The sequence below is a fragment of the Fusibacter sp. JL298sf-3 genome (assembly GCF_053842995.1).
Genome location: NZ_CM132608.1, coordinates 3,742,758 through 3,844,459 on the forward strand (window position 1 = coordinate 3,742,758; position 101,702 = coordinate 3,844,459).

Below are 101,702 nucleotides of genomic sequence, written 5' to 3' on the forward strand. Positions count from 1 at the left end.
GAAGGGGCGGCGTTGTTAAGTGCCCTATTGTATGGAGGAAAACATGAATAACAAACCAATAGTTGCCGTTGTAGGGCGCCCAAATGTCGGAAAATCGACATTTTTCAACCGAATTGCCGGCAAGCGCATCTCGATTGTCGAAGATACGCCAGGTGTAACGCGCGACCGCGTTTACGCCGACTGCGAATGGCTCAGACACGAGTTCACCTTAATCGATACAGGCGGCATCGAGCCGTCGTCTTCAGATGTTATCATCAGCCAAATGCGCGATCAAGCGCAGATTGCCATCGATACAGCTGACGTCATAGTGTTTCTTTGCGACGGCAAACACAGCTACACCACAGCCGACGAAGAAATTGCCCATATGTTGAGAATTTCAAAGAAGCCGGTTGTTTTGGTCCTGAACAAGATCGACCAATACAAGAAGCCGGACCACTACTACGATTACTACACATTGGGGCTCGGCGACCCGGTGATGATTTCATCTGTAAACGCCATGGGTCTCGGCGATCTGCTCGACGACATCGTCGCCTTGTTTCCTGAAGACGCGGGCTTGGACACCGAAGATGAAGCCATTAAAATCTGTTTTATCGGCAAGCCAAATGTGGGGAAATCGTCCATGGTAAACAAAATCATCGGACAGAACCGCGTGATCGTCTCCGAAATTGCCGGTACGACGCGCGATGCCATTGACACGCCTTTTGAATACGACGGGCAGAAATACGTGCTCATTGACACCGCAGGACTGAGACGTAAGTCGAAAGTCAACGAAAACATCGAAAAGTTTAGTGTCATTCGAACACTCACGGCAATCGAGCGCGCCGATGTGTGCTTTATTATGATTGACGCACAAGAAGGCGTTACCGATCAGGATAAAAAAGTCGCCGGTTACGCGCACGAAGCGGGGAAGGCGTCGATTTTCGTCGTCAATAAATGGGACTTAATCGAAAAGGACAACTACACGTTTAACGACTTTAAACGCACGGTGAGAGAGGCGTTCGGTTATATGATGTACGCGCCGATACACTTCGTATCTGCGAAGACCGGTCAAAGAGTAATGGACTTGCTCAATCAAGCGGAGTACGTGTCCAACAACCACGCCCTTAGAATTTCCACCGGGGTGCTCAACGACATCATCAACGAGGCGATTGCCCTCAATCAAACGCCTTCGGATAAAGGCAAGCGTCTTAAAATTTATTACGCAACCCAAATCGATGTCAAACCGCCGACTTTTGTACTGTTTGTCAACGATAAGGAACTGGCGCACTTCTCGTACTTGCGCTATATTGAAAACCAATTGCGCAAGAACTTCAACTTCGAGGGGACGCCAATACAATTTAAAGTCAAACAACGTGGAGAATAATGCACGTTTGAGCAAAACACCGGTACCGATTGGCGCCGGTGTTTTTTTGTAAAAAAGTTGCCGCTTTTCAGGTACGGCGCATGTGGCTGTTGAAAAAGCTTTTATAAAATGTTAATATATAGACGCTGTGGAAAAGGTTATAAACTAATTCGTTAAAATATAAACAAATCGGGAGGCGAGATGGCGTATAAAAAATGGGTTCCTTTCGTTGTGGTTTTGTTCGGTCTGTTTACTTTGGCCAACACCCAACTGCAATTTCACAAAAAACAAATGCTGCTGGTACTGGAGAGCAACACCTTGCTGTCTCCCCAAGCCGTTTCAGCCAAGTCCTCGATGAATGCCTCGTGGCAAAGCTTTCAAACCCCCGAAGATGATTTTTCAGTTTACGGCGTTCTGGATCGGAAGGCGCAATACACCGCCTTGGGCTTTTACACCACCGACTACTCTAAAGTCCATCTCCCGATGAAAGAAGGGCGCTTTTTTACTGAGCCCGACAGTCGAGAGGCCATTGTCGGGGAAGCAGTCCCCACTTATCGCCACAACGGGCAGGTTTGCTTTGATTACGCCGGTAAGCGCTATATCGTTATCGGGACGCTGGGCCTTTCGAAAGACAGCCCTTTGAAACGATACGCCTTAGTTAACGATGCCTCTCATCTGAGTCGCGCAGATATCCCTCTCGTCTTCGACGGCAAACATGTTGACAAAATCCGTTGGCTGAAGGGGACGTTGATGGACAATAAAGGCGTCGAGCGTTGGCTGGGGGTACACACTTTTTTAAGTTGGCTTAAAATAACGACTTGGATTGTTCTCACTCTGGGTTCAGTAACCGCTTCTTATTTTTACGTCGCCGCCATGAGAGAGACGCGGCAGGTACGGTTTCAAATGGGCGAAAGCATTCGGTGCCTAATGAGACGGGCGTGTTGGCAACTGACCCTGTGGACACTGATTACAGCTGTCCTATCTCGGGCCGTTGTCTATCAGAGTTTACAGTGGCCAAACGCAGGGGCATTTGTTACGTATGTGGGGATTTACGCCGTGCTCTTAATCACATGGCTTGCCCTGTCGGCGAAAGAAAGGGGGCGCTATGCGCAGGAGAGCTGAAAAACTGGCATACGACATCCGCTATTTAATCAAAAGCTGCGGTGCGATGTATACGGTGAGTACCTTGGTGTTGTGCGCCTTTCTCATAAGTATCGGTGGGATGGTTCATATGCAGGTGCGCGTCGACCAAAAAGAAGCCCATCTTGACCGCGTGTACCAAGGGCGGACGTTTTACACACTGTGGGATGACTTGGATCCGGAACGCTTTTACGCCTTTAGACAAGATAGTGGGCGCATCGACCGAATCGGCGATTTTTACAACGCATTAAATTCGGCGACGTCTTTCGATTACAGCGCGGTGTTTAGCCAGCCGGTACCCATAGAAAACTTTAAGGGAGACAAAATGTTCTCTTACCATTCAGAGGCTTTTATTGAAGCGCATCCCGAGAAAATTGCTAATGTAAAATCGGTACAGATGAATCGCACGGCGTACAATCTGTATGAAGTGGCGGTGTCCTCAGGGCGTGGCGTAAACTGGGACGAAGTCGATTACGCTTCTGACGAAGTGCCTATTTTACTGGGGTCAGCCTACCAGGGCATCTACGAGGTGGGCGACAGGCTGCAGGGTGACTTCTACAATAGGCACTTTAAGTTTGCGGTGACGGGCTTTCTCGAGCCCAATACGTTTATCCATTACAAAGGCGATCCCGAGTTTTACTTGGACCGGTATCTGGTACTGCCGTATCCGGAGAGCTGTGCCCCGGTGGATCAAAGGGATTTTGTTTTTGAAGGGATTTTGTATTTTGCTATGGTGAACGGGGATTTGGTCAGTCGTGCACCAAAGGACGCGCTGCTTTATGAGCTCGAGCAAATTGCAGCGGTATCGGGTTTTTCCGAGTTTTCCGTGGTAGGTCTTCCGGAACTTTCGGCGCGCTACAGTGAATGGCAATCGGTTATTCAGGAGAACAGGACGTTGCTTTACGCTTGCATGGCCATGCTTTTTGCAATGTTGGCGTTTATACAGTACGGTATAGGACAGTGGCTTTTAAAGCAGAGAGAAGCTGTTTACAGCGCTTATTGGGCCATTGGTGCACCGGCGTATAGAACCTCATTTCGGCGCGAACTGTGTGTGCCGTTTGTCGTCGGCTTCCTTTTGGCGACAGGTGTTTTGAGGACATGCTTTGGCGGCGTAGGTGTTGTGACCCTCGGTGCAGTAGGGGGAAGTGCGGCGGCGCTGTTTATGGTGACATATGCCGCTTGTCAAAAATCGTGGCGACAAGCTGTGCTTAAAAAAAGGTAGGTGAATGAGATGGTTACATTATCCGGCGTGACAAAGCGCTTTAAGAATTCAGAACAAACGCTGTTTGAAAAAGCCGATTTCCATATGGCGGGACATCGGTCAGTGGCCATTCGCGGTAGGAGCGGTGCGGGAAAGTCGACTTTGCTGGGGATTTTAGCTGGCGTCGATGTGGCGTATGACGGACAGTATCTCTACAAGGGGGCGTCCTTGCCGAAAAACATAGAAGCCATGGCGCAGCATCGGCTAAAAAACATCGGTATCATCACTCAGCATTACAACCTGCTTTCCGACCGCTCGGTCTTTCACAACATCGCGTTGCCCCTTTGGTGCCAGAAAGTAGGGGCTGAAGAGGTGCGTGCACGCGTTGCGTCGGCAATGGCACTTTTAGAGTTATCGGCTCTAAAAAACCGGTATCCGCATCAACTTTCCGGTGGCCAGTGTCAACGGGTGGCCATTGCGAGGGCTATTGTGAAGAAGCCGGCGTTGATACTGGCGGATGAACCCACAGGCGCCTTAGATGAGACCTCTGAAAAGGAAGTGCTCCAGGTGTTGGGGCGCTTAATTGAAGGGGGACAGTCTATGGTCGTCGCCACACATAGCGACGTGGTGGCACAACAGTGCACCTGTGCTTATACGATAGAGAATCGGCAGTTGAAGCGCATTCGATAAGGCGCGGCAAAGACCTTCGTCAAGAAGGTCTTTTATAATGCCTCTTACACCGGTGGCTGGGCGAAAACCTCTCTACAACTGTCCACTGCAGAAAGAAAACGGGTATACGGCCCGTGGGGGCCTATTGCTGTGATACTTTAAGCGATGGAAAGCTTGTTGTTAAATTGACTTTACAAGGTGAAGCAGGCGTGTTAAACCCCTGTTAATTGTGGTATAATGAACTAAACTTTGATAGACATTTAGGAGGCAAAATTGAAAGTTACAGTTATCGCAGCAGGAAGCTGGGGGACGGCACTCGCACTGGTATTAAACGAAAATGGACACGACGTTTGCCTGTGGTCTAAAGACGCCGAACAAGTGGCGACCATTCGCAAGACCCGTTTAAACGATGCGTTTCTCAAAGGTGTTAAAATTCCGGAGTCCCTCTATGTGACTGCCGATTTAAAAGAGGCGCTGGCACATGCGGAGGTGTTCGTCTTTGCAATGCCTTCACAGTTTTTCTCTTCTGTTTTAGAAGCGTGCATTGCACTCGACGCTATAAAAGACGATACGGTGTTGATCAACGTTTCAAAAGGCATCGACATGAAACGCTTGATGACCCCTTCACAGATAAAATTCGAATTACTCGGCAACAAGGGCAAGTTTGTAACGCTTTCAGGCCCTTCACACGCAGAGGAAGTGGCACAGAAGCTGCCGACGGCTTTGGTGTCGGCGTCTACGTGTAAAAAGACCGCCGAGTTGGTACAGGACTTGTTTTCCAACGCCTATATGCGTATCTATACCAACCCGGACGTGCTCGGTGTGGAAGTCAGCGGCGCGCTGAAGAATATTATCGCGCTGGGTGCTGGCATTAGCGATGGCCTCGGCTACGGCGACAATGCAAAAGCGGCGCTCATTACGCGCGGCATCAATGAAATTGCTAAACTGGGCGTGGATTTAGGCGCCCATATGGAAACCTTTAGAGGCCTTGCCGGCGTCGGCGATATGATTGTCACCTGTACCAGCATGCACAGTCGAAACAGACGATGCGGCATTATGATTGGCGAAGGCAAGACGCTAGACGAAGCGATAGAAACCGTCGGAATGGTTGTCGAAGGCGCCTACACGGTGAAAGCCGCCTATGCGTTGATGCAACAGCGACACATTGAAATGCCCATTGTGTCGGCGCTATACAAAGTACTTTATGAAAATAAAAATGCGCGAGAGGCCGTTCAGGAGCTGATGATGCGTTCGCGTAAACACGAAATAGACGAACACGCAAAGCCCGTCGACGGCTGGTGCTAATCGTTAAGAGGGGCAAACATGCAAAAGAAGAAAAGGCGACCCAAATATTTTAGAATTTTCGTGAGTTTGGCGCTGTTTTTCTTAGTGCTTTACTATTTGGGCACCTGGGTGTACGGCTTTTTTACTGGAGAAGCCAGTACCTACACCGTGGATGTGGGGACTTTGCGCGTGGAGGAGAAGACCTCGGCGCTCATGGTTCGAAATGAGATGCTGGTGAATACAGCTCTCAAAGGCAAGCTCACATACTTTCCGGCTGAAGGTGAAACCGTTGAAAAAGGGCAGACCCTTGCAGAAGTGTTTAACGACGGCGCCGAGATAAGAGAAGAAGAAGCCACTGAAAAAGAGCTTTTAAAGAAACAAGCGGAGTTCGACTACAACTTACTGGGGTATGAAATAGAAGAGACGAAGAAAGACATTGCACGTGCCCTTGACAACGGGGCCTATACAGAGATTCCGGCACTTAAAAACGACCTCGTCACCAAACTCGACCGCCTGGAGAAACTCAAGGGCGACAACCGCTATTTGGCCAACCGTTCGGACACGTATTCCGAACAGACCGTGGGGTCCGGCATTTTGTCCGAAGGGCAGAAAAAAGCTATTGTCGCACCGGCAGACGGCATTGTATCTTATACATCAGACGGGCTGGAGTCTTTTTTGACCATTGACAACATCTACAACATCAAGTTTTCAGAACTGAAAAAACAGCCGGTTGAAAATCAATCGTTGCGCGGTGAATACGCGACGGGTAAGAAGCCGATTTTACGCATTGTGGACAAGGCGACGTACTACCTAGTGGGGATGTTGCCCAACGAGTCGGTTGAAAACTATAAAAAAGGGACGATGCTCTCGGTGGATACAGGTGTTTTAAAAGCCGAAGGCGATGTGGTCGACGTCTATGTAGAAGACGATTACGCCATAGTCATCGTTCGAATGAAAGAGACTTTTGACGGCTTTCACACCAAGCGGTGGCTCGATGCGTCGTTTATTAAGGAAGACTTTAAGGGACTAAAAATACCGGTAGATACCATCGTCAACGAAGACGGCGTTCTCCATGTCTTCGTCGTCGATGCCGACGGAAAGCTGAAGAAGGTGCCGGTTAAAATCCTCGGTTACGACGATGAGTTTGCAGTGGTCTACAACGAGCAGTTTTACGACGCCGCCAGCGGGGTCGTAAGAAGTATTAAAATTGGTCAGAAGATCGTTCGAAACGCACATATGTACAAAGAAGGCGAACGACTGGAATAAAGGAGGCACACGTGTACAGCTATATTGAAGAAAATCTCAAGGAGATACAAGCGGGAATTGCCCGCGCTTGTCAGGCGTCCGGCAGATCCCCTGAGTCGGTAACACTCGTCGGCGTCACTAAAACGTATGAAGCCGATGTTATCAACGCCGCTATTGGCTACGGCATAAACGCCATTGGCGAAAATCGCGTTCAAGAAATTACGCGAAAATACGATGCCGTCGAACTGGGCGTTCAGTGGCATCTGATTGGACAGTTGCAAACCAATAAGGTAAAATATATAATAGATAAAGTAAGTTTAATTCATTCTCTTGATAGTGTTAAACTCGCCGATGAGATACAAAAGAGAGCTTTGAAAGCCGACAAGATTCAAGAGGTCCTGCTACAGGTCAACATCGCAGGAGAAACTCAAAAGTCCGGCGTATCTGTCGAGGCGCTTCCGGCTTTAATCGAGCACGTTCTGGCGTGTCCGAACATTCGAATCAAAGGGCTTATGAACATCGCGCCCTTTGTAGACGATCCGGAAACACTGAGAGATGACTTTAAGAAAATGAAGGCACTGTTTGATGGCTTGAGTGCCTATCAATCGGAGAACATGTGTCCTGAATTTTTATCGATGGGCATGTCATCTGATTATGAAGTAGCTATTTCTGAGGGGGCTAACATGGTGCGTGTAGGCACTAAAATTTTTGGTAGCCGAAAATAGAACAGGAAAAGTCATCTCTTTCCTGAATGAATTAAAGGAGGAAGTGTATGGGCGATAACAAAATTATCGATAAGATTAAGTTTTTCTGGGGACTCGACACACAGGAGCCGGAAGACAGTACAGAAGATTTTTACGATGAACTCAAACGAAAAGATATAAACCCGGAGGAGACCATGTCCGCAATAAATGAAACCAGTGAAAAGTCTTTTAACACCATAAAGACATCCAATAAAGTGCTTAATATCCACTCGAATTCGCAGATGAGTGTTGTGCTCTTTCAGCCGAAGACCTTTGAAGAGTCGACGAGTATTATCGACACATTGAAAGCCAAGCGCCCGGTGGTTATGAACATCAGCGACATCGATAAAGATTTGGCGCGCAAGATATTTGATTTCTGCTCCGGTGCACTCTACGCTTTAGACGGGCATATTCAGCAAGTCTCCAAAGGCATTTTTGTGCTGGCGCCGACCAATGTGGACATTACCGGCGATGTGACCGGTAAGCCTGAAAATCCTGTCAGCAGCTGGCTGACAGAGTAGAAGGTGGTTAGATGATGATACAGTTGGTTATAGCGATTGTTAGATTTTTAGATTTAGTAGCGACTTTAATTGTGATAAGAGCCCTGCTCTCGTGGTTCATTCGAGACCCGAGAAACCAGATTATGTCCATTATGTTGTTTTTGACAGAACCGATATTGTCGCCGATACGCAGTTTGCTTATGAAACTCAATATCGGTGGGCACATGCTGGACTTTAGTCCGCTTGTCGCCATCTTATTGGTGCAGATTTTACGCGTCTTGATTCCGACGCTGTTGCTATGATGCATAAAGAAGCGATTTTAAAACGGTATCAGGCGTGTGTGGATAAGGACGGACAGTTTTTAAAAGCACTGGACCAACTCGCCGCGGCGGATACGTATTACGAAGCCGGCTGCACAGATTTTTTGTCGCCGGATTGTCACACGGCAATTTGTGAGATTGCGAAGTTCGAAACCGACGTCACTGTAACGACGTTCGGTGCTTTTAAGGCCTTTGAGCGCGCGCGTCTTTTTTTGACGCCGCCGTACCAAGAGCCCGATGTCGCCTCTGAGCACATTGCGCTAATTGAAATCGACTACCCTCAGAAGTTTGTGACTCTGGGGCATAAAGACGTTTTAGGCGCTTTGATGGGGCTGGGGATCAATCGGTCTAAGGTGGGTGACATCGTAAAGACGCCAAACGGTTTTCAAGTAGCGGTCAGCAAGGCACTCGCTCCGTACTTGGCACTGCATTTTGACCAAGTGGCCAGAGCCAGAGTCAAAGTGACTGAAGTGCCCTTAGAGGCGGCTTACGAAGTCATTATCGACTTTGAGACCGTCTCTGGCACAGTGGGGGCAATGCGGCTCGACAGTGTCCTCGCATTGGGGCATCGCTTGTCGAGAGGCGAGGCAAAGACGCTGATAGAAGCCGGACAGGTGAAGCGCAATCACCGCGTCGAAACCCAGGGGGCGAAAAGTGTCGATGTAGGTGATTTGATTTCCTGCAGGGGATACGGGCGCTTTATAGTGGCGGAGATATCCGGTGAAACAAAGAAAAAACGTCTGCACGTGACGTTGAACAAGTACCCGAAAAAGTAGAAAAGGAGGGAGCTGAGCCCACGGCTCAGCGGGGCATATGCTGACACCGGTAGATATACAAAACAAACAGTTTCCAAGAGCCATACGCGGTTACAACGAGACAGAAGTCGACGAGTACATGGGACTCATCGTCCGCAGTATGGAAGAATTGATACAGGTCAATATCGATACCACGGCTAAACTCCACGAGTTAGAGGAACAAGTGGAACGGTACAAGACGATGGAAAAAACCATCAACGACGCCATGGTATTGGCTCAGAAAACTTCTGACGATATGATTGAAAACGCCAAGCAAAAAGCGGCTTTGGTCGTAGAGCGCGCAGAAGAAGACGCCAAGAAAATCGTATCGAGCGCCAACAACGAGGTGCTTTCCGTCAAACAGAAACATGAAGAAGCCCGAGCCGCCCTCGAGGCATTCAAGACGAAGTTCCGAGTTCTTCTCGAAAGTCAACTCAAAGTCGTCGACGATGTGAAAGCCGAATAAAACGGTTGACGAATGAAGGGGACTCCGTTATAATAGGATGTAATTTAATCTGGTAAAGCAGAGATTGGGACGAGTAGTAAAGTCGGCGGTTGAAGAGAGCTTGTGGTTGGTGTGAACAAGTAAAAGTCGTTTTATGAATATCCCCCATAGTTGTAGACGCGAAAGTTTGAGTAGCGTTTGCCGGTTCGAAACCGTTATCATGGTAGAGTGATGTAGAATACATTATTTGGGTGGTACCGCGGTTAATTCGTCCCATAGCAGTTTGCTATGGGATTTTTTAATGGTTAAAATGGCGCCGCTTAGGCGTCTATACTTTTAAGCCGGATTCTAAAAAAATAATAAGAAAGGTGGAGCGTACAATGTGTTACAAAGAGCTGTGTCATCACACAACGTCGCAAAACGAACAAGAAATTCAAAAATACTGGTCTGAAATCGACCTTTTAAACCTCAGCCTTACTGAGCGAGAAGGCAGTGAGCCGTTCATCTTCTTCGAAGGTCCGCCGACGGCAAACGGACGTCCGGGCATTCACCACGTACTCGCCCGTGCGCTGAAAGATGCAGTATGCCGCTACAAGACGATGCAGGGGTACCAAGTTAAGAGAAAAGCGGGCTGGGACACACATGGCCTACCTGTAGAAATCGAAGTGGAAAAGCGCTTAAACCTAAAGGACAAGTCTGAAATTGAAGCGTACGGCCTCGAAAAGTTCAACAAGGCGTGTCGCGATTCCGTTTTTGAGTACGAAGACGCTTGGCGCCAAATGACCAACAAGATGGCGTATCTTATCGATTTGGACAATCCGTACATCACATTGGACAACAACTACATTGAGAGCGTCTGGTGGATTCTCAACAAGTTTTACAACGAAGACTACATCTACGAAGGCCACAAAATCTTACCGTACTGTCCGAGATGTGGTACGGGACTCGCTTCTCACGAAGTGGCGCAAGGCTACCAAGAAATCAAGACAGTGACGGTATACGTCAAGTTCAAACTCGTGGACGAAGACGCGTATTTCCTAGTCTGGACGACGACACCTTGGACACTGGCTTCCAATGTGGCGCTTACGGTCAACCCAAAAGAAACGTACCTCAAAGTCAAAAACAACGGCGAGGTGTATTACATTGAAAAGAATTTGGCGCCTCAAGTTCTCGATGGCGATTTTGAAGTTCTGGCGGAAATGAAGGGCAGCGACCTCGAGTACAAAGCGTATGAACCGATTATGCCGTTTATTAAGCCCGACAAGAAAGCGTTCTTTATCACTTGCGCAGACTACGTTACAGTAGAAGACGGTACGGGAATTGTTCACACGGCACCGGCGTTTGGCGAGGACGACTACAACACCGGCGTGCGCTACAATCTTCCGGTTGTACAGCCTGTGGACGAAGAGGGCAAGTACACGGAGACGCCGTGGAAAGGGCAGTTTGTAATCGATGCCGATCCTGAAATCGTCACTTGGCTGGGCGAAAACGGCAAGCTCTACAGAAAGCAGAAAATGGATCACAACTACCCGCACTGCTGGCGTTGTAGCACGCCGCTTCTCTACTATGCGAAGCCGAGTTGGTACATCGAGATGACCAAGCTGAAAGATCAGTTAATTGCCAACAACGACACTGTCAATTGGTTCCCGGACCACGTCGGTGAAAAGCGCTTTGGCAACTGGCTTGAAAACCTCAACGACTGGGCGATTTCAAGAAGTCGTTATTGGGGAACGCCGCTGAACATCTGGCGTTGTGATTGCGGCGAGACAGCTTCTGTAGGGTCTAGAAAAGAACTTGTAGAGCGCGCTGTTGAAGATATCGACGAGAGCATTGAACTCCATAGACCGTATGTAGACGACGTCCATTTGACATGTGACAAATGCGGCGGGACGATGACCCGTGTGAAAGATGTTATCGACTGTTGGTTTGACAGCGGTTCTATGCCATTTGCACAACACCACTACCCATTTGAAAACAAAGAGCAGTTTGAGACCCTTTACCCGGCGGACTTTATCTGTGAAGGCATCGACCAGACGCGGGGATGGTTCTATTCACTGATTGCCATCAGTACCTTCGTCATGGGGCAGTCCCCTTATAAAAATGTGTTGGTCAACGACCTCGTTCTCGACAAACACGGTAAGAAGATGTCGAAGTCCAAAGGCAATACCGTCGATGCGTTTAAGCTTCTTGAAGATTACGGCGCAGACATTGTCAGATGGTACCTCTACTACGTATCACCTGCTTGGACGCCGACGAAATTCGATGAAGACGGCCTCTCGGAAGTGGCCTCTAAGTTCTTCGGAACGTTTAAAAACGTCTACAACTTCTTTACACTGTACGCCAATACCGACGGCATCCAAGCATCGACATTTGACGTACCGGTATCAGAGAGACCGGAACTCGACCGATGGGTACTGTCAAAACTCAACGGGCTGATTGCATCGGTTACGGCAGATTTAGAAGTGTTTGACCTCACCAAAGCGGTGCGCAAAATCCAGGAGTTCGTCAGCGAAGACCTTTCCAACTGGTACATCAGACGTTCCAGAAGACGTTTCTGGGCCTCTGAAATGACTCTGGACAAACAGTCGGTTTACCGCACGACTTACGAAGTACTCGTCGCGGTTTCAAAACTCGCCGCACCTTTTGCGCCGCATTTGACGGAAGAAATCTATAGAAACCTCACTGGCGATGTCTCTGTACACGTCAGCGACTATCCGAAAGCAGATGATGCCTTAATTGTACCGCGTATCGAAGAGCGTATGGACTTGATTAGAGATTTGGTGACACTGGGTCGCGCTGCGAGAGAATCGGTTAAGATTAAAGTGCGTCAGCCGATTGGCGAAGTAATTGTCGACGGTAAGTACGAACCGCTTATTGCAGACCTCGTGCCGTTGATTCAAGAAGAGCTCAATGTCAAGCACGTGGAGTTTACAAAAGACTTGCCGAAGTACATGAACTTCGTCCTCAAGCCGAACTTTAAGGTGCTCGGGCCGATTATCGGCAAAAACATGGGCGCTTTCACAAAAGCCTTAAACGCCCTCGATCCACAAGAGTACGCTATGGCATTTGAAAACGGTGAAACAGTAACGCTTACAGTGGACGGTGTGCCGTTTGAAGCAACTTCTGAGCACGTAATGATTCAAATCAACGCCAAAGAAGGCTTTACCGTTAAGATGGAAAACAACTGCTTTATTATCTTGGACACACATCTCTCAGACGATTTAATTGAAGAGGGCTATGCGAGAGAAATGGTTTCCCGTGTTCAACAGATGCGTAAAAGTAACGATTACGAGATGATGGATCAAATCGAAATCTACTACAAAACAGATGAGGCATTTGCCGCAGCGGTTCAAAAATTTGAAGCGTACATTCTGTCTGAGACACTGGGTGTGTCGTTGACAGAAGGCGCGGACAAACCGTATGAAACACACCAACTCAACGGACACGACGTCTCTATTTACCTTGAAAAACACAAGGGATAACCTCTAAAAGCCGTGCAGAGCAGAAATGCTTTGCACGGCTTTTTTTATAGAAATTGATTGAAACCTTTTATTTTGACCATAAATACAGTAAGAGGTGATTCTAAGTCGCAGCAGGGAGGGAAGGTTATGAAGAGTAAAAACTTTATTGAAAATCGAGAACGCGTTATGGTTGAAGACCTTATCGAATTTATTAAAATTAAAAGTGTCGTCTCGGAACCGGAGCCGTTTAAACCCTTTGGAAGCGGTATTGACGATGCGCTGACATGGGCTCTTAATAAATGCGAGGCCCTAGGCATGAAGACTTTTAAAGACCCCGAGGGGTACTACGGCTACGCCGACATTGGGGAGGGCTCAGAGCTGCTCGGCATTTTAATGCACGTCGACGTTGTACCCAGTGGCGATGCCGCGAGCTGGACATTTGAGCCGTTTAACTCGGCGGTTTCCGGCGGGAAACTCTATGGTCGTGGTGCAATTGACGACAAGGGGCCTATTGTCAGTATTTTGTACGCGATAGAGGCACTTCTCGAAGTGGGAACAGTCTTCCGAAAAAAAGTAAGACTTATCTTTGGAACAGATGAAGAAACCCATTGGCGTGGGATTAAAAAGTATTTGAGCGCAGAGCAAGTGCCGCATTTTTCTTTTACGCCCGATGCTTCTTTTCCACTGATCTTCGCTGAAAAAGGGCTTCTGCAGTTGCATATAAAGTCGAAAAGCGCTTGGCGCGAACCGGAAGTCGAAGGGGGCTCGGCACTTAATGCCGTTCCCGAATCCGCCGCCTACAGAGGTCCCTACGCCGACAAACTGGAAAAGGTGCTCAAGCGGTTGGGCTTCGACTATGAGAAAAATGGTGAAGAAGTCATCGTCATCGGAAAGAGCGCTCACTCGGCGTCGCCGGGGACGGGCATTAACGCCATCACACGGTTGGCACATGCGCTTCACGAAGTCGGGGTCAAATCCAAAGCGATGGCGTTTATCAATGAGCGCATCGGCTTTGCCAACAACGGCAGTCTGCTGTTCGGCACCTGTTACGACCAGGTATCCGGTTACATGAGCATGAGTCTCAATCAAATTGCCCTAAGCGGCAAGAACGTCTCTATGGGGCTGGACATTCGAATTCCGGTGACCATGAGTTGTCGGTACGTCTTTGAAGCCGTCTCTAGGGTCAGTGAAAAATACGGTTTCGAGTGTGAAGTCATCGAGTGGCTGGAACCGATTTACACGTCGACAAACCACCCGCATATTGACCAAATGCTCAGGGTGTACACGGAAGAAACAGGGCTTGACAATACGCCGGTGGCGACAGGCGGTGCGACGTACGCGAGGGCATTGCCGCACTGTGTCGCCTTTGGACCCAATTTTCCGGGACAACAGAAAACGGCCCATAGAACCGACGAAAGCATCGACATTAAGAGCCTTATAAAAATGACGCAAATTTACGCTAAGACCATTGAAGCGTTGTTGTAAAACACGAAAAAAAGCCGCCTCCAGTTGAATTAGGAAGCGGCTTTTACTTTTTAGGTATACGTGTGATCAGTGTCCTGTATCGTTCACACTTAAAAAAACTGCTCATCTACTCTGCATCATTGCGGCGTTAAAATCTCTCGACAATGTCCCGCATTGTCGTCGATATTTTGCCTTGCACTGATACAGACTATCTGCCATTTTTAATTAAATCTCAACGAGACAGTACACTAGTGGAATGCGACGATTTTATCGGCGTTGATGTGGAGCTGGTTGTAGTGGAGGTTGTATTTAACGTTGTTTTCGTTTTCCACAAAAGGCGGGTTGAGCCTGTAGATGTTTTCGAGCACGATAATCTGTTCGTTATCGGGATGAACGGCGTATTTGGATTCAGAGTATTTGGTCGATGTGAACCAATTATCTGAAACGATTTCGATGTTCTCTTTTAGAAGAATCAACCACCCTAGACCATCGACGTAAAATTCGATATGGTTTTTAGGCGACTCTTTGATGAAACTTAAAAAAACGTGACTTGTTGCTTTCATATGAACCTCCTATAATCGTTTAGACACTTTAATAAGTTATCGTACAAATAGGGCTTTTTTCTTAGCGATTTTTGAATGTTTTTTTCAACACCTTCTCAATGGACGTTCGCGTCATGCGCACCAGCGACGTGGCGAGGACGACGCCACAGGCGATGGAAATGGCGATAAACATGGATTGAGCCCCTTCGGTGATCGCCCCTGAGAAGTTTTGAGTGACGATGTGGTACATGGTGTTGTAAATGCCGTACCCAGGGACGAATGGCGTAATGCCCGGAATTATAAAAAGCGTCGCAGGGTGTCGATTTTTAATGGCGAGAACTTCTCCGACGATACCGACCACAAAGGAACCGACAAATGCGGGAATGATGAAATTGGCGCCAAGTTGCTGGAGAATCACGTAGACAATCCAGCCGATAGCGCCGTTGACGCTGGTGATAATCAACACTTTCCTCGGCAAGTTGAAGATAATAGAAAATCCGGCCACGCAACAAAAGGAATAAAAACCTTGTAGTATCAAATTCATAAGAGCCTCCTTTAAATAAAGCGGACCATAACTTGGAGGACGACGCCGACGCCGAAGGCGAGGGCGATGGCAATAAACAGCGCTTCCATAATCTTAGCACTGCCGGCGAGCAGTTCGCCTGAGATGAGGTCGCGTATGCCGTTGGTCAGTGAGACGCCTGGGACGAGCGTCATCAGAGGCCCGACGAGCACGGTGTTTAAGCTGGTGGAAAAACCGATTTTTTGTGCGAGCATAACGCATAAAAAGCCGAACAAAGATCCCAAAAAACTGCCCATGATATTTTTAATGAAAAAGTTTAAGCGCCGTTTAGACAAATAGGACCAGCACATGAGAGTCCACATGGACGCGAAGTAAGCGATGACGAAATCGACGATATTGCCCCCGAAGAGAGGCACGAAAAAACCGCCGGCCATTGCGCCGAAGACGTAGTTGATGCGGTTTGAAAACTTGGGCATCTTTTCAAAGGTCTTCATTTTGTTCTCTGCTTCACTCAGGGAGATTTGGCCCGTTGTAAACGCTCTGGAGAAAGCGTTTGCGGCGTCGATGTATTCGAGGTCGATGCCGATGGGGGCGACGCGGACGAGTTTGGTGTGCGAGGCGTTGTCAAATGTGGAGCTGAGAATGATGCCCGTGGGAATAACGAAGACATTGACGTCCAAGATGTTTTTAGAGCGCACCATACGTGCGACGGTTTCTTCCACGCGGTAGGTTTCGGCACCATACAGCAACATGACGCGACCGGTATCGAGTGCGATATTGACAATTCGGTTGTACACGGTATAAGTCAAATCGAGCCTCCTTTCTATGCGATTTTAATGGTGAATCCAGTACTTTAAGATTATATCAAAAAGAACCTGACGAAAACCCTTTTTTTTAAAATAAAAGTCTGTTAAAATCGTAATGATAACGAAAATTCAGATTGGAGCAATGCATGGAGCGAGAAATAAAGCTGGTTAGCGATGTCGATGGCGAACGCATCGATGTTTTTTTAGCCAATGAAATAGAAGCGCTGTCGAGGAGTTACATTCAAAAACTCATCAAAGGCGATAAAGTAACCCTCAACGGCAAACCGCTGTTGTCAAAAAAAGTCGCTGTGAAAGCAGGCGACGAAATTCAGGTGTGTTTGCCGGAACCCGAACCCATTGACGTCTTACCGGAGGACTTGCCTCTGGACATCGTCTACGAAGACGACGACGTACTGGTGGTGAACAAACCTCAAGGCATGGTGGTGCATCCGGCACCGGGGCACTATACCGGGACTTTGGTCAACGCCTTAATGTACCGAGCAGACAAGTTGTCGTCCATCAACGGGGTGATTCGACCGGGCATAGTACACCGCATCGACAAGGACACGTCCGGACTGTTGATGGTGGCAAAGAACGACGTCGCTCACGAAGCGCTTGCGGCACAACTTAAGGCCAAAACATCGCTGAGAGTTTACTACGCGTTGGTCAACGGGGTACTCAAGAGAGAAAAGGGGACTGTAGACGCCCCTGTGGCCAGACATCCCAATGACAGGAAGCGCATGGCAATCGTCAAAGACGGCAGACAGGCGGTGACGCACTTTGAAGTGCTCGAAACCTACAGAATGCACACGCTGGTCAAGTTGCAGCTGGAGACCGGTCGCACCCATCAAATTCGGGTGCACATGGCGTCGATTGGGTACCCGCTTGTAGGCGATCCCGTCTACGGCAACGCCAATGAGAAAGTCAAGCACGACGGGCAGTTGCTCCACGCGAAACGGCTGGGCTTTGAACACCCTAGAACCAAAGAGTGGCTGGTGTTCGATTCGGAACTGCCGACGTATTTCGTCACCATACAAAACAAGTGTAAAGCACTATAATAGAGGGAGGATTAATATGGAGTTTAAAGCGACGTTATTGGATGAAAAGGCCATCGATCGGTCTTTGACGCGTCTGGCACATGAGATTATCGAGCGCAATAAGGGCGTCGACAACATTGTCATCGTAGGCATACGTTCGAGAGGAGTGCCCATTGCAAAACGCATCGCCGAGCGCATTAAGGCTATAGAGGGGGCTGTGGTGCCCGTAGGGGAGCTGGACATCACGCTTTACAGAGACGATCTAACGGAGAAAGAGCAGTTGCCCAATGTGAAGGGGCTAGAGTTGGCGTTTCAAATCGACGGCAAAGTCGTGGTGCTCGTAGACGATGTCATCTATACGGGGCGAACGGTCCGTGCCGCCATGGACGCCTTAATCGACTACGGTAGACCAAGTGCTATTCAGCTGGCCGTTCTCGTCGATAGGGGCCATAGGGAATTGCCGATTCGACCGGATTTTGTCGGCAAGAACGTTCCGACGTCGAGCAAGGAAGTGGTGAAAGTCAAAGTGAAAGAGCTCGATGGCGCAAGCGATGTGTCCATCTATCAGAAATAGTAAACTATCTGCACAAAGGTTGTCAAAAAGCCGCCCGACCCCGGGCGGCTTTTTGAGTGTAAAGAAAAAAGGGGGACGGTTCTTTTGTGTCGCCTAATCTCTCTGATTGAGTGTATCCGGCGCTTTAAGCGTGTCGTGCCTTCCAGCGGCGGCGTATTGCGCCCATAAGGCTGTCGTCGAGAAGACCCTCCTCTCTCACACGATAAGTCTGCAGTTTTCAATGGGTGTGAAACTTTTAAATGCCCATATATGTAAAATACTAGGTGAATCGAGCACAAAAGAACCGTCCCCCTTGGCGAAGCTCAAATGTAAAAAAGCGCTTTCCCGAGGGAAAACGCTTCTCACAAATACATTACAGTTCTTTGTAATCAACCTCTTCGACGTCATCCGATTGAATATTGATGACAATTCGATCTTTTTTCGGTGGGGTGTGGTCGTAGTCGGCGGTGTAGTAGTCGGTATACGTAAAGTTGTGCCGTGTGACCACTCTGAACTTATTGCCCACAAAGAAGACAATGAGCCCGATGCTGACGATGACAATCCCCAAGATGACCACCACTGTCCCCAGTGCTGCTTTAGAGTTGAGTGCCGCAAAGACGCCGAGCAATATCAGCAGACTCGCCGATATCACAGAGCGCTCGTCGAGATGATGTCGCTTTTTAAACAAAATATAAAAACTGTTGACGCCGCTAATCAAGCAGACGACACCGAGTAAAAAGAGCACGCTTTCGGGATTTGCAAAAGCGTAAAAACCCGAAAAGACAATGAGTGCACTGGAGAGAAGGGTTGCTCTGCTCCGAATCATGGCCCCAGCAATTAAACCGTAAAAGCCCATAATCAGAAAGAAGAACGTCATCAGCCTTAGAGCTAAAGTCCCAATTCCGGTTGGGAAGGCAATAAATAAAATGCCGATAGCCGCTAGGATGATACCTAGTATTTGTGCGCCATTGAGCTTGTTTTTAGAACGCATAAAATCACCAAACCTTTATATCATAAAATAAATCGTCTTTATAAACAGTATTATAGACCCAAATTATGAATAGAGTATTAACAAACGGCCAACAGTCTGCATCAATCTTTTTTAAGCTGCTCGATGACTTCGAGTTTTGGCGTGACAAAAACCGTTCGGTTCTTGACGTAGATGACCATGCCGGGCTTGGCACCACTCGGTTTTGAAACGTTCTTTACAAGCGTGTAGTCCACGGGGACGTTGCTTGAAAGACGCGCCTTTGAAAAATAGGCGGCGATAGTCGCCGCTTCTTCGATGGTCGTTTCCGGAGGCGTTTCCCCTTGCGTGCGCACGATGACATGAGAGCCCGGGATAATCTTTGTGTGGAGCCAAATGTCTTTGTTAGAAGCGAGTTTTAGCGTCAACTGGTCGTTTTGAACGTTGTTCTTTCCGACGAGTATTTCGTAGCCGTCGGAGGATTCAAACGTTCTAAAGTCATTTTTAACTGTTTTCTTGCCTTTTTTCTGTTGGTACCGACTCTTGATGATGCCCTGTTCGGCAAGTTCTTGCCTAATGGCATCCACTGTGGCGGCGTCCTCGCTGTTTTCCAAGTGGGTGAGCGCCTGTTCCAAGTAGTCGATTTCTGCTTGTGTCTCTTTTATTTGGACAGCTAGAGCCGTTTGTGCCGTCTTGAGCTTGTTGTATTTCTTAAAATAGCTCTGGGCGTTTTGAGACGGTTCGAGCCTGAGGTCTAGGAGAATGTCTTCTTCTTCAGGTGGGTCGAGGTAGTAGTTGAGGACGCGGACTTTGTTGTCTCCCCTCTGAATGTTGTGCAGATTGGCGAGAATCAGTTCGCCCTTTTCTTTAAAGGCGTCTGCGTTCTCAGATTCTGCGCGCTCGATGTTCATCTTTTTAATTTTGGTTTCGTAGCGCTCAATGCGCTGTTGCAACGTCTTTTTAAGATTTTGCGTGCGCTGGTGAATTTTGAGTTCTTGATTGACGCGGCTGTAGTAGAGGTCGAGAAGCGCACAGAGCGACGGCGTCTCCGTTACAGGGGTATCCAGCATTAAGTCCTTTAAAAAACTGAAGTTTTTCTTTTGCTCAGTGACGTGAAACAAGTACCCATTGGTCGTTTCTGACGCGAGCTTTTCAAGCAGTTTTGAAAGCGCAAAGCGCAGGTGGTGGCCCTCGGCTTCACTTAGCGCGCGTAGAGGCTGTGTATGAGGGATGTTGGCCTTTCTCAGCAAGTAGCGGCTGAGTTGCGGGCTCATGCCCTCATAGGTCATGTAAAGCGCCTTGAAAATAGGGGTGTCTCCTTCGAGTTTAGCAAAGTACGGCTTAAAATCGGCTTCAAGGGTACATTTATCCGAGGGGAGAAAGTCGAACGTCAGGCCGGGAAGCACCGTGCGTACACGGCTCATATCCGGCGTAATGCGTTTGATGCTGTCGATAATGGTCCCGTCTTCACGGGTGAGGACAATGTTAGAGTGTTTCCCCATGATTTCCACAATCAACTGCTTGGTTTCAATCTCCGAAAGTTCGTTCTTTGCCTCGATAGTAAAGACGACGACGCGTTCGTAGCCGCGTTGTTCGACGTCGAGTATTTTACCGCCGGCGATGTGTTTGCGCATGAGCATGCAAAACATTGGCGGCGCCGCCGGGTTTTCTTTTTTGTGTTTTGTCAGGGTGAAGTAGGGCATGCTGCTTTCCACAGACAGGAAGAGCGTCACATTGCCCTGTCTGCCTCTAATTTGTATGCTCAGTTCATCTTTTTCAGGTTGGTGAATTTTGTCGATGCGCGCACCGACGAGCTGGGGTTGGATTTCTTTTACCAGCTGATTTATAAAAATACCGTCAAACGACATAATGGCCTCCTTTGTAGGTCTTCTGCATAAGTGCTCTATTAAACAGTATAAATGAACAACGACGCCTTGTAAATGGCAAAGGCTTTGTGTTATAATTTAATGATTGGAAGTATAATGGAGGTAATAATGATCTATAGTATGACGGGCTTCGGTCGTGGTCAACATAGCAGCGAGGTCTTTGACGTCACAGTTGAAATAAAAACAGTGAACAACCGCTATTGTGACGTGATTGTAAAAATGCCTAAAAAGCTGACTGTATTTGAAGATAGAATTAAGAACAAGGTCAAGGGGAAGTTGTCCCGAGGCCGCGTTGAAATCTATATCAACTTTGAAGAAAAAGCCTTTGACAATTACGAGGTCGTCCCCAATTTCGACGTTCTCGACAAATACGTCAAAGCGTATTCCGAAATAAAGCGCCGCTATGAGTTAGAGAGTGACATCGATCTCAAAATGTTGGCGCGTCTTCAAGACGGCATCGATGTGTCCTATCTCGAAAGAGGTGAGGAAGAATACTGGGAAGCCCTTGAACCCGCTTTGGCCGAGGCGCTGGACAAGCTGGAGGCGATGCGCCGACACGAGGGCGAAAAGCTTAAAGTGGATATCGTAAGCAAAATTGCCAGCATCCAAAAAATTCTCGGAGAAATTGAAAAGCTGTCGCCGATTATTTTAGAAAGCTACAAAAACCGAGTAAAAGAACGTATATCTGACCTATTAGAGGCACTGGACACAGAGCTGGACATGTACCGTTTGGCCAATGAAGTCGCCGTTTATGCCGACAAGACCAATATCAACGAAGAGGTCGTGCGCATTCACTCGCACTTGGCACAACTGGAACACATTTTGTCTCTGGAGGAACCTGTGGGCAGAAAACTCGACTTCCTCATTCAAGAGCTCAACAGAGAAGTCAATACCATCGGTTCGAAGTCTCCCGATTACGATATATCAAATTATGTAATCGACTTGAAAAGCGAACTCGAGCAAATCAGAGAACAAGTTCAGAATGTGGAATAAGGAGATGTCATGAAACAAAAAGGGTTGTTAATTGTCGTTTCAGGACCTTCTGGAGCCGGCAAGGGTACCATATGTAAAGAGCTTATACAAAGAGATCCGAGTATTGTCGTCTCGGTTTCTGCGACGACGAGAAACCCACGTGCAGGAGAAGTCGACGGCGTAAGTTATCACTTTATGAACACGGGGGATTTTGAAACGTTAATCGATGAGAACGGCTTCTTAGAACACGCCTGTGTCTACGACAACTACTACGGCACGCCGAAGAAGTTTGTTATAGACAAGCTGGTCAACGGCGAGAACGTCCTCCTTGAAATCGATATTCAAGGAGCGCTTCAAGTTAAAAAGAAGTACCCGGAAGGCATCTTTGTTTTTATTTTGCCACCGTCTATGCGCACGCTGAGAGAGCGGATTGTAGGCAGGGGGTCGGAAACGCCGGCGTCATTAGAGAAGCGCTTATCCAGTGCTTATCAAGAAATAGATTACATTAAAAATTACGATTATTTTATCGTCAACGATGAAGTCGACCGAGCAACAGATATTTTGCAGTCGATTATCACCGCCGAAAAGTGTCGCGTCGACACGAGTATAGAAGACATTGTGCTGAAGTTTAAGGAGGAAAAATAAATGTTAAATCCATCTATTGATGAATTGGTAGACAAAATGGGCAACCGATACGCGCTGTGTATTGTCGCATCAAAGCGCGCGAGACATCTGCTCGAAAGCGAAGAAGACATGATGGTTTCAGATATTGACAAGCCGCTCTCAGTGGCAATTGACGAAATTGCCAACGACGAAGTCGACGTCATTATTCCGGAACCGCCTAAAGATAGAATCTAGAGGAGCGCGTTATGCTGAAGGGAAAAAACATTGTCATCGGCGTCACCGGCGGAATCGCCGTTTACAAAGTGGCCGACGTGGTGAGCCGATTGAAGAAAAAGGGCGCCAACGTCTATGTGATTATGACCCGACATGCGACGGAGTTTGTGGCACCGCTGACATTTCAGTCGCTTTCACAGAACTACGTCGTCGTGGATATGTTTGAAGATCCCAAGACGTGGGATGTGGAGCACATTGCCCTCGCCAAGCGTGCGGATTTGTTTCTCATTGCGCCGGCGACGGCCAATGTCGTGGGTAAATTGTCGCACGGTATTGCAGACGACATGCTGACCACCACAGTTATGGCGACGAAGGCGCCGGTGTACATTGCACTGGCCATGAACACCAACATGTATTTAAATCCGATTCTACAAGACAACGTCGCCAGATTGGAAGGCTACGGGTATCACTTTATTCAGCCCGATGCAGGCCGCCTTGCGTGTGGAGACATCGGTGCCGGCAAGCTGGCGAGTCCCGAGCGCATCGTGGACACGGTAGAGGCACATTTTGAGTCGGCGGGCGCTCTTCGTGGGAAAAAGGTACTGGTCACCGCCGGACCGACGCGAGAAATCGTCGACCCCGTGCGGTACATTTCCAATCGTTCAAGTGGAAAGATGGGCTACGCAGTAGCTGAAGCTGCTCGAGATTTGGGTGCAGAAGTCGTCCTTGTCACAGGGCCGACGCATTTGGACAAGCCGGAAGGCGTCGATGTCGTAGCTGTAGAGACGACGGCTGAAATGCACGAGGCGGTTTTAGCGCATCTCGATGCCGATGTGGTGGTGAAAGCCGCGGCACCTTCAGATTACAAGCCGGCGACGGCAAGTGAGACGAAGATAAAAAAAATTGGTGAGGAAATGGCTTTGACACTTGTGCGAAACGTGGATATCCTCAAGACGATTGGCGCTGAAAAAAGACCGAGACAAGTACTCGTGGGCTTTGCGGCTGAAACAAATGATGTAGAAGCCTATGCGCTGAAAAAACTGAGGGAGAAGAATCTCGACTTGATTGTCGCCAACGATGTCAGTAAAAAAGACGCCGGCTTCGATGTGGACACCAACCGCGTCGTCGTGTACGACAAGGCGGGCTGTAGAGAAGAACTGCCTTTGATGTCTAAAGCCGAAGTGGCCAAGGCGTTAATGAATAAAATACTTGAACAGATGAAAGAGTAGGCGCGCCTGCTCTTTTTTACACATGACGGAGTGACTATAAACGATGTTTGCCAATGTAGTGGTCTTGAGAAATCTAAAACAAATTGATAAATTTTTTACCTATAGCGTCCCTGAAGCACTTGATGCACGCGCCGGTGTCGGCGCGCGGTGTATTGTCCCCTTTGGCACGGAATGGGTTGAAGCCGTTGTATTCGAGCGTTTTTCAGAGTTTGAAACACCTTCGGCGTACGCCATTAAGCCAATTCAGCACGTCTTTGAAGACGGTATTTGTCTGAGACCGCAAGATGTCGAACTCGTGCGGTTTATCAAGGGGCAATACCTCTGTACGTATAGCGAGGCCTGTGCTTTGATACTGCCGTCGGGGATTATGACGGTACACGACACCGTTTACGAGCTCGCACTGCCCCTTTCAGAGGCACTGGAAAAAGCCGAAAAAAAGGCCGAACGGGTTATTTTGACGCACTTTGAAGACGACCTCTGTAAAAAGCCGTGTGATTTTGCGGCACTGTACGCCGACAGTACGGTGAAGAACACATTGAACAAACTGGTGGCCAAAGGCTGTGTGTCAAAACGTCTCATCTTTGAAACTGTGGTGAAAGACCGCTATGAAAGCTGGCTTGAACCCACTGAGAAGACCTTGGACATTCTGAAAGTGACCCCTAAGCGCAACACGGCGCAGATTAAAGTGATGACTTACTTACTCGACAAAGGGGCAACCTCTAAAAAGGTCTGTCTCGAATCACTGAAAACAAGTCCCGGAGTAATCGATGTCCTCGCCGAAAAAGGGGCGATTGCCCTTGTACAAAAAGAAGTTTTGCGCTTGCCGACCTTTTTTGAAGGCGACGGTGTCCTCAGAAAATCTGTTCTCAATGCGGCGCAGCAAACGGTGTTCGATGCCGTTTGTAGCGGGGGATGCGAAAAGCCCTTCCTGATTCACGGGGTGACGGGCAGCGGCAAAACAGAAGTGTACGCCGCGTTGATTGAACGGACGCTTGCAAGTGGAAAACGCGCCCTGTTACTCGTTCCCGAAATCGCCTTGACCCCACAAATCGTCGCGCGTTTTGTCTCGAGATTCGGAAAAGAGCGGATTGCGCTGATTCACAGTAAAATTTCCCGCGGCGAACGGTACGATCAATGGAAAGGGATTTTGAGCGGGCGCTACGACATCGTCATCGGGGCGCGTTCTGCGATTTTTACACCGGTTGAGAACTTGGGGCTCATCATTATAGACGAGGCACACGAAGCGTCTTACCGCTCTGAGAAGAGGCCTAAATACGATACCTTTGAACTCGCTCAGTTCAAAGCGATGCAAAGTGGTGCACAAGTGGTGCTCGGCTCTGCAACACCGTCTATCGGCGACTACCACAGCGCTCAAATGGGCGCAATCGCCTACCTGCCGCTAGACGTGCGCTACAATCAAAAACCGTTGCCTCAAACAGTGGTTGTCGACATGCGCGAGGAGTTGACAGAAGGCAACCGCAGCATGTTGAGCCGCCTGTTACACGAGAAAATTGAGGCGGCATTGTCCCGCCGCGAACAGGTGATGATTATGATGAACCGCAAAGGACATTCGACCTTTGTATCGTGTAGAACCTGTGGTTTTACCTTGGATTGCCCCAACTGCGATGTCACGTTGACGTACTTTAAGGGGGAAAAGTCGGTCAAATGCAACTATTGTGGGTACGAAACCTTTGTTCCGAAAACTTGTCCGGCTTGCAACAGCCACTACTTTAAGTATTTTGGTGCCGGGACTGAAAAAGTAGAAGAGCATTTGAAAAGCCTTTTTCCAGACGCCGTTATTGATCGAATGGATCGAACGACGACGACGAAAAAGGGCAGTGTCGAACGCATCATCGAAAACGTGTCTCACGAGCGAACGGACATATTAATTGGGACCCAGATGATTGCCAAGGGACTGGATTTTAAAAAAGTGTCGTTGGTGGGGATTCTCTCAGCGGATCTCATGTTGAACTTACCGCATTACAATGCGGCAGAGCGCGCGTATCAATTGTTTACGCAGGTTGCCGGAAGAGCAGGGAGAGCGGCTATTGAAGGCGAGGTGGTGTTGCAGACGTATACGCCGGACCACTACGCTCTGGCGCCGGAGAGCTATGAAGCGTTTTACAATGAGGAAATTCTCTACAGACAGGCAATGGGGTATCCGCCGTTTACGCAACTGGTCAATCTCGTCTTTACGAGCAAGCGCAGAGAAGAAGCTGAAGGGTACGCCAAACGCAGTGAAGCCTATTTGAAGAAAAAATTATTTAAAGACGGTTTACAATCCAAGGTAGAGAGTTACCCGGCGGCTATGGCATTATTAAAGAAAATTGACAATCGCTACCGTTACCAGCTTTTAATGAAGGTGGCACCGGAGGCCATGACACAAGTGCGCTTGATTGTAGGGCAACTGGAAGAAAAATTTATTTCGATAACAACGTGTCAAATTCATGTGGATTTAGACGCTGTTAATATATTATAATAGAGAGAGAGTAATAGAGGAAAGGACAAGGTGAAACCAATGGCTATTAGAATAATAAGAACGGACGACGATCCGATTTTAAGAAAGAAAGCGCGCGTCGTCGAAAAATTTGATGATAAATTAAAACTGCTTGCAGAAGATATGATTGAGACGATGCACAGTGCCGACGGCGTGGGGCTGGCAGCACCGCAAATCGGTTTGCTAAAGCGTCTGATTGTGGTGGACATCTACGATGAGACAGGGGCAAAAGTATTTGTCAACCCTGAAATCATCGACCCGAAAGGCTGTGTTATCGGCGAAGAAGGGTGTCTGAGTTTGCCTGGACAACACGGCTATGTCGAGCGTCCGGAAAAACTGACACTGCGTTATCAAGACCTCGAAGGGCAGGCGCATACCTTTGAAGCAGAAGAGTTTATCGCACGTGTGCTTTGCCACGAAGTCGACCACTTAGAAGGCATTTTGTACATCGACAAGGCGATTCCCGAAGAGGAATTGGAACTTGAAGAAGCGTAGAGGTGCGGGTATGAGAATTGTATTTATGGGAACCCCCGCATTTGCAGTGGCATCGCTTGAAGCTTGTGTGGCGCATCACGATGTCGTCGCGGTATACACGCAACCGGACAAACCGAAGGGACGCGGTAAAAAAATGGCGCCCCCTGAGGTGAAAGTCTGCGCAGAGGCACACGGCATAGAAGTGCACCAACCCCTTCGCGTGAAAACCGATGAGGTTGTGGCGACACTAAGCGCTTTAAAGCCCGATGTCATTGTCGTCGTCGCTTACGGCCAAATTCTGTCTAAGGCGATACTGGACATACCGACGTACGGCTGTGTCAATGTTCACGGTTCGCTCTTACCGAAGTACAGAGGCGCCGCACCGATTCACTGGGCCATTGCAGACGGCGAAAAAGAAACGGGCATTACGACAATGTTGATGGACGAGGGGCTGGATACAGGCGATATGCTGTTAAAACGCACTTGTCCCATTGGACCGGAGACGACGACGGCAACCCTCGAGCCGCAACTGGCTGAAATGGGAGCGGAGCTTCTCGTGGAAACGCTCGCCGGGCTCGAAGCGGGCACTATAAAACCTGAGAAGCAGGAAGAAGCGCTTTCGTGTTACGCAAAGCTCTTGAGTAAGCAGGTGGCGCGAATCGATTGGTCTCTGCCGGCTGTAGCGATTGAAAACCGCATTCGCGCTTTTAATCCGAGACCGGTGGCGCACACTTATTACAACGGTGAGACGTTGAAGATTTTTAAGGCGGAAGTGGTGAATGAGTGCCGCGATGCCGCTTGTGGAGAAGTTGTACAAGTCGACAAAAAACGCATTTGCGTTCAGACCGGTGACGGCTTGCTGTGTATAACAGAACTTCAGGTGGGCAGTCAAAAGCGCATGGCGACATCGGCCTATTTGCTCGGCCGTACAATAGAAGTCGGTACAGTGTTTACAAATTCCAAGGAGGCTTAGGGATGTTTTACTACAATGATCCTGCATTTTTTCTTTTAATTGCGTTGATGCTGCTGGCTTCAGTAGCGAGTGCACGCGTTAAAAGCACGTTTAAAAAGTATCACAATGTTCGCAATATGCGCGGACTCACCGGCGCGCAAGCAGCGGAGCAGATGCTTAGGAACAACGGCATATACGATGTTCAAATTGAACGCATCGGCGGTTTTTTGACCGATCATTACGATCCGAGAGCCAACACCATTAGATTGTCGGCGCCGGTATACGATAACCCATCGGTGGCGTCAGTGAGTGTCGCTTGTCACGAGGCCGGTCATGCGTTACAACACGCCAAAGGGTACGGGCCGTTAAAAATAAGAACGGCGATTTTACCTCTGGCACAACTGGGCTCTAAATCGTTGATGCCGCTTTTACTCGCAGGGATACTGTTTTCTATACCGGCATTGGTTCAAGTCGGCATTGTATTTTTTGCTTTTGCAGTATTCTTCCAATTGGCAACTTTGCCGGTGGAGTTTAACGCCAGTGCAAGGGCGCTTGCCAACATGAATGAAAACGGCATTTTGGTCGAAGGCGAAAACGACGACGCAAAGAAAGTGCTTACTGCGGCGGCTATGACTTATGTTGCAGCGGCGGCAATAGCGGTCGTACAACTCGTGCGTTTGATTTTACTGAACAACAGAAGAGACTAATGCAAAAAGCCGGTGGCAATACCGGCTTTTTATTATGGGCAAATGGCATCTCGGTGAGAGGCCTTTTGTCGTTTTTGGACGGTTTTTTAGAAATTATTTTGTATAAAAAACAAAAACAATTGTGACAAATTAGTAATGACTCCCTTGGCTATGATAAGTATATATGATATAATAGAGTACTGAGTTTAGTAACACTAATACTTATGGTGCTAAAGTATTAGGTTTCTCAAACTAAATGACTGTAAAGTCTGTGCAGTGGGGTGCGGCACCCGAGTTCTACTTGCCGCGTATAAAAATACAAAAGAAAGGGGTTTCTATGACCTGGAAAAATACTCTTAAGACAAATGTGAACACTGTAGACAAGCTGAAATCGTATGTGCCCATCGCCGAAGAAGATGTGGCGTCATACGATGCAATAGCGCGCGTTTTTCCAATTTCATCTACCACGTATTACCTCAACTTGATTGACTCGAGCGACCCTAATGACCCCATTAGAAAAATGTCGGTGCCCTCTATTGAAGAATTTGATTTAGAGGGGGATTTCGACACTAGTGGTGAAGGGCAAAACACCATTATGCAAGGGCTTCAGCACAAGTACAAGACGACGGCGCTTTTGCTGTCTACAAACAAATGTGCCATGTATTGTCGCCATTGCTTTAGGAAGCGACTCGTGGGCATCAAGAACAATGAAACTGTTTCTTTTATCAACGACGCGGTGGCGTATATTAAAGAACACGAGGAAATTAACAATGTCCTCATATCCGGCGGCGATTCGTTTATGCTGGACAACGATTTGATTAAGGCGTATCTTAAAGCGCTGACGGAAATTGAACATCTCGATTTTATACGATTTGGAACGCGTACGCCGGTTGTTTTTCCTGAGCGGATTTACGACGACGCCGAGTTGCTGGACATACTCGGTACTTTTACAAAGAAAAAGCGCATTTATGTGGTAACACAGTTTAATCATCCGAGAGAGTTAACTGATGAAGCGGTACGCGCAGTACACGCTTTACTCGATAAAAACATCATCGTCAACAACCAAACGGTCCTTTTAAAAGGAATCAACGACACCCCGGAGACGATGGCAGAGTTACAGAACGACTTGGTCAAGAAGGGCTTAGTGCCTTATTATATTTTCCAGTGCAGGCCGGTGAAAGGGGTCGTCAATCAGTTTCAATTGCCGCTTAAGAAAGCGGTGCAGATTGTCGAGGACGCCAAGAAGCTGATGAACGGGCACAGCAAGCGCGTTCGCTTTTGTATGAGTCATATGACCGGTAAAATAGAAATCGTAGGGCCTTTGGAAGATCAAATGGTCTTTAAATACCATCAAGCGAAGAACCCAGATGATTTCGGTAGAATTTTTACGAAAAAACTCGAAGACAATGAAGCGTGGTTAACGCTGTAAAGATTAAACCGCCTCGGCAACGACCGAAGGCGGTTTTTTGCGAGCCAAAAGGGACGGTTCTTTTGTGCCGGAAACGCCTAATAACTTACATATATCCCAACATCAAAACGAGGTGCCCGTTGGCGTGGGTGGTATCTGATATGCCGGTGGAACGCCGCGACACAAAAGGTGATGCGCTTCAGGAACGCCTGTCCATAGCGGCGTGAACAGGGGAAGGTCACTGGAGCAAACCGTGTAAAAATGCGACTATATGCCCCTATTTGAGCTGTAAACGGCACAAAAGAACCGTCCCTTTAAGTGCAAAACACTTCATCATTGACACAATATCTGATATAATAAACCAGATATTAAGGAGAGACAATCATGAAGACAATTAGAGAAACAGCCTGCGACATCTTGTTGCAGATCGAACAGGGCAAATGCTTTTCGCACCTCGCCCTACAGGTTTATTTTACAGAACACCCCGACGTCAAAGACGTCGACAAGCGTTTTTTACGCAAGTTGGTACTGGGCGTGCTGGAACACAAACTCTTACTGGATTTTTATATAAGAAAGTTATCAAAACAACGGTTTACACGTATAGAAAAGCGCACCGTTCAGATTCTCAGAGTCGGCTTGTACCAGTTGACGTTCTTAGACCGAGTGCCGGATTCGGCAGTGGTCAACGAAGCGGTTAATGCGGCCAAGCAAATTAGGAAATCAGAAGGGGCTTTTGTCAACGGCATTCTCAGGGCGTTTATACGGGCTGGGAAAACACTGCCTTTGCCAAATGCCAAACAGCATCCGGCGACGTATTTAAGCATTCGTTATTCGCACCCCGAATGGCTGGTAGCGCATTTTTTAAAAACACATGACGCCGATTTTGTCGAGGCGCTTTTAAAAGCAAACAACATGACGCCGCCGCTGTCTATTAGAGTTAACACGGCGCGCATTGGCGTAGACGCCTATAGAAAAAAACTCGAAGAGGCGGGGATCGCCTACAGCGTGAACGCCTATGTACCCGAAGTCTTGAGCCTTGAGGCGATGCCGGAGTACAACTTACGTCAGCTTCCCGGGTATGCGGAGGGGCATTTTCAAGTACAGGACGTGGCCTCTGCCCTCATAGGCCATATCGCCACTGTATCTGCAGGTGATGAAGTGGTAGACGTCTGTGCCGCACCTGGAGGAAAGGCGACGCACATCGCCCAGCGCCTCAATGGAACAGGGCGCGTATACGCGCGGGACATCAGTTTGGCCAAAACGGCGCTTATAGAAGAAAACGCTCAGCGCCTCGGCTTTGAGAACATCGAGACAGAAGTCTTCGACGCCACTGAATACTCGGCGTCAGATGCAGAAAAAATGGCGCTGGTTCTCGTGGATGCACCGTGTTCTGGACTCGGCATAATTCGACGCAAACCGGATATCAAGTACAACAAAGCGCCGGAGGATTTGGCGGCCCTTTGTGCACTTCAGACAGAGATATTAAATCAAGCAGCCAAGTATGTTAAAATAGAAGGGGAGCTGATTTACAGCACCTGTACACTCAATGCAGAAGAGAACGAGGCCGTTGTCAAGGCGTTTTTGGCAACGCATACAGAATTTACGGCAGCGCCTTTTGACTTTGGAAAAGAGCCTGTTTCAGGGGGGATGCTGACGTTGTATCCCCACATTCACGGTACCGACGGCTTTTTCATCGCTAAGTTAAAAAGGCGAGAATAGGAGTGACTCATGAAAGCAATAGGCGTATCAGATGTAGGCGTCACGCGTACAAACAACGAAGATTACTACTTGCTCTGTCAGAGCAACGATTTGTATGTCGTGGCAGACGGCATGGGCGGGCACAAAGCGGGAGAAGTGGCTTCAAAACTTGCCTGTGAATCGATTGTAAGCGGTTTAAAAGCACTCTCCACTGTGGAGGACACCGAGTTTTCAAGTGCGCTGGACAGCGTCCTCTTTACAGCCAATCAAACCTTGCTCGATTATGTAAAAGAAAACCCGAACTGCAAGGGGATGGGGACGACAGTTGTCGTGGTCTATAGAAAGCGCGATCACTTACATGTGCTCAACATCGGCGACAGCCGCTGTTATGGCCTTTCAAACGGCGAACTGATTCAATTGACTAAGGACCACTCGCTGGTGGCGGAACTCGTAAAAATGGGCAGCATTAGCCAAGAAGAGGCCTTAACTCATCCAGACCGCAACATCATCACCAGTGCGCTGGGGGTTTCGGAACAGTATGAGGTTCACAAAGCCCGCTACGACGTCAATCAATTTGAACAACTGTTAATCTGTACCGACGGGTTGACCAACATGGTCGATACGGATTCAATTTACAAAGTTTTAACCGACGAGACATTTGAAGCTGTACCGCAGACATTAGTGGATATGGCCAATGAGAATGGTGGCAAAGACAACATCACCGTCGTTTGTATCGAGGTTTAAGGAGGCGCAAATGACGCAATTAATAGGAAAAATATTAAGCAACAGGTATGAGGTTTTGAGTGTCGTAGGCACTGGCGGTATGGCCACTGTCTACGAGGGCAAAGACCTCCTATTAAATCGAATGGTGGCCATAAAGGTATTGAAACCGGAATTTGCTTCAGATGAAGAGTTTATTAAAAAGTTTCAACAGGAGTCGCAGGCGGCGGCCAAACTCATTCACCCGAACATCGTCAACGTCTTTGACGTCGGCTACAGCGACGACGTCCACTACATTATCATGGAGCTGGTCAAAGGCGGCACGTTGAAGGACTATTTGATGCAGCTCAAAACCCACATGCGAGAAGAAGCCGTAATTAGCATTGCGTTACAAATTGCTTCAGCGCTGGCGGAAGCCCACAGCAAAGATGTGGTGCACCGAGATATCAAGGCACAGAACATCCTCATCAACGAACAAGGGGACGTCAAAGTTGCCGATTTCGGCATAGCGCGGGCGACGACTACGACGACACTTGTGAATACCAAGGAAATCATCGGCTCTGTTCACTACGCATCGCCTGAGCAGGCCCGCGGCGGATTTGTAGATGCGCGCAGCGATATTTACTCCCTCGGGATATTGATGTTTGAACTGGTGACCAAAGTTCTGCCTTTTGAAGCGGAGTCGCCGGTGGCGGTGGCGCTGCAGCAGATAAAAGACGATTTGCCGGATATTAGAGATTACAATTCGGAAGTCGGTGATGGCCTTTGCCGCATTATCGAAAAAGCGACACAAAAGACACCGGCGGACCGATACCCGTCGGCGACGGCGTTAATCGAGGATTTAAAGCGCATTAAGGAAGACAGGGGCTTTGCGCCTGTCGTTCAAAACGGAAACCATGAAAACACGATGGTGATGCCGAAACTTTCCAAGGAGGAGATTATGGCCCATAAACCCAAAGAGAAACCAGGCCGTAAGAAGCTGAACAAAACCCATGTGCTCAACTCTGCACTGGTGATTGTAAGCGCCTTTGTCCTCGCGGTAATGTTGTTCGGAATCTTTGCCTTCGGTAAACTAAAGACTTTCTTTGAAGTGCCCACGGTGGAAGTGCCTTTGGTGGTCAACGCCAGTGTCGAGGACGCGCAGCGAATGCTGACGGAACTCGGGTTGGTCGTCGATGCCACCAACCGCGTCTACGATGCGCAAGTAAAAGCCGACCATGTGGTGGAGCAGTCGGTTAAAGAGGGTGAGGAAGTCAAAGAGGGCTATACCGTTGTGCTCACCATTAGCAATGGCCCGATTCAAAAAGAAATTCCCGATTTAAAGAATCAGACTTTGAACGATGCGCAATTGATGATACAAAACAACGGTTTTTCAAATGGAGAGGTCACAGAAGACTTTAGTGAATTGCCTGCGGGGATGATTATCAGCCAATCGCCTAGAAGTGGCACGATGCACGACGAAGGACGGAGAATTGACCTCGTCGTCAGCAAGGGCCCTAAAGAAATCAAGTACATCGTTCCCAAAGTGACGGGAATGACTATACGGGAAGCTGAAGTTACTTTAAATCAGCTGGGTTTCAAACTCGGCAAAATTGATAAAGAGTTTAGCGATAAAGAAAAAGGACAGATTATTACTCAAAGCAACTTGGGGGTTGAAATGCCGCAGGGATCGTTTATAGACGTCGTCGTCAGCGACGGCCCTGAGGCGAAACCGGAGCCACCAGTGGAAGAGACGCCTGACGAACCGGGCGAAGGTGGCGAAACCGGTGGAGAAGAAGATGGCGGCACTGTGCAAAAAACATTGGCATTTGTCATTGAAACCGCTAAGTTTGAGGCGGACGCCGCACTTGTAAAAATCGAGTTGGTTCAGGGCGATACGACAACCGTTGTGTACTCAAAGGAACACTTTAAAACAGAAGGTGCCGAAATCAATGTCGGTTTTACTGTGAAGGGTACTGGAGACGCTATGATTATGGTCTATTACGACGACAAAAAAGTAGATGAAGTCAGCATAACATTTTAATGGAAGGTGATCATGATAGAGGGGATTATATTTAAAGGCATAGGCGGTTTTTACTATGTAAAAACAGAAGAAGGGCTTTATGAGTGCAAGGCGAGAGGGCGGTTTAAAAACGAAAATATAACCCCCGTCGTCGGCGATCACGTCACGATTTCTGTTCAAAATAAGGCGGAAAAACTCGGCGTTATTGAAAGCATTCACGAAAGAAAAAATGAGCTGATCAGACCCAGTGTGTCCAATGTCGATCAGGCCATTATCGTCTTTGCTTTAAAGAATCCGGAACCCAATTGGATGCTTCTCGACAAGATGATTGTACTTGCCGAAGCGTCGCATTTGGAAATTGTCATTTGTTTAAATAAAGGCGATTTAGATGCAGACGGCTGTTTTGAAGAAGCGCATCGACGTTACCAATTGGCCGGGTACCCACTGATTAAAACCTGTGCTAAAACAGGCGAGGGCGTAGAGGGCCTAAAGGCAGTGTTGGCGGAAAAAGTCTCTGTGTTTTCCGGTCCGTCTGGCGTCGGCAAGTCGTCGTTGCTCAACGCCATTCAAGAAGGGCTTTCACTTCAAGTGGGCGCCATTAGTCAAAAAATCAAGCGGGGCAAGCACACGACGCGCCATTCTGAGCTTTTGGAGCTCGAGTGTAACGGCATCGTCGTCGATACGCCGGGGTTTACCTCGTTGTCATTACAGGCCATTGAACCCGAAGAACTCCGGGAGTTGTTCCCAGAATTCGCCAAGTTTTCTGAAGCGTGTCGCTTTGACAATTGCCTGCATGTGGACGAGCCCAACTGCGCCGTGAAATCTCAAGTCGCAGAGGGCGTCGTTCACCGCGCCCGGTACGATGCCTATTGTTATTTACTCGATGAAATCATAAAAAACGAAAGGAAGCATAAAAAATGGTAAAATTAGCACCGTCGATTCTGTCGGCAGATTTTTCGAACTTGTTGGAGGATGTAAAAGCGGTTGAAGCTGCAGGGGTGGAGTACCTGCACATCGATGTTATGGACGGTCACTTTGTACCGAACATTTCGTTTGGGGCGCCTATTTTAGCGGCACTCAAGGGGAAGACGTCTCTTTTTATGGACGTGCATTTGATGATAGAAAACCCCGATCGTTACATCGGCGATTTTGTTAAAGCAGGCGCTGATTTAATCAATGTGCACGTCGAAGCGTGTCCACACCTCCACAGAACGGTTCAAATGATAAAAGAGCACGGTGTTAAAGCAGCAGTGGCTTTAAACCCGGCGACGCCGTTGTCGGTATTAGATGAAATTCTGCCGATGCTGGACATGGTTCTTTTGATGTCGGTTAACCCGGGCTTTGGTGGCCAAAGCTACATCGATAGCGTCACAGATAAGATTGAGCGCCTGAAAGCTGAAATTGACCGTAGAGGGCTTTCGTGTGATATTCAAGTGGACGGTGGTATCAAGGCCTCTAATGTAAAGCAAGTGGTCGATGCGGGAGCCAATGTCATCGTCGCTGGGTCTGCCATCTTTGGACATGAGTCTATTGATACAGCTGTTAAAGCTTTTAGAGAAGCGCTATGAAGCGCGGGCTCATTGCGTTAAACGGCGTAGTGACCTGTTACGAGCAAATGGCGTCGATGTTGGAGGCGTTTGGTGAGGGCGAAGTGCCTTTGTGTGTCGTCGGCGTCGACGGCGGTGCTCGACACCTTGAAGTGCTAGGGGTTACGCCGGATGTCCTCGTCGGGGATTTCGACTCCATTGGCGACTTAAAGCGGTACTTGGAAAAGTGGCCGGATACTGATCGTCGAGTTTACCCGAGTGAAAAAGATTTTACAGACGCAGAACTGGCACTCGAGGTGGTTTTGAGCCGAGGGGTCGACGAAATTGTCTTTATCGGCGCCTTTGGTGGGCGACTGGATCATATGATGGCCAATGTCCTCCTCATGCGTCGTGTCCCTAAAGGCGTAAAAGTGTACGCTTTGGATGAAACCAATATTATGCGGTGGGTATCGGCGCCTTTCTTTGAAAGTGGTGTCGTACAGCCGTATATGGCGCATTATGTATCCTTGGTGCCTGTGGTCTCAGCCTTTGAGGGCATCGACCTCGAAGGGTTTAAATACCCACTTAAAAAAGCGACTATAGAAGTCGGGCAAAGCGTCGGCATCAGCAACGAATGTACCGGCGCAACTTACAGCATTAGAATTGCTTCAGGAGAGGGACTGCTTATCTTTTCGAAAGAGTGCGACTGTCCTGTAAACGTTAACTTATAACGAGAAAAAACGGCTGAAGGACAGGGTGTCCAACAGCCGTTTTTTGTCTTAGAGCATAGAAAAAAGTCGAGCATATCGGCTCGACTCCCTCAGACCACTACAGTTTAAATGCTCAGTTCCGCCAAAGAAGCCGCCTGAATTAAACCGCTCTTTCTACTTTGCCTGAACGCAAGCATCTGCTGCAAACTTTAATTCTCTTAGTTCCGCCGTTTACAGTAGCTTTTACGCTTCTAAGGTTAGGCGACCAAGTTCTTCTATTGTGGTTGTTCGCGTGGCTGACTGTGTTACCAGACATTTTGCCTTTTCCGCATACTTCACATACTCTTGCCATTTATGACACCTCCTTCGAGTGATTAAATCACAACATAACAAAAATATTGTATCAGAGAAGCGTTTTTTTTTCAAGCTTATTTTTGAGAGTCCTTCGATTTTTTTTACTTTAACTTGATATTCCCACGCCCATGCTATAAAATAGATATAAATTCAAAAGGCGGATGATTCGTTTTTTCAGTGCTTTAACGCAGTAGAATCGTACAGACGAAGGAGGAAAACATGTCCATTATCATAAACAATACATGTGGAGATATCATTATTAAAAATGATGTCGTCGCGACAATCGCAGCTTTATCTGCCATGGAGTGCTACGGCTTGGTCGGCATGACGTATAAGTCAGCTACCAGCGGTTTTGCAAAGCTTCTCAAAGGCGAGGCACTTTCTAAAGGCGTCGAAGTGGTGGCGCAGGCGGACGGCGTTAAAATTGATTTGTTTGTCATCGTCCAATTCGGGACGAAGATATCTGTCGTCGCCGAAAATATTATTGAAAAAGTAAAATACGCTGTTGAAACGCAAACGGGCTTAAAGGTTGTGGAAGTCAACCTCAACATCGAAGGCGTCAAAGTGCGTGAATAGCTAGGAGGAATAGAAGGTGGAAAACAAAACAGTAAACGCTGAATTGCTTGCGAAGATGTTTATGCAAGGCACGATTGAGCTCAATAATAACAAACACATTGTCGATGCACTCAACGTCTTTCCCGTTCCGGACGGCGATACGGGAACCAACATGTCGTTGACGATGAACGCTTCTGTAGAGGGGCTGTCAAAAGGGGCTTTTGTCACGGTGGAAGAAGTGGCGAAAGTGCTCTCCAAGGGCTCTCTCATGGGCGCACGCGGCAATTCCGGTGTTATTTTGTCACAAATTTTCAGAGGGTTTGCCAAAGGGTGTAAAGATAAAAATGCGTTGACGGCACAAGATTTATGTCATGCGTTCAAAGAAGCGGCTGACACCGCGTACAGCGCAGTGTTAAAGCCCGTTGAAGGCACGATCTTAACGGTTATTCGCAAAATAGCAGAGCGTGCAGAGGCGATTTCAGAAGAAGTGGAGACGGCAGAGGCGCTGTTTGAAGCGCTTTTAGAAGAGGGCGAACGCACACTGGAAAAGACGCCTGAACAATTGCCGGTTCTAAAACAAGCAGGTGTTGTAGACGCCGGTGGCAAAGGGCTTCTCTTCTTTTTACAGGGCTGTCAGAAAGCGCTCTTAGGTGTAGAGGTGGAGATGGATGCGCTGGTGAGCAAAACGCAATCGGCGCCGGCTCAATCGGTGATGTCCACTGAGGACATTCACTTTGCTTATTGTACGGAGTTCATTCTTCAGAACGTCGACACAGAAGCCGAAGGGCTAAAGACGTATATTGAAACACTTGGCGACAGCATGGTGTTCGTTCAAGACGAAGACCTCGTCAAAGTGCACGTGCATACAAACTCGCCGGGGCTTGCACTGGAAGAAGGCTTAAAGTACGGTGCGCTTAAAACGGTTAAAATAGAAAACATGAAAGACCAACACAGTTCTATTATCGAAGGGTGCGACGAGACCGCGCCGGTGGCTCAAGACATTTACGAAGAGGACTATGGGTTTATCGGTGTCGCCATGGGCGAGGGCTTCGTGAAGATTTTCAGTGAACTCGGCATTGCCGGAACGATTAAAGGCGGTCAAACAATGAACCCGAGCACAGAGGATTTCTTAAAAGAAATCGAAAAGTGTCCGTCGAAACACATTTTCTTGTTCCCGAACAATTCCAATATTATTATGGCGGCCAATCAGGCGAAAGCGCTTTCGGATAAGGACGTTTACGTGATTCCGACAAAGACTATGCCGCAGTGTATCTCGGCTATGCTGGCATTTGATCGAGAGGCGGAACCCGCTTCGAACTTCGACGCGATGGTTAAAAGTCTAGATGCCGTCGACACCATTCAAATCACCTATGCGGTTAGAGATACGGTATTCAACGATAAACCGATTCAAAAAGACGATTACCTCGCTGTTTCAGGCGGTGAAATTAAAGGGGTTGGCGCGGAACGCGACGCGGTAATCCTGAAATCTATTGAAGAAACCATGTCAGAGGACGCTGAAATTCTTTCGCTCTATTACGGTTCTGACGTGACGGAGGAAGAAGCGGATGCCGTTGTGGCACGCATCGAAGAAAAGTTTCCGGATTTAGAAGTCGATGTGTACTACGGTGGACAGCCGGTGTATTATTTTGTTATTTCAATAGAATAAAAAGCATGAATAAAAAGCGCTTCCTTGATAAAGGGGCGCTTTTTGGGTATGAAATCACTCAGGAGGCTATGTGTGCTGAACAAACCGTTGACTGTATTGCCGGGCGTCGGCGATAAAAAAGCAGAAAAACTGAAAAAAATTGGACTTGAGACATTTGGCGACTTGATTAGACACTATCCGATGCGCTATGAAGACCGTCGACAGGTTAAAGGCACTGCGGAAATCCCCCATGATGAAACCGGTGTCATCTGCGCGGAAGTCGTTTCCAAGCGCGTGTCTTTTCTATCTCGGAATAAAAAAGAACTCATGGTGCTGAAAGTCAAAGAGCACTATTTTGAAGGCGATATTTTATTTTTTAATCCGAAATACATTAAGAACGATTTTTTAGAGGGCGAGACGTATTTTTTCTATGGGAAGCTCGAGCGTCAGGGGGCCTTTTTTAAAATGGTTCAGCCGGAGTACGCCCATTCGAAGCAGACGGCTTTTCTAAAAATTGTCCCCGTTTACCCCTTGACACTTGGGGTAACCAATCGCGAAATGACGCGCTTGGTGGAGCTGGTTTTGGCGAGGGGGCTGCACGCTGTAGAAGATGCGCTGCCGGAAAGCCTGTTAAAGACTTTTGAGCTCTGCCGGCTCAAAGAAGCGTATCGCGATATCCATTTTCCCAAAGATGCCGAAGCGTATAAGCGGGCTCGAAAGCGTCTCGTGTTTAACGAACTCTTTGAGCTTCAATTGCGTCTGTTGCTGCTCAAGTCCGATGTGGACGATGTGTACAATGTGCCGTATGTACCGAAGGAAGCTTACGACCGGTGGGTAAAAACATTGCCTTTTGAACTGACTGAAGCACAGCAAGGCGTTCTTAAAGATATCCAAGAGGACGTTTACAGCGGGCGCAACATGAATCGACTGATTCAAGGCGATGTGGGGTCGGGAAAGACCATTGTGGCGTTTGCCGCCATTTACCTCACCGTTTTAAACGGTCATCAAGCGGTACTTATGGTACCGACGAGTTTGCTTGCTGAACAGCACTTTGAAGCATTTGAGAAGATGTTGCCTAAAGAAGTGCGTCCGGCGCTTTTAACGTCGGCTACAAAAGCAGCTGAAAAGCGGCGCATTAAAGCGGCTGTTCAAGAGGGGACGATTGATGTTCTCATTGGCACACATGCGGTGATACAAGACGATGTAGGCTTTTCGAGATTAGGGCTGGTGGTCACAGACGAACAGCATCGGTTTGGCATCAAGCAGCGCTTGCGCATTTCTGAGAAGGGGGCACGGCCGCATGTGCTCGTTATGTCTGCTACGCCGATTCCTCGAACGCTTTCTTTAATCCTCTATGGCGATATGAGTGTTTCCACCATCGATGTACTGCCAAGCGGTCGAAAGGCGATTAAAACGCATTTTGTGAGCACTTCTAAGGTCCGCGACATGTACGCATTTGTTAAAAAAGCGCTTTCAGAGGGGCGACAGGCTTATGTGGTCTGCCCGTTGGTTGAGGCCTCAGAAACAATGGATTTGCATAGTGCCACTGAGCACTACGAACAGCTTCAAAACACCTTTGACGGTTTTCGCATCGGTATGGTCCACGGTAAGATGAAAGCCAAAGAAAAAGACGCAGTGATGCACGCCTTTAAAGAGGGGGCAATTCAACTGTTGGTGTCGACTACGGTTATTGAAGTCGGTATCAATGTTCCCAATGCAACGGTAATGATGATTATGAATGTCGAGCGATTCGGTCTGGCGCAACTGCATCAATTGAGAGGACGTGTCGGCAGGGGCTCGGAGCAGTCTTACTGTTTCCTGCTCAGCGATAAGCTTAGCAAAACGGCGAAAGAGCGGGTTCAAACGCTGGTCAATTCAAGTGACGGTTTTGACATCGCGCAGAAAGATTTGGAGATCAGAGGCCCCGGCGAAGTCTTCGGTCTCAGGCAGCACGGCCTTCCAGAACTCAAACTCGCGAATCTGTCCCGTGACAAAAATCTGTTAGCACAGGCTCAAAAATGTGTTAAAATAGTTGTTACAGAGCATCAGATGGGCAATGCGGTGTTCCAACCGATTGTCGAACAAATGAAGCGTAAAAACACGGAAGGTTTTACATTGTAATAGAATTAAGGAAAAGGTGAGGTATTTGAGAGTAATTTCAGGTTCTGCACGGGGGATTCGCTTAAATACGATTGAGAGTATGGGTACCAGACCGACGACCGATCGTGTGAAAGAGGCGATTTTCAGCAGCGTGCAACCTTATATAAACGGTGCTAAGGGGCTCGATTTGTTTACGGGTTCAGGTGCGCTGGGAATCGAGTTGTTAAGTCGTGGGGCAGAAACAGTGTTGTTTGTCGAACGCAACAAGAAACTGGAGCGCATTATTAAAGAGAATTTAGAGAAAACGCGATTGACTGAACGCGCAACACTCTGCATTCAAGACGTGTACAGTGTACTGCAGCGTCTGGCGGGTGAGTGCTTTGATATCATTTTTATGGACCCGCCCTACTTAACGGGGGATGTTGAAAACGTCCTGTCGTCCATTGTGCGGCTCAAGCTGCTCGCTGAAGGCGGCATCATCGTCGTAGAACACGATATTGCCGACACATTTGGCGAGCGGTTGCCAGAAGGGCTTGTTGTTGAGAAGACGAAAAAATACGGGAAAATTGGCGTGAGCTATATAGTGGAGGCAGAATGAAAGTTGCAGTGTACCCAGGGAGTTTTGACCCGATTACCAAAGGGCATTTGGACGTTGTAGAAAGAGCGAGTAAAATATTTGACGAGGTGATTGTCACCGTCATGTACAATCGGAGTAAAAATCCGCTTTTTTCTAAAGAAGAACGCAAGGCGCTTATTGAATCGTGTACGGCGCATCTGGAAAATGTACGCGTCGATGTTCACGAAGGGCTTTTGGTGTCTTATTTAAAAGCGCACGATGTCAAGATACTCGTCAAAGGCCTACGGGCAATATCCGATTTTGAAGCGGAGTTTCAAATGGCCAGTGTCAATCAAAAGCTTTATGAGGACATGGAGACGGTGTTTATAATGACCCGAACGGCGTACATGTACTTGAGTTCGAGTATTGTAAAAGAGGTGGCACTTTTTGGTGGAGATATCAGCGGCTTTGTCACTGAGACGGTAAAAGAGGCCATAGATGCTAAAATGGAGGAATCGAGATGAGTTCAGGAGAAGTGACCTTAAAAGTCTTAGAACTTTTAGAGGAGTTTAAAGAGAAAATTGAATCGTGTCCAACTGTGCCGCTCACCGGGAAAGGGCTGATTGACCGGCAGGATTTTCTGGATATTATCCAAGATATTAAAACGCTTCTGCCGGACGAATACGATCATGTGCGTCATGTACACGCCCAAAAGAACCAGATTGTAGAAGAAGCGCACCGCGATGCGCGCGATATCTTAGAGACGGCGAGAGCAGAAGAACGGTCGATCTTAGAGGCGGCGCGACACCAAGAGGAACAAATTTTACGTGCAGCAGATGCGAGAGCCAACGACTTGATTAACGAGCACGAGATTGTGGAGTTGGCTAAGACGAAGGCCAAAGCCATTGTAAGTGAAGCGCAGGAAAAAGCAGAGGGCATGCGCGTCGGTTCTTATGAGTACGCCGAAGAAGTTCTCAAAAAGGTCGATATGAACCTTTCAAAAGTGTTGTCCACAGTTCGAGAGAATCTAGAAGAACTCGATGGGTACAAATAAAAGCAAATCCCCTTTGAACAGAGCAGGGCATCTGTTTTCAAAGGGGATTTTGATTTAGGTGACAAATGCTAATCGTCCAAAAGGGCTTTTAGTGCCACCGGGAATTTCTCGCGTGCAAGGGCGTCCACCGCCTTGGCGTAGCACTGGATTTCGTGTTGCGCGTGTGCGTCGGTACGCTGTTTGAGAAAATGAGCGAGTCCTTGAAGGCTGACTGTCCAATACCACCTGACCATCAAGCCGTAAGCACTTGGGATAAAAAGGCGCGCTTGTTCAGTGGCCACGCCGTTGGAAACGGCCCAGTCGTAGTTGGCCATGCCGGATTCGATCTGATCTAGAAGACGTGCAGTGGCCTCTGCACCGAGTTTCACATCGATGGGGGCGCCACTGCCCTGTTTGGTGTTTTCTGGCTTTGAACGCCAAGCGTCGTCGGCGGGAATATAGAACTCGATTTCTTCAGTGACGTAGCGCCGACTGGATTCGTTCCAAGCGGTGAAGGGGTCTTGGTGTGCTGAACCGATGATGTATTTCCACCACTGTCTGGCGACCATTAGCGGTGCGTAGAGTTCAAACTGTAGCGCCGCGTGTCTAAATGGACTGGTGTGATCGTGTTTTGCTAAAAAGTTGATCAATTTGGTATCTTCATCTCTCAAAGTGTCAGTTGCTTTGTTGTAGCTGACTCTTGCGGCATTGACGACTGAAAGATCGCTGCCCATTGCGTCGACGAGCCTTACATAGCCTTTATCCAATACGTGTTTCATAGGGGCCTCCTAGTTGTACTTTCTTACTATAATAGAATGAGTTGTCGGGTGTGGTCCAATCCGCCGACGACATTTGCCGCCGACGGTTGCCCTAAAACATAAAGATCCGTCGCTTTGATATCGAGAGTGAGCAAAGGGTTTGATTTAAGTGTTTCAGGCATTTTGTTGATGTTGGTGATAACCGGTCGCGTTGCGGTACTTTTCATCGCTCTAAGCATGTCTCTGCCCACGGCATCCATGCCGAGTACGCGTATATACCCATTGTCCCCAAAGGGGCGAGGGGTCTTATCGATGTCTAAAAAGGCATTTAAGAGCGTGCGCTGGATACGCGTCTGCGTGTAGCGTTTCGATTTAACGGCGTCGACCAATGCGTCATAGGAGCTGGCGCGTTGGGCTTCTCTCTTGATTTTGTACTCGAGGCCTTCGCCGACACCACGTAAGCCGGCGAGGCTATCGACAGTTGATGTGCGAAGTTTGTAGAGCAGTTGCCGTTCAAAGTTCTTCATCTGTACCGGGTGTAAGGCGCTGTTGAAAAGCACTTTAGCAGAGGCCTGCGGCATGTAGCGTTCGAAGTCCGTAGGCGTATCTGAAAAGTAGGCACTTCGCAGAGCGGTTGCGCTGGCGTATTGTGTTTCTAGACCCTTATCGTGATACCCACTTCCAATGCGCTTAACCACGAAAGGCATAATGGTACTGTTATTTTTTATTAACGATTTTAGGTATTCGATGCCCAAAATCAAATTGGATTGATTGAGGTCGACAGGGTGATCGAGCACCTGATTGAGGGCTTCGGCACGGGCTTTGGGAAAGGTATCGCCACGGTTAAGGGCTTCTTTTAAAGCGATTTTATACGCTTCCGGTTCTTTCACGAGGACGTCGGCGCAGTGCCATAGCGCCTCTAAGTCGGACGTTTCACTGCCGAAAGACAAATGCGTGACGATGCCCATGTGTTCAAGGCAATTGACAGCGCCCTCTGCAAAACCTTCAGCACTGGCCGTTGCGTAGTAAGTGGGCAGTTCTACGACGAGGTTGACGCCACTGGCAAGTGCGGCATGTGCTCGGGTCCACTTGTCTAAAAATGCGGGTTGCCCTCTTTGGACGAAGTTGCCGCTCATAACGGCGACGATGCCGTCGGGTGAAAGGGCGCGTCGCGTCTCTTCCAGTTGGTGGTAGTGCCCGTTGTGAAAAGGGTTGTATTCTGCGACAATCCCAACTATTTTCATGAATCTCCTCCATTTGTCCTTGAAAATTGGCTCATTTACATTATAATATATATGTATGACTGAAAGCACTAAGAATTTATATTAATCTTTGTGATAGAATTGAGGAGGAAAAAATGAACATTTTGGTTATTAACTGTGGTAGTTCATCGTTAAAGTACCAGTTATTCAACATGAGCGATGAAAGCGTATTGGCAAAGGGACTCGTCGAGCGAATCGGCATCGAGGGTTCTAGATTAAAGCACGAAGTAGAGGGACAAGATAAAGTCGTAATCGAAGTGCCAATGAACGACCACAAAGATGCATTGACACAAGTCCTTAATGCACTCGTACACGAAGCACATGGTGCAGTGAAGTCATTAGATGAAATCCATTCTGTTGGACATAGAGTTGTACACGCAGGCGAAAAGTTCAGCGCATCTGTCGTTATTGACGACGCCGTTATCGCGGCTCTAGAAGAGTGTATTGAAATCGCACCGCTTCACAACCCACCGAACATCATCGGTATCAAAGCGATTCAAGAACTTTTACCAAGCGTTAAAAACGTCGGCGTATTCGATACGGCATTCCACCAAACTATGCCAAAATCTGCGTTTGTATACGCATTACCATATGAGTACTACGAAAAAGATCATGTTAGAAGATACGGTTTCCACGGTACGAGCCACAGATACGTATCGCAAAGAGCAGCAGATATGCTTGGAAAACCGGCTGAAGCGCTTAAAATCATCACTTGTCACTTGGGTAACGGCGCATCACTTGCTGCCATTGACGGCGGTAAGTCCGTAGATACTTCAATGGGTTTCACACCGCTTGAAGGTCTTGTAATGGGAACGCGTTGTGGCGATATCGACCCACAGATTATCCCTTACCTCATGGCAAAAGAAAACATGACATTAGATGAAATCAACACAGTGCTCAATAAGAAGTCAGGCGTTCTCGGCATCTCAGGTGTCAGCAGCGACTTTAGAGATATCGAGCAAGCGGCAGAGCAAGGCAACGAAAGAGCGACACTGGCACTTGATATCTACCATGGCAGCGTTAAGAAGTACATCGCGGCGTACGCAGCGGTACTCGGCGGCGTCGATGCCATCGTCTTCACAGCGGGCCTCGGTGAAAACAGTGCTGAGAGCAGAGCGGAGATTTGTAAAGGTCTCGAGTTCATGGGCGTAGAAATCGATTCTGCAAAGAACAACGTCCGCGGCAAAGAAGCGTTTGTAGAAACTGAAGCATCTAAAGTTAAAGTTATGGTAATCCCTACAAATGAAGAGTTAATGATTGCAAGAGACACACTTGAACTCGTAAAGTAAATTAAAATAATGATATTTGAGTCGAATGCCTTCTCGCGAATGTTCAGCGCGTGAAGGCATTGGCACAATAATGTGCGACCTCGTAGAGGAAGTTTATGTCGCTAAAAGACAACGTGTTTGTGCGAATCAAGTATTGACAAACTTCAATATACTCATTATAATATTAATGTTGCATTGAAGAGGTGATAGAATGAACCTTGATTTAACAAAATTAATAAGTGGGCTTCAAGATCAAATGGTATTTGACTTTGAGCTCGAATTAGACAAGTCTTTTATGGAGTCGATCGGAAGTGTTGATGCATCGGTTATTCGGGTATCTGGAGTTGTAAAAAAGCTTGAAAAACGCTATGTTTTAACCTTCACTTATTCTGGCGAAGCGACCTTTGAGTGTCACAGATGCTTGCAGCCTGTTACGATTACACTTGAGAATTCGGCTGAGCGTCTGCTGGTGCCAACCCGTGATTTCGATGAAGAGGAAGACTGGGTTGAACTCGTCGGTCGAGACTTGATGCTGGTGCCAATCCTCGAGGAAGATATAACTTTAAATTTACCGCTACAAGTTTTATGCACTGAAACCTGCAACGGACTTTGTCCGCAATGTGGGATTGATTTAAACAAAGAAACTTGTGTATGTAATGAATCAAAAATTGACCCTAGACTTGAAGCGCTAAAGCATTTATTCACTTAGATTAAGGAGGTGTTAAGATATGGCAGTACCTAAGCGTAAGATTAGTAAGCAAAGAAGAGACAAGAGAAGAGCGAGCAACATTAAAATGACTGCTCCAAACGTTATCGAATGTCCAAAGTGTAAAGCGGCAAACGTATCACACAGAGAATGTGCAGAATGTGGCTACTATCACAGCAGAGACTCAAAACAAGCAGAAGCATAGTTCTTCGAAACCAAAGGCAGTAGCGGATAGCTATTGCTTTTTTTTATAGGGGAAACTTTAGATGTGGCGTAATGTTTAGAAACTATCGTGATTGGTGAGGTGAACAGATGAAAATCGGAATAGACGCAATGGGCGGTGACAACGCCCCGCTAGAAGTGGTAAAAGGTGCCGTTGAAGCGCTTGCTGAAATGCCGGGAGAAGTGGTTTTGTACGGTGACTCGACGGCAATTAATCAAGTGCTTAGCACGCTGACATACGATGCCGGACGCGTGAGCGTGGTCCACACAACCGAGAAGATTGAAAACGACGACAAGCCCGTCAAGGCCATTCGCGCTAAAAAAGACGCGTCGATGGTCGTCGGACTCTCCGCCTTAAAAGAACGTGGTGTGGACGCCTTTGTTTCTGCCGGCAACACAGGGGCGCTTCTCGCCGGTGGCCTCTTTAAAGTCGGCCGTATTAAGGGAATCGACCGTCCGGCAATTTGTACGGTATACCCGACTATGAAAGGTGCCAGCGTGTTGGTGGATGCAGGGGCAAATGCGGAGTGTAAGGTGAACAACTTGTTGCAGTTTGCTTTAATGGGCGAACTGTACGCGAGGTCGATTTTGGGAATAGAAAAGCCGCGCGTCGGACTGGTGAACATCGGTGCCGAAGAGACAAAGGGAACGCCGCTCTATATTGAGACCCATGAAGCGCTCAAATCCCAGCCTATCAACTTTGTAGGGAATGTAGAAGGGCGAGATGTTCCCGGGGGTGTCGTCGACGTCATTGTCGCCGACGGCTTTACGGGCAACATTATTCTGAAATTAACTGAAGGCGTGGCGCTGTCGCTGGTCGATGGTCTAAAAGAGAGCATCATGTCCAACTTAAAGGGCAAGATTGGCGGTCTTATTTTAAAGGGCAATCTCAAAGGGTTTAAAAAGAAACTCGATTACACGGAATACGGTGGCGCGCCGCTGCTAGGGGTCGATGGTCTCGTCGTCAAAGCGCACGGCTCATCCAACGCCAAGGCTTTTAAGAATGCCATACTCTACGCCTATAAAGGGGTAGATGCCAAACTCGTCGACGGCATAAAGTCGCGTTTGGCCGATGCACAAGCCAAGGCTGAAACAGCAGCTGAATAACGAACAGAAAATACGTCTCCCAAGGGGCTCTCGGGAGACGTGTAAAATTTACACTTTGTTAAAGAAACGGAGTTGTTATTTTATCTATGGCATTATAAAATATAGATGGATGAGAGTCTAAAGGTTTTTTAAATGTGGTATCGTCAAATTGGCGATAGTATATTTAAAGGCCCTTTAATTTAGGAGGGAAATGATGAATACGGATACAAAATCACTTGAAACTGTGCTCGGCTATGTGTTTAAGGACAAAAATTATTTGATGCGCGCCTTGACGCACAGTTCCTATGTCAATGAGCAAAAGAGCAATCGCTTGTTGAGCAACGAGCGCCTTGAGTTTTTAGGCGACTCTGTGTTAAGCATTATTATCAGCGAGTTTTTGTACAGCGCCTACGGCCAATTGGAAGAAGGCCAGCTGACCAAAATTAGGGCGCGTATCGTTTGTGAAGCGTCATTGGGCGACGCCGCCAAGCAGATTGGATTGGGACGCTATATGTACTTCGGCCGCGGTGAAGAAATCACAGGCGGTAGAGAGCGCTTGTCCATTCTTTCGGATGCCTTTGAAGCCATTATAGCTGCGATATACTTAGACGGCGGGGTAGACTATGCGCGGGTCTTTGTATTGGAGAAACTTCAGGCGCAAATTGAGTCGGCGCGACAGGGCAGAATTCACAACGATTACAAAACGCAACTTCAGGAAATTATTCAAATTGATAAAAGCAATAAAATCAAGTACGAGATTTACAAAGAAGAGGGCCCGGATCACGCCAAAGTATTTTATACGCACGTGAAGCTCAATGACGAGATTATCGGCACCGGTGCCGGAAGAAGCAAAAAAGAATCTGAGCAAAAGGCCGCTGAAGAAGGGCTTTTGAGGCTCAAAAAATGATGAAACGGCACGCAATTGTACCGATTTTTATCGCTCACCTCGGGTGTCCAAACGACTGTGTATTCTGCAATCAGCGGCGTATCGCAAGGGCGGAGACATTCCGTCCGGAGGATTTTGAAGCCCATGTAGAGACCTACTTGGAGACGATGGCAGAGGAATGGGTTAAAGAAATCGCTTTTTTCGGCGGAAGTTTCACAGGGATAGAGCCGTCTTTACAGATGTCTTTTTTAGAAAAAGCATTGGCTTACAAACGGCGCGGCCGCATTCAGCGGATTCGCTTGTCGACGCGCCCCGATTATTTAACAGCTGCCGATGTGGCCCGTCTGGTGGCGTATCAAGTGGATATGGTGGAAATCGGCTGTCAATCTTTTGATGACGATGTATTAAAAAGCGCGGGTAGAGGGCATGACAGCGCTGTGATTGTAGAAGCTGTAGAACAGTTGAAGGCCGCCGGAATAGATGTTGGCGTTCAGTTGATGGTTGGCCTTCCCGGCGATTCGGAAAAAACCTTTAAGGCGTCTGTTGAAGCGGCAATTGCATTGTCGCCTCAAACGGCGCGGCTCTACCCGACACTTGTCGTCGAAGAGACGGCGCTGTGTGCGGCATATCAATTGGGAGACTATTTGCCCATGGCGCTTGAAGAAGCTGTGACTCTAGTGGCGTGGGCCTATCGGCGATTTAGTGAGGCCGGTGTCGAGGTCATTCGCATGGGGCTTCAAAAAACAGAGGCCATTGAAATGGGGCAAAGTGTCCTCGCCGGACCGTTTCACCCAGCTTTCGGTGAATTGGTTCGCGGCTTTATTTACAAGACTTTGGTTGTGGAAAATGCCGCTGAAGGCGACGTCGCTGTCGGTGTTCATCCTAAGTGTCTTTCTTGGTTGACGGGACACCGCGCATTTGATCCACCGGCGTATGCTGTTCTCAGGGCGGCGGAAAGACTTCGGTTTGTGTGCGATGAGACGTTGCCTCAAGGGGTTTTGTCGGTGAATAATGTGAGAGTTGAGTAAGGTGGGAACATGTATTTAAAAAAGATAGAAATGCGCGGCTTTAAGTCGTTTGCCGACAAAACAGAAGTCGTTTTTCAAAATGGAGTCACTTGTGTCGTCGGTCCCAACGGTAGCGGCAAGAGCAATATTACCGATGCGGTGAGGTGGGTGCTCGGTGAACAGCGTGTTAAAACCCTCAGGGGCTCAAAGATGGAAGATGTTATTTTTAACGGCACAAAGCATCGAAAGGCACTGGGACTCGCTGAGGTCACCTTGACCTTCGACAACTCAGAAGGCTTTTTCCCGCTGGATTTCAACGAAATTTCGGTGGTGCGCAAGGTGCACCGCTCGGGGGAAAGTGAATACTTAATCAATCAAATGCCCTGTCGACTGAAGGATATACGGGAGCTCTTTATGGACACCGGTATCGGTCGGGAAGGGTATTCCATTATCGGCCAAGGGCGTATTGACGAGGTCCTCAGCAACAACAAGGACGAGCGGCGCCTTTTATTTGAGGAAGCAGCTGGAATCGTCAAGTTCAAAGGCCGAAAGCAAGAGACGGAACGCAAGCTTAAAACCACAGCGGAAAACATGCTCAGGGTAAAAGACATTCTCTCGGAGATCGAAGACCGTGTGGAACCGTTGCGCAAGGAAAGCGAACGGGCGAAGACGTATTTGGATTTGACGGAACTGTTGAAACGTATCGAAGTCCACGCCTTTCAAAAGCGTTACACAGAGTGTGAACAAGGCTTGGTACAGTTTCTCGAAGGGAAGGAGAAGCTCGAAGACGAGTTGACGGCGATTCAGTCTAGGCGAAGCCGCCGGCAGGAAACCTACAATGAGAAAGATCGAAAGCTGTACGAGCAAAATGTCTCACTGAGACAGCTCGAAGAAAAGCGACACACTTTGTTGAATCAAGAAAGTCGATACGATGGTGAAAAGCAGGTCGTGCTAGAGAAAATGGCCAATGCCAAAGGCAACATTCAGCGGCTCGATGAAGAAATCCGTCAAGTAGATGGCGATAGGCGAGCGCTTGAAGAGGCGGTTGAAGCCATTCGCGAAGAGGAATCGGCTTGTGCGTCGGCACTTGCTGAACAGAAGACGGCGTATGAAGCGGCCTTGGCTGAAAAGGACACGGCGTTAAAAACGCTCAATGCGCTCAGGCAAAACAACGCTTCCGATCGCGAAGAGGCCAATCGATTGTCGGGGCTCATTGAAGTCAAGAGCAAGGAAATCGACACCATCAACGCTTTTTTGGTGCAGTATGAAAACCGAATGACACCGCTTAAAGAGGAGCTTGCATCGGCGCACCAGTTGCTTCAAGACAAAGAAGCTGTAAAATCGGAGCTTGCGGGACACATGGCACGCGAACGCGAAGCTCTGGACACCTCGAATCAAAAACTCAAGGGGTTGCTTGCTTCCAATGAACAATACGGTGAAAAGAAGCGGCACTTGACGGTATCACTTGAGAAGCAAACCTTGGAACAGGGGAAGGTATCCACTGAAATCGAGCTTTTAAAATCTCTCGAGGAAGATTACGAGGGGTATGACAAAGGGGTTAAAGAGGTGCTGAAATCCTTGGGAGATCAAAGCGGTATACACGGTATTCTCGCAAGTCTTATTCACGTAGAGGAAGCCTATGAAGTGGCCATAGAAGTCGCCTTGGGAAGAGCTGTTCAAAACATCGTGTGCGACACGGTGGCACAGGCGAAAACCTGTATTGAATTCTTGAGAAAGAAGAAGCTCGGACGCGTAACTTTTCAACCGCTAGAGCATTTTGAAGGCCGAAAGACAAAGCGCCACAAGTCGGAAGAGGCGTTTAAGCAGTCCAAAGGTTGGATTGGGTTCGGGACGGAACTCCTCGACTACGACGTGCAATACGAAGGCCTAATGGACAGTTTGCTCGGACGCATCGTCATTGTCGAAACTTTTGACGACGCCGCACAGTTGATTAAGCAAAAGGGGTTCCAGTACAAAGTTGTCACGCTTAAGGGCGATGTTTTGGTACCAAAGGGACCGATTACAGGGGGTTCTTTTAGATCCAAGGTGAGCAATCTCCTAGGGCGAAAACGGCAAATTGAGGCATTAGAAGAACGTGCGCGTGTCCTTGAAACTGAAGTGACCTCTTCCAAAATCGAGCTGGAGCAGACGACGCGCTTGCTCGAAGACAACTCAGAGGCGCTGAAAGCGATTCGTGCAGAACTCGACGGTTTGAGAATGGAAGTTCTGCGCTATGAAAACCGATTGGAAAACGAAGCCGCAGCCTATGAAAAAGAACAGGGGCGTGTCGAAAAGCTCGAAAGGGAAATCGAAGCACTGACTTCTGAGCGCGAGCAGGCACAAGGGCAGATTGAGGAAAAGCGCAAAGACATCGACTGTGCCAACGAAAAACTCAATGCGTTGCAGGAGCAGCTGGCAGCGGTCGTTGGCGATATAGAAGCGCTGGAAACGCGCATTGATACGGCGGGAGAACGCTCGACTTCTCTTCAAATACAAATGGCTTCTGCCGAACAAAACTTGACGTTTAAGAAACGGGAGCGCCTTCGCCTCGAAGACGATTTAAAACGCCTCGATGAAAAGCGGCTGTTGAGGTGTACGCAACTCGATGATTTGGAAAAGCAACAGGCGGCCTTTGACTCTAAGGCACAGGCTATAGAAGGGTCGATTCAAACACTAAAAGCTTCTATTGTCGACTTGGAAGGCGAACTCAACGATAAAATAAAAGAAAAGCAAAGTTTCTCGTCTGAAATCAAAGCCCTAACGCAGGAAATGACACAGTTGTCCTCTGCTTACGACGCCGCAAAAGAGCGTTTGCATAAGACGGAAGTCAAGTTGGCAAAGCTCGAAGTCGAAAAAGAAGCGGTGGTTTCCGAACTTTGGGACAAATATGAAATGAGCATGGGGGAGGCAATGCTTTCCGATGATGTACCGCCGAAAACTGATCTTAAAAAACTCAAATTGGACATTAAGCTCATGGGGACGGTCAACCTCAGTGCTATAGAAGAGTATGAGGACGTTTCAGAACGCCATCGCTTTTTAATTGAGCAGAAAGAAGACCTCTCGGCGTCAATTGAGCAACTTGAAAAGATTATCAGAGACCTCGATAAAAAAATGGAGGCGCTCTTTAAAACGCATTTTGAATCGATTAACGATCATTTTAAAGAGACGTTTAAGCTCCTCTTTAACGGCGGCGATGCAGAGCTCGTCCTAACGGATTACGACGACTTGCTCAACTGTGATGTCGATATTATCGCACAGCCGCCCGGGAAAAAACTTCAGAGCATCAACCTCCTGTCGGGAGGGGAAAAGGCTTTGACTGCTATTGCTTTGCTCTTTGCAATCTTAAAGACGAAGCCGTCGCCGTTTTGTATTCTCGATGAAATCGAAGCGGCACTGGACGATGTCAACGTCTACCGATTTGCAGAGTTTATCCAGCTTTACGCCCGCCACTCTCAGTTCGTGGTCATCACGCACCGAAAGGGGACGATGGAAGTCGCCGATACGCTGTACGGTGTCACGATGGAAGAGTACGGCGTCAGCAAAGTGCTGAGCGTTAAGTTGGAAGACATAGAAGATAAATTTAATTAGGAGGCACTATGGCATTTGGATTTTTATCAAAACTCAAAGAGGGACTGGACAAAACGCGTAAGGGGATTACCGATAAAATAGACGATCTCTTCAGCAATTACGGTGAGATAGACGACGATTTGTTTGACGAACTCGAAGAAATACTCATTATGGCAGACGTGGGCATGACGACGACGATGGACTTAATCGAGCGCCTCAGAGCTGCGCTGAAAGAGCGAAAAATTAAAGACAGCAGTCAGGTTAAAGACGTGTTAAAAGACGTTATTGAAGAAATGCTCCTGGAAAACAACGCAGAGCCATTTGCCGTGAACAAGACGCCTACCATTATCATGGTCATCGGCGTCAATGGCGTGGGCAAGACCACATCTATCGGGAAAATTGCTCACCGTTTGAAGAACGAAGGCAAGTCGGTGTTAATTGCCGCCGGCGATACGTTTAGAGCAGCCGCTATCGATCAGCTCAAAATATGGGGCGATAGAAGTGGCGTACCGGTTATCCACCAGTCGGAGGGATCGGACCCTGCGGCGGTTATCTACGATGCGGTGCAGTCGGCAAAGGCTAAAAATGTCGACGTGTTGATTTGCGATACGGCGGGACGTTTACACAACAAAGTCAATTTGATGAACGAACTGGCGAAGGTCTTTAGAGTTATTGAACGCGAGTACGGTGAAGCGCATAAAGAGGTGCTGCTCGTTCTCGACGCGACAACGGGACAAAACGCCATCCAACAGGCAAAAGTCTTCAATGAGGCGGCGGAGATTTCCGGTATTGTGTTGACCAAACTCGATGGCACAGCTAAAGGTGGCGTGGTAATGGCCATTAACTCCGAGCTCCAAATTCCGGTTAAGCTCATCGGTGTCGGCGAGGGCATGGAAGACCTTCAGCCTTTTGATGCACGTGAGTTTGTCAGTGCGCTTTTCAACCTCTAGCTCAAAGAAAAGAATGTAAAGCAAAAAAGCTTGACAGGGTGAAGAATATCCTTTATAATTTGTGAGGTAGTTATGTTTGAGAGAAAAGTACACATAGATGCTTTATTTGATCTCTACGGAAATCTTCTGACTGAGAAGCAAAGAGAGGTCATGGATTTGTACTGCAATATGGACTACTCCCTAGGTGAAATCTCCGAGTTGTTGACCATTAGTAGACAGGCGGTACACGACGCTATTAAAAAGGCGGAAAAAGCGCTCGAGAAATACGAATTGAATCTGGGTTTCAAATCCCGTATGGAGGAAAATAAAGCGCAGTTTAAACGCTTTATGACGTACATCGAACAGTTTGAAGCTTCAGGGGATACGCTGTATTTAAGCGAGCTCAAGAAGCTTATCGCCGAGGCAATAGCTTTCGATGAGACAAACTAAGGAGGGCGCAGAATGGTATTTGAAAGTTTAGCTGAAAAATTGCAAAACGCCTTTAGCGGCCTGAAGGGAAAGGGAAAGCTTTCTGAAAAAGATGTCAAACAGGCGATGCGCGAAGTTAAATTGGCGCTCCTCGAGGCAGACGTCAACTTCAAGGTGGTTAAGGATTTTATCAATAAAGTAACGGAACGCGCCATTGGCGAATCCGTTCTACAGAGTTTAACCCCGGGACAACAAGTGGTCAAAATCGTCAACGAAGAGTTGACGGCGTTGATGGGGGAGACACAAAGTAAAATCGAGTACGCTTCAAAGCCGCCGACAATTATTATGATGGCGGGTCTACAGGGGGCGGGTAAAACCACCACTTGTGGAAAGCTGAGCAGCTTGATGAAGAAAAACGGCAAGCGACCGCTTTTGGTTGCCTGCGACATCTACAGACCTGCGGCGATTAAGCAGCTTCAAGTCGTCGGTGAAAAAGTAGATGTGCCCGTGTTTGCCATGGGCGATAAAGTAAGCCCTGTGACCATTGCCAAAGAAGCACTTGCACATGCTGAAAAGTATAGTAACGACGTGGTCATCCTAGATACAGCGGGGCGTCTTCACATCGACGAAGCCCTGATGCAGGAGCTTAAAGATGTGCGCGAGGCAGTTCAGCCGCATGAGATTCTCCTCGTTCTGGACGCGATGACCGGTCAAGATGCCGTCAACGTCGCAGAGCACTTTAACAGTCAGCTGGAAATCAGCGGCGTCGTGCTGTCGAAACTCGATGGCGATACGCGCGGTGGTGCAGCGCTGTCCGTGCGTGCCGTAACCGATAAGCCGATTAAGTTCGCTTGTATCGGTGAAAAGCTTACAGATATTGAGCCGTTTCACCCGGAGCGTATGGCGTCGAGAATATTGGGGATGGGCGATGTGCTCACATTAATCGATAAAGCGCAAGAAGCCTTTGATCAGGAGAAAGCTCAAAAGCTCGAGAAGAAAATGAAGGACATGTCCTTTGATTTAGAGGATTTTCTCGACCAGTTGGAGCAGCTTCAGAACATGGGGCCGATTGGCGACTTGCTCGGCATGTTGCCGGGGATGAACAAAAAAGCCATGAAGGGGATTGAAGTCGACGATAAAGACCTCATTCGCACGAAGGCTATTATCCAGTCGATGACGCCGAAAGAACGTCAAAATCCCGATATTATCAACGGCAGTCGTAAAAAACGCATTGCCGGCGGATGTGGGATGCACGTTTCGGAAGTCAACAAACTGTTGAAGCAATTCGACCAGTCGAAGAAGATGATGAAACAGTTCGGCAATATGGATAAAAAAATGAAAAAAGGTGGCGGCGGGTTTAAATTTCCGTTCTTTTAAGCCACATTGAGACGATGGTATTCTAATGCAACACGTGTTGACTATAGAATAATAAAATGATAAGGAGGTGACACAAATGGCAGTTAAAATCAGATTGACAAGAATGGGTTCTAAGAAAAAACCTTTCTATAGAGTTGTTGTTGCTGATTCAAGAGCGCCGAGAGATGGTAAATTCATCGAGCAAATCGGTTACTTCAACCCACTTATTGAAGGTGAGCAAGTAAAGCTCGACGTTGAAAAAGCAAACAAATGGTTAAAAAATGGTGCGCAACCAACTGAAACTGTAAAAGCTCTTTTCAAGAAAAATGGTGTTTACGAAGCGAAGTAGAAATCAGACTGAGGTGATATAATGAGCGAACTTGTTAGAGTAATTGCAGCTTCCCTTGTAGATGATCCTGAAAGCGTCGAAGTTAGAGAAGTTGAGGGCTCGCAATCGATCATCATCGAGTTAAAAGTAGCGCCGGACGATATGGGTAAGGTTATCGGCAAACAAGGCCGTATTGCCAAGGCCATTCGTACCGTGGTAAAAGCCGCAGCAACTAAAGAAAACAAAAGAGTTGTTGTTGAAATCATTCAGTAAGCCGCAAAAGCTATTGCCCCGCAATAGCTTTTCGTTGTTTTAAACAGCATTTGATGCGCTGTAAGCAGATCAAATGCTGTTACTGTAGAGTGAAGAAAGCATGGAGGTTGGTGTTGGAAGGGTTCTTTAATATAGGAAAAATCGTCAATACGCACGGTATTAAAGGCGAAGTTAAAATCTATCCTTATAGCGATGATCTCGAACAATTTAAAACATACGACACCCTTTGGTTAGGGGAAGAAAAGGTAGCTGTAGAGACTGTTCGAATTCATAAGAACATGGTGCTCGTCAAGTTCAGCGGTTACAAAGATGCAAATGCCGTTCAACCGTTAATCAATCGATTGGTTTACATTGAAAGAAGTCGAAAGCCCGACGACGGCGAGGGACATTATATTGTCGACCTCATCGGATGCCGTGTGGAAACAGAAGACGGCGCGTGTGTCGGTGTGCTGAAAGACGTTATACAAAACACGTCGCAAGACCTCTACGAAATCGAACGACAAGACGGCAAGGGGACATTTATGTTGCCTGCGGTGGACGCGTTTGTTAGAGAAATCGACTTGGCCGAAAAGCGCATTGTCGTCCATTTAATCGAAGGGATTATGGCATGATTTTTAAAATTTTGACCTTGTTCCCTGAAATGTTTGAAGGGTTTATGACGACGAGTATTATCGGCAAGGCCATGGCATCGGATAAAATCGCCATTGAATGCATCAATATAAGAGATTATTCCACAAACAAGCACCGAAAAGTCGACGACTATCCCTTTGGTGGCGGCGCCGGTATGGTTATGGCGGTACAACCGCTAAAAGACGCTTTGGCGTCGTTGGAGCCCACTGAAAAGAGACGGGTCATCTACTTGTCCCCACGTGGCAAAACGTTGACGCAGAGTACCGTTAAAGCGCTTTCTGAGTACGACGAGCTCGTACTCGTTTGCGGGCATTATGAAGGTGTTGACCAGCGGTTTATCGACGCCTATGTAGATGAGGAAATTTCTATTGGCGACTACGTCCTCACCGGTGGTGAGCTCCCCGCGATGGTTTTGGTCGACAGCGTGAGTCGAATGGTCGACGACGTCCTTAAAAACGATGCTTCCGCTGAAGAAGAAAGCTTTTCGAGCGGTTTGCTGGAGTACCCGCATTACACGCGACCGCAACACCTTGATGAGGCGTCGGTACCGGATGTTTTGCTCAGTGGGAATCACGCTGCCATTGAGCAATGGCGCTTTGAAATGTCGCTAAAGACGACAAAAGCACGACGACCGGAACTCTACCGATGTTTTCTGGAGAAGGTGCACGATGAAAAAACTCAGAAAATGCTAAAAAAAGCGTTGAAGAACCTTTAGAATGATGATATAATATCATCTGTATGAAAAACGGGCGGTCCTCTGTTAGATGATGCTGATAAGAACGTCTTTGATAAGGAAGGAGAGGTAGTACAATGAATCAAAATATCATTAAAACTATCGAGAATGAGCAATTAAAGCAAGATGTTACACCGTTTAACGTTGGTGACACGGTAAAAGTTCACTTAAGAGTTATCGAGGGTAAGAGAGAAAGAATTCAGATTTTCGAAGGTACTGTTCTTAAGAGACAAAACGGTGGCGTCGCAGAAACGTTTACAGTTAGAAAAATTTCTTACGGCGTAGGCGTTGAAAAAACTTTACCACTTCACTCACCTAAGATTGAAAAAATCGAAGTTGTGAGACAAGGTCGCGTAAGAAGAGCAAGACTCAACTACTTAAGAGACAGAGTGGGTAAAGCTGCTAAAGTTAAAGAAAAGAAAAAATAAGATTTTTATTTTGTAAAGGGAGACTCGTTGGAGTCTCTTTTTATATGCCCGCAAGCGGTTCGACACTGGACAGACTGTGGTATAATAGAGAGAAGCTATTGGATAGGAAAAGGAGAACTTTAATGAGTATAAATTGGTATCCGGGTCACATGAAAAAGACGAAGGATTTAATTGCGCAAAATCTTAAACTCGTGGACGTCGTCGTCGAATTACTCGATGCACGCATCCCTCTCAGCAGTAGAAACCCGCAATTCGATGGGTTGATTGGGCACAAAAAACGTATTGTCCTTCTGAACAAGTACGATTTGTCCGATCCGGAAGTTACAAAGAAGTGGGTACAACACTACGAGGCGCAGGGCATAAAGGCGATACCGGTCAACGCGTTGACGGGTACGGGATTAAAAGAAGTGTTGGCGCAAGTGAGAAAGGAAGCGGCGTTTGTCTACGAAAAGGCAGAACGACAAGGGCGATTGGTGCGACCGATTCGTATGATGATCGTGGGGATTCCCAATGTGGGCAAATCATCCCTCATCAACAAACTTGCCGGTAGAAATGCTGCAAAGGCGGGGAACAAGCCCGGCGTGACGAAGGGGAAACAGTGGATTCGCCTCAACAAAGAGATTGAATTGTTCGATACCCCGGGAATTCTTTGGCCTAAAATCGAAGAGGATCTAACCGGCATTAAACTGGCGTGTTCAGGTGCAATTAAAGATGAAATACTGAACATTGAAGACATTGCCTATCACTTGGTGAACTTGCTCAGACCGCGGTACGCCGAAGCGGTTATGGCGCGTTACGATTTGGAGGCATACGATGAAGATGCCGTCGTCGTGATGGAGGCGATTGCCAAGCGCCGAGGGTGTATTCAGCGCGGCAATATGACCGATTATGAAAAGGTATCCAGATTGATTATAGACGAGTTCAGAAAAGGCACTATCGGCAATATTTCACTCGAGTTGCCGGAGGAGATTGTGGAGGTTGAACATGAGTAACCGTCTGAAAGTGCTCATCGAATCAAAAGCGCCTATTGCCGAGATAAAAGCTGAGGTAGCCGAAGTGGCGGTAATGGATATTCCGGATGCCGTCACCTATCTTAAAACCGATGTGCGAAAAGGGGTTCATAAACTGGCTGAGCAACTTGAAAAGCGGTTGGAGAAAATCGAGGCGGAGAAGGCGCGAATGGAGAATCTGTTCGCCTTTGAGCGCGCTGCTTGGTCGAAAGGCTTTACACGTGTCGCAGGTGTCGACGAGGTCGGCAGAGGACCACTGGTTGGACCGGTGGTTGCGGCGGCGGTGATTCTCGACGGCAGCGTGGATTGGTCGGGCATAGATGACTCCAAAAAGCTTTCGGAGGCTAAGCGGGAGTACTTCTATGAGAAGATAACCACCCATGCAGTCGCGTGGCACGTCGGCGTAGTGGCCCCTGACGTCATAGATACGGTAAACATTTTAAATGCCACCAAATTGGCTATGAAGCAGGCAATTGATCCCCTATCGACGGATTATCTGCTTATAGATGCCGTCCGATTAACCGATATACCTATTGAACAAGAAGCGATTGTAAAGGGCGATGCGCGAAGTGCTTCTATTGCAGCGGCTTCTATTGTGGCTAAGGTGACGAGAGACCGCTACATGAAGGCGCTTCACTTGGAGCATCCCCAATACGACTTTGAAAACAATAAGGGCTACGGGACGCCTGCGCACTATGCGGCTATTCGAAGCTATGGGCTCATAGAGGAGCACAGGCGATCTTTCTTGAAAAATATGAGGATGGATGAATGAAAATCACATTGCAGATGCCGTCGATAAAGGGCATGGTTAAAAGTGAACTCGAACTGATGGCGTTGCTTAAAGCGACGCCGCTGAAAGGACAGCTGAGCTCTATTGTAGGCAATCGCCTACAGGTGGAGATAAAAGGCATGTCCTTTTTTTTAAATGCAACTGAATCGGTACCGCTTGAAAAGGGCGACACTGTTCAGCTGTCTTTGACGCCTGAAGGCGAGGTGCAAATTGAAAAAGTGCCTCGAGAAGGGGCGGGCGAACCTAAGTTGCCGCTTGAAGAGGCGAAGGTGTCACCCGACGCACCGAAAGCGGTTCAGCGCGTTGCGCAAGAGACGCCGGAAGCTTTTGTTCGCCGGAATGCGCTTCCGAACGATAAAATGACTGCCGCTATAGTCAAGGGGTTTATGACCAAAGGAATGCCTATAAAACACGCTGCAGTGGAAGAGGTTCGACAAACGTGGCGCGCAGTTGGAAAAATAGCGTCGGCACTGACACCTGAAAATTTAGGACGTGTTCTCGCCGAATCCGACAAACCCGTTACTGAAGTGGCAAAATTACTGGCTAAAAGTGAAACACAGCCGCTGTACAGTGAGAAAAGTCCTCAATCCCCCATAGTGTCGACAAATGTAGAAGAACGCATTACGGAGGATTTAAAGCCTATATTGAGAGCGGTTCAAGCACGTGGTGGTTTTAAAGCCCTTGCAAATGATTTTAAAACCTTCGTAAAGGGGCTCGATGTCTCAGAGTTTACGGCACTTTACAAAGAGGGGGGCATACAACTCAAATCAGTTTTTCACTTGTTGAATGCGACTTTCAGTTACAAAACGCTGCAGGAGGGATTTGACTCTGTCTCCGCCCGTCTGAAGCACACCGCGCTCTCCCCTGTTGAACTGGCAAATTTCGTAGAAGTCTTAACAGCGCCAGAGGTCTCAGAAGAGCGGTTGAATCGTCTCGAAAAATGGGTGGCTGCACTTGAAGTGGAAGACAAGGCGGCGTTAAAAGAAGATGTTCAGTTTGTAAAAGCGCAGTTGCCTTTGCAACCGAAGGTGCAGACGCCTCCTGTGATGATGCAACTGCCACTGGTGATTGAACACGAACAGCGACTAGTGGACTTTTACGTTAAGAAAAATAAGAGAAAAAGTGTCTCAAAGGCGCGTTTTGAAATGCTTATAGCTTTAGATACGCAACGTTTTGAACAGGTGCGGTGTCACATCGTACGGCACGAAAACAAGTTGGAAGTGAATTTTGGACTGGCAAACAAAGCGGTCCAAGGGATTTTTGAAGCGCATGGTGAGCAGATTGACCAACGACTTTCGGCAGTTAGCGAACGCCCTGTATTTGTGACGTTTACAAGCCTTGAAGCAACATCGGAAGCCTTTTTCCAGACGACAGCTCCCGAGCGCGTCACGCAAATTGATTTTAGAGTCTAGTGTCCTGTAGCGTTCATAATTAAAAAAACTGCTCATCTACTCTGCATCATTGCGGCGTTTAAATCTCTCGACAATGTCCCGCATTGTCGTCGATATTTTGCCTTGCACTGATACAGACTATCTGACATTTTTAATTAAATCTCAACGCTACAGGACACTAGTGCCCTATAGCGTTCATACTTAAAAAAACTGCTCATCTACTTTGCATCATTGCAGCGTTAAAGTCTCTCGACACTATCCCGCATTCTACGAAGGTGAACAAGCGGTTGTTTTAATGAGCTCTCAACAATGTACTATTCCAGTGAGGAGGTGTGTATGGAACGAAAAAAAGCCGCGGCACTGCGCTTTAAGGCAAACGAAGACGTTGCGCCGGTAGTGGTCGCAAAGGGGATGGGGGTTGTGGCGGAAAACATTTTAAAAACCGCCGAAGGCGCAGAGGTGCCCGTTTATCAAGATGAAAAGTTGGTAGACCAACTGAATCGACTGCAGCTTGGTGACGCCATTCCCTACGATCTATACGATGTTGTGGCGCAGGTGCTGCTCTTTATCGGACACCTCGACAAAGGGGGCGCAGATGGCGAATAAACAAGTGGGCACGTGTGCTGAACAGGCTGCGCGCCATTACCTGAAGGTGCAAGGCTACACGTTTAAAAAGGCCAACTACAGATGCCGATTTGGAGAAATGGACCTCATCGTCGTCAAAGACGAGGTCCATTATTTTGTCGAAGTCAAATATAGGCGGACGCGTCGATTCGGTTCTCCGAGAGAGGCGATAACCTCTGAAAAAATCAGGCGCCTCGAGCGAATTGCCGTCTGCTACATGAGAGAACATCGATTGGAAGGCCTTTTTAAACTTTCTTTTATAGGTGTAGAACCGGAGGGCGACACATGGGTCTACGATTTTATGGAAGATATCTTATAACGCCCGATAGGAATAATTTGACAAATTAAACAAAATAATAATATAATGTACGTAAAACAGGTGGAGGAGGTTTTATGTACAGCAGAATACACACCGCCGTGCTCGACGGGTTAGACGGCCGAAAAATCGAAATAGAGTCGCAAGTAACTAATGGGCTCCCCTATTACACGTTGGTAGGGCTCCCCAACCAAGTGATTAAGGAATCAAAAGAACGGGTGCGCTCGGCTTTGAGAGCCTCGGGACTTCCCTATCCCGATAGGCGACTGACTCAGAATCTATACCCCGCTCATCTTAAAAAGGAAGGGGCGCATCTGGATCTCCCGTTAGCCGTTGGTATTTTAGCCACTGTCGCCGATTTTCGCTGTGGCTTAGAAACCATCGGGTTTTTAGGGGCATTATCCCTCGACGGTTCTATTCGGCGCATTAACGGTGTTTTGGGCTTGGTAGAGGGCTTAAGAGCAGGTGGCATTAAGCAGGTGGTCATCCCCGAAGGCAACTTAGAGGAAGTGGCTTCAGAAAGGGACATGACTTTTTTCACATGCGCATCAATTGCGGAACTTTACAGATGTCTACAAAGTGATACGCTACACCCTGTGTCAGTTGAGGGGAGAGACACCACCCTAAGCGTCCCCATTTGTCCGGACTTTTCAGATGTGATAGGACAGCCCCATGCTGTGAAAGGTGCAATGCTCTCGGCGTTAGGTGGGCATCATCTGTTGCTGATAGGACCGCCTGGGTGCGGAAAGAGTATGTTGGCAGAGCGGTTACCGGCACTGCTGCCGTTGCCGGATGACGCGCTGTCGAAGGCGATTCGGAAAGTAAACAGCTTTTTAGGCGGCGAGTCCGGGGTGCTCCGGCGACCGGTGGTGCACGTGCACCAGTCGGTGAGCAAATCGGGATTAATCGGCGGGCACAACACCTTAGCCCCTGGATTAATTACCAGAGCACATGGCGGCGTGCTCCTGCTAGACGAGGTGAATCGCTTTAAATCCGACGTTCTAGAGGCACTGCGCGAACCGATGAGCAATCGTAACATCGTGTTGACGCGGCGCCATCGAACCGTACGATACCCGGCGGATTTTTTACTTGTGGGAACGATGAATCCGTGTCATTGCGGTTATCATCTTTCTGCACAAAAAGCTTGTATCTGCCCGGCGCATGTACTGGACCGATACAAGATGAAACTGTCGGGGCCCTTAGTCGACCGCATACATTTGGTTGTATACATGGACGTCTCTGAAGAAGGTGGGTCTCAGTCTACGGCGGCGCTATTAGAAAAACTCCACAAAGCCCGCGCGTTTAAAAGTGCACATCCCATTCTGAAATGGTCTGAAGAAGCCGAAAATCGGCTGCAAAGATACCACAGTCGAGGACGCTTGTCTGCGCGGCGTCTAAAAGCTGTTAAGGCCGTTGCCGAGAGTCTTGCGTATCTTGCTTTGTCTGAGTGCGTCGAAGTGCTCCACTTGTTGGAAGCCATTTCTTATCAAGATGTCGATCGGCTGAGGAGGTGAGCACGTGGACAAGTATTTGTTTAACTGGCTGAGTCTCAGATGTTCAGGCGCGTTTACCGCTGCGCAGCAACGGGCCTTACTGGCGCGATACAAGACTGTAGGTGACATAAACTGGCGGGAAGTGAATGCCAATCGCGTGTGCTACGGTCTTTCGCCGACGGCGGTGTTACCTCTACAGCGAACGGCTTGCACGTTTGTTAAGAAGTACCGTGAAACCGTAGCCCGTTATAAAGGCGCGGGTATCGACTATCTGTCTCCGAAAGACAAGCGCTACCCGCTGGGGTTAAAAATGCCTGAACCCCTTTCGGAGTTGCTTCACGTAAAAGGCGATGTGACACTGCTGAACTGCGCTAAGAAAGTCGCGATTGTCGGGAGTCGAAAGCCGACCTCCTATGGCAGACGCGTCGCCGCGGGCCTTTCGACTTTTTTAGCCTCGCGCGGCGTATGTGTGGTTAGCGGCATGGCCATCGGCGTAGATGCCATTGCGCACAACGCCGCCATACAGGCCGGTGGTCGAACGATAGCTGTTTTGGCATCTGGCATAGAAGCGCCTTATCCGAAGACCAACCGCTATTTATTCGATAAAATCCTTCAAACAGGCGGCTGCGTTTTTTCAGAGCGCGGTGACGACGCACCACCTATGAAGCATCACTTTCCGCTTCGAAACCGATTGATCAGTGCCGTATCGGACTTAGTGGTCGTTATTGAAGCGGCAGAAAAAAGCGGCTCGCTCACCACGGCGCAACACGGTATCGACCAGGGGCGTTCTATTTTCGCCTTGCCGGGAAGTATTTTTTCAGAACAGTCCAGGGGAAGCAACCAGTTGATTGCAGACGGTGCCTATCCGCTAATTAATTATGAAGATATTTTAGTGTGTTTGGGCATTGACTCTAAAGAGGAAAGAACAGCAGAATGCTTGCCGGCCGCATTTGAGGCGCTTTCCAATGGGGCGAAACGCATTTACATGCGGCTTCTTAGGGAGTCTCCTGCTTCTGTGGCGGCAATTGAAATAGAGGAGGGCATTGAAAATTCAGACGTTGTAGCGGCCTTTACAGAGTTGGTTTGTGAAGAGTTGTGTCACTTTATTTCCTTAAATGAAATAGAGATTCTTTAAAAAGGGGTTGACAAGTTCAATATTTAACTATAAATTTAATTAGGTCAGGAGTTGACAATTGATTGATTATTTCGTTAATTTTACATCTGTGAAAACGAAAAGCGTTCAACTTCTAGTAATAATGCTGCATGAGGGTTTGGACAAATTATTTGACCATACCCTTAAATAATTAATGGAGAGTCTGTATGTCATACCAACTTGTTATTGTAGAATCGCCTGCAAAGGCAAAAACGATAGAAAAATTTTTGGGAAAGAAATACAAAGTGATCGCATCGGTCGGACATGTCAGGGATTTGCCTAAGAGTACAATGGGCGTTGATATTGAAAACAACTTTGAACCCAAATACATCAACATTCGCGGGAAAGGCGATACGATTAAAGCGTTGAGAGCGGCTGCCAAAAAAGCCGACCGCGTTTTACTCGCAACTGACCCCGATAGAGAAGGGGAAGCAATTGCTTGGCACCTGTCGACACTTTTAAAGCTCGACCCCGAGGCCCCTTGCCGCGTGTTGTTTCATGAAATAACCAAGCAGTCGGTTGTCAGTGCTGTTAAGGCACCGCGCACCATCGATCTCAATCTGGTCGATGCGCAACAAGCGCGCCGAATATTGGACCGGCTTGTGGGGTATACCATCAGTCCGATTCTTTGGCGCAAAGTGAAGAAGGGGCTGAGTGCCGGCCGTGTTCAATCGGTAGCAACTAAACTGATTTGTCAGCGCGAACGCGAAATTATCGCCTTCCAACCAGAAGAATACTGGAAAATCGCTGCGACGACAAAACTTGAGCGACTCAATGAGAAAATTGACCTCGATTTTTTTGGAGATAAAAAAGGAAAAATTGTCTTGCCTTCTCAGCAAGATGTTGATAAAATACTTGCTGACATAAGTGGTGTAAACGGTGTCGTCACACGCGTAGAGAAAAAGAAAAAGTTTCGAAACCCGCCACTGCCTTTTATTACGAGTTCTTTGCAGCAAGAAGCGTCTAATCGATTCAGTTACAGCACGAAGAAGACGATGATGATTGCTCAGCAGCTCTACGAAGGGATTCAAATCAAGGGCAAAGGCACTGTCGGTCTCATTACCTACATGAGAACGGATTCTACGCGTATTTCTGAAGTGGCGAAAGAGGGCGTGCGACACTATATTGAAGAAACCCTCGGTAAAGAGTGGCTTGGAGGCGCTTCTAAAAAAGAGAAAAAGTCTAAGAACGCACAGGACGCCCACGAGGCCATTCGTCCGACCTACGTCGAATTGACGCCGGAGTCGATTGAAGCGGCGCTTAGCAAAGACCAGTTTAAACTCTACAGTTTGATTTGGGCGCGCTTTGTGGCAAGCCAAATGGCCAGTGCAACTTTTGAAAGTATTTCGGTAGATGTGGATGCCAATGGGTATATCTTTAGAACCAACGGCAACAAATTGGATTTCGAAGGGTTCTTGCGCATATACGCCTACAGCAAATCCGCTGATAAGATCATACCGGAACTCTTTGAAGGGGATGTTTTGGAGTTTACTGCTCTCGAACCGACACAACACTTTACCCAACCGCCTTCGCGTTATTCTGAGGCGTCGTTTGTAAAAGAAATGGAAGACCTCGGTATCGGCAGACCGAGTACGTATGTGCCGACAATTGCAACGATTTTAAGCCGTGGGTATGTTGAAAAAGAGAAAAAACTTCTCAAGCCAACAGAACTCGGGTTTATTATAGATGAAATTATGAACGATTATTTTGACAGCATCGTGGACGTGGACTTTACGGCGGCGATGGAAGAAAAATTTGATGAAATTGAAGAGGGCAATCGCTTTTGGAAAACTTCTATCTCAGAGTTCTACGAGCCGTTTAAGGCGATGGTAGAAAAGGCAGATGAAGCTATAGAGAAGGTTGATTTAACTGAAGAAACGGACATTCCCTGCGAGAAATGCGGGAATATGATGTTGATTCGACACGGTCGATACGGTAAGTTTTTAGCGTGTTCGAACTACCCAGAGTGCAACAACACGAAACCGATTCTGAAAAAACTCGGCATCAAGTGTCCCGATTGTGAGAACGGTGAAATCGTCGAACGCAAGACGAAGAAGCTCAAAGTATTTTACGGGTGTTCCGAGTTCCCCGATTGTCGATTTGTCTCTTGGGATGAGCCGATAGATGAAAAGTGTCCGAAATGTGGTAGTATTTTGACCCACAAGAAAACGAAGAAAAAAGAATTCATCAAGTGCCATAACGCATCTTGTGATTATAAGGAAGAAAAATAGGAGGAATTGAAGTTGGAAAGTAATATTTTGATGAAAATGCGTAAGCTGAACAGAATTCTACAGACATCAGGCGCAACACAACTTTCTTTTAAAGATTTGTGCTTTACCATGATGAATATATTGGATTCAAATGTCTATGTGGTGAGCAAAAAAGGCAAAATCTTGGGGTCGAGTCTTTACGACCACGAAGACAGTGCCGTTGTTCAAGCAGACGGCGAAGAGCAGTTCTTTACTTTTGAAGAACAGCAAAAGCTATTAAAAATTAACGAGACGCAATTTAACGTTACAGAGGACAAACTGCTCGAATTTTTCGGAAACGATATTCAAAGTTACAGCAAGTTTGCTACAATTATTCCGATTATCGGCAACGCTCAACGCCTCGGAACTTTTATCATCGCCAGAAGAGAAAGTTGCTATCAGGAAGACGATTTAATTTTAGCAGAGTATGCGGCGACAATTATCGGTCTTGAAATCATTCGCGCCAAGAGCGAAGAACACGAAGAAGATGTGAGAAAGAAAGCCATCGTTCAAATGGCGGTGAGCACCCTCTCTTACTCGGAATTTGAAGCCATTGTTCACATCTTTGATGAACTCAACGGCGAGGAAGGGCTTTTGGTTGCCAGTAAAATCGCAGACAAAGCAGGCATTACGCGTTCGGTTATCGTCAACGCCCTCAGAAAGTTTGAAAGCGCCGGCGTTATTGAAACCCGTTCGTTAGGAATGAAGGGAACGCACATCAAAATTCTCAACGAAAAGTTAATGGAAGAACTCGAGCGCATTAAGTAACAATGCATCTTTCATTAATATAACTTTAATTATATAGTTATATAGACTCAGATGACAAATGCTTAATAGTCCCGTACACTGTAGTGTACGGGACTATTTTATCATTATTCCAATAAAAGCTTTATTTTATACAACCTATAGTATAAAATATACTATGTTGAGTGTAAAAGTAATAGATATAGGGTATAAGAAACATGGCATTGTGTGCCGATAGACCTTATAAACATAGAGAGTTAAACGGAGGGGGCGTTATGAGCTTTTTTAATTCGATTAATATTAGTGCAACCGGACTGACAGCAGAGAGGCTACGCATGGACCTCATTTCGGAGAACATCGCAAATGCCAATACGACGCGAACGCCAGGGGGCGGTCCATACAGAAGAAAAGTTGCCATCTTTAGAACACAAGAGGGCAATTCGTTTGAAACGGTTTTAAATGCTGCGAAAGGCGCCGGAATTTCCGGTAATGGCGTTGAAGTTGCCGGTATCGCAGAGGACCAAAGCGCATTTAAGAAAGAATACAACCCGTCGCACCCGGATGCAGACGCCGAGGGGTATGTCAGCCTTCCGAATGTAGAAGTAGTGAATGAAATGATTAACATGATCTCAGCGTCTAGAGCGTATGAAGCCAATGTGACGTCTGTCAATACGACAAAAGCCATGGCGATGAAGGCCCTTGAAATTGGAAAATAATAAACAGACGATGAGGTGTTCTAATGAATGAAGTGTTAAATCGCATTAAAGAAAAAGTATCAGGATTTTACAAAGGTCTTAATAAAAACAAAAAAATAATGCTCATTTTGGGCATCGTGGCGTCTGTTCTGCTTGTTACGTTCGGACTGCTCCGTTTGACACGTCCTGTTTATGTCCCAATTGCACAAGGTTTAACACCGGTCGAAGCTCAAGCTGTAACCTCTAAACTCGATGAATTGGGCATCTCTTGGGAGAGTTCAGCCAACACATCGGTGGTTATGGTAAAAGAAGGGGATGCCTCTAGAGCGCGGATGCAAATTGCAGCCGATATGGCAGTGGCCAATTTTAGTTGGACAGATGTATTCGGTAGCGAATCCATTACCATGACATCCCAAACGAGAGAACAAATGTATATTCAGGCGACCAAGTCGGACTTGGAAGCTTCTATTAAAACACTGGATTCCGTCAACGACGCCAAAGTCATTTTGATGATTCCGAAAGAGAGCAACTATTTCATCAAAGATGAAATCAAGTCGAAGGCGTCTGTCGTCTTGTCTTTAAAAAACGGCTACACGCTTTCAGAAGATCAAGTGAACGGTATCGTCAATTTGGTCGCCAGTTCTGTAAAGGATCTGACACAAGAGAACATTACAATTCTCGATACGGCGACAGGGGTACAGCTCAATAACCCAAACAACGAGTCCGGCGGTTTTACGGCCAATACTCAGTACGATCTTCAGTACAGAGTTCAACAGCAAATGCAACTGGATTTAACGGCATTTCTCGAGAAGATATACGGTCCGGGCAACGTAGAGGTGCAGCCTAATATCGTTCTCGACTTTAATAAAGAATCTGAAACGCAAAAGATTTTCAGCCCGCCTATTGAAGGTGAAGTCACCGGTATGGCGAGAAGCATCACGACGATTAAAGAAAATGTCGTGAACGGCAATACGGCAACAGGCGCACCGGGTACGGATTCCAACACTGGGGAAGCCACAAACTTCGTCGAAGGCGATGACACCGGCTCAAGCTATGAAAAAGCCAGTGAAACGCTCAACTATGAACTCAATGAAATCAAGCGTGAACTGGTTAAATCCCAAGGGGATATTAAAGAAATGTCCATTGGAATCTTGGTTAACTCAAAAGTACTCGTCGACGAGACGATGACAGAAGAAACGAAAAATCAGCTCGTCGATTTAATAGCTCAATCGGCGGGAACGCAGACGGAAAATATCACGGTAATGGTGAGTTCATTTGCGGATCCAATGGCACTCTACGACGTGTATTCAACAGATGCAGCCAAGGGCACGTTGTTTGGCATTCCAGTCTTTGCACTGGTACTCGCAGTCTTCGTTACTTTAGCGGTGATTTTAGCTATCGTTCTCCTGAGCAAGCGTAAGAAGGATCGTGCACAAGCAGAAGCTGAAGCGGTTGCCAGAGAAGAAGAGGAAGACAGACTTAGAGAAAAAGCGGAACTCGATGCCATTGAATCTGCTGAAGACGATAAAGGCAGTCCTAAATACCACATTGAGATATTTGTCGACAAAAATCCGGAAGCAGCTGCCACGCTCTTACGTGCATGGCTCAATGACCAATAGGAGGAATCATGGCTACAAAAAAAGGCAAAATGTCTGGAAAAACCAAAGCGGCGATTTTGCTCATCGCCCTTGGTCCCGAACGGTCGGCGCTGTTGTTTAACCACATGCACGATGACGAGATAGAAGAACTGACGCTTGAAATTGCCAATGTCAATCGCATCACCCCTGAAGAGCGCGCCGAAGTGCTTGAGGAGTTTTACCAAGTGTGCTTGGCACAAGAGTTTATTTCTGAAGGCGGAATCAATTATGCCAAAGAAGTGCTCGAGAAGGCGATGGGCTCTCAAAAAGCACTTGAAATTATCAACAAGCTGACATCTTCTCTGCAAGTCAAACCGTTTGACTTCGTCAAAAAGACAGATGCCAACCAGTTGCTTAACTTTATACAAAACGAACACCCTCAGACCCTTGCACTTATTCTGTCGTATCTCAATTCGACACAGGCGGCGCAAGTGCTTTCTGCTCTACCACAGGAGAAGCAGGCCGACGTCGCACAGCGTATTGCCACTATGGAAAGTACCTCGCCGGAGGTTATCAAGGAAGTGGAAATGGTCTTGGAGCGAAAGCTGTCTTCAATGGTAACGCAAGATTACTCTGCTACAGGGGGGATTCAGTGTATTGTCGATATCCTCAATTCTGTGGACAGGGGAACAGAGAAATACATCCTCGAAACGCTGGAAATTCAGAATGCGGAACTCGTGGAAGAAATCAGAAAGAAAATGTTCGTATTCGAAGATATTGTCAACTTGGACAGCGTCGGTATTCAGCGTTTTATCCGAGAGGTGGACAACACGGAACTCGCCGTTGCGCTTAAAGGTGCTACTGACGAGGTGAAGGAAATGATCTTTGCCAATATGTCCAAACGTATGGCGGAAATGCTCAGAGAAGATATGGACTTCATGGGACCTGTGCGTTTGCGCGATGTTGAAGAAGCGCAGCAGAAGATTGTCAATATCATTAGAAAGCTCGAAGATGCTAATGAAATCATCATAGCAAGAGGCGGAGGAGATGAACTCATTGTCTAAGATATTCAAATCGTCCAGGGTCGTTTTAGACGACAAGACTTTTGTACTCGCATCTAAAGACCCGGTGCCACCGGTAGTGGAAAGTCCGCCTGTCGATGCCATCGATGCTATTGAAGATGCGAGAGAGCAGGTGACGCAGCTTCTCGAAGATGCCGATCGAGAGGCCGATGAAAAAATAAAAAATGCGCATAAGAGCAGCGAGGCCATTATCGCAGACGCCTATGATAAGGCGAAGGAGATTATGGCTTCCGCACGAGACGATGGCTACAAGGATGGGTACAACCAAGGGTATGAAGAAGGGCGTGTAGAAAGCGGCGGCATCATCGACGAAGCCCTCTCTATAAAAGACCAGTGGTTGGCAGAGAAAGCGCGTGTCGTAGAAGATGCTGAACGCGATGTCATAGAACTCGTCTTAGACACCGTTGAGCGCATTTTAGAAACGCGTCTGGAAGAGGACCCCACTGTCGTGGAAACCCTTATCCGTAAGGGTCTCGAGCGGATTACCAAAACGGAGAAGCTCACGGTGCGCGTCTCGACAGAAGATTACAATCAGGCGGTTGCCGTTCGACCGATGATTCAATCCATGTGCGACAAAATCGACGACATTGAAATCATTCGAGACCCGGTACTGACCAACGGCAGTTGTGTTATCGACGGCGATTCAGGAACCGTTGACAGCGGCATCTGGACGCAGTTTGAACAGGTTAAGACAATGTTTTTAAATATGCTTCAAAGCGAAGAGGCGATGGATGAATTTTGATAAATACCAAAAACGGATTCATACGGCCAACTTAATAAAACTTATGGGGCGGGTGTCTAAAATCATCGGTCTCATGATTGAGTCGAGCGGTCCAGCAGTTGAAATCGGAGAAGTTTGCGATATTTATCCGATTAAAGACGGACCGCCTTTACTCGGTGAAGTGGTGGGGTTTAACCAAGACAAGGTGTTGCTTATGCCACTGGGCGATATGACGGGCGTCGGTCCGGGCAGTCGCGTCGTGGCGAAAGGACATGCCCTTGAAGTCGAAGTGAGCACCGACTTGCTGGGGAGGGTTCTAGACGGACTGGGGAACCCCATAGACGATCAGTACAAACCGGCACCTCAAGACCGGTATCCGGCGAACAACGACCCGCCAAATCCCCTTTACCGAGACAAGATAGACAAGCCGTTGCAACTGGGGATTCGCGCCATCGACGGTCTCTTAACCTGTGGTCAAGGACAGCGTATGGGCATTTTTGCAGGTTCCGGCGTCGGTAAGAGTACCCTTCTCGGGATGATTGCCAAGTACACCCGCGCGGACATTAACGTCATTGCGCTGGTAGGCGAGCGTGGTCGAGAGGTGCGCGAATTTATTGAAAACGAACTGGGTGAAGAGGGGCTCAAACGCTCCGTAGTCGTTGTAGCTACTTCGGACAAACCGGCGCTCGTCCGCGTTAAGGCGGCACTTATCGCCACTTCCATTGCGGAGTACTTCAGAGACCTCGGTAAAAACGTCATTTTGATGATGGATTCCGTTACCCGATTTTCTATGGCCCAACGTGAAATAGGGCTCGCCATTGGAGAGCCTCCGGTTACCAGAGGGTATACGCCTTCGGTATTTTCGGTTTTACCGCGATTGCTCGAACGCGCGGGAAACTCTTCTGAAGGTTCTATAACCGGGCTTTATACGGTACTCGTAGACGGCGATGATTTCAATGAACCGATTTCAGATGCCGTAAGGGGGATTCTAGACGGTCACATTATGTTGTCGAGACATATGGCGGCGCTCGGGCATTATCCGGCAATAGACATCTTGGAGAGTACGAGCCGCGTTATGCCGAATATTGTCGACCAAGAACACATCGACGCATCCATACGGTTTAAAGAAGTCTTTGCGACATATAAAAATGCAGAGGACTTAATTAACATTGGGGCTTATGCCAAGGGCAGCAACCCGTTAATAGACCGCTCAATTGATAAAATAGACGCGTTCAATACCTTTCTAAAGCAGAGGACGCATGAGTTCTCCAGCTATGATGAAACCGTAGAAAAACTCAAGGAAATTTCCTTATGAAGAAGTTTAAATTTCGATATGAAAGTTTATTGAAGATGCGCATTGAGCGCGAAGATGCTGTAAAGCACGAACTCGCAGATCTCTTTGCTGAAAAGAAAGCGCGTGAAGAAACGCTCGTAGCGCTCAACGACCGCGCACAGAGTTATGATCTGTGGATACAAGAGGCGTTAGAGAGTGGCAATGCCGCTGTAGACAGACACGCTTTTTTCGACGGCAAGCAGTTCTACAAGCAAAAAAAACAAGCACTGACGCAGGAGATACAGCGCGTCGATGAGCGCATAGAAGCGACCAGAGAGGCTTTGGCAGAAGCGATGAAAGAGCGCAAAGTGATGGAAAAGTTAAAAGAAAAGGCCCACCGTGCGTTTGTAGAAGCGGTAAATGCCGCAGAAGTCAAGGTCATAGAAGAAATTGTAAACTACAACAATACGAAAAAAAATGGAGAGGATTATGGCAGATAATCAGAAGGCGGAACAATCGAAAGAAGGCAAGAAAAAATCGGGCGGTTGTTTGATTGTACTTTTGGCATTTTTTTTGACGCCGATTCTCGTACTGGTGTCGATTTACTTTTTAAACGAGGATTTTAAGCTCAATGTCAACAGCGTTATGTCCAATGTACCGGGTTTTGTCGGTAATTTTTTTGAGAAATTTCCGACGAAGGAAGAGCAGCAGGCGCAAATTCGAATGATTTCCGAAAACTTGATTAAGCTCGACAACGAGCGTGCAGTAGACAAGCTTTTGGTGTTGAAAAGCGAAGATGCCGGGATTTATGACAAGGTCATTGAAGATATGCTGAGACTGAATCCCAATAAGACGCGCCAAGTCCTCGAAGCCATACGTTCTTCAACAATTAGCGACAGTGTTTTAAGCAATACGGTCAAACGTATTGAAGACGAAACCAATCAGGCCTATACCGACCAAGCGAAGGTCATCGAGGGGATGGCGCTTGACAGCGCTATTGAAGAGGTGCATAAAATCGTCGATGCGAGTATCAACGGGTACGATCAAATGGCGCAAATTATGGAGCAAATGAATGTCGATGCCGCTAAAAACATCCTGTATAAATTAGATGCTGTCGACCGGGATAAAATATTCTCGTACATGTCGACAGAACAAAAGACGGCGATTAAAAACAGTCATAACGCCATGGTGGACAGAGAAGACGAGCTGATTCAACTGGCAAAGGTGTACCAATCGGAACCTGCGGAAAACTTAGCTGAAACACTGGGCAATACGACGACGTATACATTGGATGAGCTCGCTATCGTCTACAAAAATCTCGGTGCTAAAAAAGCGGGTGAGGTTCTCTCCAAAGTTGGGGATGAACAGTTGGTTCTCGACATCGTTTCGCGTATTAAGGGCAATGAAATCGCAGGCAAAGGCAGTGATAATTTAACGCCGGATATATTGAAATCCCTTAAGATTTACAAAGAATTTGACGATAACATTAAAGAGTTGAACGGCGTATATTCCAAAATGCCGAATGATAAAGTGGTCGAAGTCATTAAAGATATGATGCTAAACGCATCGCCGTCTGAAGTATACGACCTCGATAACGGCGATCTCATTACTTTATCCGACGAAGATCTGGTCATAGCGATTTTGAGATCCTTCCCGGAAAAGAAACTCAGTGAGATTTTGACGCTATTGGACAAGACGCTGTCAACTGAACTTACAAGGCAACTTGCGTTGCCTGAAAATTAAGGAGGTGTCAATGAATCAGGTCAGTTGGATTGATAAGCCAGCACTGGACAATTCAACGCTTCTGAAAAAAAGCGACAATCGACCAAAAGGCTCTTTCGCCGAGGTGCTCAATGTCAAAAAGAGTGCCGAAAAGCCGAAAGAAGCACAGACGCCGGTCAAGGTGGAAAAGAAAGACGTAGAGAAGTCAGAGACGCAGAAGCGCCAGGCGAAGACAGAGACAGAAGCAACGACGAAGGTGAAGAGCGCTAAACCCGAAGCTGTCGATAAGACAGAAAAACTCACCCCTGAAGCTCTAGAAGCTTTAAAGGAAAAGTTGCTCAAGAAAACGGGGCTCAGCGAAGAGCAACTGATGTATTTGCTGGATGCGCTACAAATTGACCTTCAGTCGCCGGAGTCTTTGAAATTGTTGACAGAAGACCCCGTTCTCATGGCGGCACTTGAAAACTTTGTGAGTGCGTCAATCGATTTTTCCCTCGAACAAGTGGGAACTGATGAGGCCGTAGAGGAAAGTGTCGACACGGTGTTTAAAGCTTTTGTAGACGTCTACGCAGATGTGTCTAAAGCGCCGCCTGAGACGAAAGCGTCGACGCCGGTGGATGCCGAAGTGTTTGTCGAAATGATGCAGGAAGTGTTGAAAGAAGTAAAAGTAAAACCCGATGAGGTGACGAGGGCTGTGCCGGAGAAGGCATCTGTTTCAACCGAGCCCCTTCAATCGATGGTTAAAGAAGACGGTGTGAAAGTCGATGCCAAGACGATTTTAGAAGCCCCTAAGTTGGTAAACAGCGGTGGTGAAAAAATGCAAGCTAAAGGCGAGCAGACGACGAAAGTCACCGTAGACGAGAACGCAGCGGCAGCTAAAAGCGATGTTGCGACGACGTTCCAGCAGTTGCTGACCAAGCAGCCGGTTGGCGTTATCGCCGGAAAAGAAGCTGTGGCCATGCCGAAAGACCCAGTGGTACAACAAGTAGTGGAATGGATGAAAGGTCCGATTCGAATCTCAGAAGCGGGGACGACGATGAAAATGACGTTGAAGCCGGATACTTTAGGTGAGGTCGAGTTGAAGCTCAACTTGCACAAGGGGACGGTACTCGCGGAGATTAAGGTCGAAAACGAAATGGTCAAGGCGGCTATAGAAGCGAACCTCGATCAACTGAAGCACAATTTGTCCAACAAAGGGTATCAAGTTGGTCAAATGAGCGTTTCAGTCGATTTGACCAACAAGGAACAGGCCGAGTCACACACCCATGGCGAAAGTGGGCGTCAGTCTCAGCAAAAGCCTTTTGACTTAGAAGAAATTGTCGAAGAGGGCGTGGTTATGACGCAGGCTTCAGAAAGCGGCCTCGGGTCACATATTGACTTTGCAGGATAGGAGGTAGAGATGTCATTTCCAATTAAGGGGTCTTTTACCGAAGACCAAATTAAGTATCTCGACGCGGTGTCACAAGACAGCGTCAACAATCAAAAACGTAAATCACAGGTGCTCGATAAAGACGCGTTCTTAAAGTTAATGCTGACACAGCTTCAACATCAGAACCCGCTGGAGCCTCTGGACAACTCCGAGCAGATTGCTCAAATGGCACAGTTTTCATCAGTGGAGCAGTTGGCAAACATCGCGACTTACCAAGAACAGAGTCTCCAAATGAACGCTTTGATATCGGCACAACTCGATGAGCTGAAAGAAGTGATTGCCCCTTCTGAAGAAGACGGTGAAGCGGGTGAAGACGGCGAAGATAAAGTCGGAACCGATCAGATGATTTTAGAAGAACTCGTCAAGCTCAATAAAATGCTGGAAACGTATTTTGCAGGTGATGGCGATAAAGGCGATGTCGAAGCGGCCATGAAAGCGCTCTTGTCCTCTTAAAAGGAGTTTACAATGAGTCCTATTAAAAACATGAACACAGAATATGTGTTAAACCGATCGAAAATACAACATCAGAAAGCACCAAACAAAGCTTCTCAAAAGACGCCGTCGTTTGATGCGGTACTGAATAGGATTCAGACGCAGGATGCGGTTAAATTTTCTAAGCACGCGTTGCAGCGGCTGAACAACAGGGAAGTTGCACTTTCTGATCAGGAAGTGGCACGGTTGAACGAAGGGGTACACAAAGCCAAGCGCAAAGGTGTACGCGAAGCGCTGATTATGATGGACAATAAAGTGTTTGTCGCCAGCGTATGCAACAACACGATTATCACTGCGGCTGTGGACGAACAGCTTAAGGAAGGTGTATTTACGAATATAGATGGTGCCGTAATCGTATAGCTGGACCTTTTGAGGAAGCTAAGGCTCTCTGACTGACAGATGAGAGCGCGGCCCATATACGGGAGGTTAATGAACTATGATGAGATCAATGTACTCTGGTGTGTCTTCTCTTAGAGCGCATCAGTTGAGAATGGACGTTATCGGCAACAATATTGCCAACGTCAATACTGTCGGCTATAAAGCGTCACGTGTGACGTTTGCAGAAACGTTTAGCCAGATGCTTCAAGGCGCGAGTTCCTCGTCGGCTGCCAGAGGGGGAACGAACCCGATGCAAGTCGGCCTCGGAACAACCGTGTCTTCCATTGCCGTGAACCATACGCGTGGATCAATTGAAAGAACCAATGTTGCAACGGATTTGATGATCGACGGCAACGGGTTCTTTATGGTGACCAACGACGCCAGTGCACAAAACAAATTCTACACGAGAGCCGGCAACTTCCAGATGGACGAACAGGGCTTTCTCGTTACAACAGACGGTCTAAAGGTACTGGACAGCAATTTCAAACCGATTCAAGTCAATATGTCGGATACAGTTAAAGCACAGCAGACGCATCACATGGTGTTAAACGGCAATCTCAGATTCGAGGACACGAGTTATAATACCACAGTTGACCTGTACGATTCTTTGGGGTCCGTACACACCATTAACGTCAAGTTTGATGAGAACATGACGGCAAACAAAGCGCCGGATCCACTGGACCCTAAGTTTATTGCTGACCCAGCATTGACCAGCTTAAATTATTCTTATAGACCGATGGCTATTACGGATGCTTCTGGCAACAACATCGCCTTTGATGCAGGTGGTGCACCGCTTACGAACATCTTTGCGAAACTCAATGAGTCCGGTGAAATCGTAGACCTCGTCACTCTGGCAGACCCTGCCGACCCAACGTCAGCAGAGACGCCGGTTACAGGGGCTACTGTGAGCATGGCGGTGCCCGGTGCTTCTAACATCACTGTACCGCTGGATCGGTCGATTTTCTTTGCTAATGGCGATGTCAACGACAGCCGAATCTTTTCACAGTATTCACAAGAGTCGGACGCAAAAGGCGTTCAACTCGGCGGTGTTTCCGCTGGAACCATTGACACGTTCAACATTTCGTCTAAAGGTGAAATCGTAGGGATTTTTACAAATGGCGAGCGAAAAGTACTCACCACCATCGGCCTCGTGGATTTTGACAACCCGCCGGGCTTGATGAAAGTGGGCAACAACCTGTTCCAAGATACGCCGAACTCGGGGACGCCGAAGTACGGTACGCCTGCAGCAGGTAGTTTTGGCGCTATAGCAGCGGGTGCTCTTGAAATGAGTAATGTGGATATCGCACAGCAGTTTACAGATATGATAACCACTCAAAGAGGCTTCCAGGCGAATTCTAGGGTCATTACCACAAGTGATGAAATCCTTCAAGAGCTCGTCAACATGAAGCGTTAATAAGTCGGTCGGCGACTAAGGGCAGTTTACAGTCGCATCAATTTTGGGGGGCGAGGGGGTCCTCGCCCATCCCATCAGCTTAATTTGGAGTCGTAGATGATAAAAGTGACGCGATTAAACGGCGATTTGATCTATATCAATGACATACTTATTGAATTTATTGAAGAAACACCTGATACGATGATTACCTTGACAACCGGTAAGAAAATTATTGTTAAGGAAAACACGGAAGTGGTTATAAATAAGATAATTGAGTATCAGAGACAGCTGAACAATCATACTCGATAAGAAGACAAGGCGTACTAAATTTAATCAAACGAGGTGTTTATTTTGGATATTACAACGATTATAGGTATTGTTCTGGGATTCGTTCTCGTAGCATGGGCAATCTTAACAGACAGTGATTTGGGCAGCTACATCAATGTGCCCTCGCTTATCATTGTTGTGGGAGGGATGTTCTCTGGCTATTTGGTCGGCTATCCTTTGAAAGACGTTTTAAATGTCGGAAAAGTTTTCGGCAAGACCATGAAGAACAACGAACTGGATGTCAATCAAATCATCACAAAAATCATAGAACTCGCCAATGTCGCCAGACGCGAGGGGCTTTTGGCACTTGAAGAAGCGGTTTCAGAAATTAAAGACGACTTTCTTCAAAAGGGCGTTATGCTCATCGTAGACGGTACAGATCCGGAACTGGTTAAGAACATTATGGAGACAGAAGTCGAGAACTTGCAAGACCGCCATGCCAAGAATCGATCGATGATCGATATGATGGGCTCACTTTGCCCGGCGTTCGGGATGGTCGGTACACTGGTCGGTCTCGTAGCCATGCTCCAGAGCTTGGATGACCCGTCGGCAATCGGTCCTAAAATGGCCGTTGCCTTACTGACGACGTTCTACGGGTCGCTGTTTGCCAACCTCATCTTTATACCGATGGTGAACAAACTCAGTTTAAAGAGCAATGAGGAAGTGCTGGTGAGAAGTGTTATGATTGAAGGCCTGTTGTCTATTCAAGCCGGTGAAAACCCTCGTATTATAGAAGAAAAGCTCAAAGTGTTCTTACCACCTTCCGTAAGGGCAACTGTCGGCACACAGGAGGCGAATTCAGACAATGGCTAAAAAACAGCAGGAATGTAAAAAGGGTGCACCGGAGTGGATGAATACGTATGGGGACATGGTAACCTTGCTCATGTGTTTCTTTGTTTTGCTGTTTGCTTTTTCATCGATAGATGCTCAAAAGTTTGAAGCTGTTATGAAGTCCTTTCAAGGTTCAGCTGGTGTTCTGTCCGGCGGTAAATCGCTGTCGGAAGCGCCGATGGTCTTTGACGCCATGCCTGAAAACCAGACGTCTAACAACGAAGTCATCGAGCAAAACCAACTGGAAAATCTAAAGGAAAAGTTGGAAGAGTACCTCAATGAAAACGACATGGAGTCCGAGGTGACGCTGGAACTTGAAAGCAAAGGTCTCATTATCCGATTTAAGGACAATGTGTTGTTCGACCCCGGTCGCGCCACCATCAAGCCCGCATCGATGGACATTATCGATTTTCTCGGAGATTTGCTAATGTCTGAAGAACTGGTCGATGAGGAAATTCGCGTAGAAGGGCATACGGACAATGTGCCGAACATTTCGGCGCTCTATCCGACGAACTGGGAACTTTCAACAGGGCGTGCCACTAATGTCGTCAAGTACTTTGTTGAAGAAATCGGCATGACGCCGATGCGTATATCGGCGGCGGGGTACAGTGAGTACCGGCCGATTGATACCAACGATACAGCAGCGGGCAGGGCAGCCAACAGACGCGTCGATATCGTCGTCATCAAGAAAGAGCAGGCTGTCGACAGTGAGACAAACGAATAAGCAGGAGGCATTGAATGAATAAGAAGCTAATTATTATAATCGCGGCAGTTCTTCTACTTGTCGTCGTCGGCGTTGTCGTCGTAGTAGTTGTACTCGGCGGCGAACCGAAAGAAGAACCCATCGTCTATTACGAGTTCGCATTGGAAGAGGAATACTCAAATCTAGCCGATGTGGAGAACCCCAAAATCGTTAAATACCTCGTTACCATCGAGTATACCAATACAGAGATAGAAGCAGAGCTTACGACGAACAAAACACAAATACGCAACAACATCGACGAAATCATGCGTATGACGAATTCTGAAGATTTGTCAAAGCCAAATGGCAAACAGCGTCTGCGCGAGCGCATTCGAGATATGGTTATAGAAGTCCTCGAAAGTGACGAAGACGTGATTTCCAATATTTATATACAGCCTTTTGTCATTCAGGGCTAAAACCGTGTTATCAGAAAAGGAGGTGAGGTCATGGCTGATGTAATGTCTCAAAATGAGATAGATGATCTACTGGCCGCGCTGAGTACCGGTGAAGTCGATGTGAAAGACATCGAAGAGGAGAAGAAAGAGAAAAAAGTACGCAAGTACGATTTTAGCCGTCCCGATAAATTTGCAAAAGATCAGCTGAGGACCTTAGAAATCATTCACGAAAACTACTCGAGACTGATGAACAACTTCCTTTCCGGCTATTTGAGGACGTATATTGAGGTCGATGTTATTTCGGTTCAAAGTTTGATTTATACGGAGTTTAGCAACTCCATAGCCAACCCGGCTATTTTAGGTATTGTGGATTTCTCCCCGTTTGAGGGTCAGATTATCGTCGATGTATCTTCCGATATCGCTTATGCAATGATCGAGAGGGTCTTGGGCGGCACCAACAACAAAGGGGCGGCGACTAAAGAAACTCGGTCGCTGACAGAAATTGAAATGACCCTTTTGAGAAGTATTTTAATTAAGTTTATCAACTTGCTCAAAGAGCCGTGGGGCAATATCGTCGAACTTAGACCGAAACTCGAAAACATAGAGACGAACTCTCAGTTCGCTCAAATTGTATCCCCTGCTGAATCGGTTGCACTGATTACGTTTAGCATACACATCGGTGAAATCGAAGGGATGATCAATCTCTGTATACCGCATTTTGTCATCGAGCCCATTCTACCGAGTTTGAGTTCGAGACTTTGGTTTGCCACCAGCAACAAGCGCGAAGCCACACAAGATGAACGCAGCGCGCTTGAAGTCGGACTCGGGCTCAGCAAAATCGACTTGTCCGCCGTTGTCGGACAGTCTTTGATATCGGTATCGGAGTTGCTCAATCTGCAAAGAGGCGATATCATATTGCTCGACAAATCGGTGGAAGACGATTTCGATATTTTCGTCGAAAACAAGTTGAAATACAAAGCAAAACCGGGCGTCAAGAAAAAAAATGTCGCCGTTATGATCACTGAAGTTGTAGAGGGAGGAGAGGATTCTGATGACTGATATGTTGTCTCAAGAAGAAATAGATGCTTTGCTAGGTGGAGGTCCCTCGACAAGCACAAGTGAAGCCGAGAAATTAACAGATGAAGAAGCCGATGCCATAGGCGAAATCGGCAATATAAGCATGGGAACCGCGGCGACGACGTTGTTTACGCTGCTCAATAAAAAAGTAACCATTACCACGCCTCAAGTGTCTGAAACGACCATGGAGGGACTCGCTGAGGAGTTTGTCGACCCATCGGTTCTCATCAACATTACGTACCGCGTCGGTATTGAAGGTGTCAACTTTTTGATTTTGCATGAAAAAGATGTTAAAATTATAACTGATTTAATGATGGGTGGCGATGGTACAAATGTATCAGGAGAGTTAAATGATCTTCATCTGAGTGCCATAAGTGAAGCCATGAATCAAATGATCGGTTCATCGTCGACATCTCTTTCGGAAATGCTGGGTAAAAAGATTGATATTTCACCACCAGAAGCGTACAACGACCGCATTTCTGAACTCGATTACACGCAGTTTGGCGTCACAGCAACTGACAAAGTCGTCAAAATTGCGTTTAGAATGACTGTCGGCGATTTAATTGACAGTGAGATTATGCAAGTTCTGCCGCTTCAAGTGGCGAAACAGATGGTATCCACAATCGTATCGGGTTCAAAAGAACAGATGGACAAACCGGTTGAGTCGGCGCCGGCACCAGCACCAGAGGCAAAAGCCCCTGCTGGAGAAAGCGCACGAGCACCGCAACAAACCTACGAAGAAGAGACTCGGCGACCGAACGTCACAAGCGAAAAAGTCAATGCCGTTCCTCTAGAATTTGAAACTTTTGATAGTAATTCCGCCCAAATGTATTATAATAATGATATAGGCCTTATTAGGGATGTACCATTGGAAATCACCGTTGAACTCGGCAGGACGAGTAAAAAAATCAACGAAGTATTGGATTTTGGCGTAGGTACTGTTTTAGAGTTGGAACGCTTGGTAGGCGAGCCACTGGATATACTGGCCAACGGCAAGCGCATCGCAAAAGGTGAGGTCGTGGTTGTGGACGAAAACTATGGTATCAGAATCACGGATATCGTTATTCCTAAAAAAATGAGAGAAGTGTAATAAGGAGGAACATAATGGCAAACACAGTTTTAGTTGTTGATGACGCAGCTTTTATGAGAATGATGATTAAGGACGTTTTAACGAAGAACGGTTACGACGTTGTCGGCGAGGCGGAAAACGGTCAAAAGGCGATTGAAAAATACAAAGAGCTCAAGCCGGAACTCGTCATAATGGATATTACAATGCCCGAAGTGGACGGTATTCAAGCCGTTAAAGAGATCAAAGCCTTTGATCCTGATTCTAAAGTGATTATGTGTTCGGCAATGGGGCAGCAGGCGATGGTTATCGAATCTATTCAAGCCGGTGCAAGAGACTTTATTGTTAAGCCGTTCCAAGCGGATCGCGTAATCGAAGCGGTTAAAAAAGTATTGGGCTAGGTGAAAATAGATGACTATTTTCACCGCCCTTATAGGCAATGAAAGTCAAACAGATAATATGTGGTTTACAATAAAATACCTTGTTGTAGCCACTTTATTTTTATTACTCTTATGGCGTTTGTCCAAGTGGCTCATCCGCCGAAACGGCTTTAAGCCAACGCGAATCGTTAAAGTGCATCAAACGACGCCGTTTACACAGGGCAAGTGGGTCACTATTATGGAAATCGACGGTGTGTTCTACATAGTCGCATCTGACAAGAACGGTATGGTGTTGCTTGACAAGAGGGAGACGCTCGATTTGACGATTGCCGAAGACGAAGGTGAAAAGCGATTTACGGAGTTGTTTAAAAAGCAACTGGTCAATCAACAAATAAAGCGCGGGGATAATCAAAATGAACATGAAGACGAGCAGTAAGATTTTAGTGCTGGCTCTGGTGCTTATGATGGGGCAACTCCTCTTTGTACAGCAGGGGGCCTTTGCTGCGACAATAGACGTACCAGATATCAACATATCCATCGATACACCTGAGGGAGAAGTTCCCGTGGCAACAAGTATACAAGTCCTGTTACTTTTGACGGTGTTGACACTTGCACCGTCGATTCTAATTATGATGACGTGTTTTGCCAGATTCATTATCGTTTTGGGGTTCGTTAGACGTGCGCTGTCACTTCAGTCGACGCCGCCGAATCAAGTGCTGATTGGCCTAGCGCTCTTCTTGACTTTTTTCGTAATGGCACCGGTGTTCAGTGAGGCTTACAACGAGGCCTATGTGCCCTTACAAGAGGGAACAATTAGTGTCGAGGAGGCCATAGACGAGGGCTCGGCGCCTTTTAAAGCGTTTATGCTCAAGCACGTGCGCTCTAAGGACTTGGCGCTGTTCCTGAATATCGCAGATATTGACAGCATAGGCTCTGAAAGCGATATTCCCATGCGCGTCGTCGTTCCTGCTTTTATTATCAGTGAACTGAAACTCAGCTTCGAAATCGGCTTTTTAATATTTGTCCCCTTTATTGTCGTCGACATGATTGTCGCGTCGACACTGATGGCACTGGGGATGATGATGTTGCCGCCGGTAATGATCTCATTGCCGATTAAGTTGCTTTTATTTATTATGTTGGACGGCTGGCATCTCATTGTCGAAAAATTAATACTCAGTATTAGGTAACGGGGGGACGTAAAATGACTGAAGGGATGATTATCGATCTTTTCACAGAAGCCATAAAGGTCATATTGATGTTAGCTGCCCCAATGCTGCTAAGCGGTTTGCTTATCGGCCTTCTCATAGCGATTTTTCAAGCCACAACGCAAATACAAGAGGCGACGTTAGCTTTTGTGCCCAAAATCGTTGTGGTTTTTTTGGTGCTCATACTGACGGGAAGCTGGATTATCAATTCTTTGGTGGCTTTTTCAACAGAAGTCATCAACATGATTGATTTGCTGATTTATTAGGGAGCAGTTAAATGGTGAGCATACCGTTTTTACAATTGATTTTAATAGGGGCGCGCATAGGGGGAACGATTGTTACAGCGCCGATTTTCGGCAGTCGAAATTTTCCTGTTCAGCTTAAAATCGCGTTGACGTTTTTTTTATCGCTCATTGTGTACCCACTGATTCAAACCACTGTGCGCATTGACCCTACCACATTTTTGGATTTTGGCTTTTACTTGATTAACGAACTTGTGATTGGCCTATTTATCGGGCTTATCTTGACGGTGTTTTTCAATTTCATCTACTTGGCAGGCGGTATTATCGATAGAGAAATAGGTTTCGCCATGGTCAACGTGGTGAGTCCCATGGACGAATCTGAAATGCCGATTTCGTCAAACTTGTTTTATGTGTTTTGTATTTTGATTTTTTTGCAGTTGAACTTGCACCATCAATTGATTACGGGAATTGTCGTTTCTTTTTCTGAAATTCCCATTGGCTCGGGGTTTCTGTCAGTCAACGGGACTTCGGTGCTCTTAGATGTTTTCGTTATGTCATTTATCGTTGGCTTTAAAATTGCATCGCCTTTTGTGATTATTATTTTAATTGCCAACATTATTTTAGGGCTGCTCGCCAAAGCGATGCCGGGGATGAATGTGTTTATTTTGGGCTTGCCGTTTAAGATTTTCTTCGGTTTGCTCCTGTTTATCGTCATCATGCCTTATTTTTATCAGGCGTTTGCCAACGCCCTCAAGGGGAGTTTTTATTACATTGAGCTGTTCTTTGAGTTGTTTTAAGGAAGGCGCGTAACATGCTGCTATTTGATCTGCAATTGTTTTCAGAAGAAAAGACAGAGCAACCCACGTCCAAGAAAATTAGGGACTCTCGACAAAAAGGACAGGTGGCGCAGTCCAAAGACCTCAACGGTGTTTTGGCATTGCTGGCTGTTTTTGCGGCACTTGCCGTGTTGGGGCAGTACTACGCCACGTCGCTTTTCGGTTTTTTTCACTACACGATGGCGCAGACAGAGGGCATTGACGCCTTCTATCAAGACGGTAATATCCACAAGTATATGACGCAAGTCTGCCTCTTGATTTTAAAACTCTCATTGCCCACCTTACTGGTGGCAATGGTCATAGGGGTATTGGTTTCCTATATGCAAGTGGGTTTTCTATTTACGACGGAGACGCTTAAGCCCAAGCTGGAGAAAATCAATCCTTTAAAAGGGGCAAAGAACTTGTTTTCGACGCGTTCTTTGGTGGAGTTGGCCAAATCTCTGGCGAAGGCGACCTTAATTGTGTTTGCATCCTATGATTATTTAAAAGACAGGCTGATTGAACTGCTTGTTGCCATGGAACTCGACATCGGGCAAATCATAGCGGTTATGTGGGACCTCGTCGTCGGCGTCGTCGTGAGAAGTGCTTTAATTCTGTTGGTTATCGCTGTGTTCGACTACGCTTACAAACGCTGGAAGAACAACAAAGACATGATGATGACCAAGCAGGAGATAAAGGACGAGTACAAACAAAGTGAGGGCGACCCGATGCTCAAGTCCAAGATTAAAGAAAAGCAACGGGCAATGGCCATGAGCCGTATGATGCAAGATGTGCCGACAGCCGATGTCGTTATTACCAATCCGACGCATTATGCCGTCGCGGTCAAATACGATCCCCAAACGAGTGATGCGCCGAAAGTCGTCGCCAAGGGGCAGGACCTCATTGCTCAAAACATCAAAAAAATCGCCGGGGAGGCTGAAGTTCCGATTGTGGAGAACAAGCCGCTGGCAAGGGCGCTTTACGCGTCGTCCGAGGTGGGTGATTTCATCCCCATCGAACTGTACGAAGCAGTGGCCGAAGTGCTCGCTTACGTCTATACGCTTAAAAAAGACGCCTAGGAGGTTTACATGCGTTTTCGTTTCAGTGATACCATCGTTGCGATTCTCGTAATTGTCATTATATTATTAATCATTATACCTGTCAGATTGGGACTCTTAGATGTCTTTCTCGCTATGAACATCTCGTTGGCATTAACGATTTTGGTACTGTCCATGTTCGTTAAGGAGCCACTGGAGTTCAGTGTCTTTCCATCGATACTCCTTATTACGACACTGTTTAGACTGGCGCTGAACATTTCTACGACGCGTTACATTTTGACGAAAGGCGAGGCGGGAAATGTCATTGCCGCGTTCGGTGATTTCGTTATCGGCGGTAACGCCATCGTCGGTTTTATCATCTTTACCATTATCGTCATTATTCAGTTTCTCGTCATTACCAAGGGGTCAGAGCGGGTGTCGGAAGTTGCCGCACGCTTTACGCTCGATGCGATGCCGGGAAAACAAATGGCCATAGATGCCGACTTGAACTCGGGACTTATTACCGAGACAGAAGCCAAGACAAGGCGTAAAAAAATTCAAAGAGAAGCCGATTTCTACGGCGCCATGGACGGTGCCAGTAAGTTTGTCAAAGGCGATGCCATTGCCGGTATTCTCATTACAATTATCAATATTTTGGCGGGCTTCCTCCTGGGAGCCACCACTATGGGGCTCACACTTGGTGAGTCGATGCAGCGCTTTACCCTTTTAACGGTTGGCGACGGTCTTGTGAGCCAGTTGCCGGCGTTGATGATTTCCGTTGCAACGGGTATCGTCGTTACGCGAGCGGCGTCAGAATCCAATTTGGGAACCGACGTGGCGAGTCAAATATTCGCCAAGGCCGAAGTGCTGTACCTCGTCGGCACCATTATCATTTTACTCGGCGCAGTGACACCGCTGCCGAACTTTGCGTTTGTGTCTATCGGTACAGCGATTTTGTTGGCAGGCTACTTTTCAAAATCTCGGAATGCAAAAGCCAGTGCGGAACGCGCTGAAGAAGAGGCGGCTGCAGAGGATGTTGAAGAGGCCGATATGCGAAGTCCCGAAAATATCATGCCGCTTTTGCAAGTCGATCCTATTGAGCTGGAATTTGGTTATGGTATAATACCGTTAGCAGACCCCAATCAAGGGGGCGATTTGTTCGACCGATTGGTTATGATTAGAAGGCAGGTCGCTTTGGAACTGGGACTTGTGGTGCCTATTATCCGGTTGCGCGACAACATACAGCTAGACGCCAATCAGTACCTCATTAAAATTAAGGGCAACGACATCGCCATGGGCAATATCGTCTTCGACCACTACTTGGCCATGAGTCCGGGAAGTGTCGAGGGGGATATTGAAGGCATTGACACGGTGGAACCTGCATTTGGCCTACCCGCCAAGTGGATTAAAGCGGACTTGAGAGAGAAGGCCGAGTTGCTCGGTTATACTGTCGTCGACCCGTCTTCTGTCATTTCGACACATTTGACTGAAATTGTGAAGAAGTTCAGTTTCGAGCTGTTGAGCAGAGAAGATGTCAAGCAATTAATCGACAACACCAGAGAAAGTCACCCGGCACTTGTGGACGAGCTGATGCCGAACCTGCTGAGCCTCGGCGAGATTCAAAAGGTCCTCGCCAACTTGCTGAAAGAAAATGTCTCTATTCGTAACTTAGTGACCATACTTGAGACACTGGCGGATTACGCCAGAACAACACGGGATGTCAACGTTCTCACAGAATATGTGCGACAAAAGCTCTCACGACAGTTGTCACGCCAGTTTTTCCCTTATGGAGAGGCCAAGGTGGTGACCCTCGACCAAGAGCTTGAGAACTATTTGATGGACGCCATCGATCAGAACGAAAACGGCACTTTTTTATCAGTGGATCCGATGACGACACAGACTATTATTACCAGCTTAAGTGAAGAAGTTAAAAAGCTTATGAACATGGGGGAACAGGCGATTGTGGTAACAGCGCCAATCGTCAGGTTTTATTTTAAGAGAATCACAGAACAAGCGATACCCGATTTAATCGTTTTATCTTACAACGAGATCGAATCGGATGTACAGCTTCAATCTTCGGGGATGGTGAGCATTTAAATGAAAGTGAAACGCTACATGGTTCAAGATATGAACGAAGCCATGATACGAATTAAAAATGAGCTCGGCATGGATGCCATTATTCTCAATACGAGAAAAGTCAAGCGAAACGGTCTCATGCGTTTTTTTAAAAAACCGATGCTGGAGGTTGTGGCCGCTGTGGATGAACCGCTGGTCAAGCGGGCATCTGTAGCGACGCCTCAGCCACAGCCACAGAAAGCGCCAGAGAACACGTACACAAAAGAGATAGAAGGACTTAGAGAAGTGGTCGAAAAGCTGACGCAAAAAGTGGCGGCCATTTCACAGGAGACGCCTTCAGAAGCCGCAGGTGTTGAAACGGATGTCGACGCGGTTGCCGAAGCGGCTCAAACGTACATCGATATGCTGAAGGGGTTTGACGTTCAAGAGTCAATTGCCAAGAAAATCATTGAGATTGTACAACGTCAAATTTCAATTGACAGTAAAAACAAAGAGACTGTCGTCAGCGCGATGAAGGTCATTGCCAGAGAGTACCTCGGCGATATTAAGACCATCGATAAAGACGTACACAACGCGCCGAATATCTATATTTTCTTAGGGCCGACAGGTGTCGGCAAGACGACGACACTTGCGAAAATTGCGGCGAAACTCTCACTTATCGACGGGAAGTCCGTCGGTTTGATTACGGCGGACACATATAGAATTGCCGCAGTTGAGCAACTTAAAACATACAGTGAGATTTTAGGACTGCCACTTGAAGTGGTCTACGAGTCCGGCGAACTCGACGATGCGCTTCACAAATACCGCGACAAGGACTACATTCTCATTGATACGGCGGGGAGAAGCCATAAGAGCAAGGCGCTTAAGGACGATTTTGACGAACTGGTCAAAAGTATTGGCGATTACACAGTTTTCTTAGTAATGAGTTTAACAACGGGGTATAAAGAAATGCGAAGCATGATCGAGTCGTATCACTTTTTAGACGACTACCGCCTTTTGTTTACAAAGCTCGACGAAGCTTCCAGTTACGGTAATATTCTGAATATGAAGGTGTTGACCGGGAAACCGCTGTCCTATTTCACAATAGGGCAGAGTGTACCAGACGACATAGAAGACGCCGATAAGGAAAAGATTATCAATTACGTTTTCGGGGATGTCAACCATTAGATTAGGTGAGGGATGCAATGGACCAAGCACAGAAGCTTAGAGAATTAACTGAATTAATAGAAGCGCATGGTGACGACGAAACAGTGGTTGGTGACGCTAAAGTGGTGACGATTTCCAGTGGGAAAGGCGGCGTGGGGAAGACCAACTTCACAGTGAACTTGGCTATCGCCCTTGCTAAAATGGGCAAGCGGGTTTCGATTATCGATGCCGATTTGGGGCTCGCCAACGTCGACGTGCTCTTTGGAATCGTTCCGAAATACAACATCTCACATGCGATTAAGGGAGAAGTTGACATTAAAGAGTGCCTTTCAAAGGCGCCTCATGATATCAACATATTGTCCAGCGGTTCGGGGATTATCGACATGGTAGATATGGCGCCTGTACAGCTCGAAAAACTGATTAAGTCCTTTGGTTTTCTCAATCAGATTTCAGACTACATTCTCATCGATACCGGTGCCGGGTTGAGCAAATCCGTACTGAGTTTCATAGATGCCGCTTCAGACGTTATCTTGATTATCACGCCTGACCCGACGAGTATTACCGATGCTTACGCGCTCATTAAAAACATCGACAAAGAGGACGATTTTAAAATCAAGTTGATTATCAACCGAGTAGAGAGCAATGAAGAAGGTGAAGAGGTTTTTCATAAACTCCAGCAGGCGGTTCAAAAGTTTCTGTCGAAGGATGTGGAAAACTTCGGCTACATCTATGAAGATGAGAATTTGAGAAAAGCCATACGCAAACAAGTGCCGATGTTGGAGCTCTACCCGAGAACACTGGCGAGCAAATGTATCGAACACATTGCGTACAACTATGACAACAATTGTAAATTCAAAGCAGAAACAGGACGGTTTAAAACTTTTTTAAGCCGGCTCATCGCAAAACTTTAAGGTGGTATTGATGGAGGGGTTTAACAAGTATCTAAAGATTTCGGATGGGATAGATGTGATGATCTTCAAGACCGACGGCGATTCGATTACGCTGCCGGCTTTTGTATACGAAGTCGTAGACGATACGCGTCTAATTGTATCACATCCACTGCATCAGGGGGCGCTCTATCCGATGTCTAGAAACAGCGAGTACTATTTTAGATTTTTTATAGAAAACCAGGGGATGTACCTTTTTAAAGGGCATGTACAGGGACGCATGATGTACGATAATTTGCCAAGTGTCGTTGTTCAGTTGACGTCGCCAATAAAAAAAATACAGCGGCGCAAGTTTTTCAGAGTACATTTTCATTCTGACGGGTATTTTGTCATTCGAACTGAATTGACAGAGGAAATGCTTGAAGCGCGTCGGAAAGCACTGGAAAACAAATACAAAAACAGTCGCGATATTATCATTGAGGAAATTGAAGAAGAGAAAATTAAATTTCAGGCAATGGACCTTAGCGGCGGCGGGATAAAAGTCCTGACAAGCAAGGCGTTTACGAATGGAGACTTTGTCGAGGGAGCGTTTAAAATATCTTCCGTATGGGTAGATTTTAAAGGAGAAGTTATTCGGGTTGAAAAAAAGGATTCTAAGACGTTTGAGACCAGCATAAAATTCGTCGATTTAGACGCTTCTACCCAATCGAAAATTGTATCGTATGTATTCGAAGTCGAACGAAATTTAATTAAAAAGGGATTGATGTGATATGAGGAAAAAAGTACTTGTGGTTGACGACTCCGCCTTTATGCGCAAAGTCATAATGGACATGATCAATTCGAGCGATGCTCTGACTGTCGTCGACACTGCAAAAAATGGTGAGGAGGCCATAGAAAAAATACGGGCGCTTAAACCGGATTTGGTCACTATGGATATTGAAATGCCCAAAATGGACGGCCTGACAGCACTAAAGAAGATAATGACGGATATGCCTCTTCCGGTCATTATGTTGAGTTCACTCACAAAACACGGTGCGCAGGAGACTTTGAAAGCACTTGACTTAGGTGCCATGGACTTTATCACCAAACCTTCGTCGCTCATCAAAGTGTCTGCACCGGAGATAAAGGAGGAACTCATCGCCAAGTTAGAGGCTGCTAGCAAAGCCAAATTATCAGTTGCGCAAGATATGATGTCACACTTACCAAAGAGCGCAAAAAACGCCAGCTACACCCCCTATCAACGGGTAGAGGGGAAGACCAATTTTAGGAAACTTATCGCCATAGGAACCTCTACAGGCGGACCTAGGGCATTACAGGATGTCATTCCCTTTATCCCAAAAGATATCGACGCAGGCATCCTCATCGTTCAGCACATGCCGCCGGGCTTCACAAAATCCCTCGCCGACAGATTGAACAGCATGAGCCAAATCGGCGTTAAGGAGGCAGAAGACGGAGATGTAATGAGAGCGGGGTGGGCTTATCTCGCACCTGGTGATAGTCATATAAAAGTTTCTAAACAATCAGGAAAATTTGTGATAAAATTAGATAAAGGCGAACGCGTCTCGGGGCACAGACCCTCTGTGGACGCAATGATGTATTCTATCGCCGATCTCAATGAACGCAATGTAATCGGCGTTATTATGACCGGAATGGGTGCAGACGGTGCAGATGGCATGAAGACGATTAAACAAGGCAACAACTTTGTCATCGCCCAAGATGAAGACAGCTGCGTGGTGTTCGGTATGCCAAAATCCACGATTAAGCTGGGAGTTGTTGATAAGGTCGTCAGCCTTTCAAATATAGCGAATGAAATTGTGAAAGCCATGGAGGTGTAGTGCATATGGATATGAGTCAATACCTAGAAATATTTATCGATGAATCAAAAGAACATTTGCAAACTATGAACGAGATTTTACTTGTTCTAGAGGGCGATTCCGAGAACATTTCACACATAGGTGAAATTTTTAGAATCGCACATACTTTGAAAGGTATGTCAGGTACCATGGGGTTCACAAAAGTCGCTGACTTGACACATAAAATGGAAAACCTACTCGACTTGGTTAGAAACGGCAACCTCAAAGTAACAGGGGCTATTATCGACGCGTTGTTCGAATGCTTCGATGCACTTGAAGCTTATATCGATCACCTTGAAAAAGAGGGTACTGAAGGCGATTTGGATTCTTCGAGCCTCGTTAAAAAACTGGAGCGCATCGCCAACGGCGATGAAGCGCCTGAAGCACCAAAGGCCTCGCAAGAAGCGCCTGCTGCCGAAACCGGTGGAACGATTATCGCCGCTGGAGATACAGAGTTCCACATCGGTCTCGAAGACATCGATACCATTATCCAAAAAGCGTTTGAAATGGGCGTTAAGCCGTATTTGATTAAAGTCACACTCGACCCAGGGTGTATGTTAAAGGCCGCACGTGCGTTTATTGTGTTCAACACCCTCGAGCGCTTTGGCGAAGTGGTGAAGTCCTACCCGCTCGCTGAGGAAATAGAGGATGAAAAATTCGAAGACGCTTTTGAAGTCCTGTACTTTACAAAGCTGGATCCGGATTACTGCAAAACGGAGCTTATGAACATCTCGGAAGTCAAGTTGGCAGAAGTGAGAGAGCTTGAAGAGACGGAGTTTGTGAAGAAAGAAAAACCGCAAGACAAAGAAGTCGATTTGACAAAAGTCGATGACGTAAAACCGACTTCAGTGGCTCAAGCACCTGAACAAGCAAAGAAATCGACCAAGCCGGAGAAAGCTAAAACCGCTAAGACCGTTCGCGTTGAAATCGGCCGCTTGGACAACCTTATGAACCTCGTCAGCGAGCTCATCATCATCAAGACGCGACTTGAAGATTTAGATACGACGACGAGCAAAAGCGAGCAGAGCAACAAGAACAATATGAACGAAGCCATAGAATACTTAGAGCGTATTACCACGAGTCTCCACGACGCCGTTATGAAAGTTAGAATGGTGCCGGTTGAGAGAACGTTTAACCGCTTCCCAAGACTGGTTAGAGACCTGTCAAAAGACCTGGGCAAAAACATCAAGTTGTACATGTCCGGTGAAGATACAGAAGTCGACAGAACCGTTATCGACGAAATTGGCGATCCGTTGATTCACTTAATACGCAACTCTCTCGACCACGGTGTCGAGTCGCCTGAGGATAGAGAACGCGCCGGCAAAAAGGAAATGGGTACCGTTGCACTTAGGGCTTATCCAGACGGCAATACGGTCGTCATTGAAGTTGAAGACGACGGCAAGGGCATCGATCCTGAGATCATTAAACGCAAAGCGATTGAAAAGAGCGTTGTAAAGGCGTCTGATGCTGAAATGATGAGTGATAAGGAAATCATCAACCTCTTGTTTGAAGCTGGCTTTAGCACAGCAGATCAAGTAACGGATATTTCCGGTAGAGGTGTCGGCCTCGATGTGGTCAAGTCGAAAATCGAAGCCATCAACGGTACTGTAGAAGTGGTTTCCACACTTGGTCAAGGCAGTAAGTTCATTATTAGATTGCCGTTGACACTTGCGATTATTCAGGCGTTAATGGTTAACTTAAACGATGAGAAGTTTGCAATACCGCTAAACAACATCAAAGAGATTACCAATATCGCGACACAGGACATCACCATGGTCCAAAATCAAGAAGTGGTTCTTTACAGAAACAAAACGTTGCCGATTATCCGCATGAAAGACGTGCTCGAAATCGAGTACGATCAGTCGGAAGAGCCGGATGATTTAATTGTCGTCATCGTTAAAAAAGGCGACGTTGAGGCCGGCCTTGTGGTGGACAGCTTAATCGGTCAACAGGAAATCGTCATCAAGTCTCTCGGCAAATACCTCACCGGCATCAAAGCGATTGCAGGTGCTACGATACTCGGTAACGGTAGTGTCGCGTTGATTGTCGATCCGAATCAATTGTTTTAGTTAGGGGGCCAATATGAGTGCATTTAAAGAATATGTGACGTTTCGTCTCAATCAAGAATACTACGGTATTGATATCAACAACGTCGAGAATATAGAAAAAGTTTTACCCATAACGCGGATTCCTTATACGCAAAAGCATATTAAAGGTGTTATCAATCTCAGAGGGATTATCGTTCCCGTTGTGGACCTTAGAAAACGTTTTAACTTAGAGTCCGTCGCACTAGGAGATGAAGCGCGCATTATTATCATCAATTTGGAGGAGATGAAAATCGGCATGCTCGTCGACTCTTCCTCTGAGGTGCTTCAAATTTACGACGAAGAAATTGATGCGGCGCCAAATGTGCGCAAGGATTACGACAGCGAGTTTATCAAAAGCATCGGAAAAAAAGACGGGCGCATCATTATGTTGATCGACCTCAACAAAGTTTTAAATATCGGTGAAGCGAGCGAATAGGAGTAGACGATGGGTATTGATTTTAATGCGATGAACAACAATTTAATTATTGATGTCTTAAGAGAAATTGGCAATATCGGAGCAGGGAATGCAGCGACTTCACTGGCAAAGATGATAGATAAAAAGATCGATATGAAAGTACCTGTTGTAAAACTTCTCGGATTTGATGAGGTGCCGGAACTCCTAGGGGGCGCTGAGAACGTGGTTAGTGGTATCTTCTTTAAGATAGAAGGCGATATCACCGGCAGCATTATGTTTGTTCTCGATCAGAAATCGGCTATTAATTTAGTCGATTTATTGATGCCGAGAGACAATGCGGATTTCGATGAGTTCACGGTGTCGGCGCTGAAAGAAATTGGCAACATTTTGGCCGGTTCTTATATTGCGTCTCTTTCGGGACTGACCAACCTAAAAATAAAAATTTCCATCCCAGCTATTGCCATTGATATGGCGGGGGCGATTTTAAGTGTACCCGCCATCCACTTCGGCCAAATGAGCGATAGTGTCATGATTATACAAAATGAATTCATTGAAACAGAAGGTGGAAAGAGCGTTGACGGTTACTTTTTCTTAATACCGGATATGGACTCTTATGAGGTACTGCTGGGGAGCTTAGGAGTGTCACTATGAGCACGATGATAAAAGTTGGAATGGCCGATTTGAAGGTCGTCGAATACCCGGATGCACTCACGACCCTTGGATTGGGGTCGTGTGTGGGCATCTGCATACACGACGCATCGAGTAAAGTCACCGGTATGGCACATATTATGTTGCCTTCCAGTAAGGCCATTAGAAAAAATGAAAATGTCGCGAAGTTTGCCGACACTGCCATTGTCGAGTTGCTTAAGCAAATGGAGAAGAAGGGGGCGCGAAAAAGTCGATGCTTTGCAAAAATTGCAGGCGGCGCGCAGATGTTCTCTTTTTCTTCTGCCAGTGATACGATGAAGATAGGTGAGCGTAACGCCGAGGCGGTAAGAGCGCTTTTAAAGGAGCTCAAGATTCCTATTAAAGCCGACGAGACAGGTGGCAACTTTGGTCGGACTATAGAGTTTTACAGTGAAGACGGTAAATTGATTATCAAGACGGCAGGTAAAGGCATAAAAGAATTATAGGATATAGAAGGTGCGATGATGACAAATGAAATGCTTTGGATCGAATACAAAGAAAAAAATAGCCAGAAAGCCAAAGACGATTTAATAGTCCATTATGTTTCGCTTGTCAAGATTATAGCCGGTAGACTTTATACAAATTACAACGCGCACGTGGAGTACGACGATTTGATTGGCTATGGTATTATCGGTTTGATTGATGCCATAGAAAAGTTTGACTATAAAAAGGATGTCAAATTTGAAACGTATGCAAATATTCGAATCCGCGGCGCTATTATTGATCAAATTAGACATCTAGACTGGGTGCCTAGGAGCACAAGACAAAAATACAAAAAAATAGAAGAAGCTATTTCGCGTTTACAGATGCTGTACGGCAATGAGATTTCTGATGAACAAGTGGCAGATGTCCTCGGCATCTCATTAGAAGACTATCAAAAGCTTTTAGGTGAAGTCACCACCTATTCGATTTTATCACTTGAAGAAAAAATAGAAGAAAATACGAGTTTTGACGTCGTATCTGAACATAGAGAATACAATCCCGAAGACCATTATATACACGAGGAAATGAAAGACATTTTGGTACAAACTGTTGAATCGCTTCCTGAGAAGGAAAAGAAAGTGATGCAACTGTACTATTATTCGGAGCTTACCTATAAAGAGATATCTGAAATTTTAAAAGTTTCTGAATCGAGAATTTCTCAAATTCATACAAAGGCCATTGCAAAGCTAAAATACGCATTGAACGATTTGTATGGAAGTAGCCATTCCAAATAAACTAAGTAGAGAGAAGACTTTTTAGTTGATAGGTGATAGAGGTATTAAACACAGTTAGTTTTAGGGGGAGACTATGACAGACCAAAAGTACGAACTAGATGTGAAAATTTCAGATGACTATTATGCCGCACGTGCCTCCATTGAGTTTGCAGCCGACGGCGAAACCGTGGCGCCTGAAGAGATTATTACGGCTTTAAAAGCCAAGAATGTCGTTTACGGTATAAAGGAAGCGTTTATACAGGAAATCTGCAAAGAAAAAAGAACGGTAATCAATGAAGTAATCGCCGAGGGTGTACCGCATACACATGGTGAAAATGCTGAAATCACGTATAATTTCAAGAAGGACGCCAAATCCAAACCCGCGGTGCTGGACGACGGACGCGTCGATTTTAAGAACCTCGGTTTAATTGAAATGGTGCGTAAAGGCGATGTCTTAGCCGAAAAAAAGCCACCGACATCCGGTACTGAAGGGACGACGGTTACTGGGAAAACGATTAAAGGTAAAGACGGCAAAGATGCCAAGTTTAAAATAGGAAAAAACGTTCATGTCTCCAATGACGGCTTACAAGTTATTGCAGACAGTGAAGGCAAAATAGATTTCTCCGGCGAAAAGATAAGCATTATCAACTTACTGGAGCTCAGAACAGATGTCGGTGTAGAGACCGGCAATATTAAGTTTCAAGGGCAGGTTGTCGTAGGCGGCAATGTGACAAGTGGTTATGAAGTCGACTGCGACGGCGATTTGATTATCAACGGCGTCGTGGAGGGGGCAAAAATAAAAGTCACCGGTGATTTGACGATTTCAAGAGGCATTCAAGGCCACGAAGTGGCAGAAATCTTCTGTGGCGGCCAGCTCACAGTGAACTTTATCAACAGTGCCAATGTCGTGGTAAAAGGCGATATTGAGACGGGGACAATTATGAACGCCAACGTCAAATGCGACGGTCAAGTCGTGGTCAAGGGGAAGAAAGGCGTTATTGTCGGCGGCGAAGTCATTTCCAAAAAAGGCGTAGAAGCTGTAACTGTCGGTTCTGAACTGGGTATTATGACCGTGGTGAAGCTCGGCGTCGATGTGGAAATTATCGAAGAGCTGAAAGCGCTTTCTATAGAAGTAAAAGACCTAATCGATATGCACGACAAGCTTGAAAAATCCGTCAAGTTGCTAAAAGTTAAGCTTGAGCAAAATCCGGGGGATTTGAAAACAAAGGCGATGTATGAAAAGTATAGTGGCAATTTTGTTACTTTAGATCAATCCCTGACGGAAAAGAGACAGCGTTTGCTCATGCTCAACGAACTGATTAACAACATCAGGGGGGCGCAGCTGAAAGCGGAGAATATCCACCCCGGTACACGTGTAAAGATCGGTAGTGCCAATTATTATGTGAAGCAAATTTTGTCGCACGCCATTATCACAAAAGATAGGGGCGAGATTGTGGCAATCGGTTATTAGAAGGGCGGTAGGCTGATGAGTATTAGGCCCGCTGATATGCAAATCGTTGTACACAAGACGCAAGATATACATCCAGCGAAGCAGAGTGTGGTCAATAAAACGGATAATGAGCTTTTAATGGCGCAGGAGAAGGGAAAGACCTTAGCTGAGCAAAATCAGAAGCGCGTCGCTAAATCTGAGCGCTCTGAACTTAAAAAAGTCAAAAACGACGACCGAAAAAAGCACTCTAAATCGAAAAAGAAAAAGCAGAGCGAAGACGATGAGGATGCAAGTGATGCACAAAAGAAAAAAAAGAAATACGTGGAACCGAGAGGGTCCAAGTTCGATATGAAGGTGTGACATGTTTATAGTAAGTATTCTTTTTGGCGTTTTGATTGTTGCAAGCGCCATTTTGCTTTTAAAAAGAGAATTTGTCAAGGCGCTTAGGCAACAAGAGCGCTTTCAAAAACAAGCGCAACTTTACGATGCTGGTGAGCTCAATGACATCTTATTGAATCTTAAAATGGCCATCGATGACATGAATCAGGCGTTTTATAGCATATCCGGCGATTTGGAGGGCAAGTACAGCGTGCACGAAAAACAGTTGGCCGATTTAGAAGCGGCACTGGAAAAACTCACGTCAGAAATGCCGGCTGTGGTGGCGCACCTGCCTGTGGAGAAAAAAGAAGAGAGGGCAGTGAAAGAACACATCCATTTGTCGGCAAGGGAGAAACCCGACTGGATGAAGCCGCCTGTTCAGAAAACACCTGAGGAAGCGCTTTTAGAAAAGGCCCTTGAGTTGGAAGCACAGGGCGTAGATAAACGCCAAATCGCTAAAACCTTGGGGATTGGACAGGGCGCTTTGGACTTGATGATGCACATAAAAAAGTAAATTTAACATGTCAATCACTTTTGAAAATGTCCCAAAATAAATGAAACATGAGCACCAGTAAAAAGCTGGTGCTTTGTTAATTAGCGGAGAAAAAGTTTTCTTGAGTGTTAATGATGTCCTCAAAAGTATAATTGTGTTGAGCATAGTGTGTTTTGATAAATTTCTTGATGGCGCTCTTCCGCCATGGATGTATCATAGAAGGGATATTGCGTTTTTTAGGCAGAGCCTCGAACTCGTCCTGAAAATCAAAGTTCTTAGATTTCCTTAGATGAGAAGGGATAAGTTCGAGTTCATAAACGTTCTCGTTTACAGAGGCCATCAAACAGCCGTTAAAAGCCTTAATAATGACAGCCGGAGTGCCTTTGTGGTAATAAATAGGGAGGCCTCTGTCGTCCATGAGTTTAAAATATTGATTTTCAAATTTAATGCAATGGCCTGTATCAATTTTGCGCTCAGCAATTACCGCAAGCGTTAGATTGATTTTTTCATCAGACGGTTGCGTTTCAAACACAGATTTGTTATTATCAAAAGGCAGAGCAAACTTGTCATTGAATTTCTTTATGTAGGAGTTCAGAAATTCGTTGGCATGCTCTACGCTTGATACGCCTGCGTTTCTTAAGTCGATCGGCAGTCGTGATTGTAGTGTTTGGAATAAGCGTTCTACGCGTCCTTTGGCCTGTGGAACGCTTGTTACTTTTATATCTACCCCCAGTTGATGGCAAGCGTAAGAAAACTGAGTGAAGGTATCCTTTTCAAGTGAAGGGGCCTTTTTTTGTTTGTATTCAAAAACAGTCCTTCTGTCCGTGTAAAACATGTGTGGGATACCATAGGTTGTTAAAATTTGATGAAAGACATTGTAATAGCCTTTAAGTGTTTCTTGGTGGTCGAAGTAAGCCCCCACGATTCGCCCTGTGGCATCGTCTATAGCAGCGTGTAAGTGGGTTTTGACGCCGCCAAACCAGATGTGAACCGAAGCGTCCATCTGAAGCATTTCTCCAAAGTAGGCGGATCTAGGTCTTCTAGGGTGGCTTTCATCGAGTTCAACGATCTTGTGCTGAATAATCGCCATGTCCCTTTTAGAAGTAGCCTTTTTCTTTTGGGCTTCTAATTTTTTACGAAGGGCTTTCTTTGTTGACCTGTGAGCCTTGGGAGATAAAACATCTTGTTCCATAAGGATATTTTTTACAGTAGTTGGAGAAAGAAAAAGGTGTTCTTGCTCTGCTAGGATTTCAGTAAAATGAGCGAAATTCGCATCGGGATACTTGGTCCTGTAAAGTCCTAAAATCAACGTTTTAGTTTCGCTAGACAGGGCGTGAACGGGTTTCTTTCCACGGTTTCCATGGACAAAGAAGTCTTTCCCTTCTGACCGATAGCCCTGGATTAATCGATTAACCGTTCTAATACTACAGCCTAGCTTAAGTGAAGCTGTTTTTTTATTGCCATTCGTATCGACGAGCTTTTTAATGATTTCATATTTTAGATTTTCATTCATACGTAATTCTACCTTTGTCATTTAATTTACCTCGATGCTTTCATTCATTGAGGTATTATTATAGCATTATATCTTTTGGGACAAAATCACGTTTGATTACTTAAGACATTATCACATGTGAATCATAT

The 101,702-nt window shown here is 46.9% G+C and carries 106 protein-coding genes and 1 other annotated feature (1 of these 107 only partly in view); of the genes, 97 read left to right on the forward strand and 9 right to left on the reverse strand.

What is annotated here, in order from left to right; genetic code table 11:
* From ACR6HW_RS17795 to ACR6HW_RS17860, 14 genes are all read left to right on the forward strand, one after another.
* Window positions 1-51 carry the end of a DUF512 domain-containing protein gene (locus ACR6HW_RS17795; RefSeq protein ID WP_455729018.1) on the forward strand. 1,260 nt of this gene lie to the left of the window's left edge, so the window shows 51 of its 1,311 coding nt (coding positions 1,261-1,311); its start codon lies off the left edge, out of view; the stop codon is at window positions 49-51.
* Window positions 44-1,363 carry a ribosome biogenesis GTPase Der gene (der, locus tag ACR6HW_RS17800; RefSeq protein ID WP_455729019.1) on the forward strand — a complete coding sequence of 440 codons (1,320 nt, stop codon included), beginning with the start codon at window positions 44-46 and terminating at the stop codon, window positions 1,361-1,363. The genes ACR6HW_RS17795 and der overlap by 8 nt, the downstream gene beginning before the upstream one ends.
* 180 nt (window positions 1,364-1,543) lie before the next feature.
* On the forward strand, window positions 1,544-2,464 hold the full coding sequence (locus tag ACR6HW_RS17805) for a hypothetical protein (protein ID WP_455729020.1): 921 nt from the start codon (window positions 1,544-1,546) through the stop codon (window positions 2,462-2,464).
* A complete protein-coding gene (locus ACR6HW_RS17810; protein ID WP_455729021.1) occupies window positions 2,448-3,704 on the forward strand; it encodes a hypothetical protein in 1,257 nt (418 codons plus the stop codon). The genes ACR6HW_RS17805 and ACR6HW_RS17810 overlap by 17 nt, the downstream gene beginning before the upstream one ends.
* 9 nt (window positions 3,705-3,713) lie before the next feature.
* Window positions 3,714-4,373 (forward strand): ABC transporter ATP-binding protein, encoded by a 660-nt coding sequence (locus ACR6HW_RS17815; RefSeq protein WP_455729022.1) that lies wholly within the window; start codon window positions 3,714-3,716, stop codon window positions 4,371-4,373.
* A gap of 252 nt (window positions 4,374-4,625) precedes the next feature.
* The gene (locus ACR6HW_RS17820; protein ID WP_455729023.1) at window positions 4,626-5,657 is read left to right on the forward strand and encodes an NAD(P)H-dependent glycerol-3-phosphate dehydrogenase; all 1,032 of its coding nucleotides are present in this window, start codon (window positions 4,626-4,628) and stop codon (window positions 5,655-5,657) included.
* Window positions 5,658-5,675: 18 nt separating this feature from the next.
* The gene (locus tag ACR6HW_RS17825; protein ID WP_455729024.1) at window positions 5,676-6,902 is read left to right on the forward strand and encodes an HlyD family efflux transporter periplasmic adaptor subunit; all 1,227 of its coding nucleotides are present in this window, start codon (window positions 5,676-5,678) and stop codon (window positions 6,900-6,902) included.
* An 11-nt stretch (window positions 6,903-6,913) separates the two neighbouring features.
* Window positions 6,914-7,606, forward strand: a complete 693-nt coding sequence (locus ACR6HW_RS17830) for a YggS family pyridoxal phosphate-dependent enzyme (protein ID WP_455729025.1) — start codon at window positions 6,914-6,916, stop codon at window positions 7,604-7,606.
* 47 nt (window positions 7,607-7,653) lie between these two features.
* Window positions 7,654-8,145 (forward strand): cell division protein SepF, encoded by a 492-nt coding sequence (locus ACR6HW_RS17835; protein WP_455729026.1) that lies wholly within the window; start codon window positions 7,654-7,656, stop codon window positions 8,143-8,145.
* 11 nt (window positions 8,146-8,156) lie between these two features.
* A complete protein-coding gene (locus ACR6HW_RS17840; RefSeq protein WP_455729027.1) occupies window positions 8,157-8,426 on the forward strand; it encodes a YggT family protein in 270 nt (89 codons plus the stop codon).
* Complete coding sequence (locus ACR6HW_RS17845; RefSeq protein WP_455729028.1) at window positions 8,423-9,220, forward strand: YlmH family RNA-binding protein; 798 nt, start codon at window positions 8,423-8,425, stop codon at window positions 9,218-9,220. The genes ACR6HW_RS17840 and ACR6HW_RS17845 overlap by 4 nt, the downstream gene beginning before the upstream one ends.
* 37 nt (window positions 9,221-9,257) lie before the next feature.
* Window positions 9,258-9,704 (forward strand): DivIVA domain-containing protein, encoded by a 447-nt coding sequence (locus ACR6HW_RS17850; RefSeq protein WP_455729029.1) that lies wholly within the window; start codon window positions 9,258-9,260, stop codon window positions 9,702-9,704.
* A gap of 51 nt (window positions 9,705-9,755) precedes the next feature.
* Window positions 9,756-9,962, forward strand: a binding site (T-box leader).
* A 101-nt stretch (window positions 9,963-10,063) separates the two neighbouring features.
* Window positions 10,064-13,165, forward strand: coding sequence for an isoleucine--tRNA ligase (gene ileS, locus ACR6HW_RS17855; RefSeq protein ID WP_455729030.1), 3,102 nt, complete (start codon window positions 10,064-10,066; stop codon window positions 13,163-13,165).
* 126 nt (window positions 13,166-13,291) lie between these two features.
* Window positions 13,292-14,629, forward strand: a complete 1,338-nt coding sequence (locus ACR6HW_RS17860) for a Sapep family Mn(2+)-dependent dipeptidase (protein ID WP_455729031.1) — start codon at window positions 13,292-13,294, stop codon at window positions 14,627-14,629.
* A 227-nt stretch (window positions 14,630-14,856) separates the two neighbouring features.
* Here the strand turns inward: ACR6HW_RS17860 and ACR6HW_RS17865 are convergent, their stop codons facing one another.
* The 3 genes from ACR6HW_RS17865 to ACR6HW_RS17875 form a co-directional block, all read right to left on the reverse strand.
* Window positions 14,857-15,171, reverse strand: coding sequence for a hypothetical protein (locus tag ACR6HW_RS17865; RefSeq protein ID WP_455729032.1), 315 nt, complete (start codon window positions 15,169-15,171; stop codon window positions 14,857-14,859).
* A 61-nt stretch (window positions 15,172-15,232) separates the two neighbouring features.
* The gene (locus ACR6HW_RS17870) at window positions 15,233-15,694 is read right to left on the reverse strand and encodes a threonine/serine exporter family protein (protein ID WP_455729033.1); all 462 of its coding nucleotides are present in this window, start codon (window positions 15,692-15,694) and stop codon (window positions 15,233-15,235) included.
* 11 nt (window positions 15,695-15,705) lie between these two features.
* A complete protein-coding gene (locus tag ACR6HW_RS17875; RefSeq protein ID WP_455729034.1) occupies window positions 15,706-16,482 on the reverse strand; it encodes a threonine/serine exporter family protein in 777 nt (258 codons plus the stop codon).
* Window positions 16,483-16,625: 143 nt separating this feature from the next.
* Between ACR6HW_RS17875 and ACR6HW_RS17880 the strand changes: the two genes are divergently transcribed.
* Window positions 16,626-17,537, forward strand: coding sequence for an RluA family pseudouridine synthase (locus tag ACR6HW_RS17880; RefSeq protein WP_455729035.1), 912 nt, complete (start codon window positions 16,626-16,628; stop codon window positions 17,535-17,537).
* 16 nt (window positions 17,538-17,553) lie between these two features.
* The gene (gene pyrR, locus ACR6HW_RS17885; protein ID WP_455729036.1) at window positions 17,554-18,090 is read left to right on the forward strand and encodes a bifunctional pyr operon transcriptional regulator/uracil phosphoribosyltransferase PyrR; all 537 of its coding nucleotides are present in this window, start codon (window positions 17,554-17,556) and stop codon (window positions 18,088-18,090) included.
* A gap of 352 nt (window positions 18,091-18,442) precedes the next feature.
* On the opposite strand, the gene ACR6HW_RS17890 is transcribed toward pyrR, so the two are convergent.
* Both ACR6HW_RS17890 and ACR6HW_RS17895 read right to left on the reverse strand, forming a co-directional pair.
* Window positions 18,443-19,060, reverse strand: coding sequence for a DUF308 domain-containing protein (locus tag ACR6HW_RS17890; protein WP_455729037.1), 618 nt, complete (start codon window positions 19,058-19,060; stop codon window positions 18,443-18,445).
* Between the two features lie 101 nt (window positions 19,061-19,161).
* The gene (locus tag ACR6HW_RS17895) at window positions 19,162-20,904 is read right to left on the reverse strand and encodes an Rqc2 family fibronectin-binding protein (protein ID WP_455729038.1); all 1,743 of its coding nucleotides are present in this window, start codon (window positions 20,902-20,904) and stop codon (window positions 19,162-19,164) included.
* Window positions 20,905-21,030: 126 nt separating this feature from the next.
* Between ACR6HW_RS17895 and ACR6HW_RS17900 the strand changes: the two genes are divergently transcribed.
* The 15 genes from ACR6HW_RS17900 (at window position 21,031) to ACR6HW_RS17970 (ending at window position 36,654) form a co-directional block, all read left to right on the forward strand.
* The gene (locus ACR6HW_RS17900) at window positions 21,031-21,915 is read left to right on the forward strand and encodes a YicC/YloC family endoribonuclease (RefSeq protein ID WP_455729039.1); all 885 of its coding nucleotides are present in this window, start codon (window positions 21,031-21,033) and stop codon (window positions 21,913-21,915) included.
* Between the two features lie 9 nt (window positions 21,916-21,924).
* Window positions 21,925-22,539 carry a guanylate kinase gene (gene gmk, locus ACR6HW_RS17905; protein ID WP_455729040.1) on the forward strand — a complete coding sequence of 205 codons (615 nt, stop codon included), beginning with the start codon at window positions 21,925-21,927 and terminating at the stop codon, window positions 22,537-22,539.
* Window positions 22,540-22,752, forward strand: a complete 213-nt coding sequence (gene rpoZ / locus ACR6HW_RS17910) for a DNA-directed RNA polymerase subunit omega (RefSeq protein WP_455729041.1) — start codon at window positions 22,540-22,542, stop codon at window positions 22,750-22,752.
* Window positions 22,753-22,763: 11 nt separating this feature from the next.
* Window positions 22,764-23,960, forward strand: a complete 1,197-nt coding sequence (gene coaBC / locus ACR6HW_RS17915; RefSeq protein WP_455729042.1) for a bifunctional phosphopantothenoylcysteine decarboxylase/phosphopantothenate--cysteine ligase CoaBC — start codon at window positions 22,764-22,766, stop codon at window positions 23,958-23,960.
* Between the two features lie 43 nt (window positions 23,961-24,003).
* On the forward strand, window positions 24,004-26,439 hold the full coding sequence (gene priA, locus ACR6HW_RS17920) for a replication restart helicase PriA (RefSeq protein WP_455729043.1): 2,436 nt from the start codon (window positions 24,004-24,006) through the stop codon (window positions 26,437-26,439).
* A 39-nt stretch (window positions 26,440-26,478) separates the two neighbouring features.
* Window positions 26,479-26,952, forward strand: coding sequence for a peptide deformylase (gene def, locus ACR6HW_RS17925; RefSeq protein WP_455729044.1), 474 nt, complete (start codon window positions 26,479-26,481; stop codon window positions 26,950-26,952).
* 10 nt (window positions 26,953-26,962) lie between these two features.
* Window positions 26,963-27,904, forward strand: a complete 942-nt coding sequence (gene fmt / locus ACR6HW_RS17930) for a methionyl-tRNA formyltransferase (RefSeq protein WP_455729045.1) — start codon at window positions 26,963-26,965, stop codon at window positions 27,902-27,904.
* Between the two features lie 2 nt (window positions 27,905-27,906).
* Window positions 27,907-28,590: a zinc metallopeptidase gene (locus tag ACR6HW_RS17935; protein WP_455729046.1), complete on the forward strand. Its 684-nt coding sequence runs from the start codon at window positions 27,907-27,909 to the stop codon at window positions 28,588-28,590.
* A 316-nt stretch (window positions 28,591-28,906) separates the two neighbouring features.
* Window positions 28,907-29,998 (forward strand): KamA family radical SAM protein, encoded by a 1,092-nt coding sequence (locus tag ACR6HW_RS17940; protein ID WP_455729047.1) that lies wholly within the window; start codon window positions 28,907-28,909, stop codon window positions 29,996-29,998.
* Between the two features lie 363 nt (window positions 29,999-30,361).
* Window positions 30,362-31,696, forward strand: coding sequence for a 16S rRNA (cytosine(967)-C(5))-methyltransferase RsmB (gene rsmB / locus ACR6HW_RS17945; protein WP_455729048.1), 1,335 nt, complete (start codon window positions 30,362-30,364; stop codon window positions 31,694-31,696).
* A 9-nt stretch (window positions 31,697-31,705) separates the two neighbouring features.
* Entirely contained in the window at window positions 31,706-32,419 is a 714-nt protein-coding gene (locus tag ACR6HW_RS17950) for a Stp1/IreP family PP2C-type Ser/Thr phosphatase (protein ID WP_455729049.1), read from the forward strand.
* A 10-nt stretch (window positions 32,420-32,429) separates the two neighbouring features.
* The gene (gene pknB, locus ACR6HW_RS17955) at window positions 32,430-34,418 is read left to right on the forward strand and encodes a Stk1 family PASTA domain-containing Ser/Thr kinase (protein ID WP_455729050.1); all 1,989 of its coding nucleotides are present in this window, start codon (window positions 32,430-32,432) and stop codon (window positions 34,416-34,418) included.
* A gap of 12 nt (window positions 34,419-34,430) precedes the next feature.
* Window positions 34,431-35,321, forward strand: a complete 891-nt coding sequence (gene rsgA / locus ACR6HW_RS17960) for a ribosome small subunit-dependent GTPase A (RefSeq protein WP_455729051.1) — start codon at window positions 34,431-34,433, stop codon at window positions 35,319-35,321.
* Window positions 35,315-35,965 carry a ribulose-phosphate 3-epimerase gene (gene rpe, locus ACR6HW_RS17965; protein WP_455729052.1) on the forward strand — a complete coding sequence of 217 codons (651 nt, stop codon included), beginning with the start codon at window positions 35,315-35,317 and terminating at the stop codon, window positions 35,963-35,965. Before rsgA ends, rpe begins: the two co-directional genes overlap by 7 nt.
* Window positions 35,962-36,654: a thiamine diphosphokinase gene (locus ACR6HW_RS17970; RefSeq protein WP_455729053.1), complete on the forward strand. Its 693-nt coding sequence runs from the start codon at window positions 35,962-35,964 to the stop codon at window positions 36,652-36,654. The genes rpe and ACR6HW_RS17970 overlap by 4 nt, the downstream gene beginning before the upstream one ends.
* A gap of 139 nt (window positions 36,655-36,793) precedes the next feature.
* Here the strand turns inward: ACR6HW_RS17970 and rpmB are convergent, their stop codons facing one another.
* The gene (gene rpmB / locus ACR6HW_RS17975; RefSeq protein ID WP_455729054.1) at window positions 36,794-36,985 is read right to left on the reverse strand and encodes a 50S ribosomal protein L28; all 192 of its coding nucleotides are present in this window, start codon (window positions 36,983-36,985) and stop codon (window positions 36,794-36,796) included.
* A gap of 221 nt (window positions 36,986-37,206) precedes the next feature.
* Between rpmB and ACR6HW_RS17980 the strand changes: the two genes are divergently transcribed.
* The 6 genes from ACR6HW_RS17980 (at window position 37,207) to ACR6HW_RS18005 (ending at window position 42,897) form a co-directional block, all read left to right on the forward strand.
* Window positions 37,207-37,563, forward strand: coding sequence for an Asp23/Gls24 family envelope stress response protein (locus tag ACR6HW_RS17980; RefSeq protein ID WP_455729055.1), 357 nt, complete (start codon window positions 37,207-37,209; stop codon window positions 37,561-37,563).
* Window positions 37,564-37,579: 16 nt separating this feature from the next.
* A complete protein-coding gene (locus tag ACR6HW_RS17985; protein WP_455729056.1) occupies window positions 37,580-39,208 on the forward strand; it encodes a DAK2 domain-containing protein in 1,629 nt (542 codons plus the stop codon).
* A gap of 72 nt (window positions 39,209-39,280) precedes the next feature.
* Window positions 39,281-41,308, forward strand: a complete 2,028-nt coding sequence (recG, locus tag ACR6HW_RS17990; protein ID WP_455729057.1) for an ATP-dependent DNA helicase RecG — start codon at window positions 39,281-39,283, stop codon at window positions 41,306-41,308.
* 16 nt (window positions 41,309-41,324) lie between these two features.
* On the forward strand, window positions 41,325-41,885 hold the full coding sequence (gene rsmD / locus ACR6HW_RS17995; protein ID WP_455729058.1) for a 16S rRNA (guanine(966)-N(2))-methyltransferase RsmD: 561 nt from the start codon (window positions 41,325-41,327) through the stop codon (window positions 41,883-41,885).
* Window positions 41,882-42,367, forward strand: a complete 486-nt coding sequence (coaD, locus tag ACR6HW_RS18000; RefSeq protein WP_455729059.1) for a pantetheine-phosphate adenylyltransferase — start codon at window positions 41,882-41,884, stop codon at window positions 42,365-42,367. Before rsmD ends, coaD begins: the two co-directional genes overlap by 4 nt.
* Window positions 42,364-42,897, forward strand: a complete 534-nt coding sequence (locus ACR6HW_RS18005; protein WP_455729060.1) for a hypothetical protein — start codon at window positions 42,364-42,366, stop codon at window positions 42,895-42,897. Before coaD ends, ACR6HW_RS18005 begins: the two co-directional genes overlap by 4 nt.
* Window positions 42,898-42,965: 68 nt before the next feature.
* Here the strand turns inward: ACR6HW_RS18005 and thyX are convergent, their stop codons facing one another.
* Both thyX and ACR6HW_RS18015 read right to left on the reverse strand, forming a co-directional pair.
* Window positions 42,966-43,655, reverse strand: a complete 690-nt coding sequence (thyX, locus tag ACR6HW_RS18010; RefSeq protein ID WP_455729061.1) for an FAD-dependent thymidylate synthase — start codon at window positions 43,653-43,655, stop codon at window positions 42,966-42,968.
* A gap of 26 nt (window positions 43,656-43,681) precedes the next feature.
* Window positions 43,682-44,878: a nucleotidyltransferase gene (locus ACR6HW_RS18015; RefSeq protein WP_455729062.1), complete on the reverse strand. Its 1,197-nt coding sequence runs from the start codon at window positions 44,876-44,878 to the stop codon at window positions 43,682-43,684.
* Between the two features lie 113 nt (window positions 44,879-44,991).
* Here ACR6HW_RS18015 and ACR6HW_RS18020 point away from each other — a divergent pair, with 113 nt between their 5' ends.
* The 60 genes from ACR6HW_RS18020 to ACR6HW_RS18315 all read left to right on the forward strand — a co-directional run bounded on the left by ACR6HW_RS18020 (window position 44,992) and on the right by ACR6HW_RS18315 (window position 100,082).
* A complete protein-coding gene (locus ACR6HW_RS18020) occupies window positions 44,992-46,185 on the forward strand; it encodes an acetate/propionate family kinase (protein WP_455729063.1) in 1,194 nt (397 codons plus the stop codon).
* A gap of 190 nt (window positions 46,186-46,375) precedes the next feature.
* Complete coding sequence (locus ACR6HW_RS18025; RefSeq protein ID WP_455729064.1) at window positions 46,376-46,873, forward strand: YceD family protein; 498 nt, start codon at window positions 46,376-46,378, stop codon at window positions 46,871-46,873.
* A 19-nt stretch (window positions 46,874-46,892) separates the two neighbouring features.
* Window positions 46,893-47,075 carry a 50S ribosomal protein L32 gene (rpmF, locus tag ACR6HW_RS18030; protein ID WP_455729065.1) on the forward strand — a complete coding sequence of 61 codons (183 nt, stop codon included), beginning with the start codon at window positions 46,893-46,895 and terminating at the stop codon, window positions 47,073-47,075.
* A gap of 107 nt (window positions 47,076-47,182) precedes the next feature.
* Window positions 47,183-48,199: a phosphate acyltransferase PlsX gene (gene plsX / locus ACR6HW_RS18035; RefSeq protein ID WP_455729066.1), complete on the forward strand. Its 1,017-nt coding sequence runs from the start codon at window positions 47,183-47,185 to the stop codon at window positions 48,197-48,199.
* Between the two features lie 193 nt (window positions 48,200-48,392).
* Window positions 48,393-49,085 (forward strand): ribonuclease III, encoded by a 693-nt coding sequence (gene rnc, locus ACR6HW_RS18040; RefSeq protein WP_455729067.1) that lies wholly within the window; start codon window positions 48,393-48,395, stop codon window positions 49,083-49,085.
* Complete coding sequence (locus ACR6HW_RS18045) at window positions 49,082-50,092, forward strand: elongator complex protein 3 (RefSeq protein WP_455729068.1); 1,011 nt, start codon at window positions 49,082-49,084, stop codon at window positions 50,090-50,092. The genes rnc and ACR6HW_RS18045 overlap by 4 nt, the downstream gene beginning before the upstream one ends.
* A 9-nt stretch (window positions 50,093-50,101) precedes the next feature.
* Window positions 50,102-53,659: a chromosome segregation protein SMC gene (smc, locus tag ACR6HW_RS18050; protein WP_455729069.1), complete on the forward strand. Its 3,558-nt coding sequence runs from the start codon at window positions 50,102-50,104 to the stop codon at window positions 53,657-53,659.
* Window positions 53,660-53,667: 8 nt separating this feature from the next.
* Window positions 53,668-54,588 carry a signal recognition particle-docking protein FtsY gene (ftsY, locus tag ACR6HW_RS18055; RefSeq protein WP_455729070.1) on the forward strand — a complete coding sequence of 307 codons (921 nt, stop codon included), beginning with the start codon at window positions 53,668-53,670 and terminating at the stop codon, window positions 54,586-54,588.
* 72 nt (window positions 54,589-54,660) lie between these two features.
* Window positions 54,661-55,017 carry a YlxM family DNA-binding protein gene (gene ylxM / locus ACR6HW_RS18060; RefSeq protein WP_455729071.1) on the forward strand — a complete coding sequence of 119 codons (357 nt, stop codon included), beginning with the start codon at window positions 54,661-54,663 and terminating at the stop codon, window positions 55,015-55,017.
* Window positions 55,018-55,029: 12 nt separating this feature from the next.
* Window positions 55,030-56,373, forward strand: coding sequence for a signal recognition particle protein (gene ffh / locus ACR6HW_RS18065; protein WP_455729072.1), 1,344 nt, complete (start codon window positions 55,030-55,032; stop codon window positions 56,371-56,373).
* A gap of 76 nt (window positions 56,374-56,449) precedes the next feature.
* Entirely contained in the window at window positions 56,450-56,701 is a 252-nt protein-coding gene (gene rpsP, locus ACR6HW_RS18070; RefSeq protein ID WP_455729073.1) for a 30S ribosomal protein S16, read from the forward strand.
* 21 nt (window positions 56,702-56,722) lie between these two features.
* A complete protein-coding gene (locus ACR6HW_RS18075) occupies window positions 56,723-56,953 on the forward strand; it encodes a KH domain-containing protein (protein ID WP_455729074.1) in 231 nt (76 codons plus the stop codon).
* A gap of 89 nt (window positions 56,954-57,042) precedes the next feature.
* The gene (gene rimM, locus ACR6HW_RS18080) at window positions 57,043-57,564 is read left to right on the forward strand and encodes a ribosome maturation factor RimM (protein ID WP_455729075.1); all 522 of its coding nucleotides are present in this window, start codon (window positions 57,043-57,045) and stop codon (window positions 57,562-57,564) included.
* Window positions 57,561-58,298 carry a tRNA (guanosine(37)-N1)-methyltransferase TrmD gene (gene trmD, locus ACR6HW_RS18085; protein ID WP_455729076.1) on the forward strand — a complete coding sequence of 246 codons (738 nt, stop codon included), beginning with the start codon at window positions 57,561-57,563 and terminating at the stop codon, window positions 58,296-58,298. Before rimM ends, trmD begins: the two co-directional genes overlap by 4 nt.
* Before the next feature lie 95 nt (window positions 58,299-58,393).
* Window positions 58,394-58,744, forward strand: a complete 351-nt coding sequence (gene rplS / locus ACR6HW_RS18090; RefSeq protein WP_455729077.1) for a 50S ribosomal protein L19 — start codon at window positions 58,394-58,396, stop codon at window positions 58,742-58,744.
* 122 nt (window positions 58,745-58,866) lie between these two features.
* Entirely contained in the window at window positions 58,867-59,736 is an 870-nt protein-coding gene (ylqF, locus tag ACR6HW_RS18095; protein ID WP_455729078.1) for a ribosome biogenesis GTPase YlqF, read from the forward strand.
* The gene (locus ACR6HW_RS18100) at window positions 59,729-60,526 is read left to right on the forward strand and encodes a ribonuclease HII (protein WP_455729079.1); all 798 of its coding nucleotides are present in this window, start codon (window positions 59,729-59,731) and stop codon (window positions 60,524-60,526) included. The genes ylqF and ACR6HW_RS18100 overlap by 8 nt, the downstream gene beginning before the upstream one ends.
* Entirely contained in the window at window positions 60,523-61,956 is a 1,434-nt protein-coding gene (locus ACR6HW_RS18105) for a hypothetical protein (protein WP_455729080.1), read from the forward strand. Before ACR6HW_RS18100 ends, ACR6HW_RS18105 begins: the two co-directional genes overlap by 4 nt.
* 315 nt (window positions 61,957-62,271) lie before the next feature.
* The gene (locus ACR6HW_RS18110) at window positions 62,272-62,541 is read left to right on the forward strand and encodes an EscU/YscU/HrcU family type III secretion system export apparatus switch protein (RefSeq protein ID WP_455729081.1); all 270 of its coding nucleotides are present in this window, start codon (window positions 62,272-62,274) and stop codon (window positions 62,539-62,541) included.
* On the forward strand, window positions 62,531-62,878 hold the full coding sequence (locus ACR6HW_RS18115) for a YraN family protein (protein ID WP_455729082.1): 348 nt from the start codon (window positions 62,531-62,533) through the stop codon (window positions 62,876-62,878). Before ACR6HW_RS18110 ends, ACR6HW_RS18115 begins: the two co-directional genes overlap by 11 nt.
* A 74-nt stretch (window positions 62,879-62,952) precedes the next feature.
* Entirely contained in the window at window positions 62,953-64,389 is a 1,437-nt protein-coding gene (locus tag ACR6HW_RS18120; RefSeq protein WP_455729083.1) for a YifB family Mg chelatase-like AAA ATPase, read from the forward strand.
* Between the two features lie 4 nt (window positions 64,390-64,393).
* Complete coding sequence (gene dprA, locus ACR6HW_RS18125) at window positions 64,394-65,503, forward strand: DNA-processing protein DprA (protein WP_455729084.1); 1,110 nt, start codon at window positions 64,394-64,396, stop codon at window positions 65,501-65,503.
* A 185-nt stretch (window positions 65,504-65,688) separates the two neighbouring features.
* The gene (topA, locus tag ACR6HW_RS18130) at window positions 65,689-67,752 is read left to right on the forward strand and encodes a type I DNA topoisomerase (RefSeq protein WP_455729085.1); all 2,064 of its coding nucleotides are present in this window, start codon (window positions 65,689-65,691) and stop codon (window positions 67,750-67,752) included.
* 30 nt (window positions 67,753-67,782) lie between these two features.
* A complete protein-coding gene (gene codY / locus ACR6HW_RS18135) occupies window positions 67,783-68,538 on the forward strand; it encodes a GTP-sensing pleiotropic transcriptional regulator CodY (RefSeq protein WP_455730912.1) in 756 nt (251 codons plus the stop codon).
* 251 nt (window positions 68,539-68,789) lie between these two features.
* A complete protein-coding gene (gene flgC, locus ACR6HW_RS18140; RefSeq protein ID WP_455729086.1) occupies window positions 68,790-69,230 on the forward strand; it encodes a flagellar basal body rod protein FlgC in 441 nt (146 codons plus the stop codon).
* Between the two features lie 23 nt (window positions 69,231-69,253).
* Window positions 69,254-70,828: a flagellar basal-body MS-ring/collar protein FliF gene (gene fliF / locus ACR6HW_RS18145; protein ID WP_455729087.1), complete on the forward strand. Its 1,575-nt coding sequence runs from the start codon at window positions 69,254-69,256 to the stop codon at window positions 70,826-70,828.
* Between the two features lie 8 nt (window positions 70,829-70,836).
* On the forward strand, window positions 70,837-71,850 hold the full coding sequence (fliG, locus tag ACR6HW_RS18150) for a flagellar motor switch protein FliG (RefSeq protein ID WP_455729088.1): 1,014 nt from the start codon (window positions 70,837-70,839) through the stop codon (window positions 71,848-71,850).
* Window positions 71,843-72,610, forward strand: coding sequence for a FliH/SctL family protein (locus ACR6HW_RS18155; protein ID WP_455729089.1), 768 nt, complete (start codon window positions 71,843-71,845; stop codon window positions 72,608-72,610). The genes fliG and ACR6HW_RS18155 overlap by 8 nt, the downstream gene beginning before the upstream one ends.
* Entirely contained in the window at window positions 72,600-73,904 is a 1,305-nt protein-coding gene (fliI, locus tag ACR6HW_RS18160; RefSeq protein WP_455729090.1) for a flagellar protein export ATPase FliI, read from the forward strand. The genes ACR6HW_RS18155 and fliI overlap by 11 nt, the downstream gene beginning before the upstream one ends.
* Window positions 73,901-74,362 carry a flagellar export protein FliJ gene (gene fliJ, locus ACR6HW_RS18165; RefSeq protein WP_455729091.1) on the forward strand — a complete coding sequence of 154 codons (462 nt, stop codon included), beginning with the start codon at window positions 73,901-73,903 and terminating at the stop codon, window positions 74,360-74,362. The genes fliI and fliJ overlap by 4 nt, the downstream gene beginning before the upstream one ends.
* A complete protein-coding gene (locus ACR6HW_RS18170) occupies window positions 74,352-75,605 on the forward strand; it encodes a hypothetical protein (RefSeq protein ID WP_455729092.1) in 1,254 nt (417 codons plus the stop codon). The genes fliJ and ACR6HW_RS18170 overlap by 11 nt, the downstream gene beginning before the upstream one ends.
* Before the next feature lie 10 nt (window positions 75,606-75,615).
* Window positions 75,616-76,974 (forward strand): flagellar hook-length control protein FliK, encoded by a 1,359-nt coding sequence (locus ACR6HW_RS18175; RefSeq protein WP_455729093.1) that lies wholly within the window; start codon window positions 75,616-75,618, stop codon window positions 76,972-76,974.
* 9 nt (window positions 76,975-76,983) lie between these two features.
* Window positions 76,984-77,466 (forward strand): flagellar hook assembly protein FlgD, encoded by a 483-nt coding sequence (locus ACR6HW_RS18180; RefSeq protein WP_455729094.1) that lies wholly within the window; start codon window positions 76,984-76,986, stop codon window positions 77,464-77,466.
* A 12-nt stretch (window positions 77,467-77,478) separates the two neighbouring features.
* The gene (locus ACR6HW_RS18185; RefSeq protein WP_455729095.1) at window positions 77,479-77,865 is read left to right on the forward strand and encodes a TIGR02530 family flagellar biosynthesis protein; all 387 of its coding nucleotides are present in this window, start codon (window positions 77,479-77,481) and stop codon (window positions 77,863-77,865) included.
* 76 nt (window positions 77,866-77,941) lie between these two features.
* Window positions 77,942-79,297 carry a flagellar hook protein FlgE gene (locus ACR6HW_RS18190; protein ID WP_455729096.1) on the forward strand — a complete coding sequence of 452 codons (1,356 nt, stop codon included), beginning with the start codon at window positions 77,942-77,944 and terminating at the stop codon, window positions 79,295-79,297.
* A gap of 96 nt (window positions 79,298-79,393) precedes the next feature.
* Window positions 79,394-79,585 (forward strand): flagellar FlbD family protein, encoded by a 192-nt coding sequence (locus tag ACR6HW_RS18195; RefSeq protein WP_455729097.1) that lies wholly within the window; start codon window positions 79,394-79,396, stop codon window positions 79,583-79,585.
* Window positions 79,586-79,627: 42 nt separating this feature from the next.
* Window positions 79,628-80,416: a motility protein A gene (locus tag ACR6HW_RS18200; protein WP_455729098.1), complete on the forward strand. Its 789-nt coding sequence runs from the start codon at window positions 79,628-79,630 to the stop codon at window positions 80,414-80,416.
* Window positions 80,409-81,158, forward strand: a complete 750-nt coding sequence (locus ACR6HW_RS18205) for an OmpA/MotB family protein (protein ID WP_455729099.1) — start codon at window positions 80,409-80,411, stop codon at window positions 81,156-81,158. The genes ACR6HW_RS18200 and ACR6HW_RS18205 overlap by 8 nt, the downstream gene beginning before the upstream one ends.
* Before the next feature lie 14 nt (window positions 81,159-81,172).
* A complete protein-coding gene (locus tag ACR6HW_RS18210) occupies window positions 81,173-81,592 on the forward strand; it encodes a flagellar basal body-associated FliL family protein (RefSeq protein WP_455729100.1) in 420 nt (139 codons plus the stop codon).
* Between the two features lie 30 nt (window positions 81,593-81,622).
* Window positions 81,623-82,630 carry a flagellar motor switch protein FliM gene (fliM, locus tag ACR6HW_RS18215; protein ID WP_455729101.1) on the forward strand — a complete coding sequence of 336 codons (1,008 nt, stop codon included), beginning with the start codon at window positions 81,623-81,625 and terminating at the stop codon, window positions 82,628-82,630.
* Window positions 82,623-83,738 (forward strand): flagellar motor switch phosphatase FliY, encoded by a 1,116-nt coding sequence (gene fliY / locus ACR6HW_RS18220; protein WP_455729102.1) that lies wholly within the window; start codon window positions 82,623-82,625, stop codon window positions 83,736-83,738. The genes fliM and fliY overlap by 8 nt, the downstream gene beginning before the upstream one ends.
* A gap of 14 nt (window positions 83,739-83,752) precedes the next feature.
* A complete protein-coding gene (locus ACR6HW_RS18225; protein WP_455729103.1) occupies window positions 83,753-84,115 on the forward strand; it encodes a response regulator in 363 nt (120 codons plus the stop codon).
* Between the two features lie 10 nt (window positions 84,116-84,125).
* Window positions 84,126-84,530: a hypothetical protein gene (locus tag ACR6HW_RS18230; protein WP_455729104.1), complete on the forward strand. Its 405-nt coding sequence runs from the start codon at window positions 84,126-84,128 to the stop codon at window positions 84,528-84,530.
* Entirely contained in the window at window positions 84,508-85,281 is a 774-nt protein-coding gene (fliP, locus tag ACR6HW_RS18235; protein WP_455729105.1) for a flagellar type III secretion system pore protein FliP, read from the forward strand. The genes ACR6HW_RS18230 and fliP overlap by 23 nt, the downstream gene beginning before the upstream one ends.
* Window positions 85,282-85,295: 14 nt before the next feature.
* Window positions 85,296-85,565, forward strand: a complete 270-nt coding sequence (gene fliQ / locus ACR6HW_RS18240; protein WP_455729106.1) for a flagellar biosynthesis protein FliQ — start codon at window positions 85,296-85,298, stop codon at window positions 85,563-85,565.
* Between the two features lie 11 nt (window positions 85,566-85,576).
* A complete protein-coding gene (gene fliR, locus ACR6HW_RS18245) occupies window positions 85,577-86,338 on the forward strand; it encodes a flagellar biosynthetic protein FliR (protein ID WP_455729107.1) in 762 nt (253 codons plus the stop codon).
* 14 nt (window positions 86,339-86,352) lie between these two features.
* The gene (gene flhB, locus ACR6HW_RS18250) at window positions 86,353-87,435 is read left to right on the forward strand and encodes a flagellar biosynthesis protein FlhB (RefSeq protein ID WP_455729108.1); all 1,083 of its coding nucleotides are present in this window, start codon (window positions 86,353-86,355) and stop codon (window positions 87,433-87,435) included.
* A 9-nt stretch (window positions 87,436-87,444) separates the two neighbouring features.
* Complete coding sequence (flhA, locus tag ACR6HW_RS18255; protein ID WP_455729109.1) at window positions 87,445-89,490, forward strand: flagellar biosynthesis protein FlhA; 2,046 nt, start codon at window positions 87,445-87,447, stop codon at window positions 89,488-89,490.
* Window positions 89,491-90,636: a flagellar biosynthesis protein FlhF gene (gene flhF / locus ACR6HW_RS18260; protein ID WP_455729110.1), complete on the forward strand. Its 1,146-nt coding sequence runs from the start codon at window positions 89,491-89,493 to the stop codon at window positions 90,634-90,636.
* A gap of 17 nt (window positions 90,637-90,653) precedes the next feature.
* Window positions 90,654-91,526, forward strand: a complete 873-nt coding sequence (locus tag ACR6HW_RS18265) for a MinD/ParA family protein (RefSeq protein ID WP_455729111.1) — start codon at window positions 90,654-90,656, stop codon at window positions 91,524-91,526.
* A 10-nt stretch (window positions 91,527-91,536) separates the two neighbouring features.
* On the forward strand, window positions 91,537-92,271 hold the full coding sequence (locus ACR6HW_RS18270) for a flagellar brake protein (RefSeq protein ID WP_455729112.1): 735 nt from the start codon (window positions 91,537-91,539) through the stop codon (window positions 92,269-92,271).
* A gap of 1 nt (window position 92,272) precedes the next feature.
* Window positions 92,273-93,337: a protein-glutamate methylesterase/protein-glutamine glutaminase gene (locus ACR6HW_RS18275; RefSeq protein WP_455729113.1), complete on the forward strand. Its 1,065-nt coding sequence runs from the start codon at window positions 92,273-92,275 to the stop codon at window positions 93,335-93,337.
* A gap of 11 nt (window positions 93,338-93,348) precedes the next feature.
* Window positions 93,349-95,424, forward strand: a complete 2,076-nt coding sequence (locus tag ACR6HW_RS18280) for a chemotaxis protein CheW (protein WP_459251969.1) — start codon at window positions 93,349-93,351, stop codon at window positions 95,422-95,424.
* 13 nt (window positions 95,425-95,437) lie between these two features.
* The gene (locus ACR6HW_RS18285; RefSeq protein WP_455729115.1) at window positions 95,438-95,878 is read left to right on the forward strand and encodes a chemotaxis protein CheW; all 441 of its coding nucleotides are present in this window, start codon (window positions 95,438-95,440) and stop codon (window positions 95,876-95,878) included.
* 9 nt (window positions 95,879-95,887) lie between these two features.
* A complete protein-coding gene (locus ACR6HW_RS18290) occupies window positions 95,888-96,508 on the forward strand; it encodes a chemotaxis protein CheC (protein WP_455729116.1) in 621 nt (206 codons plus the stop codon).
* Window positions 96,505-96,990: a chemotaxis protein CheD gene (locus ACR6HW_RS18295; RefSeq protein WP_455729117.1), complete on the forward strand. Its 486-nt coding sequence runs from the start codon at window positions 96,505-96,507 to the stop codon at window positions 96,988-96,990. The genes ACR6HW_RS18290 and ACR6HW_RS18295 overlap by 4 nt, the downstream gene beginning before the upstream one ends.
* A 15-nt stretch (window positions 96,991-97,005) precedes the next feature.
* Entirely contained in the window at window positions 97,006-97,761 is a 756-nt protein-coding gene (locus ACR6HW_RS18300) for a sigma-70 family RNA polymerase sigma factor (protein WP_455729118.1), read from the forward strand.
* A 73-nt stretch (window positions 97,762-97,834) separates the two neighbouring features.
* The gene (locus tag ACR6HW_RS18305) at window positions 97,835-99,211 is read left to right on the forward strand and encodes a DUF342 domain-containing protein (RefSeq protein ID WP_455729119.1); all 1,377 of its coding nucleotides are present in this window, start codon (window positions 97,835-97,837) and stop codon (window positions 99,209-99,211) included.
* Between the two features lie 15 nt (window positions 99,212-99,226).
* Window positions 99,227-99,550, forward strand: a complete 324-nt coding sequence (locus ACR6HW_RS18310) for a hypothetical protein (RefSeq protein ID WP_455729120.1) — start codon at window positions 99,227-99,229, stop codon at window positions 99,548-99,550.
* Window position 99,551: 1 nt separating this feature from the next.
* Window positions 99,552-100,082 (forward strand): DUF6115 domain-containing protein, encoded by a 531-nt coding sequence (locus ACR6HW_RS18315; protein WP_455729121.1) that lies wholly within the window; start codon window positions 99,552-99,554, stop codon window positions 100,080-100,082.
* 76 nt (window positions 100,083-100,158) lie between these two features.
* On the opposite strand, the gene ACR6HW_RS18320 is transcribed toward ACR6HW_RS18315, so the two are convergent.
* A complete protein-coding gene (locus ACR6HW_RS18320; protein WP_455730851.1) occupies window positions 100,159-101,574 on the reverse strand; it encodes an ISNCY family transposase in 1,416 nt (471 codons plus the stop codon).
* Window positions 101,575-101,702: the final 128 nt, after the last annotated feature.

What these genes read in the sequence shown, in the direction of transcription:
- der (WP_455729019.1), top strand. Translation starts at nt 44, where the DNA reads ATGAATAACAAACCAATAGTTGCCGTTGTAGGGCGCCCAAATGTCGGA.
- ACR6HW_RS17805 (WP_455729020.1), top strand. Translation starts at nt 1,544, where the DNA reads ATGGCGTATAAAAAATGGGTTCCTTTCGTTGTGGTTTTGTTCGGTCTG.
- ACR6HW_RS17810 (WP_455729021.1), top strand. Translation starts at nt 2,448, where the DNA reads ATGCGCAGGAGAGCTGAAAAACTGGCATACGACATCCGCTATTTAATC.
- ACR6HW_RS17815 (WP_455729022.1), top strand. Translation starts at nt 3,714, where the DNA reads ATGGTTACATTATCCGGCGTGACAAAGCGCTTTAAGAATTCAGAACAA.
- ACR6HW_RS17825 (WP_455729024.1), top strand. Translation starts at nt 5,676, where the DNA reads ATGCAAAAGAAGAAAAGGCGACCCAAATATTTTAGAATTTTCGTGAGT.
- ACR6HW_RS17835 (WP_455729026.1), top strand. Translation starts at nt 7,654, where the DNA reads ATGGGCGATAACAAAATTATCGATAAGATTAAGTTTTTCTGGGGACTC.
- ACR6HW_RS17840 (WP_455729027.1), top strand. Translation starts at nt 8,157, where the DNA reads ATGATGATACAGTTGGTTATAGCGATTGTTAGATTTTTAGATTTAGTA.
- ACR6HW_RS17845 (WP_455729028.1), top strand. Translation starts at nt 8,423, where the DNA reads ATGATGCATAAAGAAGCGATTTTAAAACGGTATCAGGCGTGTGTGGAT.
- ACR6HW_RS17850 (WP_455729029.1), top strand. Translation starts at nt 9,258, where the DNA reads ATGCTGACACCGGTAGATATACAAAACAAACAGTTTCCAAGAGCCATA.
- ileS (WP_455729030.1), top strand. Translation starts at nt 10,064, where the DNA reads ATGTGTTACAAAGAGCTGTGTCATCACACAACGTCGCAAAACGAACAA.
- ACR6HW_RS17860 (WP_455729031.1), top strand. Translation starts at nt 13,292, where the DNA reads ATGAAGAGTAAAAACTTTATTGAAAATCGAGAACGCGTTATGGTTGAA.
- ACR6HW_RS17865 (WP_455729032.1), bottom strand. Translation starts at nt 15,171, where the DNA reads ATGAAAGCAACAAGTCACGTTTTTTTAAGTTTCATCAAAGAGTCGCCT.
- ACR6HW_RS17870 (WP_455729033.1), bottom strand. Translation starts at nt 15,694, where the DNA reads ATGAATTTGATACTACAAGGTTTTTATTCCTTTTGTTGCGTGGCCGGA.
- ACR6HW_RS17880 (WP_455729035.1), top strand. Translation starts at nt 16,626, where the DNA reads ATGGAGCGAGAAATAAAGCTGGTTAGCGATGTCGATGGCGAACGCATC.
- pyrR (WP_455729036.1), top strand. Translation starts at nt 17,554, where the DNA reads ATGGAGTTTAAAGCGACGTTATTGGATGAAAAGGCCATCGATCGGTCT.
- ACR6HW_RS17890 (WP_455729037.1), bottom strand. Translation starts at nt 19,060, where the DNA reads ATGCGTTCTAAAAACAAGCTCAATGGCGCACAAATACTAGGTATCATC.
- ACR6HW_RS17895 (WP_455729038.1), bottom strand. Translation starts at nt 20,904, where the DNA reads ATGTCGTTTGACGGTATTTTTATAAATCAGCTGGTAAAAGAAATCCAA.
- ACR6HW_RS17900 (WP_455729039.1), top strand. Translation starts at nt 21,031, where the DNA reads ATGATCTATAGTATGACGGGCTTCGGTCGTGGTCAACATAGCAGCGAG.
- gmk (WP_455729040.1), top strand. Translation starts at nt 21,925, where the DNA reads ATGAAACAAAAAGGGTTGTTAATTGTCGTTTCAGGACCTTCTGGAGCC.
- rpoZ (WP_455729041.1), top strand. Translation starts at nt 22,540, where the DNA reads ATGTTAAATCCATCTATTGATGAATTGGTAGACAAAATGGGCAACCGA.
- coaBC (WP_455729042.1), top strand. Translation starts at nt 22,764, where the DNA reads ATGCTGAAGGGAAAAAACATTGTCATCGGCGTCACCGGCGGAATCGCC.
- priA (WP_455729043.1), top strand. Translation starts at nt 24,004, where the DNA reads ATGTTTGCCAATGTAGTGGTCTTGAGAAATCTAAAACAAATTGATAAA.
- def (WP_455729044.1), top strand. Translation starts at nt 26,479, where the DNA reads ATGGCTATTAGAATAATAAGAACGGACGACGATCCGATTTTAAGAAAG.
- fmt (WP_455729045.1), top strand. Translation starts at nt 26,963, where the DNA reads ATGAGAATTGTATTTATGGGAACCCCCGCATTTGCAGTGGCATCGCTT.
- ACR6HW_RS17935 (WP_455729046.1), top strand. Translation starts at nt 27,907, where the DNA reads ATGTTTTACTACAATGATCCTGCATTTTTTCTTTTAATTGCGTTGATG.
- ACR6HW_RS17940 (WP_455729047.1), top strand. Translation starts at nt 28,907, where the DNA reads ATGACCTGGAAAAATACTCTTAAGACAAATGTGAACACTGTAGACAAG.
- rsmB (WP_455729048.1), top strand. Translation starts at nt 30,362, where the DNA reads ATGAAGACAATTAGAGAAACAGCCTGCGACATCTTGTTGCAGATCGAA.
- ACR6HW_RS17950 (WP_455729049.1), top strand. Translation starts at nt 31,706, where the DNA reads ATGAAAGCAATAGGCGTATCAGATGTAGGCGTCACGCGTACAAACAAC.
- pknB (WP_455729050.1), top strand. Translation starts at nt 32,430, where the DNA reads ATGACGCAATTAATAGGAAAAATATTAAGCAACAGGTATGAGGTTTTG.
- rsgA (WP_455729051.1), top strand. Translation starts at nt 34,431, where the DNA reads ATGATAGAGGGGATTATATTTAAAGGCATAGGCGGTTTTTACTATGTA.
- rpe (WP_455729052.1), top strand. Translation starts at nt 35,315, where the DNA reads ATGGTAAAATTAGCACCGTCGATTCTGTCGGCAGATTTTTCGAACTTG.
- ACR6HW_RS17970 (WP_455729053.1), top strand. Translation starts at nt 35,962, where the DNA reads ATGAAGCGCGGGCTCATTGCGTTAAACGGCGTAGTGACCTGTTACGAG.
- rpmB (WP_455729054.1), bottom strand. Translation starts at nt 36,985, where the DNA reads ATGGCAAGAGTATGTGAAGTATGCGGAAAAGGCAAAATGTCTGGTAAC.
- ACR6HW_RS17980 (WP_455729055.1), top strand. Translation starts at nt 37,207, where the DNA reads ATGTCCATTATCATAAACAATACATGTGGAGATATCATTATTAAAAAT.
- coaD (WP_455729059.1), top strand. Translation starts at nt 41,882, where the DNA reads ATGAAAGTTGCAGTGTACCCAGGGAGTTTTGACCCGATTACCAAAGGG.
- ACR6HW_RS18005 (WP_455729060.1), top strand. Translation starts at nt 42,364, where the DNA reads ATGAGTTCAGGAGAAGTGACCTTAAAAGTCTTAGAACTTTTAGAGGAG.
- thyX (WP_455729061.1), bottom strand. Translation starts at nt 43,655, where the DNA reads ATGAAACACGTATTGGATAAAGGCTATGTAAGGCTCGTCGACGCAATG.
- ACR6HW_RS18015 (WP_455729062.1), bottom strand. Translation starts at nt 44,878, where the DNA reads ATGAAAATAGTTGGGATTGTCGCAGAATACAACCCTTTTCACAACGGG.
- ACR6HW_RS18020 (WP_455729063.1), top strand. Translation starts at nt 44,992, where the DNA reads ATGAACATTTTGGTTATTAACTGTGGTAGTTCATCGTTAAAGTACCAG.
- ACR6HW_RS18025 (WP_455729064.1), top strand. Translation starts at nt 46,376, where the DNA reads ATGAACCTTGATTTAACAAAATTAATAAGTGGGCTTCAAGATCAAATG.
- rpmF (WP_455729065.1), top strand. Translation starts at nt 46,893, where the DNA reads ATGGCAGTACCTAAGCGTAAGATTAGTAAGCAAAGAAGAGACAAGAGA.
- plsX (WP_455729066.1), top strand. Translation starts at nt 47,183, where the DNA reads ATGAAAATCGGAATAGACGCAATGGGCGGTGACAACGCCCCGCTAGAA.
- rnc (WP_455729067.1), top strand. Translation starts at nt 48,393, where the DNA reads ATGAATACGGATACAAAATCACTTGAAACTGTGCTCGGCTATGTGTTT.
- ACR6HW_RS18045 (WP_455729068.1), top strand. Translation starts at nt 49,082, where the DNA reads ATGATGAAACGGCACGCAATTGTACCGATTTTTATCGCTCACCTCGGG.
- smc (WP_455729069.1), top strand. Translation starts at nt 50,102, where the DNA reads ATGTATTTAAAAAAGATAGAAATGCGCGGCTTTAAGTCGTTTGCCGAC.
- ftsY (WP_455729070.1), top strand. Translation starts at nt 53,668, where the DNA reads ATGGCATTTGGATTTTTATCAAAACTCAAAGAGGGACTGGACAAAACG.
- ylxM (WP_455729071.1), top strand. Translation starts at nt 54,661, where the DNA reads ATGTTTGAGAGAAAAGTACACATAGATGCTTTATTTGATCTCTACGGA.
- ffh (WP_455729072.1), top strand. Translation starts at nt 55,030, where the DNA reads ATGGTATTTGAAAGTTTAGCTGAAAAATTGCAAAACGCCTTTAGCGGC.
- rpsP (WP_455729073.1), top strand. Translation starts at nt 56,450, where the DNA reads ATGGCAGTTAAAATCAGATTGACAAGAATGGGTTCTAAGAAAAAACCT.
- ACR6HW_RS18075 (WP_455729074.1), top strand. Translation starts at nt 56,723, where the DNA reads ATGAGCGAACTTGTTAGAGTAATTGCAGCTTCCCTTGTAGATGATCCT.
- trmD (WP_455729076.1), top strand. Translation starts at nt 57,561, where the DNA reads ATGATTTTTAAAATTTTGACCTTGTTCCCTGAAATGTTTGAAGGGTTT.
- rplS (WP_455729077.1), top strand. Translation starts at nt 58,394, where the DNA reads ATGAATCAAAATATCATTAAAACTATCGAGAATGAGCAATTAAAGCAA.
- ylqF (WP_455729078.1), top strand. Translation starts at nt 58,867, where the DNA reads ATGAGTATAAATTGGTATCCGGGTCACATGAAAAAGACGAAGGATTTA.
- ACR6HW_RS18100 (WP_455729079.1), top strand. Translation starts at nt 59,729, where the DNA reads ATGAGTAACCGTCTGAAAGTGCTCATCGAATCAAAAGCGCCTATTGCC.
- ACR6HW_RS18105 (WP_455729080.1), top strand. Translation starts at nt 60,523, where the DNA reads ATGAAAATCACATTGCAGATGCCGTCGATAAAGGGCATGGTTAAAAGT.
- ACR6HW_RS18110 (WP_455729081.1), top strand. Translation starts at nt 62,272, where the DNA reads ATGGAACGAAAAAAAGCCGCGGCACTGCGCTTTAAGGCAAACGAAGAC.
- ACR6HW_RS18115 (WP_455729082.1), top strand. Translation starts at nt 62,531, where the DNA reads ATGGCGAATAAACAAGTGGGCACGTGTGCTGAACAGGCTGCGCGCCAT.
- ACR6HW_RS18120 (WP_455729083.1), top strand. Translation starts at nt 62,953, where the DNA reads ATGTACAGCAGAATACACACCGCCGTGCTCGACGGGTTAGACGGCCGA.
- topA (WP_455729085.1), top strand. Translation starts at nt 65,689, where the DNA reads ATGTCATACCAACTTGTTATTGTAGAATCGCCTGCAAAGGCAAAAACG.
- codY (WP_455730912.1), top strand. Translation starts at nt 67,783, where the DNA reads ATGAAAATGCGTAAGCTGAACAGAATTCTACAGACATCAGGCGCAACA.
- flgC (WP_455729086.1), top strand. Translation starts at nt 68,790, where the DNA reads ATGAGCTTTTTTAATTCGATTAATATTAGTGCAACCGGACTGACAGCA.
- fliF (WP_455729087.1), top strand. Translation starts at nt 69,254, where the DNA reads ATGAATGAAGTGTTAAATCGCATTAAAGAAAAAGTATCAGGATTTTAC.
- fliG (WP_455729088.1), top strand. Translation starts at nt 70,837, where the DNA reads ATGGCTACAAAAAAAGGCAAAATGTCTGGAAAAACCAAAGCGGCGATT.
- fliI (WP_455729090.1), top strand. Translation starts at nt 72,600, where the DNA reads ATGAATTTTGATAAATACCAAAAACGGATTCATACGGCCAACTTAATA.
- fliJ (WP_455729091.1), top strand. Translation starts at nt 73,901, where the DNA reads ATGAAGAAGTTTAAATTTCGATATGAAAGTTTATTGAAGATGCGCATT.
- ACR6HW_RS18170 (WP_455729092.1), top strand. Translation starts at nt 74,352, where the DNA reads ATGGCAGATAATCAGAAGGCGGAACAATCGAAAGAAGGCAAGAAAAAA.
- ACR6HW_RS18175 (WP_455729093.1), top strand. Translation starts at nt 75,616, where the DNA reads ATGAATCAGGTCAGTTGGATTGATAAGCCAGCACTGGACAATTCAACG.
- ACR6HW_RS18180 (WP_455729094.1), top strand. Translation starts at nt 76,984, where the DNA reads ATGTCATTTCCAATTAAGGGGTCTTTTACCGAAGACCAAATTAAGTAT.
- ACR6HW_RS18185 (WP_455729095.1), top strand. Translation starts at nt 77,479, where the DNA reads ATGAGTCCTATTAAAAACATGAACACAGAATATGTGTTAAACCGATCG.
- ACR6HW_RS18190 (WP_455729096.1), top strand. Translation starts at nt 77,942, where the DNA reads ATGATGAGATCAATGTACTCTGGTGTGTCTTCTCTTAGAGCGCATCAG.
- ACR6HW_RS18195 (WP_455729097.1), top strand. Translation starts at nt 79,394, where the DNA reads ATGATAAAAGTGACGCGATTAAACGGCGATTTGATCTATATCAATGAC.
- ACR6HW_RS18205 (WP_455729099.1), top strand. Translation starts at nt 80,409, where the DNA reads ATGGCTAAAAAACAGCAGGAATGTAAAAAGGGTGCACCGGAGTGGATG.
- ACR6HW_RS18210 (WP_455729100.1), top strand. Translation starts at nt 81,173, where the DNA reads ATGAATAAGAAGCTAATTATTATAATCGCGGCAGTTCTTCTACTTGTC.
- fliM (WP_455729101.1), top strand. Translation starts at nt 81,623, where the DNA reads ATGGCTGATGTAATGTCTCAAAATGAGATAGATGATCTACTGGCCGCG.
- fliY (WP_455729102.1), top strand. Translation starts at nt 82,623, where the DNA reads ATGACTGATATGTTGTCTCAAGAAGAAATAGATGCTTTGCTAGGTGGA.
- ACR6HW_RS18225 (WP_455729103.1), top strand. Translation starts at nt 83,753, where the DNA reads ATGGCAAACACAGTTTTAGTTGTTGATGACGCAGCTTTTATGAGAATG.
- ACR6HW_RS18230 (WP_455729104.1), top strand. Translation starts at nt 84,126, where the DNA reads ATGACTATTTTCACCGCCCTTATAGGCAATGAAAGTCAAACAGATAAT.
- fliP (WP_455729105.1), top strand. Translation starts at nt 84,508, where the DNA reads ATGAACATGAAGACGAGCAGTAAGATTTTAGTGCTGGCTCTGGTGCTT.
- fliQ (WP_455729106.1), top strand. Translation starts at nt 85,296, where the DNA reads ATGACTGAAGGGATGATTATCGATCTTTTCACAGAAGCCATAAAGGTC.
- fliR (WP_455729107.1), top strand. Translation starts at nt 85,577, where the DNA reads ATGGTGAGCATACCGTTTTTACAATTGATTTTAATAGGGGCGCGCATA.
- flhB (WP_455729108.1), top strand. Translation starts at nt 86,353, where the DNA reads ATGCTGCTATTTGATCTGCAATTGTTTTCAGAAGAAAAGACAGAGCAA.
- flhA (WP_455729109.1), top strand. Translation starts at nt 87,445, where the DNA reads ATGCGTTTTCGTTTCAGTGATACCATCGTTGCGATTCTCGTAATTGTC.
- flhF (WP_455729110.1), top strand. Translation starts at nt 89,491, where the DNA reads ATGAAAGTGAAACGCTACATGGTTCAAGATATGAACGAAGCCATGATA.
- ACR6HW_RS18265 (WP_455729111.1), top strand. Translation starts at nt 90,654, where the DNA reads ATGGACCAAGCACAGAAGCTTAGAGAATTAACTGAATTAATAGAAGCG.
- ACR6HW_RS18270 (WP_455729112.1), top strand. Translation starts at nt 91,537, where the DNA reads ATGGAGGGGTTTAACAAGTATCTAAAGATTTCGGATGGGATAGATGTG.
- ACR6HW_RS18275 (WP_455729113.1), top strand. Translation starts at nt 92,273, where the DNA reads ATGAGGAAAAAAGTACTTGTGGTTGACGACTCCGCCTTTATGCGCAAA.
- ACR6HW_RS18280 (WP_459251969.1), top strand. Translation starts at nt 93,349, where the DNA reads ATGAGTCAATACCTAGAAATATTTATCGATGAATCAAAAGAACATTTG.
- ACR6HW_RS18285 (WP_455729115.1), top strand. Translation starts at nt 95,438, where the DNA reads ATGAGTGCATTTAAAGAATATGTGACGTTTCGTCTCAATCAAGAATAC.
- ACR6HW_RS18290 (WP_455729116.1), top strand. Translation starts at nt 95,888, where the DNA reads ATGGGTATTGATTTTAATGCGATGAACAACAATTTAATTATTGATGTC.
- ACR6HW_RS18295 (WP_455729117.1), top strand. Translation starts at nt 96,505, where the DNA reads ATGAGCACGATGATAAAAGTTGGAATGGCCGATTTGAAGGTCGTCGAA.
- ACR6HW_RS18300 (WP_455729118.1), top strand. Translation starts at nt 97,006, where the DNA reads ATGATGACAAATGAAATGCTTTGGATCGAATACAAAGAAAAAAATAGC.
- ACR6HW_RS18305 (WP_455729119.1), top strand. Translation starts at nt 97,835, where the DNA reads ATGACAGACCAAAAGTACGAACTAGATGTGAAAATTTCAGATGACTAT.
- ACR6HW_RS18310 (WP_455729120.1), top strand. Translation starts at nt 99,227, where the DNA reads ATGAGTATTAGGCCCGCTGATATGCAAATCGTTGTACACAAGACGCAA.
- ACR6HW_RS18315 (WP_455729121.1), top strand. Translation starts at nt 99,552, where the DNA reads ATGTTTATAGTAAGTATTCTTTTTGGCGTTTTGATTGTTGCAAGCGCC.
- ACR6HW_RS18320 (WP_455730851.1), bottom strand. Translation starts at nt 101,574, where the DNA reads ATGAATGAAAATCTAAAATATGAAATCATTAAAAAGCTCGTCGATACG.